97 protein-coding genes, 1 tRNA gene and 1 riboswitch (1 of these 99 running past the window's edge) are annotated in these 100,393 nt (G+C 33.2%); of the genes, 51 read left to right on the top strand and 47 right to left on the bottom strand.

The annotated features are described in order from the left end of the window. Positions 1 to 174: 174 nt before the first annotated feature. The gene (locus tag ACM55K_RS06835; protein WP_416849488.1) at positions 175 to 318 is read right to left on the bottom strand and encodes a hypothetical protein; all 144 of its coding nucleotides are present in this window, start codon (positions 316 to 318) and stop codon (positions 175 to 177) included. Between the two features lie 71 nt (positions 319 to 389). Here ACM55K_RS06835 and ACM55K_RS06830 point away from each other — a divergent pair, with 71 nt between their 5' ends. The 9 genes from ACM55K_RS06830 to ACM55K_RS06790 all read left to right on the top strand — a co-directional run bounded on the left by ACM55K_RS06830 (position 390) and on the right by ACM55K_RS06790 (position 7,664). Beyond that, entirely contained in the window at positions 390 to 1,643 is a 1,254-nt protein-coding gene (locus tag ACM55K_RS06830) for a cell division protein ZapB (RefSeq protein ID WP_416849478.1), read from the top strand. Between the two features lie 29 nt (positions 1,644 to 1,672). Then, positions 1,673 to 2,527 carry a hypothetical protein gene (locus ACM55K_RS06825; RefSeq protein ID WP_416849477.1) on the top strand — a complete coding sequence of 285 codons (855 nt, stop codon included), beginning with the start codon at positions 1,673 to 1,675 and terminating at the stop codon, positions 2,525 to 2,527. A 95-nt stretch (positions 2,528 to 2,622) separates the two neighbouring features. Continuing rightward, complete coding sequence (locus tag ACM55K_RS06820) at positions 2,623 to 3,123, top strand: hypothetical protein (protein ID WP_416849476.1); 501 nt, start codon at positions 2,623 to 2,625, stop codon at positions 3,121 to 3,123. 239 nt (positions 3,124 to 3,362) lie between these two features. Next, on the top strand, positions 3,363 to 3,794 hold the full coding sequence (locus tag ACM55K_RS06815; RefSeq protein ID WP_416849475.1) for a hypothetical protein: 432 nt from the start codon (positions 3,363 to 3,365) through the stop codon (positions 3,792 to 3,794). A gap of 80 nt (positions 3,795 to 3,874) precedes the next feature. Then, entirely contained in the window at positions 3,875 to 4,273 is a 399-nt protein-coding gene (locus ACM55K_RS06810; RefSeq protein WP_416849474.1) for a hypothetical protein, read from the top strand. Positions 4,274 to 4,394: 121 nt separating this feature from the next. Next, complete coding sequence (locus ACM55K_RS06805) at positions 4,395 to 5,024, top strand: sigma-70 family RNA polymerase sigma factor (RefSeq protein ID WP_416849473.1); 630 nt, start codon at positions 4,395 to 4,397, stop codon at positions 5,022 to 5,024. 2 nt (positions 5,025 to 5,026) lie between these two features. Beyond that, on the top strand, positions 5,027 to 6,619 hold the full coding sequence (gene porM, locus ACM55K_RS06800; RefSeq protein ID WP_416849472.1) for a type IX secretion system motor protein PorM/GldM: 1,593 nt from the start codon (positions 5,027 to 5,029) through the stop codon (positions 6,617 to 6,619). A 74-nt stretch (positions 6,620 to 6,693) separates the two neighbouring features. Beyond that, positions 6,694 to 6,927 (top strand): CHAT domain-containing protein, encoded by a 234-nt coding sequence (locus ACM55K_RS06795; RefSeq protein WP_416849471.1) that lies wholly within the window; start codon positions 6,694 to 6,696, stop codon positions 6,925 to 6,927. A gap of 95 nt (positions 6,928 to 7,022) precedes the next feature. Next, a complete protein-coding gene (locus ACM55K_RS06790; protein ID WP_416849470.1) occupies positions 7,023 to 7,664 on the top strand; it encodes a hypothetical protein in 642 nt (213 codons plus the stop codon). 167 nt (positions 7,665 to 7,831) lie between these two features. Here the strand turns inward: ACM55K_RS06790 and ACM55K_RS06785 are convergent, their stop codons facing one another. The 6 genes from ACM55K_RS06785 to ACM55K_RS06760 form a co-directional block, all read right to left on the bottom strand. Beyond that, a complete protein-coding gene (locus tag ACM55K_RS06785) occupies positions 7,832 to 8,578 on the bottom strand; it encodes a hypothetical protein (RefSeq protein WP_416849469.1) in 747 nt (248 codons plus the stop codon). Next, complete coding sequence (locus ACM55K_RS06780; protein WP_416849468.1) at positions 8,562 to 8,813, bottom strand: hypothetical protein; 252 nt, start codon at positions 8,811 to 8,813, stop codon at positions 8,562 to 8,564. Before ACM55K_RS06780 ends, ACM55K_RS06785 begins: the two co-directional genes overlap by 17 nt. Positions 8,814 to 9,153: 340 nt before the next feature. Next, the gene (locus ACM55K_RS06775) at positions 9,154 to 10,377 is read right to left on the bottom strand and encodes a type II toxin-antitoxin system HipA family toxin (RefSeq protein ID WP_416849467.1); all 1,224 of its coding nucleotides are present in this window, start codon (positions 10,375 to 10,377) and stop codon (positions 9,154 to 9,156) included. A 2-nt stretch (positions 10,378 to 10,379) separates the two neighbouring features. Next, a complete protein-coding gene (locus ACM55K_RS06770) occupies positions 10,380 to 10,658 on the bottom strand; it encodes a helix-turn-helix domain-containing protein (protein ID WP_416849466.1) in 279 nt (92 codons plus the stop codon). Positions 10,659 to 10,823: 165 nt separating this feature from the next. Next, positions 10,824 to 12,368, bottom strand: coding sequence for an Rne/Rng family ribonuclease (locus ACM55K_RS06765; RefSeq protein WP_416849465.1), 1,545 nt, complete (start codon positions 12,366 to 12,368; stop codon positions 10,824 to 10,826). Positions 12,369 to 12,688: 320 nt separating this feature from the next. Continuing rightward, positions 12,689 to 12,979, bottom strand: coding sequence for an HU family DNA-binding protein (locus ACM55K_RS06760; RefSeq protein ID WP_016989051.1), 291 nt, complete (start codon positions 12,977 to 12,979; stop codon positions 12,689 to 12,691). Between the two features lie 133 nt (positions 12,980 to 13,112). Here ACM55K_RS06760 and mutY point away from each other — a divergent pair, with 133 nt between their 5' ends. Genes mutY through gldD form a run of 4 tightly spaced genes read left to right on the top strand, consistent with a single transcriptional unit; the run spans position 13,113 to position 16,522 of the window. Then, positions 13,113 to 14,150, top strand: coding sequence for an A/G-specific adenine glycosylase (mutY, locus tag ACM55K_RS06755; RefSeq protein ID WP_416849464.1), 1,038 nt, complete (start codon positions 13,113 to 13,115; stop codon positions 14,148 to 14,150). 46 nt (positions 14,151 to 14,196) lie between these two features. Next, entirely contained in the window at positions 14,197 to 14,637 is a 441-nt protein-coding gene (locus ACM55K_RS06750; protein WP_416849463.1) for a single-stranded DNA-binding protein, read from the top strand. 22 nt (positions 14,638 to 14,659) lie between these two features. Next, positions 14,660 to 15,955 carry a gliding motility-associated protein GldE gene (locus tag ACM55K_RS06745; RefSeq protein WP_416849462.1) on the top strand — a complete coding sequence of 432 codons (1,296 nt, stop codon included), beginning with the start codon at positions 14,660 to 14,662 and terminating at the stop codon, positions 15,953 to 15,955. Positions 15,956 to 15,961: 6 nt separating this feature from the next. Then, positions 15,962 to 16,522, top strand: coding sequence for a gliding motility lipoprotein GldD (gene gldD / locus ACM55K_RS06740; RefSeq protein WP_416849461.1), 561 nt, complete (start codon positions 15,962 to 15,964; stop codon positions 16,520 to 16,522). A 61-nt stretch (positions 16,523 to 16,583) separates the two neighbouring features. On the opposite strand, the gene ACM55K_RS06735 is transcribed toward gldD, so the two are convergent. Next, positions 16,584 to 16,967 (bottom strand): heavy-metal-associated domain-containing protein, encoded by a 384-nt coding sequence (locus ACM55K_RS06735; protein WP_416849460.1) that lies wholly within the window; start codon positions 16,965 to 16,967, stop codon positions 16,584 to 16,586. A 105-nt stretch (positions 16,968 to 17,072) separates the two neighbouring features. Between ACM55K_RS06735 and ACM55K_RS06730 the strand changes: the two genes are divergently transcribed. Then, entirely contained in the window at positions 17,073 to 17,939 is an 867-nt protein-coding gene (locus ACM55K_RS06730) for a DMT family transporter (RefSeq protein WP_416849459.1), read from the top strand. A 98-nt stretch (positions 17,940 to 18,037) separates the two neighbouring features. On the opposite strand, the gene ACM55K_RS06725 is transcribed toward ACM55K_RS06730, so the two are convergent. Both ACM55K_RS06725 and ACM55K_RS06720 read right to left on the bottom strand, forming a co-directional pair. Then, a complete protein-coding gene (locus ACM55K_RS06725; RefSeq protein ID WP_416849458.1) occupies positions 18,038 to 19,453 on the bottom strand; it encodes a M16 family metallopeptidase in 1,416 nt (471 codons plus the stop codon). Between the two features lie 13 nt (positions 19,454 to 19,466). Then, positions 19,467 to 20,792: a M16 family metallopeptidase gene (locus ACM55K_RS06720; RefSeq protein ID WP_416849457.1), complete on the bottom strand. Its 1,326-nt coding sequence runs from the start codon at positions 20,790 to 20,792 to the stop codon at positions 19,467 to 19,469. Positions 20,793 to 21,058: 266 nt separating this feature from the next. On the opposite strand from ACM55K_RS06720, the gene rplU reads away from it, so the two are divergent. Both rplU and rpmA read left to right on the top strand, forming a co-directional pair. Beyond that, the gene (rplU, locus tag ACM55K_RS06715; protein ID WP_416842578.1) at positions 21,059 to 21,481 is read left to right on the top strand and encodes a 50S ribosomal protein L21; all 423 of its coding nucleotides are present in this window, start codon (positions 21,059 to 21,061) and stop codon (positions 21,479 to 21,481) included. A gap of 23 nt (positions 21,482 to 21,504) precedes the next feature. After that, a complete protein-coding gene (gene rpmA / locus ACM55K_RS06710) occupies positions 21,505 to 21,771 on the top strand; it encodes a 50S ribosomal protein L27 (RefSeq protein ID WP_086453627.1) in 267 nt (88 codons plus the stop codon). 136 nt (positions 21,772 to 21,907) lie between these two features. On the opposite strand, the gene ACM55K_RS06705 is transcribed toward rpmA, so the two are convergent. Beyond that, positions 21,908 to 22,531, bottom strand: coding sequence for a hypothetical protein (locus ACM55K_RS06705; protein WP_416849456.1), 624 nt, complete (start codon positions 22,529 to 22,531; stop codon positions 21,908 to 21,910). 297 nt (positions 22,532 to 22,828) lie between these two features. After that, positions 22,829 to 24,145 (bottom strand): adenosylhomocysteinase, encoded by a 1,317-nt coding sequence (ahcY, locus tag ACM55K_RS06700; protein ID WP_416849455.1) that lies wholly within the window; start codon positions 24,143 to 24,145, stop codon positions 22,829 to 22,831. Between the two features lie 255 nt (positions 24,146 to 24,400). On the opposite strand from ahcY, the gene ACM55K_RS06695 reads away from it, so the two are divergent. After that, positions 24,401 to 25,087, top strand: coding sequence for a 4'-phosphopantetheinyl transferase family protein (locus ACM55K_RS06695; protein ID WP_416849454.1), 687 nt, complete (start codon positions 24,401 to 24,403; stop codon positions 25,085 to 25,087). On the opposite strand, the gene ACM55K_RS06690 is transcribed toward ACM55K_RS06695, so the two are convergent. The 3 genes from ACM55K_RS06690 to ACM55K_RS06680 all read right to left on the bottom strand — a co-directional run bounded on the left by ACM55K_RS06690 (position 25,084) and on the right by ACM55K_RS06680 (position 26,429). Next, entirely contained in the window at positions 25,084 to 25,473 is a 390-nt protein-coding gene (locus ACM55K_RS06690) for a group III truncated hemoglobin (protein ID WP_416849453.1), read from the bottom strand. The genes ACM55K_RS06695 and ACM55K_RS06690 overlap by 4 nt on opposite strands. Beyond that, positions 25,470 to 25,757 carry a hypothetical protein gene (locus tag ACM55K_RS06685; RefSeq protein WP_416849452.1) on the bottom strand — a complete coding sequence of 96 codons (288 nt, stop codon included), beginning with the start codon at positions 25,755 to 25,757 and terminating at the stop codon, positions 25,470 to 25,472. The genes ACM55K_RS06690 and ACM55K_RS06685 overlap by 4 nt, the downstream gene beginning before the upstream one ends. A 75-nt stretch (positions 25,758 to 25,832) precedes the next feature. After that, entirely contained in the window at positions 25,833 to 26,429 is a 597-nt protein-coding gene (locus ACM55K_RS06680; protein ID WP_416849451.1) for a Crp/Fnr family transcriptional regulator, read from the bottom strand. A gap of 92 nt (positions 26,430 to 26,521) precedes the next feature. On the opposite strand from ACM55K_RS06680, the gene ACM55K_RS06675 reads away from it, so the two are divergent. The 5 genes from ACM55K_RS06675 to ACM55K_RS06655 all read left to right on the top strand — a co-directional run bounded on the left by ACM55K_RS06675 (position 26,522) and on the right by ACM55K_RS06655 (position 32,804). After that, positions 26,522 to 27,241: a phosphoglycerol geranylgeranyltransferase gene (locus tag ACM55K_RS06675; RefSeq protein WP_416849450.1), complete on the top strand. Its 720-nt coding sequence runs from the start codon at positions 26,522 to 26,524 to the stop codon at positions 27,239 to 27,241. 13 nt (positions 27,242 to 27,254) lie between these two features. Then, the gene (pnuC, locus tag ACM55K_RS06670; protein ID WP_416849449.1) at positions 27,255 to 27,890 is read left to right on the top strand and encodes a nicotinamide riboside transporter PnuC; all 636 of its coding nucleotides are present in this window, start codon (positions 27,255 to 27,257) and stop codon (positions 27,888 to 27,890) included. After that, positions 27,839 to 29,965 carry a DUF4301 family protein gene (locus ACM55K_RS06665; RefSeq protein ID WP_416849448.1) on the top strand — a complete coding sequence of 709 codons (2,127 nt, stop codon included), beginning with the start codon at positions 27,839 to 27,841 and terminating at the stop codon, positions 29,963 to 29,965. The genes pnuC and ACM55K_RS06665 overlap by 52 nt, the downstream gene beginning before the upstream one ends. Positions 29,966 to 29,967: 2 nt before the next feature. Further along, on the top strand, positions 29,968 to 30,372 hold the full coding sequence (arfB, locus tag ACM55K_RS06660) for an alternative ribosome rescue aminoacyl-tRNA hydrolase ArfB (protein WP_416849447.1): 405 nt from the start codon (positions 29,968 to 29,970) through the stop codon (positions 30,370 to 30,372). Between the two features lie 263 nt (positions 30,373 to 30,635). Beyond that, positions 30,636 to 32,804, top strand: coding sequence for a TonB-dependent receptor (locus ACM55K_RS06655; protein ID WP_416849446.1), 2,169 nt, complete (start codon positions 30,636 to 30,638; stop codon positions 32,802 to 32,804). Positions 32,805 to 32,871: 67 nt separating this feature from the next. On the opposite strand, the gene ACM55K_RS06650 is transcribed toward ACM55K_RS06655, so the two are convergent. Continuing rightward, the gene (locus ACM55K_RS06650) at positions 32,872 to 33,288 is read right to left on the bottom strand and encodes a Rieske (2Fe-2S) protein (protein ID WP_416849445.1); all 417 of its coding nucleotides are present in this window, start codon (positions 33,286 to 33,288) and stop codon (positions 32,872 to 32,874) included. 161 nt (positions 33,289 to 33,449) lie between these two features. Here ACM55K_RS06650 and greA point away from each other — a divergent pair, with 161 nt between their 5' ends. From greA to ACM55K_RS06635, 3 genes are all read left to right on the top strand, one after another. Continuing rightward, positions 33,450 to 33,926, top strand: a complete 477-nt coding sequence (gene greA / locus ACM55K_RS06645) for a transcription elongation factor GreA (protein ID WP_121364313.1) — start codon at positions 33,450 to 33,452, stop codon at positions 33,924 to 33,926. A 64-nt stretch (positions 33,927 to 33,990) separates the two neighbouring features. After that, on the top strand, positions 33,991 to 34,380 hold the full coding sequence (locus tag ACM55K_RS06640; RefSeq protein WP_416849444.1) for an HIT family protein: 390 nt from the start codon (positions 33,991 to 33,993) through the stop codon (positions 34,378 to 34,380). Positions 34,381 to 34,475: 95 nt separating this feature from the next. After that, positions 34,476 to 35,648 (top strand): transglutaminase domain-containing protein, encoded by a 1,173-nt coding sequence (locus tag ACM55K_RS06635; RefSeq protein ID WP_416849443.1) that lies wholly within the window; start codon positions 34,476 to 34,478, stop codon positions 35,646 to 35,648. Here the strand turns inward: ACM55K_RS06635 and ACM55K_RS06630 are convergent. Beyond that, positions 35,640 to 36,794, bottom strand: coding sequence for a sensor histidine kinase (locus ACM55K_RS06630; protein ID WP_416849442.1), 1,155 nt, complete (start codon positions 36,792 to 36,794; stop codon positions 35,640 to 35,642). The genes ACM55K_RS06635 and ACM55K_RS06630 overlap by 9 nt on opposite strands. Before the next feature lie 186 nt (positions 36,795 to 36,980). On the opposite strand from ACM55K_RS06630, the gene ACM55K_RS06625 reads away from it, so the two are divergent. From ACM55K_RS06625 to aat, 3 genes are all read left to right on the top strand, one after another. After that, the gene (locus tag ACM55K_RS06625) at positions 36,981 to 37,865 is read left to right on the top strand and encodes a flavin reductase family protein (RefSeq protein ID WP_416849441.1); all 885 of its coding nucleotides are present in this window, start codon (positions 36,981 to 36,983) and stop codon (positions 37,863 to 37,865) included. Positions 37,866 to 37,883: 18 nt separating this feature from the next. Next, positions 37,884 to 38,261: a DUF3127 domain-containing protein gene (locus ACM55K_RS06620; protein WP_416849440.1), complete on the top strand. Its 378-nt coding sequence runs from the start codon at positions 37,884 to 37,886 to the stop codon at positions 38,259 to 38,261. Between the two features lie 78 nt (positions 38,262 to 38,339). Next, positions 38,340 to 38,975, top strand: a complete 636-nt coding sequence (aat, locus tag ACM55K_RS06615) for a leucyl/phenylalanyl-tRNA--protein transferase (RefSeq protein WP_416849439.1) — start codon at positions 38,340 to 38,342, stop codon at positions 38,973 to 38,975. Between the two features lie 93 nt (positions 38,976 to 39,068). On the opposite strand, the gene ACM55K_RS06610 is transcribed toward aat, so the two are convergent. The 15 genes from ACM55K_RS06610 to rplM form a co-directional block, all read right to left on the bottom strand. Continuing rightward, entirely contained in the window at positions 39,069 to 39,779 is a 711-nt protein-coding gene (locus tag ACM55K_RS06610; RefSeq protein WP_416849438.1) for a HesA/MoeB/ThiF family protein, read from the bottom strand. A gap of 19 nt (positions 39,780 to 39,798) precedes the next feature. After that, entirely contained in the window at positions 39,799 to 40,920 is a 1,122-nt protein-coding gene (gene thiH / locus ACM55K_RS06605; protein ID WP_416849437.1) for a 2-iminoacetate synthase ThiH, read from the bottom strand. A gap of 142 nt (positions 40,921 to 41,062) precedes the next feature. Next, positions 41,063 to 41,440, bottom strand: a complete 378-nt coding sequence (locus tag ACM55K_RS06600) for a GxxExxY protein (protein ID WP_416849436.1) — start codon at positions 41,438 to 41,440, stop codon at positions 41,063 to 41,065. A gap of 190 nt (positions 41,441 to 41,630) precedes the next feature. Next, positions 41,631 to 42,401: a thiazole synthase gene (locus ACM55K_RS06595; RefSeq protein ID WP_416849435.1), complete on the bottom strand. Its 771-nt coding sequence runs from the start codon at positions 42,399 to 42,401 to the stop codon at positions 41,631 to 41,633. Further along, positions 42,388 to 43,020, bottom strand: coding sequence for a thiamine phosphate synthase (locus ACM55K_RS06590; protein ID WP_416849434.1), 633 nt, complete (start codon positions 43,018 to 43,020; stop codon positions 42,388 to 42,390). Before ACM55K_RS06590 ends, ACM55K_RS06595 begins: the two co-directional genes overlap by 14 nt. After that, positions 43,013 to 43,768 (bottom strand): hydroxymethylpyrimidine/phosphomethylpyrimidine kinase, encoded by a 756-nt coding sequence (locus tag ACM55K_RS06585; protein ID WP_416849433.1) that lies wholly within the window; start codon positions 43,766 to 43,768, stop codon positions 43,013 to 43,015. Before ACM55K_RS06585 ends, ACM55K_RS06590 begins: the two co-directional genes overlap by 8 nt. Continuing rightward, positions 43,741 to 44,340, bottom strand: coding sequence for a thiamine phosphate synthase (locus ACM55K_RS06580; RefSeq protein ID WP_416849432.1), 600 nt, complete (start codon positions 44,338 to 44,340; stop codon positions 43,741 to 43,743). Before ACM55K_RS06580 ends, ACM55K_RS06585 begins: the two co-directional genes overlap by 28 nt. 87 nt (positions 44,341 to 44,427) lie before the next feature. Then, a complete protein-coding gene (gene thiC, locus ACM55K_RS06575) occupies positions 44,428 to 46,251 on the bottom strand; it encodes a phosphomethylpyrimidine synthase ThiC (protein WP_416849431.1) in 1,824 nt (607 codons plus the stop codon). 186 nt (positions 46,252 to 46,437) lie between these two features. Continuing rightward, positions 46,438 to 46,644, bottom strand: a complete 207-nt coding sequence (thiS, locus tag ACM55K_RS06570; protein ID WP_416849430.1) for a sulfur carrier protein ThiS — start codon at positions 46,642 to 46,644, stop codon at positions 46,438 to 46,440. Between the two features lie 63 nt (positions 46,645 to 46,707). Continuing rightward, a riboswitch (TPP riboswitch) is annotated at positions 46,708 to 46,804 on the bottom strand. A gap of 91 nt (positions 46,805 to 46,895) precedes the next feature. After that, positions 46,896 to 47,456, bottom strand: coding sequence for a DNA-3-methyladenine glycosylase I (locus ACM55K_RS06565; RefSeq protein WP_416849429.1), 561 nt, complete (start codon positions 47,454 to 47,456; stop codon positions 46,896 to 46,898). A 2-nt stretch (positions 47,457 to 47,458) separates the two neighbouring features. Beyond that, positions 47,459 to 48,112 (bottom strand): queuosine precursor transporter, encoded by a 654-nt coding sequence (locus tag ACM55K_RS06560; RefSeq protein WP_416849428.1) that lies wholly within the window; start codon positions 48,110 to 48,112, stop codon positions 47,459 to 47,461. A gap of 148 nt (positions 48,113 to 48,260) precedes the next feature. Further along, positions 48,261 to 49,085, bottom strand: coding sequence for a translation elongation factor Ts (tsf, locus tag ACM55K_RS06555; RefSeq protein WP_416849427.1), 825 nt, complete (start codon positions 49,083 to 49,085; stop codon positions 48,261 to 48,263). A gap of 132 nt (positions 49,086 to 49,217) precedes the next feature. Continuing rightward, positions 49,218 to 50,033 (bottom strand): 30S ribosomal protein S2, encoded by an 816-nt coding sequence (rpsB, locus tag ACM55K_RS06550; RefSeq protein WP_416849426.1) that lies wholly within the window; start codon positions 50,031 to 50,033, stop codon positions 49,218 to 49,220. 175 nt (positions 50,034 to 50,208) lie between these two features. Beyond that, positions 50,209 to 50,595 (bottom strand): 30S ribosomal protein S9, encoded by a 387-nt coding sequence (gene rpsI, locus ACM55K_RS06545; RefSeq protein WP_066080508.1) that lies wholly within the window; start codon positions 50,593 to 50,595, stop codon positions 50,209 to 50,211. After that, on the bottom strand, positions 50,595 to 51,050 hold the full coding sequence (rplM, locus tag ACM55K_RS06540) for a 50S ribosomal protein L13 (RefSeq protein WP_416842602.1): 456 nt from the start codon (positions 51,048 to 51,050) through the stop codon (positions 50,595 to 50,597). The genes rpsI and rplM overlap by 1 nt, the downstream gene beginning before the upstream one ends. Before the next feature lie 345 nt (positions 51,051 to 51,395). Between rplM and ACM55K_RS06535 the strand changes: the two genes are divergently transcribed. Next, positions 51,396 to 52,421 carry a LacI family DNA-binding transcriptional regulator gene (locus ACM55K_RS06535; protein ID WP_416849425.1) on the top strand — a complete coding sequence of 342 codons (1,026 nt, stop codon included), beginning with the start codon at positions 51,396 to 51,398 and terminating at the stop codon, positions 52,419 to 52,421. A 109-nt stretch (positions 52,422 to 52,530) separates the two neighbouring features. Here the strand turns inward: ACM55K_RS06535 and polA are convergent, their stop codons facing one another. Further along, on the bottom strand, positions 52,531 to 55,371 hold the full coding sequence (gene polA, locus ACM55K_RS06530; RefSeq protein WP_416849424.1) for a DNA polymerase I: 2,841 nt from the start codon (positions 55,369 to 55,371) through the stop codon (positions 52,531 to 52,533). Positions 55,372 to 55,691: 320 nt separating this feature from the next. On the opposite strand from polA, the gene ACM55K_RS06525 reads away from it, so the two are divergent. Continuing rightward, positions 55,692 to 56,927 carry a metallophosphoesterase gene (locus tag ACM55K_RS06525; protein WP_416849423.1) on the top strand — a complete coding sequence of 412 codons (1,236 nt, stop codon included), beginning with the start codon at positions 55,692 to 55,694 and terminating at the stop codon, positions 56,925 to 56,927. Positions 56,928 to 57,000: 73 nt separating this feature from the next. Then, positions 57,001 to 57,297, top strand: coding sequence for a thioredoxin family protein (locus ACM55K_RS06520; RefSeq protein ID WP_143385951.1), 297 nt, complete (start codon positions 57,001 to 57,003; stop codon positions 57,295 to 57,297). Between the two features lie 17 nt (positions 57,298 to 57,314). On the opposite strand, the gene ACM55K_RS06515 is transcribed toward ACM55K_RS06520, so the two are convergent. Together ACM55K_RS06515 and ACM55K_RS06510 are read right to left on the bottom strand one after the other, a co-directional pair. Continuing rightward, positions 57,315 to 57,956: a polysaccharide deacetylase family protein gene (locus tag ACM55K_RS06515; protein WP_416849422.1), complete on the bottom strand. Its 642-nt coding sequence runs from the start codon at positions 57,954 to 57,956 to the stop codon at positions 57,315 to 57,317. An 85-nt stretch (positions 57,957 to 58,041) separates the two neighbouring features. Next, positions 58,042 to 61,317: a glycosyltransferase family 117 protein gene (locus tag ACM55K_RS06510; protein ID WP_416849421.1), complete on the bottom strand. Its 3,276-nt coding sequence runs from the start codon at positions 61,315 to 61,317 to the stop codon at positions 58,042 to 58,044. A 252-nt stretch (positions 61,318 to 61,569) separates the two neighbouring features. Here ACM55K_RS06510 and ACM55K_RS06505 point away from each other — a divergent pair. The 3 genes from ACM55K_RS06505 (at position 61,570) to ACM55K_RS06495 (ending at position 63,048) form a co-directional block, all read left to right on the top strand. Continuing rightward, positions 61,570 to 61,640, top strand: a tRNA-Gln gene (locus tag ACM55K_RS06505). A gap of 668 nt (positions 61,641 to 62,308) precedes the next feature. Further along, positions 62,309 to 62,818, top strand: a complete 510-nt coding sequence (locus tag ACM55K_RS06500) for a hypothetical protein (protein ID WP_282728221.1) — start codon at positions 62,309 to 62,311, stop codon at positions 62,816 to 62,818. Positions 62,819 to 62,892: 74 nt separating this feature from the next. After that, positions 62,893 to 63,048 carry a hypothetical protein gene (locus ACM55K_RS06495; protein ID WP_416849420.1) on the top strand — a complete coding sequence of 52 codons (156 nt, stop codon included), beginning with the start codon at positions 62,893 to 62,895 and terminating at the stop codon, positions 63,046 to 63,048. 419 nt (positions 63,049 to 63,467) lie between these two features. Here ACM55K_RS06495 and ACM55K_RS06490 read toward each other — a convergent pair whose 3' ends face one another. Then, positions 63,468 to 64,070: a recombinase family protein gene (locus ACM55K_RS06490; RefSeq protein WP_282743448.1), complete on the bottom strand. Its 603-nt coding sequence runs from the start codon at positions 64,068 to 64,070 to the stop codon at positions 63,468 to 63,470. 295 nt (positions 64,071 to 64,365) lie between these two features. Between ACM55K_RS06490 and ACM55K_RS06485 the strand changes: the two genes are divergently transcribed. Next, complete coding sequence (locus tag ACM55K_RS06485; protein ID WP_416849419.1) at positions 64,366 to 65,202, top strand: hypothetical protein; 837 nt, start codon at positions 64,366 to 64,368, stop codon at positions 65,200 to 65,202. Next, the gene (locus tag ACM55K_RS06480; RefSeq protein WP_416849418.1) at positions 65,181 to 65,666 is read left to right on the top strand and encodes a hypothetical protein; all 486 of its coding nucleotides are present in this window, start codon (positions 65,181 to 65,183) and stop codon (positions 65,664 to 65,666) included. Before ACM55K_RS06485 ends, ACM55K_RS06480 begins: the two co-directional genes overlap by 22 nt. Here the strand turns inward: ACM55K_RS06480 and ACM55K_RS06475 are convergent. From ACM55K_RS06475 to ACM55K_RS06460, 4 genes are all read right to left on the bottom strand, one after another. Beyond that, the gene (locus tag ACM55K_RS06475; protein WP_416849417.1) at positions 65,663 to 67,132 is read right to left on the bottom strand and encodes a type ISP restriction/modification enzyme; all 1,470 of its coding nucleotides are present in this window, start codon (positions 67,130 to 67,132) and stop codon (positions 65,663 to 65,665) included. The genes ACM55K_RS06480 and ACM55K_RS06475 overlap by 4 nt on opposite strands. A gap of 47 nt (positions 67,133 to 67,179) precedes the next feature. Beyond that, positions 67,180 to 68,862, bottom strand: a complete 1,683-nt coding sequence (locus ACM55K_RS06470; protein WP_416849416.1) for an N-6 DNA methylase — start codon at positions 68,860 to 68,862, stop codon at positions 67,180 to 67,182. A gap of 43 nt (positions 68,863 to 68,905) precedes the next feature. Further along, a complete protein-coding gene (locus ACM55K_RS06465; RefSeq protein ID WP_416849415.1) occupies positions 68,906 to 70,300 on the bottom strand; it encodes a phage integrase SAM-like domain-containing protein in 1,395 nt (464 codons plus the stop codon). Between the two features lie 281 nt (positions 70,301 to 70,581). After that, on the bottom strand, positions 70,582 to 71,406 hold the full coding sequence (locus tag ACM55K_RS06460; protein ID WP_416849414.1) for a universal stress protein: 825 nt from the start codon (positions 71,404 to 71,406) through the stop codon (positions 70,582 to 70,584). Positions 71,407 to 71,580: 174 nt separating this feature from the next. Between ACM55K_RS06460 and rimP the strand changes: the two genes are divergently transcribed. The 4 genes from rimP (at position 71,581) to ACM55K_RS06440 (ending at position 76,846) form a co-directional block, all read left to right on the top strand. Beyond that, a complete protein-coding gene (rimP, locus tag ACM55K_RS06455; protein ID WP_416849413.1) occupies positions 71,581 to 72,045 on the top strand; it encodes a ribosome assembly cofactor RimP in 465 nt (154 codons plus the stop codon). A 13-nt stretch (positions 72,046 to 72,058) separates the two neighbouring features. Then, entirely contained in the window at positions 72,059 to 73,312 is a 1,254-nt protein-coding gene (nusA, locus tag ACM55K_RS06450) for a transcription termination factor NusA (RefSeq protein ID WP_416842616.1), read from the top strand. A 112-nt stretch (positions 73,313 to 73,424) separates the two neighbouring features. Next, the gene (gene infB, locus ACM55K_RS06445; RefSeq protein WP_416849412.1) at positions 73,425 to 76,322 is read left to right on the top strand and encodes a translation initiation factor IF-2; all 2,898 of its coding nucleotides are present in this window, start codon (positions 73,425 to 73,427) and stop codon (positions 76,320 to 76,322) included. Between the two features lie 281 nt (positions 76,323 to 76,603). Beyond that, positions 76,604 to 76,846, top strand: coding sequence for a hypothetical protein (locus ACM55K_RS06440; protein ID WP_416849411.1), 243 nt, complete (start codon positions 76,604 to 76,606; stop codon positions 76,844 to 76,846). 613 nt (positions 76,847 to 77,459) lie between these two features. Here the strand turns inward: ACM55K_RS06440 and ACM55K_RS06435 are convergent. Beyond that, the gene (locus tag ACM55K_RS06435; protein WP_416849410.1) at positions 77,460 to 77,849 is read right to left on the bottom strand and encodes an SPOR domain-containing protein; all 390 of its coding nucleotides are present in this window, start codon (positions 77,847 to 77,849) and stop codon (positions 77,460 to 77,462) included. Between the two features lie 216 nt (positions 77,850 to 78,065). Between ACM55K_RS06435 and ACM55K_RS06430 the strand changes: the two genes are divergently transcribed. The 10 genes from ACM55K_RS06430 (at position 78,066) to queG (ending at position 91,653) form a co-directional block, all read left to right on the top strand. Further along, positions 78,066 to 79,400 (top strand): c-type cytochrome, encoded by a 1,335-nt coding sequence (locus ACM55K_RS06430; protein WP_416849409.1) that lies wholly within the window; start codon positions 78,066 to 78,068, stop codon positions 79,398 to 79,400. Positions 79,401 to 79,429: 29 nt separating this feature from the next. After that, a complete protein-coding gene (locus ACM55K_RS06425) occupies positions 79,430 to 82,480 on the top strand; it encodes a TAT-variant-translocated molybdopterin oxidoreductase (RefSeq protein WP_416849408.1) in 3,051 nt (1,016 codons plus the stop codon). A gap of 38 nt (positions 82,481 to 82,518) precedes the next feature. After that, positions 82,519 to 83,922 carry an NrfD/PsrC family molybdoenzyme membrane anchor subunit gene (gene nrfD, locus ACM55K_RS06420; protein WP_416847726.1) on the top strand — a complete coding sequence of 468 codons (1,404 nt, stop codon included), beginning with the start codon at positions 82,519 to 82,521 and terminating at the stop codon, positions 83,920 to 83,922. Next, positions 83,915 to 84,439: a DUF3341 domain-containing protein gene (locus ACM55K_RS06415; RefSeq protein WP_416849407.1), complete on the top strand. Its 525-nt coding sequence runs from the start codon at positions 83,915 to 83,917 to the stop codon at positions 84,437 to 84,439. Before nrfD ends, ACM55K_RS06415 begins: the two co-directional genes overlap by 8 nt. A gap of 8 nt (positions 84,440 to 84,447) precedes the next feature. Further along, the gene (locus ACM55K_RS06410) at positions 84,448 to 84,996 is read left to right on the top strand and encodes a c-type cytochrome (protein ID WP_416849406.1); all 549 of its coding nucleotides are present in this window, start codon (positions 84,448 to 84,450) and stop codon (positions 84,994 to 84,996) included. Positions 84,997 to 85,023: 27 nt separating this feature from the next. After that, positions 85,024 to 86,376: a quinol:cytochrome C oxidoreductase gene (locus ACM55K_RS06405; protein WP_416849486.1), complete on the top strand. Its 1,353-nt coding sequence runs from the start codon at positions 85,024 to 85,026 to the stop codon at positions 86,374 to 86,376. Between the two features lie 19 nt (positions 86,377 to 86,395). Beyond that, on the top strand, positions 86,396 to 87,550 hold the full coding sequence (locus tag ACM55K_RS06400) for a cytochrome c oxidase subunit II (protein ID WP_416849405.1): 1,155 nt from the start codon (positions 86,396 to 86,398) through the stop codon (positions 87,548 to 87,550). A gap of 29 nt (positions 87,551 to 87,579) precedes the next feature. Next, positions 87,580 to 89,376: a cytochrome c oxidase subunit I gene (locus ACM55K_RS06395; protein WP_416849404.1), complete on the top strand. Its 1,797-nt coding sequence runs from the start codon at positions 87,580 to 87,582 to the stop codon at positions 89,374 to 89,376. Positions 89,377 to 89,526: 150 nt separating this feature from the next. Further along, entirely contained in the window at positions 89,527 to 90,549 is a 1,023-nt protein-coding gene (gene ruvB / locus ACM55K_RS06390) for a Holliday junction branch migration DNA helicase RuvB (protein ID WP_416849403.1), read from the top strand. Positions 90,550 to 90,729: 180 nt separating this feature from the next. Then, positions 90,730 to 91,653 carry a tRNA epoxyqueuosine(34) reductase QueG gene (gene queG, locus ACM55K_RS06385; protein ID WP_416849485.1) on the top strand — a complete coding sequence of 308 codons (924 nt, stop codon included), beginning with the start codon at positions 90,730 to 90,732 and terminating at the stop codon, positions 91,651 to 91,653. A 23-nt stretch (positions 91,654 to 91,676) separates the two neighbouring features. Here queG and ACM55K_RS06380 read toward each other — a convergent pair whose 3' ends face one another. The 6 genes from ACM55K_RS06380 to ACM55K_RS06355 form a co-directional block, all read right to left on the bottom strand. Next, on the bottom strand, positions 91,677 to 92,714 hold the full coding sequence (locus ACM55K_RS06380) for a LacI family DNA-binding transcriptional regulator (RefSeq protein WP_416849402.1): 1,038 nt from the start codon (positions 92,712 to 92,714) through the stop codon (positions 91,677 to 91,679). A 241-nt stretch (positions 92,715 to 92,955) separates the two neighbouring features. Beyond that, a complete protein-coding gene (locus tag ACM55K_RS06375; RefSeq protein WP_416849401.1) occupies positions 92,956 to 93,975 on the bottom strand; it encodes a LacI family DNA-binding transcriptional regulator in 1,020 nt (339 codons plus the stop codon). Positions 93,976 to 94,101: 126 nt separating this feature from the next. Beyond that, positions 94,102 to 95,847, bottom strand: a complete 1,746-nt coding sequence (locus tag ACM55K_RS06370; protein ID WP_416849400.1) for a glycoside hydrolase family 13 protein — start codon at positions 95,845 to 95,847, stop codon at positions 94,102 to 94,104. A gap of 36 nt (positions 95,848 to 95,883) precedes the next feature. Next, complete coding sequence (locus tag ACM55K_RS06365; RefSeq protein WP_416849399.1) at positions 95,884 to 96,792, bottom strand: carbohydrate kinase family protein; 909 nt, start codon at positions 96,790 to 96,792, stop codon at positions 95,884 to 95,886. Then, positions 96,785 to 98,116: a sugar porter family MFS transporter gene (locus tag ACM55K_RS06360; protein WP_416849398.1), complete on the bottom strand. Its 1,332-nt coding sequence runs from the start codon at positions 98,114 to 98,116 to the stop codon at positions 96,785 to 96,787. Before ACM55K_RS06360 ends, ACM55K_RS06365 begins: the two co-directional genes overlap by 8 nt. 53 nt (positions 98,117 to 98,169) lie before the next feature. After that, positions 98,170 to 99,765, bottom strand: a complete 1,596-nt coding sequence (locus ACM55K_RS06355; protein ID WP_416849397.1) for a glycoside hydrolase family 32 protein — start codon at positions 99,763 to 99,765, stop codon at positions 98,170 to 98,172. 196 nt (positions 99,766 to 99,961) lie between these two features. Between ACM55K_RS06355 and ACM55K_RS06350 the strand changes: the two genes are divergently transcribed. Beyond that, positions 99,962 to 100,393 carry the start of a glycosyl hydrolase family 95 catalytic domain-containing protein gene (locus ACM55K_RS06350; protein ID WP_416849396.1) on the top strand. 1,575 nt of this gene lie beyond the right edge of the window, so 432 of the gene's 2,007 nt are visible here — the first part of the coding sequence; its start codon is at positions 99,962 to 99,964; its stop codon lies off the right edge, out of view.

Below are 100,393 nucleotides of genomic sequence, written 5' to 3'. Positions count from 1 at the left end.
TTATTCAAATTATATGCTGACCCCGAATCAAATGCATCTACAAAAACAAATTAAAATGAGAACCTATAAAATAAAAAACAGTAGTAAACTGTTGCTTACTACTGTTTAAAAATTGTACTTTTATTTTTATTAATCCTGTATCACTATTTCAGGACTAGACATTTATTTCAGAATCTATTCTATAATAACATTTTCTTTTTTATCGTAGAAATGATATTCTAAATACGTGTAAGCGTCACGAGGTATGATTTTCACCCACTTTTTATGTTCAAGAAACCATTTTGAACGTAATGATGGAAAACCTTTATTTCTAGTCATAAATTAAAATTTTCTTCTTAGGGAGGGTTACCTTTTTGTCTTTTCCATATTAATAAGAAAAAACAAATACTATGGAACTTACTAACAACCAATCAGAATCAGCAGTTGAAACTACAAACGACAATCTTCAAGCTCAAATAGATGCTGTTGCCACACAAAAAGTAGAACGTGTAAAAAGCTTTAGAGAATATGCTTTTGAGAAAGCAGGGTTGAATCGCGGGGATTATCTTTCCTTAAAGACCTATCTAAAATGGATTAAAGACGGTCACCTTGTTGATGAAACCTATAATGAAAACGAACAGCTTCTTTTAAAACAACAGGTTAAAAACAAAATTATTGTTAAAGAAGATGAAAAAGAAAAATTAGCCGGAGAAAAAAGGACTACGATTGAAGTTGTCAAGCCTTCTGTCGAGAAAAAAATTAAGGAGTTGAATGATGAAATCCAACAAACCAGAATTGACTTGGCAGACAATAAAGTTCAAACTGGTTATCAAGCTGAAAAGTATTTTATGTATGCCGGTTTAACGGTTGTGTTGTCTTTTTACCTGTTGTTTTTCTATGCCTCAGCAATATATGCTTCCTTCTTCAGAAATGCAGGAACCATAATCAAAACAGCTGGCGACGACATTGCCTTGTATCTGGATAGTATTTTTGATGTGAATGGTATTTTTACCGCATCACCTTCACTAATCATAGTTTATCTGGGTGCTTTCTTATTTTTTGCCATTGGGTTAATACCCCATAATATAGAGGGGCAGTATAAAAAGTTAAATATTGGACTTGCGGTTTTTGGCGCTTTTATAGCTGACTCTCTGATGGCTTATAAAATTGATTTAGGTATCCATGATTTAAAAGTTATGGCGGGTGTTGCTGATGTCGATTGGCATTTTTATTCCAGTATCAACTTTTATATGGTGTTGCTTTTTGGCTTCTGTGCTTATTTAGTTTGGGGTTACATGTTTGAAATGATGCTCAAAGAAAAGAATAAGAAAACAGGAGATGTAAGAGCTGCTTTAATAATCAAAGGATTGAAAGAAGAAATTACAACCTTACAAGTGGAGTTGCAAGTGTTAGAAACCAAAATTATTGAATTGGAAACGCAAATAAAAAACCTCTTTTCGCAATTGGAGCAATTGAAACAAGATCTAGAAAACAGTATGCTCAGACCTGATGCATTATCACAAAACTTGACCAGTTTCTATATGGGGTGGCGTCAATTCTTGAATGGAACCAGTGATTTGGGTGTAGAAAAAGTAAGATGTGAGGAGACTTTTAATGACTTTATGCAGTCACAATTTAATCCAGAGATCGCTATCCTTAATTAATTATTTCTAACATTTTAAAAAATACAATCATGAAAAACTTCCTATATACCCTAAATCTATTATTAATGACTTCATTTTTATTCACATCCTGTAAAGAAGAGAAAACCAAAGAAAAACCAAAACCATCAAACTACACTGTCATTATAGATTTGAGTGATCGCATTCTCTTACCCGAACAACTCGATAAAGACTTTTATTTGATTGAAAAATATTTTAAAGCTTTCGAAAAAAAGGCAAGGCGCAATTTGGTTCTAAGTTCTAAAGACCGTTTTTCCGTAAAAATTATTCCTCAAAAAAATAGTCCTTTGAATTTAGACCATTATGAAGATTTACTGCAAATTTATCTGGATGAAACTGATGTGAAAGACAAAAACAAATCGCTCTTGGCTTTATCACAATCGTTGCCTAAAGTGCTTAATACACTTAAAAAAGAAGCCTTATTTGGAAAAGTTTCCAATACTTATTTCGGAGTTGATATTTGGGCCTATATGCACGACAACGGAAAAGGATTGAGTAAAGCTGGTTTTGAAAATATAGTATTAGTTCTTACGGATGGTTATTGCGATTTTGAAAGTCAGGATCACGTTATCAAAGATAAAAATAAATATACCAGTACCCGTTTTTTGAATGAGTTGAACACTTCCGATTGGAAACAAATTTCAGAATCAAAAGAATATGGTTTGTTACCCATAAAATTAGAAAAAAACACCAAATGGATTGTAGCCGGATTGTCCGGTAAGAAAGCCAACGATATTTTGCAAACGGAAAAAATCACTTATTTCTGGAAAAAATGGTTGACACAATCCGGAGTTTCTGTTTCAAAATTTATATTGAATGGTTCAAAAACCGATATGAGTTCTAACTTATTAGAACAATTACGCTAATACGTTTGTTTGTTACCCTTGTTTTTTTTTTGAAACCAACCCAGAGTTCGGGTTGGTTTTTTATCCCATTTAATAAACTATAAATGAAATTTGACATGAAACATTTTATAATGACCCTATTTGTTATTTGTACTACTTGTAGTTCGATACTTCAAGCACAAGAAAAAGTCAAAACCCATGAAATTATCGCCAAATTCCAAATCTCTGATGGTACTGAAAATGGTCTAGATATTACCCCAACACTATTAGAACAAAATACTTATTTAGTAATCTATCAAGACATGGCATCCAAAGCCATTTATATGGCTAATTTTTGGGAAAAGAATAATACTCAAAGTTATGGTTTCATCTATTCAATGGAAGAAAAACACATAAAAGGTGATGATAAAAATTATGAAACTGATTTGTTTTATTTCCAATGGGGCTATATCAACACCTATGACAATAAGAAAGGAACTGCAAAAGTAGAATTAATGAAAATATATAAACTTCAAGGCGTTTATTTTAAAATGACTATTATCCCCGAAAATCTAAATGTACTTGTCTATAGAGGATTTATGAAAGGAACATTGGATTTAACTGTGTATGATAAATAAATTTATTGTGTCTTCATTTTATAATTGTTTATTAAAAAAAGTGACAACCATTCTGTTGAAGTATAAATTTTAAGAAAAATAAAACAAAAAAAACATCTTCTAAACCCTCATAAATAAAGGGATTTGTGGAGTTTGTAAATAAAATTAAAAAAATATTTAAAATCAAGGGTTACCTTTTTACTATTCCGGTATTAATGAGTATAAACAAATAATCATTAACAATTTTAAATTTACTTATTATGAAAAATTTACTTTTCCTTATCGCGTTTTTATTTACTACAGCTTTATCTTTTGCCCAAGTTTCTGTTAGAGGTTATTACAGAAGTAATGGCACTTATGTTCAACCTCATCAAAGAACAGCACCAAATTATACCCGAAACGACAATTATAGTACTGTGGGAAATGTAAATCCTTATACAGGTACAGCAGGGACTCAACCTAGAGACGGTTACACTTCAACAAGATCAAGTTCTACTTATAGTACGCCGAGCAGTTATTCATCTTCAAGTTATTCCGAACCAACTTACAGAAGTTACACGTCTTCAACGTCTTCAACTCCTTCTACTTATTCAGCTCCAAGTTATAGTTCGACCCAAACCATTTATACAGGTTCAAGAGGAGGACAATATTATATCAACAGTAACGGAAACAAGACTTACGTAAACAATTAATAAAATCATTGACCTATCAAATAGTATCAATATTTTGACGAATGAAATCAAAGGATTGAGGCTTTTAAAACCAAATTATTATGAAAAAAGCACTTTTATTATGCAGTTTATTCTTTTTATTATCATGCTCCAATTCAGACGATACAACCAAAGTATCTAATTCAGATTTTCATCCTCCAGTTTGGATTCAAGGCAATTGGGGACTTGAAGGAGCTGGTTCTTCGGGAGTTTTATTTACATTCGCTGCAAATGATTTTTGTATGACTACTCAAAGTTTTAAACAATGCCAGCAAGAATTCGTAAATCAATATAGGCAACCTGGCAATGGCGTTACGGTTAAAGAAACTATTACAGCTGCAGCTTACACCGCCGAAATAAAATATTTTGCGGGTCAATCTATAATTTATTCTTTCAGGAAATTATCTAATACTAGTATTGAATGGACCGCTGTTCCCGGATCTGTTCTTATTAAACAATAATTTTTAAATAGTATCAATCTCTTAAAAATTTTTGAGAGATTGTTTTTCTTTAATTCGGAAGAATCTAAAAAATTATTCTTATTTTGTAAAGTTTTTAATACGAACTGCAAAATAGTTATTGATGCCAAAGAGTACCGCAACGAAGTTTGAACACTTGACCGATCCCGAATTAGTACAATTTATTCAACAGAATCAAGATTATCTGGGAGAAGTTTACAAAAGATGTAAATCGTATTGCATCCAGTTTATGCGAAAAATGACCAACGGTTCTAAAAGTGATTATGAATTGGATGATGTTTTTCACGATGCTATTTTGGTATTATATGAAAAAATAGTTGCGGGTAATTTTGAATTAACGGCTTCTTTACAAACCTATTTAAATTCAGTTTGTCGTTTTCAATTGTTGAATAAATTAGGAAAAGAAAAGGGAAATTCTGATTACGAAGAGCATATCGGTAAAGACGATGATGAAGATCATCCAATGAGTTATAGATTGTCGATTACAGATTCTTTAGAAGAAATAGAGGATCTAAAAGAATCTCAGTTTACAGCTATTGAACGTGCTTTGGTAATCATGAAAGAAGCTGGAGGCCATTGTTATGAATTGCTGACTTTGTTTTGGTATCATAAAAAATCGATGACAGAATTGACAAAACATTTTGGTTACAGTAATTCTGATAATACCAAAAATCAAAAAGGAAGATGCCAAAAGCGATTAGAAAAAATGGCATTTAACGAATTGAATAATTAGTATTGGAAACAACTCTTGTAATAAAAAACATCTTACTCCCTAAACTGGAAAAAGACCCCAAGTTTTCTGAAAAGAAAGTTGATTCCTTTATTTGGGAAAAATTGGTTTATGATTTATTGCATTTTGAAGAAGATGCCAAACCGATTTATGCTGATATTTACAGTTTTGAATTAGACTATCCCGAAAAAATAATTAACAAACTACCTAATATATACAGTGAATTCTTAAAAGGATTAGCCGAAAATTATGACTTAGGACAAACTTCTGATGCAACCAACTATTTGTTAGAAACGAATAATGCCGTTTTTTTGAAAGAAGTTCAATTTTTGCAAACGATGCAACAAGCGATCAAAAGTGTGGAACGCAAACGCATTAAAACAGATTTACCTAAAAGCTATGAACGCTTGACTTTTGAACTTTCGGATTCCGATCTTGCCAATGTAACCAAAAAAAAAGGGCGTGAAGATTTGAGAGAAAAGTTTAAGCAATGGAATAAAGCATTGGGAGAAGCAGATCTTGTTCATTCTGAAAAAAAAGATTCAGGAACTTCTGATCAATCAACTCCTTCAAATAATTGTGAAGTTGAAATTAAGTCTATTTTAAAAGAACCAAAAATTATATCATTATCCTGGCTAAAGCACTTTATTGCTGCTTGCATTATTCTTTCGCTTAGTATTTATAATTTTAAACTTTTGACAACTAATGACAATTTTATTCCATCTATAAAAGAAAAGTCTGTCGGCATCGCTGTTAATAACAATTATCAAACAATTGTTGTTTTAGATAAAAATACTTATTTCCAAGGAGAAAAAGTTACAGGTAAAGTAGTTTTGGGCAAAATTGATTCAAATATTCTATTTACTGATCTGATAGGTCCAGTTAAAATTGAAAATGGTGAAGTTGTTATTTCATTAATTGCTGGAGATATTGGAGAGCAAAAAATTAACGGTCAATTTAATATCATGGGAGCAGGTAAAGAAATACCGCTTAAATTTTCCGGAAGATATGTTGTTGTTCCAAGACCAAATTCAGCTATCATTTCTGCCGACAAAATGAATGTAGTGTACAGAGGAATTGTTAACCCAATTTCTGTGTCTTTTGAAGGAATTGATCCTAGTAAAATTGTTGCAAGTGCATCAGGATTAACTTATGCTGGGAAACCAGGAAGATACAATATGATTCCACAATCTGGTTCTGAAGTAGTTATTAATGTAACAGGAACATTGCCAAGTGGAAATAAAGTGACAGACAAAAAGACATTTAGAATATTAGGAATTCCTAGTCCATCAGGTACTTTAAGAGGCGAAATAGGTATTGTAAAAGGACCTAAATCAAATTTAGAGATATTAACAATTGGGGCTATATTACCTGATTTTGATTTTGAAGTTGGATTGAATATTATTGGATTTAATTTTAAAGTAGTAGGGTATCCAACTATTGTAGTTCAAGGAAACAAATTGAATGCACAATGTAAATCTGTTCTTTCAAAATTAAGAAGTGGTGATCAAATAATCATTTCTGAAATTAAAATAAAATTGGTTGGGACAGATATATTATTACCAAGAACGGCACCAGTAATTTATGAAATACAATAATTATAGAATATATAACATTTTATCTAAAGCTGATTTTCCAATACAATTGAATCCAAAAGAAATAGTAGTTATTCTTGGTTAGTAAATGTGTTTTTGGTTTGCAGCGAGCTTTTAAAATGGCTGGTGTCAAGAATATCATTATGAGTTTGTGGAAAGTACCAGATGTACAGACGGCTGAACTTTTTGATAATTTCTACACTGAATGTTTTGCCGGCAAAACTATTCACGAAGCTTTTCAAACGGCACAGGGTAAAATGAAAGCGAAATATTCTCCTTATTACTGGGCTGGATTTGTGTTGTTGGAGTAGAAATATTTTAATCAAGGGTTACCTTTTTGGTTTTTGGATATTAATAGATATCAAAAGATAGATACAGCTTTATATTAATTGTTAAAATGCGTATTATGGAATTAGTTCGGTTTTTAGTATTTGTTTGTTTATTGTCATTCGGTTTCATTTCAATAACTCCATTTAAAAATTTTATTAGGAGAAAAACAAGGTTTGTTTTTAGCAAAATTAAATTTTCAAGTCGGAGGATTTATAGGGTTTTAAATATAAATAAGTCCGCTGATTTTGTTTGGAAGGACCTTATTAAATACCATAAAAGTGCTAAATGGAATTTTGGACAATTCGACAAAGACAAACATATTGGGTGCTCTTTTGAAGTGGATGAGAATAATAATGTCAATTTCACCTATACTGTAACGGATGAAAAATTAATATTTAGGGCAATTATTCTATCTAATTTTGATGATGAACGAACTAATGATATATTAGTATTAGCATCCCATTTTAATGGATTATTGAGTTTTGGTGTCGTTAAGGTGAGTGTAAAGTATAATTATGTTGAATTTGAATATTTTAGGGATTTATTAACCTATTCCTTGTTCTCTGGAGAAATAGATTCAGATACTGACACGCATTTTAAATTAACGAAAGATTGCTTTTGGTCCTTTAATAATTTGATTGAAACCGGTGAAGATCCTGTGTTTGTTTTTTCGGAACTTTTGAAAAGGAAAGAGGAAGAAAGTAAAAATAGCAACTAATATTTTACCCATACCACTTGTGGTTTTCAATCCAAGTTTGAATCCATCCATCAGGTGGAATCAAACATGTCACCACTAAAATTGCTGTTTCTTGATTTGACTTGTTCTCACAATAACGCGTAAAAAAACCGCCAATCTCACGAAAGGCGGTTTTTGTTTGGTTTTTTCTAAAATTCAAACTTATTATAAACATACTTTTCAAACCATTGTGGAATTGATTCAGTATGAAATTTAAATGCTGTTCCTTTATAAATTTCCGCTAATAATTCATATTTATCACCCGAATTGTCAAAAATATAAGCTCTATGAACAAGTTTAATAGCGTCTGCCAAGTTATCAAGAGTTTTGAAATAACGTTTTTTTATTTTTTCCTCATCAACGTCATGACCATCTTTTAAAACTCTGTTTTTTACTCGTTCAATATTTTTTTCAAAATCATCGGTACATATATAATAGAGATATGTTTTATAACCTAAGGTATTGGCTTGGGTAATTTCATCTAACTTATAACGGTCACTCATTACGGTTTCATAAGTAAAATCTCTTTTTACTTCAAGTAATGAATGCCTTATAAATGATGCTACAAATGCAGCTTCATAACTATTAGTAGATTTTGGTTTATTAAGAATAAAGTTGTCTTTTAGACCGACATCAATTTTATATCCTTCGCTTATTGCTTTTTTAATAAGTGAAATACTCGAAGGTGATTTTTTAAAAATATCTAATTGAGAAGGGTTGATTTTTAGATTAAATTCGGTTAAATCAACAAAACCGATTGTATTTAGTTGTCTTTCAATCAAATCAGCATTAACAAATATTCCAGAAATATATTCTTTACTGATTACATCATAAAGTGAACTTTTGCCAGAACCATTTGGTCCAGCATAAATGCGAACTCTATTTTGACTTGGCATAAAGAATAGTTCCTCTTTTAATATTTAGAGATTTTCTTGCAGCGATTGGCTTTACAAAAACAACTTCTCCGCTGCCTTCTTCTCTATATACTTTATTCCCTTTAGTAAAAGTAAAGGACAATCCCAAAATTCTATTTTCACGAATAGCTTTTTGAGCCGCTTTTCTACCGGCAACAATAAGACTTGAAGTTTCTTTAACATTTCTAAAAATGACTTTTTTGTTTTGACTTTCCATAATATTAGAGCATTGAGTTACTACAAATGTATTACATTTAAGTATAACTTGGCTCTTTTTGGTTTAGGTTTAGTTGAAGCCAACACGGGTTTTTATTATAGTACTGTTGAGGACGAGTTTGGAAATAAAATTAGAAGGAGAGTTGAGATTGAGAGAAAGTAAATTTCTTTAAGAATCCGTATGCCCTAGCCCAGATAGAAGTGAAAATCCTTTTATCCCGATTTTTAGGGATAAAAGATTGCAATGGATAGCTGGAATAGTTTCTAAAAATAGATTGCTTCGATTCTCTCGCAATAACGCATAAAAAAACCGCCAATCTCACGAAAGTCAGTTTTTAGTTTTATTTGAATCTCAAACTACCACTTATCAATTTCATGGAATCGGTACTAATTGCATTATTTGTTCCTAATATGCCAAATTGAGAAATAGCCTCTTTTACTTCTTCAAAAATGGGGTTAGGATTTTTAATTCCGAAATGTTTGGCTAATACTGTCAAATGTTCCAAAGTTGGATTTTTACTTTCACCTGCAACGGTTGTGCTGTGAAAACCATAAGACGAGTTGGAAAAAGTTAAATCATAAGCAGGTGCCAATTTCCAATGGCCGTTTTTATCCATTAAAAAAGAAAAGTTTTTGCTGTGGTCATCTCGGTTATGGGCCAAAACATTGAAAGTGGCTAATCGTAGGACTTTAATAAAAACATTGAAGTCTTTTTCTAACGTGAAAGCGCAATCCATAATATGTCCGTAATCTAAAGTGCTCATTCTGAAATTGTCATGCAATAATCCCGCTACAGAATGCAAATGAAGTTTTTTATTATGAATTCGGTCAAACCGCTTACTTCCAAAGAAATACCTGCCTTTTTTACTTTTAAACAATCGGAATTCATTGACTTCAATTCTAGCAGCTCGCGCCATTTGATTGTAGGTATATTCAATTAAAGCAATGTCAGTTAAATCATTAGAAGATGGGAATTTTACTATCCAATGTTCAAAACCTTGCGGTAAATCAGATTTACCATAAAGTAATTCTTTGGTATTTGGATTAAAACCAACCAATATTTTTGGTCTTGCGCCGCCTGATGAACCGCCAAGTTTAAATAGTTCTTCAATTATATCTTCTGAAGTTCCGTTCAGAACGGTTTCAATTTCATTAGAAATCTGATCTAAATCTACCGCATTAAAATTAGCGTAGTTGTTTATATATTCAGGTTCGTAAGAAATCGCTCCACCACTGTTTTTATCTATGTAAGCCAATCGGTCTAACGGAGTGATGTCGTTTAAATTCACTCCCATAGAGAGCAACTTTCTGTCTAATAATAATCTACCCCAGCCATCCGGAATAGAATCTGAAAAAACACCAAATAGGCCTTCAAAATGAGTTTCTTTTGGTGTTAAAATTTCATTGGATAATTTCATTTTAAAAGGGGAAATTTCCAATCCGCATGAAATAAAATCCGGGTGGTATTTGAAATAGATTTTGCCTTGGTTTTCTACCATAGTTCCAATTTCGGTTTTAGTATCATTTAGATTTAGAAATGCTTTTATTTTCTGGATTCTTTCCATAATTATCGGTTAAATAATTTCTCTATTTCTTTCAAATCCTCTTTGGTTTTAAAAACGGCATCAAAATCATCTAATCTGTCAAAAAGATGTGCCAGTCTAAGTAATGATGCTAAAGATATTTCTCCTGTATGTTCAAATCTCTTAATACTTCCCAACGAAATGCCTGATTTATCCGCCAATTCTGATTGCGAAATCTTTTTATCTTTTCTGATTTTCCGTAACCTTTCGGCCAGTTCTAATTGAACTTCTGAGGGTGTTTTATTTATGGAATAATTTTTCATTTACAGCTAATATAGTAGTCAAATATATGATTTTTATATATAAATAGCTAATATAATAGCCGAAAACATCAATAGTAAAGTATGCTTCGTTTCTTTCGCAATAACGCATAAAAAAACCGCCAATCTCACGAAAGGCGGTTTTTTATTCTGAATTTATTTCAGAATCTATTCTATAATAACATTTTCTTTTTTATCGTAGAAATGATATTCTAAATACGTGTAAGCGTCACGAGGTATGATTTTCACCCACTTTTTATGTTCAAGAAACCATTTTGAACGTAATGATGGAAAACCTTTGGTAAGGTATGCGGCCACAAATGGATGTACATTGAGTACTACTTCTTTGTGATTTTTTAAAACTCTTTCTAGATCGGAAGCAATTTTATCAATGATTAATATTGGAGCTTCAATTTCTCCATTTTCATTGTTTGGATCTTCTTCTCTAGTTTTAATGTTTACTTCTGGTCTTACTCTTTGTCTTGTAATCTGGACTAATCCAAATTTGCTCGGAGGTAAGATTTTATGTTTTGCTTTATCATCGCTCATTTCTTCCCGAAGGAATTCGAATAAAACTTTACGATTTTCTGGATTAGACATATCGATAAAATCAACGACAATGATACCACCCATATCACGAAGACGCAATTGTCTTGCGATTTCGGCAGCAGCAATCATATTCACTTCCATGGCTGTATCTTCCTGGTTGGTAGCCTTATTAGAACGGTTTCCGCTATTTACGTCTATAACGTGCAAAGCTTCAGTGTGTTCGATAATAAGATAAGCCCCTTTACTCATGGATACTGTTTTTCCAAAAGAAGTTTTGATTTGTCTCTCTATGTTGTATTTCTCAAAAATTGGCGTGTCATTTGATTGATAAAACTTAACAATTGTTTGTTTTGAAGGTGCAATTTCTTGCAAATAATCCTTCGTTTGGTTGAACAACTCTTCATCATCAATTTGAATACCACTAAAGGTATCATTAAATACGTCTCTTAATATAGAAGAGGCTCTGTTGAGTTCTCCTAATACCTTGGACGGATGATGAGCAGTTGGTAATTTTTTACACATTGCAGTCCATCTGCTAAGCAGGTTCTGCAAATCTTTTTCTAATTCGGCTGTATTTTTGCCTTCGGCTACTGTGCGAACAATAACACCAAATCCTTTTGGTTTGATGGATTGTACCAATCGTTTCAAGCGTTCTTTTTCCTTTTTGTCTTCTATTTTTTGAGAGATAGAAACGCGGTCAGAAAACGGAACTAAAACTATAAATCTTCCGGCTAGAGAAAGCTCAGCGCTAATTCTTGGGCCTTTAGTAGATATTGGTTCTTTGACGACTTGTACTAAAATAGATTGATTGGCACTCAAAACATCAGTAATGGTACCATCTTTGTCTATTTCTTTTTCAAACTGAAAGTTTTTTAGGGAGAAATCTTTTAATTTACCTGCGCTTACAAGTTTTATGAATTTCAGTTGGGAAGATAAATTAGGGCCTAAATCATGATAATGTAAAAAAGCATCTTTTTCGAAGCCTACATTTACAAAAGCAGCATTAAGTCCAGCAACGGGTTTCCTAATTTTGGCAATAAAAATATCACCAACTTGGAAGTTGCTTTTTTCTTCTTCTTTGTGTAATTCAATTAGTTTTCCATCTTTTAATAAGGCAAAATCTACTGCTTCAGAACTAGATCTAATGATTAATTCTTTATTCACGCTGTAAATTTTTTATCTATTCGCCGAAGCGAACAAATGGATTAAACAATATTTTAACAGGTATTGAACCCGGATGGAATCCAGTTGGCAGTTAGCAGTTAGCAGGCAGCAGTGTGAACTGCAATCTGTAATCTGTAATCTGCAATCTTTTTTCCAAATTTCAATGAACGTTTAAAAAGAAAAAAGTAGTTTAAAACTACTTTTTCTTTTTGTGACGGTTAGCTCTCGCTCTTTTTTTACGTTTGTGAGTTGCTACCTTATGTCTCTTTCTTTTTTTACCGCTTGGCATATCTTGAAGATTTTATGATTAATTAATTATATTATTTTGCTTCGTTATTTATCTTTACTCCTTCAACAAAAACCTTTGCAGGTTTGAAGGCTGGTATATTGTGTGCAGGAATTTTTATTGTTGTATTTTTAGAGATATTTCTACCTGTTTTTTCTGCTCTAGTTTTTACGATAAAGCTTCCAAAACCTCTTAAATAAACATTGTCTCCAGTTTCTAATGAATTTTTTACTTCATTCATAAAAGTCTCTACAGTTGCTTGCACATCTCCTTTTTCAAGACCTAATTTTTCTGAAATTTTTGCTACGATATCTGCTTTCGTCATTTTCTTTCCTATTTATTATGTTGTACTATTTTTTTGAGTTTGCAAATATAGGAATTTAAAAAACAATTATTCAAGCTAATTGATTAAATTTTAATAACATAAACTTTTACTTTTGCCAACAAATAATTAAAACATGACTTTTTCTAACTTGCTAATACAATGGTATTTACGCAATAAGCGCGATTTGCCTTGGCGGAATACAACCAATCCTTACCCTATTTGGCTCTCGGAAATTATGTTGCAACAGACAAGAGTCGCTCAGGGGATGCCTTATTTTCTGTCTTTTACAGCAGCATTTCCTACTGTTTTTGATTTGGCGAAAGCCGATGAGGAGCAAGTTTTGAAACTTTGGCAAGGTTTGGGGTATTATTCCCGTGCCCGAAATTTACACAAAACGGCACAGCATGTAGCAGATGAATTAGCAGGAGTTTTTCCTACTACTTATAAGGACTTGTTGCAATTAAAAGGAATTGGAGAATATACCGCTGCCGCAATTGCTTCTTTTTCTTATAATGAAGTAGTTCCTGTTGTTGATGGAAATGTATTCCGGGTCTTGTCGCGTTATTTTGATGTTGAAACTGATATTGCTGCGGCTTCCGCCAAAAAAGAATTTGCTGCCCTGGCTTTTGAATTAATGCCAAAAGACAATCCCGCGATTTTCAATCAAGCTATCATGGAGTTTGGTGCCTTGCAATGCGTTCCTAAAAGTCCGAATTGTGGTATTTGTATTTTTAACGAAAGTTGTGCCGCTTTGCAAAAAAACAAAGTAGATCAATTGCCGGTAAAATCTAAGAAACTGAAAGTAAGGAATCGCTTTTTTAATTATTTGGTTGTCAATGACGAGAATGAAAATACAATAATTCAAAAGCGAACTGATAAAGGAATTTGGCATAATTTATACGAGTTCCCTTTGATAGAAACTGAAAAAGTGGAAGACTTTGATTTTATTACGGAGTGTATTCAAAAAGAGTTTTTCGCTAATAATGGGATTGTCAGTATAATGGAGTGTAACGAAAAGAGTATCATTCATAAATTATCGCACCAACATTTGCATATTAAGTTTTGGAAAGTAAATGTAAAAGGAACAATTGAAAACGGAATAGATGCTGTGACTTTAATAACATTCCCTTTCCCAATTGTGATTCATAATTTTATTGAAAAGGATTTATAAAGTTTCTAAAAAAATGTATCTTTGATAGAAAAACAATTCTACTATTATGAATGGAACATTGAATAAGGTTATGTTGATAGGTCATCTTGGTGATGATGTCAAAATGCATTATTTTGATGGAGGAAATTGTATCGGTAGATTTCAATTGGCAACAAATGAAGTTTATATTAATAAAACTACCAACGAAAAAATTACTTCTACAGAGTGGCATAATTTGGTCGTGCGCAATAAAGCGGCCGAACTTTGTGAAAAGTATCTTTCAAAAGGAGATAAAATATATGTAGAAGGCCGATTGAAATCGCGACAATGGCAAGCGGAGGATGGTTCTACAAAATACACAACTGAAATTCAAGTAACCGAGTTTACTTTTTTAACCACAAAAAAGGATAACGAGAACAACAAACAAATTCAAAATTCAGAATCCGTAAAAAACACTAACTTTGACCCGCAAAACAACGGTTTGCCAATCAATGATTTGCCGTTTTGATGTTTAACTAATCTTTTTTAATTTGGACCCAGAGCCCAGTTTATTTTTTGCCTACGCCATAGACACTGACTTGGTGTTTGGTTTTGTTGGCATATTTGCCTTACTTTTTTGTTCTGCAATTGTCTCGGGAGCTGAAGTGGCATTGTTTTCATTGTCGCAAAAAGACATTGACGAAACGTTGCAGGAAAATGTTTCAAAAGGAAAAATCATCTCAGATCTTTTAGAAAAACCCAAAAAGCTTTTAGCTACACTTCTTGTCGCTAATAATTTTATCAACATTGGAGTTGTAATTTTGTTTTCATTTGTTGGAAAAAATTTGTTTGCCGCTGTAAATTCACCTATTTTAAAATTCATTCTCGAAGTAATTGTAGTTACTTTTCTATTGCTGTTGTTTGGAGAGGTTTTGCCAAAAGTATACGCCAGCAGAAATAATATTAAGTTTGCCAAGTTGATTGCGTATCCTGTAGCGGCGCTTGATAAATTACTTTCGCCAATAAGTTTTCCAATGCGTAAAATCACTATTTATTTGCATAATAAATTGGGAAAACAAAAAACAAATTTCTCCGTAAATCAATTGTCACAGGCACTGGAACTGACAGATTCAGATGAAACAACTTCTGATGAACAAAAAATATTAGAGGGAATTGTAAGTTTTGGGAATACAGATACGAAACAGGTGATGAGTCCCAGAATTGATATTTTTGCTTTAGAAATAGACGAACCATTTTCAGTTATTTGTCCAAAAATCATAGAAAAAGGATATTCCAGAATTCCTGTTTACCGAGACAATATAGATCAGATAGAAGGCGTTTTGTTTGTGAAAGATTTATTGCCACATATTAATACGAGTGAATTTGATTGGAAGTCGTTATTAAGAGAGCCGTTTTTTGTTCCAGAAAATAAAAAATTAGACAATTTGTTGAAGGATTTCCAAAGTATGAAAAGTCATTTGGCCATTGTAGTTGATGAATACGGAGGAACTTCCGGTTTAGTTTCTTTGGAAGATGTAATCGAAGAAATCGTTGGTGATATCAGTGATGAGTTTGATGATGATAATATCAATTTTTCTCAAATTGATGATAAAAATTATCTTTTTGAAGGGAAAATAAATCTAAAAGATTTCTATAGAATTATCGATGTAGACGAAGAATTATTCGAAATTAAAAAAGGAGAAGCCGAAACGTTGGCTGGATTTATACTTGAGATTTTAGGAAATTTTCCAAAAAAAGATCAGAACATCGCATTTGAAAACTGTCTGTTTACGGTAGAAGCGGTAGACAAAAAACGAATTAAACAAATAAAAGTAACGATTGAATAATTAAAAATGTTTAAAAAAATAATCACTTTTTCAACAATACTACTATCATTATTGAGCTTTAGCTGTAAAGACGATGTTATACCAAAACCATCAAGCTATTTACGATTGGATTATCCGGAAGCAAAATATGTAAATTTCGAAAATGAATGTCCATTTGCTTTCGAGATGAATTCGGAGGCTGTTATCAAAGGGGAAAAAGATTGTGGATTTACCATTACATATCCAAAAATGAAAGCCACTATTTATCTGACTTATAAGCCAGTGAATAATAATATTAATAAATTGTTGCGTGATGCTCAAAAACTTACTTACGAACATGTTATAAAAGCAGATGATATATTGGAACAACCCTATTTAAATCCTCAAAAAAAGGTGTATGGTATGTTTTATCAGGTTGATGGAAACGCGGCCACTAACTCACAGTTTTATGCAACGGACAGTACAAAACATTTTGTAACCGGCTCTATTTATTTCTATGCTAAACCTAATTTTGATTCTATTATGCCAGCAGCGAGTTATGTCAAAAATGATATGCAAAGATTGATGGAAACCTTAAAGTGGAAATAGTATTTTATAAAAAAAGCTTCTCAAATTTGAGAAGCTTTTTTTATAAAATGTAATAGTTCGATTACGATTTCATATCCGAAACTTTATATGTTTTACCGTCAGCCGTTTCTTCAACAACTTTAGTTAGGCTTTCAGGATTTTGAACCGTTTTATCAAAAGTTACAGTTGCCAGTTTTTTGTCAAAATCTACGGTAGCTTTTTGTACGCCATCGAGATCGGATAATTCGCTTTCTATTGTTTTTGCGCAACCAATCGCGCAAGTCATTCCTTCTACTTTAAAACTGGCTGTTTGCAAATTAGCGGCTGCAATTTCTTTTTTAACTTTTGGAGCAGTAGTTTCTGTTGAAGCTGTTGTAGTTGGAGCAGTTTTTTCAGTGTTTTTTTTGCAACTTACAAATAAAAGACCTGCAAGGGCTATCGCTGCTATTGATTTTGTGAAATTCATTTTTATTTGGATTTAAATTAAAGGTCTAATATCAACTGCAAAATTAATGAAAAAAAGAAGTTCTATTTCATAAAATTATTACAATTTTGGGGCAAAATTAGATTTATGAATGCAAGACAATTGAAATGGGTTTACTTGATGATTCTTGCCTTAATTTGGGGAAGTTCATTTATATTAATAAAAAAGGGATTAGTGGGTTTAACTGCTTTACAATTAGGTTCTTTACGAATCTTGTTTGCAGCGGTTTTTTTGTTATTGATAGGTTTTAAAAGTTTAGTAAAAATTCCAAAAGAAAAATGGAAATATATCGCACTTACTTCGTTGTTTGGGACATTTACACCTGCGTATCTTTTTGCCATTGCCGAAACGGAAATTGACAGTTCGATAACCGCAATTCTTAATTCCTTGACGCCATTAAATACGTTGATTTTGGGAGCGATGGCTTTTGGGATAAATTTCAAAAGAAGTCAGGTTTGGGGCGTTTTTATAGGTCTTGTAGGAAGTCTGCTTTTGGTTTTTAACGGAGCAATAAACCATCCCGAGCAAAATTATTATTACGCTATTTTAGTTATAGTCGCTTCTGTTTGCTATGCCATAAACGTCAATTTATTAAAAAAATATTTGCATGATTTGAGTCCGTTGAGTATTACTACCGGGAATTTTGCATTTCTGTTGTTGCCAACATTGCTTATTTTATTTTTCTCTGGTTTTTTTGATGTAATTCATGTTGATACCGTACAGCATTCGGTTTTATTTATCATGATATTAGGAGTGGTAGGAACTGGAATTGCTAATATTCTTTTCTTTAAATTAATCCAAATGTCATCACCGGTTTTTGCTACTTCGGTAACGTATCTAATTCCAATAGTTGCTTTTTTCTGGGGATTATTAGACCATGAAATGTTGACACCAGTTCAGTTTTTTGGCGCTTTTATTATTTTGATTGGAGTTTATTTATCAGCAAAAAAGTAGTTTTCAGGTTGCAAACCTCAGGTGATGCAATTAGTAAAAAAGCAAAGCCTGTCTTGTAAAGACAGCCTTTGTTGGTTTTTAAAATAAAATAATTGATTTTATTTGTAAACTGGTTTTTCTACCGGATTTCCGTAATTGTCAAAATAGAACATTGGAATGTTTAATTTTTCCAATCCTGGAATCACCTCTGATCCTTTTCCTGCAATTATAATTCGGGTATTGTCTAAAAGGAAATACTTATTGGCAGCACGAAGAATATCATCTGGTGTCACTGCGTTTATGGTTTTGATGTAATTTTCATAGAAATCAGCAGGAAGATCTTCGGTTTCTATGTTTAAAGCATATCGTGCTATTGCCTGAGGCTTTTCCACTTGCATTACAAACCGACCTATGTATCCGGCTTTTACACTTTTAAGTAATTCAGGAGATACTTTTTCGGTTCTTATTTTTTTAATTTCCTTGATGAATTCCACAACTGCACTATCGGTAACGGTACTTTTTACAGCCGAGGCTGACTTTATTTTTGTTACGTATTTTCCAGAGCCAATGATTGCATTTGCACCATAAGTCCAACCATTTTTTTCTCTTAAATTCATATTGAGGTAACTATTAAAATCTCCGCCAAGAATATAAGTTGCAATAACTGCAGGGAAGAAGTCTTTATCGCTCATTTTTAAATTTACGGTATTCACTAGCGAAATCTCTGATTGAACGGCATTAGGGACATCAACAAAATTGATTTGAGTAAAGGGTACATTTTGCGGAGCAGCATACGTCAGCTTTGGAGTGCTTCTTTTTTTCCATGAACCAAAAAGTCTTTCAACAATAGGTTTTACATCGTCATATTTAATGTCTCCAATAATTACCAAATATCCGTTTTCGGGGACGAAGTAGTTTTGATAATTGGATTCCACATCAGCAAGCGTAACGTTTTTAAGTGTTTCTTCGGTCATGTATTCACCGGAAGGATGATTTTTTCCAAAGGCAAGCGCATCAACCACTCTATTAGCAATTGCGGGAACGCTTTTTTCCTGCGCTTTCAGTCCTTCTAATAATTTGGCTTTTTCTTTGTCGAATTCTTCTTGGGTGAATTTTGGATGCAATGCTCCGTAAGCCATGAGTTCCAAAATTCTTCCTGAATATTTAGAAAGGGAACTGGCATAAGCGCCTTGCGAACTAAAGTTGATGTTAGCGCCCAAAAAATCAATTTCTTCATTAAACGCATCTTTTGCAATTTTTGCACTTCCGTTTCCTATTAGGTTGTTGCATAATTCATCAACGCCTTTTTTATTGCCTTCTGCAAATGGTGCGTTGTCTAATGCAAGATTAAAAGTTACTCTGGGTAATTTGTGATTTTCTACAATCATTACTTTTAAACCATTGTCTAAAGTAAAGGTTTGCGGTTTTTTTATATTTACGACTGGAGAAGCCGCAGGTTTCGGTTGTGGACGATTTTGTGCTTGCATGATTCCTGTTATGAACAAAATGAATAATAGAATAGTTGTTTTTTTCATGATTGAAAAGGTCTTAATTTTGAGCCTCCGCTTTTGAAGGAACATAATCCAAAATAAGTCTTTGATTTGGATTCAAATATTTGTTGGCTACCTCTCTAATTTCTTCACGCGTTATGGAATGAAACAGATCAATCTCTGTGTTAATCAAATTCACATCGCCATAAAGCAAATAGTAAGTTGCTAAATTTTCGGCGATTCCTTCCAGGTTTCCATTCTTATTCACAAAACGATTGTCAAACGTGTTTTTCAATTTTTGAAAATCTTTTTCAGAAATCAATTCGGTCTGGATTTTTACAATTTCCTCGTCAACTTCTTTTATTAAATCAGCAGAAGTGTGTGTTCCCATTGGTAAACCATACAAAATATACATACCATAATCTTCCTGACTAAAACCAACGGCATCTATTTGTAAAGCCATTTTTTTCTCATCAACGATTTTCTTGTATAATTTAGAGCTTTTTCCATCGCTCAAGTAGGACGAAATTAAATCCAATACTCTGGCATCTCTTGTTTTCATTGAGGGAGTTCTGTAAGTAGCCACAACCATTGGAATCTGGATATTTGAATCCTCGTAGGTTGCTCTTATAGTTTGTGTAATAGGTTCTTCGGTAAAAGTTTGTTTTTTTATTTCCTTCCCTTTTTGGATTGATCCAAAATATTTCTGAATCCATTCTTTAGCTTTATTTTTTTCGAAATCTCCTGCAACAACCAGTACGGCATTGTTTGGAATATAAAACTTCTTATTAAAAGCCTGAAATTCTTCTAAAGTGGCTGCGTCTAAATGTTCCATCGAGCCAATTGTGGTCCAGCGATACGGATGGTTCTTGAACATGTTTTCCTTTACGGCTCCAATGATATTTCCATAAGGCTGATTGTCATAACGACTTCTTTTTTCTTCCTTTATCACCCCGTTTTGAGTATCAACCCCAATTTTATTGATTACAGGATGCATTAATCTTTCGGATTCCATCCAAAGTGCCAATTCTAAATTGTTTGATGGGAATACTTCATAATAATAGGTGCGATCATCTGAGGTGTTGGCGTTATTTATCCCGCCATTTGAAGTGACGATTTTGAACCATTCGCCACGTTTAATGTTTTCCGTTCCTTCGAATAAAAGATGTTCGAAAAAATGAGCAAATCCAGTTCTGTCTGGTGTTTCATCTTTGGAGCCAACATGATACATTACAGAAGTTACCACCACTGGCGCCGATGGGTCGTTATGTAATATGACATGCATACCATTATCTAAATCATATTCTTCGAAAGCTATTTTTTGAGCCGAAGCTATTCCTCCCAGCATAAGTGCAGTGCTTAACATTATTATTAATTTTTTCATACGGATTAATACATTTCTATTTACAATAGATAAAAACGAAAAATATTTATACTTCAAAAATACCTTTTTTTAATGATGATTGTCCGGTGATTTAAAGTTTCGGTTAATTTTAACAATTTTTAACTGGACGAATACTGTTTAAGAAATAGGTAAAGTATTGAAAAACAAAGTTTAAAAGAGATAGAGTGTTTTTTTTGCTTGAAGGATTGCAGGATAAATATTTAATTGTATATTTGCAACCTTAAAAATTATTAAAACAATTCAGTATGTATGCAATCGTAGAGATAGCAGGGCAACAGTTCAAAGTAAGCAAAGACCTAAAGGTTTACGTTCACCGTTTGACAAATGAAGAAGGTTCGAAAGTTTCTTTCGACAAAGTTTATTTGTTAGATGATAACGGTACAATCACAATAGGCGCCCCAGCTATAGAAGGTGCTTCAGTAGAAGCTAAAGTGTTACAACACTTAAAAGGAGATAAAGTTATCGTTTTCAAAAAGAAAAGAAGAAAAGGATACAAAAAGAGAAACGGTCACAGACAATATCTTACTCAAATTGTAATTGAAGGTATTACTGGTGTTGGTGCTAAGAAAGCAGCTCCTAAAAAAGAAGCAGTTGAAGCAACTACAGAAGAAGTAGAAGCTCCTAAGAAAAAAGTAGCTAAAGCTAAAAAAGAAGATACACAAGAATAATAACAATATAAAACTAATACGTCATGGCTCACAAGAAAGGTGTCGGTAGTTCTAAGAATGGTAGAGAATCAGAATCAAAACGTTTAGGTGTTAAGATTTTTGGTGGTCAAGCTGCTATTGCTGGGAACATCATCGTAAGACAAAGAGGTTCAAAACATAATCCAGGTGCAAATGTTTACATTAGTAAAGATCATACTTTACATGCAAGAGTTGATGGTGTTGTTTTCTTCCAAAAGAAAAGAGATAACAAATCATACGTTTCTATACTTCCATTTGAAGTTGAAGCATAATTGATTTTCTCAATTATTTAAAAACCCGTTTCGAAAGAAACGGGTTTTTTGTTTTTTTATGAAAATTTATTTTTAGATTTATGTTCGTGGATAAAGATTGCAAATTTGCGTGGTTGGATTTTTTTGAAGGTAATCTCTATTTATTTATCAATTTATAGACTACTTTCTTTTTTTTCTGTTTTGTGTCCTCTTCTTTTTCTTCTTTTTTCAATCTTTTTTCTTCTTCTTGTTTTTTAACGATTTCTTCTTTTTCTAATTTAGTAGTTTCTATTTCTTTTTTGAAGGCTTCAATTTTTTTGGAGCTTGATCCTATTTCAGCGTTTGTGTTGTTTAGTTTTTCCTCGGATTTAGCTACTTTCTCTTTTGATTTTTCAATGTTTTTTTGGAGATCAACATCATTGTTGGTTTTTGAGTTGTTTTCAAGATTAGCAAGGCTTTCTTTTTCTGTTTTTAAATCGGCTTCTTTTTCTTTTGCCTTTTCTTCCAGTTTCGTTAGGTTTCGTTCCTCTTTTGCTAATTTATTTTCTGCAGTCTCAATTTTATTTAGTGTATGGGCCATCATACTGCGCATTTGCTGTTGTTGCATATACAGTTGTCTTTCACTCGCCCATTTTTGATTCGTATTATTCATTTGTTGGTTCATATTTCTTGCTTGTTGTTGCTGGATTTGCATGGAACGATTTATCGTATTCATATTGTATTGTGCAATAGCGAGAATTGGGAATAATGTTAACACTGTTAAAAAAAGCTTTGTCTTCATAATTTTGTTTTTAGTTAAAATTTGTTTTAGCATTTGATTAAGGGAGTCTCGTTCTTTTTTGATTTTAAATTTAAGCTTAATTATTATATAATCATAAGTAATATCTGATTAATAGAATTAATTTTTTTATCGAATTATTCTTGTGCTCTTGCGATGGATTGCGCCAAATTAAAAATAGCTGTAAAAACCAGACCGTAACCTAAAAATGACCAATGAGCACAATCATAATTAAGCACAAAAAAACCCTCACATTTCTGCAAGGGTTCTGTCTTAATACTTAGTACTAAAGTCTTAATGCTAATATCTGTAATATTCTGGTTTGAATGGACCTCCAACTGGAACACCAATATAATCAGCTTGATCAACACGTAAAGTCTCTAATTCAACACCTAATTTAGCTAAGTGTAGCATTGCTACTTTTTCATCCAAATGTTTTGGTAACATGTACACGTCATTGTTGTATGCCGCGCTGTTTTTCCACAATTCGATTTGAGCTAAAGTTTGGTTAGTAAATGAGTTACTCATTACAAAACTAGGGTGACCTGTAGCACAACCAAGGTTTACCAAACGACCTTCAGCAAGGATAAGAATGTCTTTTCCAGCGATAGTATATTTGTCAACTTGTGGTTTGATTTCGATTTTTGATGCACCGTGGTTTTCGTTCAACCAAGCCATATCAATTTCGTTATCAAAATGTCCAATGTTACAAACAACAGTTTTGTCTTTCATTTTTTCGAAATGACTTCCCAAAACAATATCTTTATTTCCAGTTGTAGTGATGATGATATCAGCAGTAGCGATTACGGTATCTAATTTTTTCACTTCAAAACCGTCCATTGCAGCTTGAAGCGCACAAATTGGGTCAATTTCAGTAACGGTAACAATAGAACCAGCACCTCTAAAAGAAGCCGCAGTTCCTTTACCTACATCACCGTAACCACAAACGATTACTCTTTTTCCAGCAAGCATTAAGTCAGTTGCACGACGAACCGCATCAACTGCAGATTCTTTACAACCGTATTTGTTATCAAATTTTGATTTAGTAACTGAGTCATTTACGTTAATTGCAGGCATTGGCAATGTTCCGGCTTTTACTCTTTCGTAAAGTCTATGAACACCAGTTGTAGTTTCTTCAGATAATCCTTTGATACCAGCAACCAATTCCGGGAAACGGTCAATAACCATATTTGTTAAATCTCCACCGTCATCAAGAATCATGTTCAATGGTTTTCTGTCTTCACCAAAGAATAATGTTTGCTCAATACACCAGTCAAAATCAACTTCGTTCAAACCTTTCCAAGCATAAACTTGAATTCCTGCAGCAGCAATTGCAGCAGCAGCTTGATCTTGAGTAGAGAAAATGTTACAAGAACTCCAAGTCACCTCAGCACCAAGAGCGATTAAAGTTTCAATCAAAACCGCAGTTTGGATTGTCATGTGCAAACATCCTGCAATACGAGCACCAGCAAGTGGTTGTTCGTTTTTGTATTCAGCACGAAGTGCCATTAAACCTGGCATTTCAGCTTCTGCTAGTTCAATTTCTTTTCTTCCCCAAGCCGCTAGAGAAATGTCTTTAACTTTGAAAGCCACAAAAGGCATAGTTGTAGTACTCATTTATAGTATATTTGTAATTGTAAAATTTTTTTGCAAATTTACGTAATAACTTTAGAATTTTACTGTTTTCTAAAAGATTTATGAATTGTTTAATTCGCTAATCTTTTGAACATTAACGAAATAATTTCTTTAAGCTGAACTTGTTTCAGTTTCTGGAGCTATTTCCCGTTATTCGCTATATCTTTTTACACGCAAAAAAAGCGTGAAAAAAGGATGCCGCTACTACCGGGGCTAAAAAAACAAAATCTGAACACGATGCCGCTTTTCAAAACTATAAATTTCAATTCCACCACCCAAATTCTCGTTTGGAAAGTAACTGAATCCTATGCGGAATTATTTGGTCAAGTGGTCTTAAACGATAGCAATCGCATACGGCTCGACGGAATGAAATCTGAAATGCATCAACGCGCCTTCCTCAGTGTTCGTAAATTATTGCAGGAAACAGGCCACACGGATTTAGATTTGTATTATGATGAATTCGGTAAGCCACATCTTAAAGGAGAGAAACACATTTCCATAACACATTCACATAATTTTTCGGCAATAATCATTAGCGACCAAACCGTAGGAATTGATATCGAATTGCAAAGAGACAAAATCATCCGAATCGCAGATAAATTCTGTGACTCAGAATTTCAATTTTTATCCCGAAGTTTCGGGACCGAGAATAAGGAAGAATACATCAGAAAATTGACTGTGATTTGGGGTGCCAAAGAAGCCATTTTTAAAATCCGAAACGAAAAAGGAATCAGTTTCAAAGATCATATCAAAGTCAATGCTTTCGAATTAAAGGTTAAACAAACCAGTGCCGAACTTCACTTTGATAGTGTGGTAAAAGATTTTGATATTCATTTTGAAGAAATAAAGTCGGGTCCCGAAAGCTTTCGGGACGAACAGATGAAGCAAAATTGTACTTTAGTGTATGCCTTTGAGAAAAATTAAACTTTACTTCTGCTTTCAAAAATATTCATATAAAGAAAAGTACCCATTTTCCGTGCTCTTCGTTTCATTGTTTCGACATTTTCACCTTCAAAAAGTTCATCTAAAGTTTCAAACCATAAGTTGAGCCAAATACCAAATTCATTAGACGAAATCCGATGGTCAAAATGTTTGTCTACTTCATTATGAACCGCAATGGGGTTTCCGTTGTATTTTTTTACCGCAAATAAATTCATTTCCCAAAAATCCGTCAGCCTCTCTAAATGTTCGTCCCAATTAGTGATAGTTTCATTAAAAAAGAAACCAATTTCTTTGTCGGCTCTTATTTTAGCATAGAAAGAATGGACGAGAAGGGTTAAGTCGTCTCGATTTTCAATTGTTTTTTTCATAATGTAATATTATTCAAAAAGATAAACAAAATGCTGCAAAGCACACTTGTAATGATGAGATTGAATACCAATTTATGGTTCATTTGTGATAATATAGAAGTGTTCACTAGCATACAAATTAGAACAATAATGGCTAATTGTGTCATTTGTAAAATAGAGGTGCCGTTAGAAAGAATGAACATTGCAGCAGCGGCACCAAGACAACTTTGTCCAATAACTGCCATTGTTGAAGAGCCAATAAAATTTTGTTCAAAATTTTCGAATGTTTTTTTATAGAGTGTCATAATATTTGAATTTTATACAGCAAATTTAGCTGCACTTCCATCCAGTTTTTTATGACTTAAATCATAAAACGAAAATTAACGGTATACTTTTCGGTTAATGATTTTTAAAACTCCTTTTTTTTCTAATGATTTAATGGCTCGGATAACAGTTTCTACACGGAGTCCAGTTAAATCACCAATTTGCTGCCGGGTTAAATCAATTCGGTATCCGTTTTTATCTTCTTTGAAATTAAAATAAGCAATGGAATAATCAATTAATCGCAATACTCTGTGTTCAGGTTCATGAGTGGAAATCTCAGCTGCCATAACCGATTTATAATGCAAACGTTGCGCTAAATTTTCAATTACCTTCATCGATACAGATGGATTTTCGCTTAGCAATTTCATAAAGCCATCTTTTGATATACTGAGTATTTCGGTGTCTTCAACAGCTATTGCATTGGCAGGATAGGGCCGATTTAAAAATAAAGGTGGTTCTCCAAAACTTTGATTTTCATTAAAAAAACCTTGAATGAATTCACGACCGTCATCGTTATAATTATTCATTTTTACTTCTCCAGAAAGTATTTGATAATACTGTATCGCTTGATTGCCTTCTTCAAAAATGGTTTCTGTTTTTTTATATGATTTTCGAGTGGCACCATATTTTTCCAGTAATTCAGTAGCTATCATAATTGCATTGTTTTTTGTTCAGAATCGTATAACAAATATAATTGATTCAAAATAGTTCTCAGACTTCAAAAAACTTTTACTTTTACAGCTATATGAAGCAAAAGATTTACAATCAACTACTGCAAGCCAAGTTGGAAAATAAAAAAATGTTGGCCATTCTTCTGGATCCTGACAAAGTGGTTTTGGAAAACCTTGCTCTTTTAATTTCAAAAATCAATCATTCGCCGGCAACACATATTTTCATTGGCGGAAGTCTGGTTACAACTACAATTCTAGAGGAGTTAATTGTACAGATTAAACAAAATTGTGATTTGCCAATTGTTCTTTTTCCTGGAAATCCATCTCAGATTTCAGATAAAGCAGATGCGATTTTATTCCTGTCGCTAATCTCCGGAAGAAACCCTGATTATTTAATAGAACATCAGGTAAAAGCAGCACCTATTTTAAGGCAAACCCAACTCGAAATTATTTCTACAGGATATATTTTGATTGAAAGTGGTAATAAAACCGCCGTAGAACGGGTCAGTAAAACCAAACCATTGGACCGGAATAATATTGATTATGTAATTCAAACCGCACAAGCAGGAGAGATGTTAGGGAACAAATTGATTTATCTGGAAGCTGGAAGCGGTGCAAAACAAGCTGTTCCTCTTGAAATGATTAAAAAAGTTGCTCAAAACATTGAAATTCCAGTAGTTCTTGGAGGTGGAATTGTAGATTTGCAAGGAATTGAAAAGGCGTACAATGCAGGAGCTGATTTGGTGGTAATAGGAACGGCTTTTGAAAATGATATGGATTTTTTTAATCAATAATTTAAAGGATATAATGATAGAATATTTTTTTTCTCAATATAGAGATTACCCAACATTCGACATTGTTCTGGAAATTGTAGCGGTAATTTTTGGGCTATTTAGTGTTTGGTATGCTAAAAAAGATAATATTTTGGTTTTTCCAACAGGATTAGTAAGTACATTTATCTATGTTTACTTACTATGGAAATGGACTTTATGGGGTGATATGATGATCAATGGTTATTATTTTATAATGAGTATTTATGGTTGGTATCATTGGACAAGGAAAAAAGGAGACACCGTAGAGTTTCCAATTTCAATAATTTCTATTTATGAAAAAAGAATTGCCATAATTATTTTTATATTTACGGTCGCATTTGTGGTTTCAGTTTATCACTATTTTGATAAATTTACTACTTGGTATGCTTATGTTGATACTTTTATAACAGGTATTTTCTTTATCGGAATGTGGCTTATGGCCAAAAGGAAAATTGAAAATTGGATATTTTGGATTATCGGCGATGTTATTTCCATTCCATTGTATTTTATAAAAGGTTTTACTTTTACAAGTTTTCAGTATCTAGTATTTACAATTGTTGCCGTTTACGGCTATTTAGAATGGAAGAAAACCTTAAACAGTTCTCAAAAAATGGAACTACAGAAATCATAAAAATTGCTCTTTTTGGCCCTGAAAGTACAGGCAAAACTACTTTAGCAAAGCAACTCGCCGAATATTATAATACGGAATGGGTTCCTGAGTTCGCACGAGATTATCTTCAAGAAAAATGGAATAAAAATCAACTTATTTGTGATGTTGATGACATGCTGCCTATTGCATATGGTCAAACTCAATTAGAAAATAAAAGTCTTTTAATCGCTAATAAATATCTTTTTTGTGATACAAATTTGATGGTGACAAAGGTATTCTCCGAAGTGTATTATAACTATTGTGATCCAATATTAGGCGAAGCGGCTCTTGAACATGAATACGATTTATTTTTCCTGACGGATATTGACGTTCCTTGGGAAAAAGATGATTTAAGAGATAGTCCTGAAAAAAGAGAATCTGTATTTGCAGTTTTTAAACAATCTTTAATTGATAATAAAAAGCCATTTATAACGCTTTCGGGAGACAAGAATTTGCGATTAAATAGAGCTATTTCAATAATCGATGATTTGACAGAAGCTAAGAAAATGGGTTTTTCTCCCGCTGATTTTGTGCAAGTTTACGAACATGGAGTTCCATTAGAAAACATCAAACAACAATTGAGTTTTTTTAGAAACGGAATAGTAAAGAGTAATCTAGTTGGACCCGCAACTTTATTTAACGGCATTTTAAAATTATCTGAAAAAGATTTTCAAGAAAAAGCGACTTTTTTTGATAAAAACAAAACAAATTTAAAACTGGAAAAATTCGTTCCTGCATCGGGAGCAGCAAGTAGAATGTTTAAATTTTTGATTGCTTTTTTGAATGAATTTGATATTGAAAATGAAAGCATTAATGCTTATATAAACAGGAAAAAAGATACGGAACTATCTATTTTTATAGTGGGTTTGGAAAAATTTCCGTTTTTTAAGGTAATTGATAAAAAATTAAGAGAAGAATTTCCTGATTTTGAATCTTTCGATAGGGATTATAAAAATTATTATTTCATAAAATTACTTTTAGCTAAAGATTACTTTGATTTTTCAAGTAAGCCTAAGGGAGTCCTTCCTTTTCATAAATACAAGACCCATATCGCAACGGCTTTAGAAGAACATTTATATGAATGTGCTTATTATTCGAGTTCAAATGATAATTCCCATTTGCATTTTACGGTTTCTGAAGCTCATCAAAATCAATTTGAAAATATAATTGATGCTATAAAAAGCCCAATTGAAAAAGAATCCAGAACAACTATAAAAGTTAGTTATTCCTATCAAAATAAGAATACAGATACTCTTGCAGTGGATTTTGAAAACAAACCCTTTAGGGATGAAAATGGACGATTGTTTTTTAGACCGGGAGGTCATGGTGCTTTGATTGATAATTTAAATAATCAGGATGCCGATATTGTTTTTATTAAAAATATTGACAATGTAATTCAAAATCATATTCAAAAAATTGCTCTATATAAAAAAGCATTAGCGGGAATTTTAATAGAAGTTCAACAACGATTATTTAAGTATTTGTACGCAATAGATGCTAAAGAAATTCAACAAGAATATATTGATGAAATTTTACTTTTTTTGGAAGAAAAATTAAACATTAGAACTCCAGACGATTTTTACGAACTTAGTTTTGAGAATAAAATTATCGAACTTAAAGTGCTTTTGAACAAGCCCATCAGAGTTTGTGGAATGGTAAAAAATGAAGGGGAACCCGGTGGTGGACCATTTTGGGTGAAAGATGAAAAAGGCGCAGTCTCATTGCAAATTGTAGAAAGTTCTCAAGCGGATTTGTCAAATGAAAGTCAAAAGAAAATCCTTGATAACGCGACTCATTTTAATCCTGTTGATTTAGTTTGTGGGCTTAAAAATTATAAAAAAGAAAAGTTTGACCTAACGAAGTTTGTGGATCATAACAGCGGATTTATTGTAGAGAAAAACACATTAGGAAAAACGATCAAATCATATGAATTGCCTGGTTTATGGAATGGCGCTATGGCAAATTGGATTACCATATTTGTTCAAGTGCCTTTAATTACCTTTAATCCAGTAAAAAGCGTAAATGATTTATTAAAATCGGCACACCAGCCTCAATAAAATTGGAAAAAGAAAAAATCATATCAGAATTAACTTTCAAAGCCGTTCGAAGTAGTGGTGCTGGCGGACAAAATGTAAATAAAGTTTCTTCTAAGGTGGTTTTGACTTTTGATTTGAAAAAGTCACAGTCATTGGCCGACGAGGAGAAATTGCTTCTGGAAACTAAATTGTCTTCAAGATTAACAACTGATTTAGTTTTGATTTTGAACTGTGATGAAGATCGCAGTCAACTTAAAAACAAAGAAATTGTGATCAAGCGATTTTTGGAAATAATCAAAAACGGCTTAGTTGTTCCCAAAGAGCGTAAACCCACCAAGATTCCGAAGTCAGTTATTAGAAAACGAATTAAAGATAAAAAGAATATTTCTGAAGTTAAGAAAAATCGCAGGAAACCAGATTTAAATTAATGGAGTTTTTTCAGGTTTTAATTATTTTTCTAAATCTAACAGTGAAAGAATCTAAATATCTAAAAATCTTTGCTAAATTTGCACCGTCTCAAAGGGGTGCTCTAAATAACGAGCTGAGATTATACCCAAAGAACCTGGACAAGTAATGTTGTCAAGGGAAAAAATGACAAAAATAGAGTAAATAGTGCTTTATTTGTCATAGGAAACAATCATTTTAATTTAACAAAAGAATAATTCCCCCTTTTATTCGTAATCTTTTACGGATGAATACTTTATTTTATTTTATTGGCCACAAAGGCAAACACGAGCAGAAGAGAACTTACAAAACTAACGCGCAAGGTTCAAATTTTTTGTTGTCTGTTACCTTTTCTCTATTATCTTTTTATTCCTTTTCCCAAGTCAAAGACACTACCAAAGTTAACCAACTCGATGAAGTATTGGTTTCGGCAATTCGTGTTACTTCAAAAACTCCGGTTAGTTTTAGCAATTTAGATAAAAAAGAACTCAAATTTAGAAACTTGGGGCAGGACATTCCTATTTTAATGAATTATTTACCGTCAGTTGTTACTACTTCCGATGCTGGAAATGGAGTAGGATATACTGGAATCCGTGTTCGTGGTAGCGATGCGACAAGAGTAAATGTCACTATCAATGGAATTCCTTACAATGATTCTGAAAGTCATGGGACTTATTGGGTAAATATGCCAGATTTTGCTTCTTCAGTGGAGAGTTTGCAACTGCAACGCGGTGTAGGAACTTCAACAAATGGAGCTGGTGCTTTTGGTGCGAGTTTAAATATGTTGACTGATTCCTATTCTGATAAAGCAACAGGAGAAATTTCTAATTCTTTTGGAAGTTTTAATACTAGAAAGCATACTGTAAAATTCAGTACGGGATTAATTAATAATCATTTTGAATTGGCGGGACGTTTGTCTGCATTAAAATCGGATGGTTACATTGACAGGGCTAAATCGGATTTAAAATCTTATTTTCTTCAAGGAACGTACGTTGGTAAAACGACTTTAATTAAAGCGTTGGCTTTTGGAGGAAAAGAAAAAACATATCAATCTTGGAATGGAACTGATGGAGATACGATGAATAGCGACAGAACGTTCAATTCTGCCGGAATTTTTACGGATGAATTCGGTCAAACACGGTATTATAACAATGAAACTGATAATTACCAACAAGATCATTATCAATTGCATTGGAACGAAAAAGTTTCCAATAATTGGAGTACGAACTTAGCTTTCCATTATACTAAAGGAAAAGGATATTATGAAAATTATAAAGAAGACGCTGATTTTTCTGATTATGGATTGCAGCCAGTAGGCGTTTTAACAACAACAGATTTAATCCGTCAAAAATGGTTGGATAATGATTTCTATGGAACTACATTTTCTGCAAATTATACAACTGAAAAACTGGACGTCATTTTTGGTGGTGGTTATAACAAATATGAAGGAGACCATTTTGGAAAAGTAATTTGGGCTCGTTTCGCTTCTCAAAGTGAATTGGGAGATCGTTATTATGATGATTTTGCAACCAAAACCGATGGAAATATTTTTGCAAAAGCAAATTATCAAATAACGGAAAAAATAAGCTTATTCGGAGATTTACAACTTAGAAATGTACATTACAAAGCGAATAGTTATGAAACGGGTTCAGTAAATGATAACTTTATTTTTTTCAATCCTAAGACAGGATTGAATTTTGATATCAATGCTAAAAACAAGTTGTACTTTTCGTATGCAAGAGCGAATCGGGAACCAAACAGAACGGATTATGAAGGCGGAAATGCTAAACCAGAAAAGTTGAATGACTTTGAATTGGGTTGGAGATACGTTGCTGATAAAGTGAAATTCAATTCGAATGTCTATTATATGGCGTATAAAGACCAGCTGATATTAACGGGAAAATTAGATGATGTAGGAAGTCCAATTCGTTCTAATAGTGAGAAAAGTTATCGTTTGGGACTGGAAGTTGATGCTACAATTGCGGTATCGGATCAATTTATCATTCGTCCTAATTTTACTTTAAGTGCGAATAAAAACATTGATTTAGCTGTTGAAGGGGAGAATTATGGAACTACTGATATTGCTTATTCACCATCAGTTATTGTTGGAAATATTTTGGTTTACAAACCTACAGAAAACTTTCAAGTATCTTGGATGCAAAAATTTGTGGGAGAACAATACATGAACAATATTGAATTACCTGCTGCAAAGTTGGCAGATTATTTTGTAAATGATTTGAATATTGCTTACGAAATTAAACCCAAATCAGTTTTCAAATCAATTATTTTAACTGGTTTGGTAAACAATGTTTTAGACAAGAAATATGTTTCCAATGGGTATATGTGGGATGTTTATCCATACTATTATCCACAAGCAGGAATTAACTTCTTAGCTGGATTAACACTGAAGTTTTAGATTATTATTAGTTATATTACTTGAAAATCCTGATGGTTTAACTGTCAGGATTTTTTGTTTTATGATTTTAATTATATACTCGAAGTACGTTTCCGTTCACTTCTACACGATATTGTTTTAAAAGGTATTGTTTTCCCGAGCTTTGGCCAGTAAATAAGCTGTATTCTGCATTGTCACAAGGACAAACTACTTTTATTCCCTTTATGGCCATGGTAGAGCAGCTGCTCAAAGCTTGGTTGGGACAAGCGGCATCGAATGCATTATAGCCGCTTCCAGTATTGAATACAAATATCCCTTTGGCACCCACACCAGAGTAATAAATAGCATTACTTGGATACTGGAGATTAGAATATGCGGGTAGATTCATGTTGATATCTAGAGTGAAACTATAATTAGGGAGGTATGGATTTTTATTGTCAAAACCATTGTTACTACAACTAAAGAAAAAAGAAATAATAAAGAAAAGTAGGATGTATTTTTTCATTTTAAAATATAGTAAAAGAATTAGCGAAACAAATTTAATTTATTTAACTTTGAATTATATATGATTAACATATATTTATAGGCTAAAAAAATTAATAATATCTTTGTGGAAAGAAATCCCGTCCTGATGGGATTTTTTCTATTTATATAAATGACCAAATTATGAGCACAGTATCTTATTACACCGCGGAAGGATTAAAGAAGTTAAGAGAAGAATTGGATTATTTGAAAAGTGTAATGCGTCCAAAAGCATCTGCAGATATAGCTGAGGCAAGAGATAAAGGTGATTTGTCTGAAAATGCAGAATATGATGCCGCTAAAGAGGCACAAGGAATGTTGGAAATGCGAATCGCAAAATTGGAAGAAGTACATTCTAATGCTCGATTAATTGACGAAACGCATCTTGATGTTTCTAAAGTGTTGGTTTTGTCCAATGTGAAAATCAAAAACCAAACCAATGGAATGGAAATGAAATATACATTGGTTGCCGAAAGTGAAGCGGATTTAAAAACAGGAAAAATCTCTGTAACCTCTCCAATTGGTAAAGGTTTACTGGGGAAATCAGTGGGTGAATTTGCTGAGATTACGGTTCCTAATGGCGTTTTGAAATTCGAAATTTTAGAAATTTCCCGCGACTAAACCCAGTTTCAGTTATTTAAAGGGCTAGTTTTTTAATGTTATAATCAAATATCATAAATCAAAGATGTCAAGTATTTTTACAAAAATCATAAACGGAGAAATTCCTTGTTATAAAATAGCAGAAGATGATAATTTTTTGGCGTTTTTGGATGTAAATCCTAATGCAAAAGGACATACACTTTGTGTTCCAAAACAGGAAATCGATAAGATTTTTGATGTTGAAGATGATTTGTACATAGGTCTTATGCAGTTCTCAAAAAAAATAGCCATTGCATTGGAGAAAACAGTTCCTTGTAAAAGAATTGGAATGGCCGTTATAGGTCTTGAAGTTCCTCATGCTCACGTTCATTTGATTCCTTTAAATGAAATGGATGAAATGCGTTTTCAAAATAAAGTGTCGCTTTCAAAAGAAGAATTTGAAGCATTGGTAATAAGCATTCAAACTAATTTATAATAGTTGCACAAATAAAATAAATTGGTACGGTTTTCGTTCAGAAAGGGAATAGGTGAAAGCTTATTCCCTTTTAATTTATGAGTCTATCCAGTAAGATGAAAAATATTTATATACTGCTTTCTTTATTTTTATCCGTTTTAAGTTTCGGTCAGGTTAATGCAGGATATGCTTTGATTGACAGGAAAATGGCTGCTATTTCTACAAGTTCCACTAATTCTACGGAGGCCATTGCCAATTATATAAATGCTAACTTTAAAACAGATTCCGATAAAATTCGTGCTGTTTTTTATTGGACTGCATTCAATATTAGTTACGATGTTGCTAATATGTATGCTGTGAATTTTAATGAAACTTCACAAGAGCAAATAACGAAAACCTTAAAAACAAAGAAAGGAGTTTGTATTCATTATGCTGAGGTCTTTAATGATATTTCGAATAAAATTGGAATACAATCATACATAATAGAAGGCTATACCAAACAATATGGAAAAGTGGCAAACTTGGCTCATGCTTGGTGTGCTGCAAAAATTGATAATAAGTGGTATTTATTTGACCCTACCTGGGGTTCCGGTTATGTCAACAATGGGAAATTTTTTAAAAAATTAAATGAGAATTATTTTAAGGCAGAGCCCACAAAATTGATTTCTTCTCATATTTCGTTTGATTATTTATGGCAGTTTTTAAATTATCCAATTACCAATAATGAGTTTTATGAAGGAACAACTCAAATTAATAAATCGAAGAAATATTTCAATTTTGAGAACGAAATTGCCAAATTCAATAATTTATCAGAAATCGATAAATTATTTGAGTCTGCCGCAAGGATAGAAAAAAATGGAGTTAAAAATGCCATGATTTCAGAACGTCTGGAAGGGAAAAAGAAAGAGATAACCTATTTACGACAAAACTCGAATATTGAAAAATTGAATTCAATAGTCAACAATTACAACGAGGCCGTTGTTTTATTAAATGACTTTGTTCATTACAGAAATAATAAGTTTAAGCCCAGCTTGTCTGACGATGAAATTAGCAGCATGATTCAAGCTCCAATTGAAAAATTAGCAAAATGTCAAGATGCTGTTTACACAATTGGTTCGGTTGGAACTGGAAATTCCTCTAGTTTGACTTCGTTAAAAAAATCTATCAATGATGTTTTGGCGCAAGCAAAAGAACATGAGTCATTTGTACAGGAATATTTGAGTAAGTCAAAAATCGTCAGAAAGACTATGTTTACAAAGGTTTCTTGGTTTGGAGTTCCGCTAAACTAAATTGCTTTTTTTAAAACTGACTTGCATAGTTGTCCCTTTTCCTATTTCGGAATTTAGGACTTTTATGGTTCCCTTGTGATATTCTTCCACAATTCTTTTGGTTAAAGAAAGTCCTAAACCCCAACCTCGCTTTTTAGTAGTAAAACCAGGTTCGAATATGGTTTTGAATTGTTTTTTCTGGATTCCACCTCCGGAATCTATGATGTTTATGTTAACAGTATTGCCTTCTTGCTCAATTTCTAAAGCTAATTTTCCTCTTCCTTTCATCGCATCAATAGCATTTTTTACCAGATTTTCTATCGTCCAGCTGTGCAAAGTAGGATTAAGCGAAACGATAATGGGTGTTTTTGGTGCTTTAAATGAAAATTCAATTTGTTTCGAAAATCGAGATTGCAAATAATCATAAGACTGAAGCGTTTCTGCGATAATATCTTTGTTTTCTAATTTTGGTTCCGAACCTATTTTCGAAAAACGATCGGTTATGGTTTGCAAGCGCTCAATGTCTTTTTCAATTTCGAAAGTAGTGCTTTCATCTACATTTTCGGCTTTCAAGAGTTCTACCCAGCCTATCAATGAAGAAAGTGGGGTTCCTATTTGGTGTGCGGTTTCTTTCGCCATTCCTGCCCAAAGTTTATTTTGCGTGGCCATTTTGGTACTTCGATAGAAATTATAAACTAAGCCACCAAATAGTACTATAATAAGCAATAAAGCAATCGGGTAATATTTTAGTTTGTTCAATAATGCTGAATTACCATAATATAGTTTTTGAAATTTTCCAGGGACATATTCAATTACAATGGGATCATTTTCGTTTTTTAAATCGTGTAAAAATGCGTTTGCCTTGGGTTTGTCTTTTACAATGGCATCATCAATATTTACTGTATTTATGATGCTGTCTTTCTCTGTAAGTATAATAGGAATTGTAGTGTTGTCACTGAAAATCTGAAGCGGAAGTTCCACATCAGTATTTTCACCTGCATTGATGAGCGTCTTTTGGGCTTTTGCCCAAAGATTCATTTTTAAACGTTCTTCATTTTTGAAGATTTGAAAAAATGTGTAAGTGTTCCAAAGAATTAGTGAAATTATGAAAAAAGAAGCAAAAATAATAATCCAACGGGTTGTATTTTTTCTTTCTGAAAATTGCATAAATTAAGATTTGAGGTATAAATATAACGAAATAGGAGCATTATTATTTTAGTTTTTTACAAAGAATTATTTTAGTAAAAACTATTCAAATTATTTGTTCTTAAATTGTTAATCGTCCTTTTTAAATTTAAACCATTTACTTACTTTTGTTAGCTAAGAAACGTATTTACATACAAAGAAAAAAGAATGATTAGTATTGATCCTAAAAGTATTGAAACGACAAGGTTGCAAGGCTATTTGCAAAGTTCAGTAGGACCAAGGCCTATCGCTTTTGCGAGTACTATTGGCGTCAATGGAATTCCTAATTTATCGCCTTTTAGTTTCTTTAATGTGTTCAGTGCTAATCCTCCAATCCTCATATTTTCACCAGCAAGACGAGTTCGGGATAATTCGATTAAACATACTTTAATTAATGCCGAAGCGACTCGTGAAGTGGTAATTAATGTGGTGAATTATGATATGGTTCAACAAACATCTTTAGCAAGTACGGAATATGCTGATGGTGTCAATGAGTTTGTAAAATCAGGTTTGACGCCGATTCCTTCTGATGTTGTAAAACCCTTCAGGGTAAAAGAATCACCGGTACAATTTGAATGTAAAGTCACCCAGATTATTCCTTTGGGAAGTGAAGGAGGAGCGGGAAATTTAATACTTTGTGAGGTATTGAGAATTCATATTGATGAAGCAGTTTTGGACGAAAACGGAGCGATTGACCAGTATAAAATAGATTTGGTTTCCAGATTGGGCGGGAACTGGTATTCCAGATCAAACCAAGGACTTTTTGAAGTGCCAAAACCACTATCAACATTAGGAATTGGGGTAGATGCTATTCCCAGTTTTATAAAAGAAAGCCTTGTTTTTGATGGAAATGATTTGGGAATATTAGGAAATATTGAAGCCTTGCCTACAATGGAAGAAGTTAGTATATTTGTACAACAGAATTTTGCTGTAAAAGGCGTTTTAAGTTCTGATGATCAGCAAAAAGTGCACTTGGAGGCTAAAAAATATCTGGATACTAATGATGTTTTGTCTGCTTGGAAAGTGCTTTTAGCAAAAAAACAACTTAAATAACAATAAAAAATAACGAAGATGGAAGTTACAGGAAAAATCAAAATGCTTGGGGATGCTAAAAATGTAGGAAACGGTAGTTTCTTAAAAAGAGAGCTTGTAGTAACAACAGAAGAACAATATCCACAACATATTTTAGTGGAATTTGTACAAGATAAATGTGATTTATTGAATAGTTTTAAAGTAGGTGAAGCGGTAAAAGTTTCTATCAATTTAAGAGGACGCGAATGGGTAGATCCACAAGGTGTGACTAAATATTTCAATGCAATCCAAGGATGGAGAGTAGAAAGATTAGCGGCTGATGCACCTAATGCGCAAATGCCTCCAATGCCAGCTGCTGAAGCATTTGCTCCAGCTACAAACTTAAACGAAGAAGAAGCAGACGATTTGCCATTTTAAGCATTTGATTTTCTTTTGATATAGTTAACAAACCCGACAGTTATAGAATAGCTGTCGGGTTTTATTTTTTAATAAAGAATGTATTATTTAACTGCAGCACTATTCTTTCCTCCAGTTTCTCAGACTAATTCTACGGGTATTCTCGCTCTTGGGGGAGATTTGTCTACTGAACGTTTGCAACTTGCTTACAAAAGTGGAATTTTTCCATGGTTTGAAGATGGAGAACCTATTACATGGTGGTCACCAAATCCCAGAATGGTTTTGTTTCTGGATGAGTTGATTGTTTCAAAAAGTATGCGTAATATTCTTAATCGCAATATTTTTAAAGTTACTTTCAACCAGAATTTTAGAGATGTCATTTCGAATTGCCAAAACATAAAACGCAATGGTCAAAATGGGACTTGGATTACCAATGATATGATCGAAGCCTATTGTAAATTACATGAATTAGGTATTGCTAAATCTGTTGAGGTTTGGCAAGATGATGAGTTGGTGGGTGGTTTGTATGGTATCGATTTAGGACATGTTTTCTGTGGTGAAAGTATGTTTTCTACAGTTTCAAATGCTTCAAAAGTGGCTTTTATTGCTTTGGTAAACCAATTGAAAGCAGCGAATTATAAATTATTGGATTGTCAGGTTTATAATCCGCATCTGGAAAGCTTGGGCTGCAGAGAGATTGAGAGAGAAGAATTTATGGAAATATTGGGTAAATAGTGTTCAGTTTTCAGGCTGTAGACTTATTAAAGATAACAGAAATAAATAACTACTGTGACTGATTTTACTGCCAACTGCGACTGAAAACTTCTCCTAAAACTTCAGCTTTGTAAAACTCCACTCCAAAGTATTATAAAGTACCAATTCATTTTCTAATGTTGGTAAATCCATTATCAGTTTCAGAGTTTCATGTGCCATCATTGTTCCTATAATTCCCGGGAGTGTGCCCATTACACCATTAAAGTTGCAATTGGGAACATCTTTTGGATTTGGTGGTTCTGGGAATAGATCACGAAGATTTTTATTTCCATTATGGTTGAAAACCGCTATTTGTCCTTCAAATTTCAAAATGCTGCCGTAAATTAAGGATTTTCCTAATTTTACGCAGGTATCATTTACCAGATAACGGGTTTCAAAGTTATCACAACCGTCGACAACTATATCAAAATCCATGATGATTTGTGCGGCGTTTTCAGTGGTTAATTTTTCTTCAAAAGATATAACATGAATCAATGGGTTTAAAGTTTTTAAAACTGATTTTGCCGTAAGTGCTTTTGAATTGCCAACTTGTTGCTCCGTATATAAAATTTGACGGTGCAAGTTGTGCAATTCGATTTTGTCGAAATCAACTATTCCAATTGTTCCCACTCCGGCGGTTGCCATATATTGTAAAATAGGACAGCCCAATCCGCCTGCGCCAATCACTATAACTTTAGCTTTTTTGAGTTTTTCTTGTCCCGAATCACCTATTTCTGGCAACATCATCTGGCGGTTGTATCGTAAAAAATCTTGAATGATACTCATGTTTTAGAAATCTAAAAGGTTAATCTATAATGGTATAACTTCTGTCCCAATCCTTCCAAACCGGCTCGTATCCTTTACTGGAAATAATTTTTGCAATCTCGGCAGCGGAACGTTCATCACTGATTTCAAATTGCTCCAATGATTGTGGGTCAACCACATAACCACCGGGATTAGTTTTAGAACCTGCACTCATACTGGTAATCCCAATTGGAATAATATTATCACGGAATTTTTCGTTTTCACGGGTTGACAGGGAGATTTCTAAGTCTTCATTCCATAAACGGTAGGCACAAATGAGTTGGGTCAAATCGGCATCATCCATGATAAAGTTAGGCTCAATAACTCCTTCTGCCGGTCGTAATCTGGGGAAAGAAACCGCATATTTAGTTTGCCAATAGGTTTTTTGTAAATAATCTAAATGCAAGGCATTGAAAAAACTGTCCGTACGCCAATCTTCTAATCCTAATAAAACGCCCAATCCAATTTTATGAATACCCGCAGTTCCTACTCGGTCGGGTGTTTCTAAACGAAAATCAAAATTGGATTTCTTCCCTTTTGTGTGATACTGTTTATAAACATCACGATGATAGGTTTCCTGGTATACTAAAATTGAATAGACACCAGCGTCATGTAATTGCTCATATTCTTCTGTAGAAAGTGGTTGTACTTCTGCGGAAATGGTCGAAAAATCATTTTTTATTTGTGTAATCGACTTTAGAAAATAATGAATATTTACAGTCTGATTGGCTTCGCCAGTCACTAACAAAACATGATCAAACCCCGCTTTTTTTAAGACCTCGGTTTCTAGCGTAATTTCATTTTCTGTAAGCGTTTTTCGTTTGATTTTGTTGTCTAAACTAAAACCACAATACGTGCAAATGTTTTGGCATTCGTTGCTTAAATACAAAGGCGCATACATCTGAATCGTTTTGCCAAATCTTTTTTTGGTTAATTCATGCGCCAGCTGTGCCATTTGCTCTAAATAAGGTAGGGCAGCAGGTGAAATCAATGCCAAAAAATCATCGAGATTGCGTTTACTTTTGGCTAATGCGCATTCGACTTCTAATGAAGTAGTCTGATATATTTTGGATTTAATGATATCCCAATCGTAGTTGTCAAAAACCGATTTAAATGTTTTCATTGTTTTGTTTTTTTAGCGCAAAAAGAATATGCTTTTTTTGGCACGCAGATTCTGCAGATTTTTGCAGATTTTTTTAACCGTTTATTTCAATTTTTATCTGCATAAATCTGCAAAATCTGCGTGCTAATTTTTAATTCTAAATTTATATTTTATTTGCAATTCGTTTAATGTCATCTAAAATAGTGACAGTATTGAAATTGACCAGGATTCCTAGTTTTTTATTAGTAAGTTTTAAATAGTTTGTAATTTGTTTATAATGTATAGGCGCTAAATCCTCAACTGATTTTAACTCAATAATTACTTTGTCTTCTACTAATAAATCAATTTTAAAAGCAACATCTAATATGATTTTGTCGTAAGGAATAGTGATTTCAAGTTGTCTTTCAACTTTTAAATTTATTTTAGTTAATTCATAATATAAAGCACTTTCATAAACAGATTCAAATAAACCTGGACCGAGTGTATTGTATACCTTGAAAATCGCTCCACGTATTTCATATGAAATTTCATTTTCTGTCATTTTTTAAGAAATTTAAAAATTAGTACTAATTAAAAATTAAATGTAGTTAATTTAATACAATTATATATTTCTGTTGCACGCAAAATACGAGAATTTTCGTATATTTTTTTTAAAGTTTTTATCTGCGTAAATCTGTAAAATCTGCGTGCCATTTTTTCAGTGGTTTTCTTGTCAATAAACTAAAAATATATTACTCATACAAAAACGCTGTCAAAGGACTTGAAGCCATCGCACGATTTACTTTTTGTGCTAATTGCGCTTCGTAGGCTTTTCGGCCCGCAATAACGGCTTCTCTGAAAGCCTCTGCCATCAATATTGGGTTTCCGGCAACGGCAATTGCTGTATTTACCAAAACCGCATCAGCTCCAAGTTCCATCGCTTTTGCAGCATCGGATGGTGCGCCAATTCCGGCATCTATAATCACGGGAACTTTGCTCTGTTCAATTATTATTTCTAAAAAATCGATGGTTTTTAATCCTTTATTACTGCCAATTGGAGAACCTAACGGCATCACAGCCGAAGTTCCTGCGTCTTCCAGTCGTTTACATAAAACCGGATCCGCATGGATGTAAGGCAAAATGATAAATCCTAATTTGGCTAATGCCTCGGTAGCTTTTAAGGTTTCGATAGCATCAGGCATCAAATATTTTGGATCGGGATGAATTTCCAGTTTAAGCCAATTGGTTTCTAATGCCTCCCGAGCTAATTGTGCTGCAAAAATGGCTTCTTTAGCATTTCGAGCGCCAGAAGTATTGGGTAGCAAATTAATCAGCGGATTTCTAAGATGTGATAAAATGGCATCCGTTTCAGTTTCTAAATCCACACGTTTTAATGCTACGGTAACTAATTCGCTTCCAGAAGCTAAAATGGCTTCTTCCATCTGTTGATTGGAACCGAATTTCCCTGTGCCTAAAAACAAGCGGGATTGAAAGGTTTTATCTCCTATTTTAAATGGTAACATATAATTTTTCGTTAAGTTGAGTGATAAGTTGGGTTGGATTTTCGTTTTGTGTAATCAAACCGGAAACGGCAATGCCATAAATTCCTGTTTCCATTATACTTTCGACATTTTCCAGTGCGATACCTCCAATCGCATAAATGGGAATTTGAATATTTTTTATTTTCATTTGTTCGGTAATCAATCGATACCCTTCAAGCCCTAAAATTGGACTTAAATTTTGTTTGGTTGCAGTAAATTGAAACGGACCCAGACCAATATAATCACAGTTTTCGGCTGTTCTTTGGAGCACATCTTCAAAAGTATTTGCAGTTCCTCCAATGATTTTTGTTTTTCCCAAAAGTACTCGGGCTTCTGCAACATTCATATCACTCAAACCTAAATGAACCCCATCGGCATCCAATTGTTGTGCTAAATAGACATTGTCATTGATGATGAAAACTGCTAAATATTCTTTACATAATGTTTTTACGGCTTCCGCCAAAGTGAAAACTTCAAGAGCGTTTTGATTTTTGAATCGTACTTGTATCCAATCGCAACCATTGTCCAGTGCTTTGTGAATGTTATACAATTGTTCTTCGACTGTATTTCCTTGCGAAATGTATTGTAGCTTATTATACATGATGGTATCCTAATTTTGTTTGGTTAGATTCTAAGTAAGTTTCTATATATTTTTTGGCGTTGGTGCAAGCTGTTTTCAGGTCTTGTCCCAAAGCTAAATTTGCCGTAATCGCTGATGATAATACACAGCCAGAGCCATGTTTTTCGAAAACCAAAGTGTTATTTGGCGCAAGCCTGAATATCTCATTTCCGGTATATAAATAATCGATACCAACTGCAAATGGATTATGACCTCCTTTAAGTAAAGTCGAACAATATTTAGAAAGTTCCAGAGCGATTAAAACAGGGTTTTTTTCGACCGACGAGAATTGTAAAATCTCATTGTAATTGGGCGTTATTAAATCTATTTTTTTTAATATTTCTATCAAAATAGCTTGATTTTCAATCGTTATAAAATTGAATTCGCTACTGGATTTCAAAACCGTATCCCAAACTATTTTTGTTTTTGGCGAAAGCTTTTTTACAAGTGAAACAATTTCTTTTAAATAATCCAACGAAGGAACAATTCCAATTTTTACTGCTTTGATAGTATACTTTTGAAGCAGTTTGTCCAATGATTTCAAAACAAAATCTATGTCAGTCCATTGCATTTCGAAGAACTCATTTTCGGTTTGAATGGTGTTGCCGGTATTGACCGCAAAACCATATACATGATGTTGCTCGAATGTTTTCGCATCCGCCAAAACTCCTGCGCCTCCAGAAGGATCAAAGCCTGCAATTGTTAATACGAAAGGTCTGCTTTCTTGCATAGTTTAAAATTTTCTATTGGATTGTTATTGTTCCAAATGGTGCCTAAAAGCGCCACATCATCAAAGCCATATTCTAATGCGGTTTTGATTTTATCGGATGTAATTCCTCCGAGTGCAATTAATGCTGTTTTGTTATTCTTTCTATTTTCTAATTCTATTCTAAAGTCACTATTCGAAGTGTAATTTGGTTTAGAAATACTTTCGAAAACCGGCCCAAAAAAAGCGTAATCAAATACATTGGATAATTTTTCAAAATCAGCCATTTTATGGATGGAAGTGGAGAGTTTAAATTCTCGTTCTTTCCATTTTTTCAAATTTCCCTCGGATGTTTCGGCTCTCATTTTTTCCGTAAAATGGATTCTGGTAATTCCAAAATCTTCCGCCAATTCATGGTATTGATGTAATACTAATTTTGAACGAAATTCCATTTCTATTTTCGATAAAAACAGCTTCATTTCGGCTGCAGAAAAATCTGGTTTTCGAACATGAAAGAACTGCAATCCTTCTTTAAAAAGTTGAAGGATGAGGTTAATTTCATTCTCGATTGGAGTTGGATTTGAGATTACAATCATGTTGAGAGGTATTAAGAGAGAAGTATTAAGTATTAAGTTTTGGGTCTTTTTCAAACATCTTGATACTTAATACTCCTAATCTTATATCTAGCTATAAATTTCTTTTCCGCTTTCTACAAATTCTTGTGATTTCTCTTGCATCCCTTTTTCCGCTTCGGCAACATCACGGATTTCCTGAGAGATTTTCATAGAACAGAATTTTGGACCACACATCGAGCAAAAATGAGCCACTTTTGCACCATCTGCCGGTAATGTTTCATCATGAAATTCACGAGCTGTATCTGGATCTAATGATAAGTTGAATTGGTCTTCCCAACGAAATTCAAATCGTGCTTTGCTTAATGCATTGTCACGGTATTGCGATCCGGGATGACCTTTGGCCAAATCAGCGGCATGTGCCGAAATCTTATAAGTGATAACACCGTCTTTTACATCTTTTTTGTTGGGTAAACCAAGGTGTTCTTTTGGCGTAACATAACATAACATCGCACAACCGTACCAACCAATCATTGCCGCACCAATAGCAGAAGTGATGTGGTCATAACCCGGGGCAATATCTGTTGTTAATGGCCCTAAAGTATAAAAAGGTGCTTCATCACAATGTTCCAATTGTTTGTCCATATTTTCTTTAATCATGTGCATCGGCACGTGACCAGGACCTTCAATAAATACTTGGACATCGTGTTTCCAAGCTACTTTTGTCAGTTCGCCAAGAGTTTCCAATTCGGCAAATTGAGCGGCATCATTCGCATCAGCAATAGAACCTGGGCGTAAACCATCTCCTAAAGAAAAAGCTACGTCATACTGTTTCATGATTTCGCAAATTTCCTCGAAATGGGTGTAAAGGAAGTTTTCTTTGTGATGAAACAAACACCATTTTGCCATGATAGAACCCCCACGGGAAACAATTCCGGTAACGCGGTTGGCTGTTAAATGAATGTAACGCAATAAAACGCCGGCGTGAATAGTGAAATAAGAAACACCTTGTTCCGCTTGTTCTATTAAAGTATCACGGAATACTTCCCAAGTTAAATCTTCGGCAACACCATTTACTTTTTCCAAAGCTTGGTAAATAGGCACCGTTCCGATTGGTACAGGAGAATTTCTAATAATCCATTCTCTGGTTTCGTGAATGTTTTTACCTGTTGATAAATCCATAATCGTATCAGCTCCCCAGCGACAAGCCCAAACTGCTTTTTCTACTTCTTCTTCGATAGTTGAAGTTACGGCGCTGTTCCCGATATTGGCATTAATTTTTACCAAGAAATTACGTCCCACAATCATTGGTTCGCTTTCAGGATGGTTGATGTTATTTGGAATAATGGCACGACCTCGCGCTACTTCGCTACGGACAAATTCAGGTGTAATTTTAGATTTTGGCGTATTAGCTCCAAAACTGTTTCCGCCGTGTTGGCATTGCATGGCTTTGGTTTGTTCATTTATCAATTCCAAGCGTTGGTTTTCACGAATGGCAATGTATTCCATTTCGGGAGTGATGATTCCTTGTTTTGCATAATACAATTGGGAAACATTGGCTCCTTTTTTGGCACGCATGGGTTTGTGTAAATATTCAAAACGCAGTTCGTTTAGTTTTTCGTCGTTCAGACGTTTTTTTCCATATTCAGAAGATATTTCAGTCAATTCTTCTACATCATTACGATCCAGAATCCATTGTTCACGAATGCGGGGCAGTCCTTTTCGAATGTCGATTTCGATATTTGGATCGGTGAATGGACCTGAAGTATCGTAAACGGTTACGGGAGGATTTTTTTCTATTCGTCCATTTGACATTTTAGTGTCTGCCAATACAATTTCTCGCATCGCTACTTTTATGGGATGAATGGTTCCGTCTACGTAAATTTTTGTAGAATTTGGGAAAGGAGTTCTTGAGATTTTTTCTTCGTTATTCATTTGTTTGAATTTTATGATTTTAGGAGTGTTGGTCTTCTGCTAGGGATAGTAATGGAAAGCCCGTAAAGTTGAAAGCCAAATAAAACAAGGATTAGTGAAGCGACCGTAAGGAAGCTTTGACTAAGGCTATGTTTTATAGGATTGCAACTGCGGACTTGAAATGGATAGCCCGCCCGAGCAGCTAAACTATCCTCCTTGAGTTGCAGAGATGATGAGAATGTCGTCGGTTTCTTGTATTGGGTGAGAATTCCAGGTAGATTTTGGAATAACGGTATTGTTAATGGCTACGGCAATTCCGTTTTGTTTGATGGGAATTTCCAAGTCAAGAAGTGCCTGAACAGTTAGACTGTCAGTTGTAAATTGTTTTGTTTGATTGTTGATTTTAAGCTCCATTCCTTTTGAATTTAGTATACAGTTATACTTTAGGAATGGCTACAATGACACATAAATGTGCGCAGAAGTCATCTTACTTTTCCCTACGCTAGTATGAACTAGATCAGGTTCAGAGGGTAATTCTCAGCCTACAATGTTGTAGACACCCCTAAAGTGTGGAGCAAAAATAGGATATTATTTAATACGGGATTCTTAAATTTTAAAAAAAAATAAAACTTTTCAAACTTGTTTTGTTATTGATTTTTAAAAAGTTACTGTTTTTTCCAGCAATCGGCCACGTGGTCATCCACCATTCCTGTTGCTTGCATATGTGCATAAACTACGGTAGAACCGACGAATTTAAAACCGCGTTTTTTCAAATCTTTACTGATAGCGTCAGAAAGTGGAGTAGTGGAAGGAACTTCTTTTAGGGACTGTCGGTTGTTTTGAATTGGTTTTCCGTCAGTGAATTCCCAAATGTATTTGGAGAAACTACCAAATTCATCCTGTACTTTCATAAAGGCAACCGCATTTAAAACTGCCGATCTAATTTTTAATTGGTTTCGAATTATACCTGCGTTTTGAAGTAATTCCTGGATTTTATCTTCGGTATAACTGGCAACTTTTTTATAGTCAAAATCATCAAAAGCTAATTTGAAGTTTTCTCTCTTTTTTAAGATTGTAATCCAACTTAATCCAGCCTGAAAAGTTTCGAGGATTAGGAATTCAAATAATTTTTGATCGTCATAAACGGGAACTCCCCATTCTTCATCATGATATTTTTCGTAAATATCAATGCCAACACACCATTTACATCTCGTTTTTTCTTCCATGATTATTCTGTTTCTTCGGACAAATATTTTTTTATTAAATGGTGTCCCAAATAAATTAGCGGAGTCAATAAAACAGCAATTCCTAGTTTAAACGTATAACCTATTATTGCAGAACTTAAAAAAGTGTCAAAGTTGATTTTACCGGGTAACCAAAATGCAATTCCTAAAACAATAAAGGAATCGAATAATTGTGAAACAACTGTAGATCCGGTTGTTCTGAGCCATATTTTTCGCTCACCTGTTCTGTTTTTGAAAAACCAAAATACGCTTACATCAATCAATTGGGAAACTAAAAAAGCTATGATGCTGCCGGCAATAATCCACATACTTTGACCAAAGACAGCATAAAATTGATCATCGTTTACAGGGCTAATTCCTTTTGCTGCGGGAACAAGTATGGCTAGAAGTAAAATGATAAAGGCGTAGGCGATTAAACAAGCCGTAATATAGGATAGTTTTTTCACTCCTTTTTCTCCAAAGTATTCATTGATTAAATCGGTGGTGAGGAAAACTATAGGCCATGGTAAAATACCGATACTCATAACGAAAGGTCCTACTTGTATCAATTTTCCACCAATTAATTCGGCTACAACAGCATTAGTGATAAAGATCCCGGCGAGGATAACGAATACGAGCTCTTTTTTGGTTTTAAACATAGAAAACGATTAGTTTTTCAAATTTAGTATTTTAATTTCTTTTTTAGATAATAAAAAAAATCCCATCTCGTTTTTTCAAACAAGATGGGATTTTTTATAAATACGGGGTGAAATTCACTAATGTGATTGCTTCGTTCCTCGCAATGAATTATCCTAAAGCAGCTCTTTTGAAACCTGTAACGATTAGATCTTTGTCTAAAGATTTAGCATAAGCAGCAACGCTCATTTTGTTATCTTTAATATAATCTTGGTTTACTAAAGTATTGTCTTTAAAGAAACGAGCCAATTTACCTTTAGCGATATTGTCTAACATTGCTTCTGGTTTTCCTTCTTGACGTAGGATATCTTTAGCAATTTCTATTTCTTTTGCGATAGTGTCAGCATCAACACCAGTTTCGTCTAATGCGATAGGTGACATAGCTGCAGCTTGCATAGCAATGTTTCTTGATACTTCATCAGCACCTTCGATTTTTGCAGATAGACTAACTAAAGTAGCGATTTTGTTTCCAGAGTGGATGTAAGACCCGATAAAAGCACCTTCTAATTTTTCGAAAGTTCTTATCTCTAGTTTTTCTCCGATAACTCCAGTTTGCTCGATTAATTTATCAGCAACAGTAACTCCGTTGAAATCAGCAGCTAAAAATGCTTCTTTATTGTCAAAATTCAATGCCAAATTAGCCATTTCAGTAGCCATTTTCACAAAGTTTTCATTCATACCTACGAAGTCAGTCTCACAGTTCAATGTGATAACTACACCAGCAGTTTTGTCAGCATTTACAACAGCAATTGCAGCACCTTCAGTAGATTCTCTATCTGAACGGTTTGCAGCTACTTTTTGTCCTTTTTTACGTAAGTTTTCGATAGCTAAATCAAAATCTCCGTCTGCTTCAACCAAAGCTTTTTTGCAGTCCATCATTCCTGCACCAGTGATTGTTCTTAATTTATTTACGTCTGCAGCAGTAATTGTTGCCATATGTATTATTTTTTAAGGTTAAAAGTAAAAAATTCCAAGTATCAAATCCAATTTCCAATTTTATTAAATTATCAACTTTAGGTTTCTAATTTGTTATGGAGAGGAATTTAAAACTTGGAATTAAAAGTTAATTTATTCTTCAGTTGCAGGAGTTACTGTTTCAGTAACCGGAGCAACAACTTCAGCAGCAGGAGCTACTTCTACAGCTTCAGCAGCAGGAGCAACAACTTCAGCAGTAGCTTCACCTTCTTTGTCAGAACCTCTATCAGAAAGTCCTTCAACAATTGCAGCTGTAACTAAAGATAAAATTTTATCAATTGATTTAGAAGCATCATCGTTAGATGGGATTACAAATTCAACCTCTCTTGGGTCAGAATTGGTATCCACCATTGCGAAAACTGGAATGTTTAATTTTTGAGCTTCTTTTATTGCAATGTGTTCCGCTTTGATATCAACTACGAACAATGCAGCTGGTAGTCTAGACATGTCAGCGATTGAACCTAAGTTTTTCTCTAATTTAGCACGAAGACGATCAACTTGTAAACGCTCTTTTTTAGAAAGGGTCATGAATGTACCATCTTTCTTCATTTTATCAATAGTAGCCATTTTTTTAACAGCTTTACGGATAGTTACGAAGTTAGTTAGCATTCCACCAGGCCATCTTTCAGTGATATAAGGCATGTTTGCAGCTTTTGCTTTTTCAGCAACGATGTCTTTTGCTTGTTTTTTGGTAGCAACGAATAATATTTTTCTACCTGATGCAGCGATTTTTTTCAAAGCTTCATTAGCTTCTTCAATTTTTGCTGCAGTTTTATATAGATTGATAATGTGAATACCATTACGCTCCATATAAATGTAAGGAGCCATGTTTGGATCCCATTTTCTAGTCATGTGTCCGAAGTGAACACCTGCTTCTAGTAATTCTTTTACTTCTACTTTGTTTGCCATTTTGTTCTAGTTTACGTTCTGTTGATTAGCAATGAATAAATGGCGGTTTCCCGGCTTTATACATTTAGATGCTAAACTATTTCCTACCTCGGTAGGAGAGCAACAACAACTGTTTTTTTTTAATTTCAATAAATAATTGACAATGTCTTGTCCTATTTGAACAAGACAGGTAATATTAACGTTTAGAGAATTGGAATCTCTTACGAGCTTTCTTCTGACCGAATTTCTTACGCTCAACCATTCTTGGATCTCTTGTTAATAAGCCTTCTGGTTTCAAGATAGCTCTGTTTTCAGCATTTACTTCACACATAACGCGTGCTAATGCCATTCTTACAGCTTCTGCTTGACCAGTTGAACCACCACCGTAAACGTTAACTTTTACGTCAAAGTTGCTTACATTTTCTGTCATAGACATAGGTTGTAAAACTTTGTACTGTAAAGTTGCAGTTGGGAAGTACGTTTCGAATGCTTTTTTGTTTACAGTGATTACTCCTGTTCCTTCTGAAACATAAACACGTGCAACAGCGGTTTTTCTTCTACCGATTTTGTGAATAACTCCCATTACTTAAGATCGTTAAGGTTAACTGTTCTAGGTTTTTGAGCGCCTTGTTTGTGCTCTGATCCTACAACAACATTTAAATTTCTAAAAAGTTCAGCACCAATTTTATTTTTTGGTAACATCCCTTTTATCGCTTTTTCTACTAGTAATGCAGGATTTTTCGATTGCAATACTTTAGCAGTTAAAGTTCTTTGACCTCCTGGGTAACCAGTGTGACGGATGTATGTTTTTTCATCCATTTTGTTACCTGTAAGGTTGATTTTTTCTGAGTTGATAACGATTACGTTATCTCCGCAGTCCACGTGTGGTGTGTAACTTGGTTTGTACTTACCTCTCAAAATCATAGCGACTTTTGAAGCAAGACGACCTAAGTTATGACCATCAGCATCTACAACGATCCACTCTTTTGTAACAGTGGCTTTGCTTGCTGATTGTGTCTTGTAGCTTAATGCGTCCATAATATTTTTTTAATTAAACATTCCATCCCCAATAAAGGGGTTGCAAAAGTACAATTAATTATTTTAAATACAAATACCTTAAATGATTATTTTTTTCTTGTTTTTGTCCTGATAATCAAATGTATATTTAGATTTAATTTAAGACATGTTTTTTTTGAATTATACTTATAATAGGTCTGTCAATAATTGTATTACATTTGTTGTCGAATAAAATTTGTATATTACACTTTTGTAAACACAGTTTTTACATATGAAATAACTATTTTGTTTAAGAAACACAATTGTAAATTTATTTTTAAATTGGCCTGTTTTTTATAATCATTAAAAAGCAATAAATACCGACCTATGAAAGCTAAAGCAACTTTAAAACAAATTGCAAAAGAACTAAATGTCTCTGTTTCCACAGTTTCAAAAGCACTTAATGATAGTCCTGAAATAAGTGAATCAACAAAAATTAAAATCAAAGAATACGCAAAACTAAAAAATTACAAACCAAACGTTATTGGTTTGAATCTTAAAAATAGAAAAACAAAAACTATTGGGGTAATTATACCTAATATTCTGAATTCATTTTTTGCAAAAGTATTTAGCGGTATTGAAAAAGTTGCTGATGAAAAAGGATATAATGTTATTATGTGTATCTCTAATGAATCATTAGAAAAAGAAGCGCATACCCTTGAAATGTTGAGTAACGGAACAATAGATGGATTTATTTTGTCGGTTTCAGAAGAAGCGCAAAAACTTCATGAATACAATCATTTCAAAGAAATTATAAATGACGGTACTCCTATAGTTATGTTTGATAGAATTGCTGAAGGGGTAGAATGTGATAAAGTTATTGTAGATGATTTTGATTCAGCTTTAAATTCGACACAGCATTTAATAAATTTAGGGTGCAAGAATATAGCTTTATTTTCTTCTGTAGATAATTTAAGTGTCGGTAAATTAAGGGCTGAGGGGTATCTCAAAGCATTGGAAAAAAATAATATTCCCGTAAATGAAAATTTAATTATTCGAACTGATTCTGAGGCACATTTGAAAGACAAAATTAAGGCTGTTTTTGATAATAATAAGATTGATGGAATATTTGCTTTAGATGAAAATGATTCTGTGGCTGCATTAAAAATTGGTCTTAAAAAAGGGTATAAAATTCCAAAAGAACTTTCGATTATAGGTTTTGCTGACGGGATTCTTGCTTCCAGAAGATTGTCACCAAGTTTAACTACCGTAAGTCAGCATGGTATAGAAATAGGGGAGGTCGCTGCTAAATTGCTTATCGATAGATTAGAATCAAAAGAAGAAGATTTGCCTTATGAGACGGTTGTAATCAAAACAAAATTGAAGGAAAGAGAGTCAACAAGAAAATTGTAATCTCTTAAAATAAGTTGAAAGACACAAAAAAGCCATTCAAAATTTTGAATGGCTTTTTTGTGTCTTTTTTACGAATAGTTTGGGTATTAGATTTTGAAAATAGTAAATCCTAATGCGCTTCCAGCCAGTCTTTTCCCACTCCTAAATCTACATCTAATGGAACATCCAATTTAAAGGCGTTTTCCATTTCGTATTTTATCAACGGTTGTATTTTTTCAAGTTCAGAATTATGGACATCGAAAACAAGTTCATCATGAACCTGCAACAGCATTTTGCTTTTCCAGTTTTCTGATGTTAGTTTTTTATGAATATTAATCATCGCGATTTTGATAATATCGGCAGCACTTCCTTGGATTGGAGCATTTACCGCATTTCTTTCGGAAGCACCACGGACAACAGCATTGGCTGAATTGATGTCTTTCAAATAGCGGCGACGGCCAAGAATGGTTTGCACATATCCATTTTCTCGGGCATATTCAATTTGTTCTTGGATATATGATTTTAGTCTAGGGTACGTTTTGTAATATGCTTCAATCAAAGCAGCACTTTCGGAGCGGGAAAGTGAGGTTTGATTACTCAGTCCAAAAGCTGAAACTCCATAAATAATACCAAAATTCACCGTTTTTGCATGGCTTCTTTGTTCGCGTGTCACTTCTTCCAGCGGGACATTGAATACTTTTGAAGCGGTCGATTTGTGAATGTCTTCGTGATTCTGGAAAGCTTTAATCATGTTTTCTTCTCCGCTTAGTGCGGCAATAATACGCAATTCTATTTGGGAATAATCGGCAGAAACAATCGTGTGATTTTCATCTCTAGCAACAAATGCTTTTCTGATTTGTCGGCCACGTTCGGTACGAATCGGAATGTTTTGTAAGTTCGGATTATTGGAACTCAAACGTCCGGTTGCCGCCACAGTTTGCATATAATCAGTATGTATTCGATTCGTGATTTTGTCTACTTGGTTTGGCAAAGCATCAACATAGGTGTTTTGCAGTTTTATTAATTGGCGCCAGTCGAGAATGTCTTTAACAATTGGATTTTCAATAGCTAAATAACTCAAGATTTCCTCACCTGTGGCATATTGTCCAGTTTTGGTTTTTTTTTGTTTGGCTCCGCCAATTTTCAATTTATCGAATAAAACTTCACCCAATTGTTTTGGAGAAGCAAGATTGAATTTCTCGCCCACAGTTTCATAAATGTTTGCTTCTAATATTTTAATGTCATCATCTAATGTTTTTGATAGTGATTTCAAGAAATCTACATCCACACGAATCCCTTCTTTTTCCATATCAGCCAGGACTTTTACCAATGGAATTTCAATCTCCTCAAAAAGGGTTTTGGTACTGGTTTTGTCTAATTCCAAAGTAAATATTTCTTTGAGTTGCAAAGTGACGTCAGCATCTTCAGCGGCATATTCTTTAATTTCTTCCAAGTCAACGTCGCGCATTGATTTTTGGTTTTTTCCTTTTTTTCCAATTAAAGCTTCAATGGATTTTGGTGAATATTTTAAATACGTTTCCGCTAAAATATCCATATTGTGACGCATATCTGGATTAATCAGATAATGTGCAATCATGGTGTCGAATAATTTTCCTTCTACTTTAATGTTGTAATTAGAAAGAATTTTCAAATCGTATTTTAAATTCTGTCCAATTTTCTCAATACTTTCATTTTCGAAAAAAGGAATAAATTTTTCGATTAAAGTTTGTGCTTCTTCTTGATTTTCCGGAAATGGAACATAGAATCCTTTTCCTTTTTCATAGGAGAATGAGATTCCAACCAATTCCGCATGCAAAGCATCTAAACCTGTTGTTTCGGTATCAAAACAAACGGAAGATTGGTTTTGTAAATTTTGTAATAATAATTTCAGTCCTAAATCACCTTTGATAATCTGATAGGAATGTTCGGTATTTTCTAACGAATTGTAATATTGATGACGCGTCTCTTCAGAAGTTTCATCAGGAATAGTACTTCCAAAAAGATCAAATTGTTCTTCGTTTTTGGGTTGTGACTTTTTATATAATTTGGCATCATCAACTGGTTTACTAGCCGTAGCAGTGCCGCCTTTTTTGAATATTGCATCAAATTGTTCTGCCATTCTTCGAAATTCTAATTCGTTGAAAAGGGCATCCGTTTTTTCTACATTAGGAGTCGATAATTCATAATCAGTTTCATCAAAAATAACGGGGCAATCCAGTAATATAGTTGCTAAAGTTTTAGATAATAATCCTTTTTCTTTGTTGGCTTCAATATTCTCTTTCATTTTTCCTTTTAGCTTGTCAGTATTTGCCAAAAGGTTCTCCATAGTTCCAAATTCTTTCAGTAGTTTCTTAGCGGTAACTTCTCCTACGCCGGGTAATCCTGGAATATTATCGGCGGCATCGCCCATCATTCCAAGAAAATCAATCACTTGCTCCGGTCTTTCAATTTCGAATTTTTCCAAAACTTCAGGAATTCCCCAAATTTCAATTCCATTACCCATTCGAGCAGGTTTGTACATGAAAATATTTTCGGAAACTAGTTGTGCAAAATCCTTATCTGGTGTAACCATAAAGACTTTGTAATTCTGTTTTTCGGCTTGTTTAGCAATGGTTCCAATTAAATCATCAGCTTCATAACCTTTGACTTCTATGATAGGGATATGCATCGCTTTAAGTAATTCCTGTATATATGGAATGGCAATTTTTATAGCTTCGGGAGTTGCGTCACGATGGGCTTTATACTCGGGGAATATGTCGTTTCTTAATTGACTTCCGCCATTGTCAAAAGCAACCGCTAAATGATCAGGTTTCTCTCTTTTTATAACATCCATCAAAGAATTCATGAATCCCATAATGGCTGACGTATCCATTCCTTTAGAATTTATTCGCGGATTCTTTATAAAAGCATAATAACCACGAAAGATTAAAGCATAAGCATCGAGAAGGAACAGGCGTTTTTGTTGTGACATAATGGTGATTTTGTAAAGTTTTCAAAAGTACAAAACTTGACAGATAAAGAAGATACTGTTTTGAATATTTCTTGTAATTCATGTGAGAATTGTCTTTTTGAAATGTGAAATTGTTGTAAAAAAATACTTTATAAAAAATTTATTTGAAAGCTTAGATTGATGAATTTTTTTTAAACATCCTTTAGCTATTCGTGTATTCAGCACTCTTTGATTAAAAAAGAGGATTGTTGCAATAGATTTGGTGTAATTTTAGTTAAATTTTGATTAATAAAAACTAAAAGTATTTTCTTAATTTGTTATTTTGTATAAAATATTATAAAATGATTCTTCGCATACTGTTGTTATGTTTTGTATTTCTTATTATCGAGCTTTATGCATTTCAAGCATTACGAACCTTAATAAAGGGGAAATGGATTTTGGTCTCTTACCAGATTATTAGTTTTTTACTTTTAGTATTCATTATTTATTCTTTCATGCAGTTTGACCGTTCTGTCGGACAAACCAAGATGACTATGTTTACAATGGGTTTGGTGCTATTGGTTTATGTTCCAAAAATGGTTTTAGCTCTTGTTTTGCTTGGGGAAGATATTTTTAGAGTTGGAGCGGGATCAGTAAATTATTTTATTCAGAATAATGACAATTTAACTTTTTTAGCATCAAGAAGGAAATTCATAAGTCAGGTTGGATTAGGATTGGCTGCAGTTCCTTTTTTATCTTTAATATATGGCGTGACGGTTGGGAAATATAATTATAAAGTTATCAAACAACGAATCTTTTTTCCTGATTTGCCTGATGCTTTCGATGGTTTTACGATTACTCAAATTTCTGATGTCCATAGCGGAAGTTTTGATAATCCAGAAAAAATAAATTATGCAATAGATTTAGTAAATGAGCAAAATTCGGATATGATTTTGTTTACCGGAGATATTGTGAATACGGACGCCAAAGAAATGCATCCTTGGATAGAAAGTTTCAACCGTATAAAAAAACATCAGTATGGTAAATATTCTGTTTTAGGGAATCACGATTATGGTGAATATGTAACATGGCCGACGGAGGCAGCTAAAGAGAAAAATTTTGAAGATATAAAAAATCTATACGGGCAAATTGGTTTCAAATTAATGTTGAATGAGCATACTTTTATCGAAAAAGGGAATGATAAAATCGCATTAATTGGGGTAGAGAATTGGGGCCAAAACTTTAAAAAAGCGGGTGATATTAACAAAGCATCGCAGCATGTAAATAAAGAGGATTTCAAAATCCTGATGAGTCACGATCCGTCCCATTGGGATTATGAAGTGCAACATCACGAGAAGAATTTTCACCTTACCTTATCCGGACATACACATGGAATGCAATTTGGTATAGAAATTCCAGGTTATTTTAAATGGAGTTTGGCACAATACGTCTATAAACAATGGGCTGGTTTATATGAAAATGTAGGTCGGTATGTATATGTGAATAGAGGATTTGGCTTTCATGCCTACCCTGGAAGAGTAGGAATAATGCCTGAAATTACAGTCATTGAACTAAAAAAAGGCAAGGATGTGTCTTAATTCGTTTAAAATGTTACATTTGTATAATAATTATCTTTTTTTAGTAAATTTAGAAAATTAAATTTTTGGTTTTATGTCAAAATTTGGAGAACTTATAAACACACAAATACCTGTGTTGATTGACTTTTATACGGATTGGAACGAATCTTCAGTTTCAATGCATCCTGTTATTAGAGATGTAGCGGCCGCTCTTGGCGATAAAGCAAAAGTAATAAAGATAGATGTTGATAAAAATCAGGAGCTAGCTGAAGCTTTACGAATAAAAGGGCTTCCTACCCTTATGATTTATAAAGAAGGCTTAATGATCTGGAGGCAATCTGGTGAGTTAGATGCTAATACTATTATTAGCATTGTTCAAGAACAATTGTAGTAGAATCAATTTGTTTTTTATGGTATAGTATCACACATAAAGTTATTTTCTTTTAGATAAGCCAACGTTCTTGGAAGTACATATTCTAAGTTTTTGAAGGCTTTTGTAGTGTCATGAAAAACAATTACACTTCCTGATTCTATATTTGATAGTACGTTTTCTAAACAATCTTCCTTAGATAGGTTTCGATCAAAATCTGCGCTTAATACATCCCACATTATTATTTTGTAGCCTAATTTTCGTATTTTTTCAGCTTGAGTTGTTTTTATTTTTCCATAAGGCGGTCGGAAGAGTTTAGATTTTAGGTTAATCCCGGATTGCTGAATGATTTCCTCACATCGTTTGAAATTTTCTAAATAGGCGCCAGTTGTAGTTTTCCAGCCATTTAGGTGATTGAAGGTGTGATTTCCAATCGCATGACCTGCGTTAATCACTTTTTTAAATACTTCAGAATGTTTGTCAATATTATCTCCGATGCAGAAAAAAGTAGCTTTTACATCGTATTTTTTTAATTGTTCCAAAACCCATTCTGTTATTTCCGGAATCGGTCCGTCATCAAAGGTGAGGTACACTTTGTTTTCAGAATTGGGAATATCCCACGTATAATTTGAAAATATTTTTTTTATAATCCGATTTGTTTTTATCCAATAAAAGTCCATTTGGTTTTTATTTTAAAAGTAAAAAAAAATAGCGACATTTTTCAATATCGCTATAGTTTATAATTGTCAAATTCTGTAATTTAATTTACTCTTTTTCGCGGCCAAAACGTTCAAACATTTTAATATATGTGTTGAAAATCACTTTGTTTTTATTGTAAAAAGCTGCATCTCCGCTTTCTTTCATTACATGAAGCAAACCTCTGTAACGTTCAATATCTGTAATTATATCTACTGCAATATCAGTTTGATCTACAGCATTCAGATTAATATAGTAATTTAAATTTTCTTTGTATTTAGTCATTAATTTTTCAAGAAGTTGCTGAGCTTTCGCCTTTTCTCCAATAGCATAATATCCTGTAGCAAATGGTTCAACTAGAGAATAATAACCAAATTTATCCAAAGGCATTTTTGTCATGGCCAAATCGATAATATTTCTAGCCTTGTCTTTCTTTCCTTCGGCAATTAACTGGGTCATTAATCGAGCAAGATTCATTCTATATGTAATACTATTTTTTCTAGTTTCAGGATCATGATAAATGGTTGGACTTTCACTATTTCCCCAATCCCACTTCATAACGTTAGCGTACATTTTATCAGCATCAATCTGTCCCATTTCCATTTGGTTGTCGTCTTTTCCCATTTTAGTTTTTAAAGGAACTAGTTTGTAAACCATTCCGTCTAATTGAAGATAGTCTTTCATCCACAAATAATCTTCGTTGTCAAACGCACCACCGCTAAAGTAAATAGGTCTTTTCCAGTTGTTATTAGCAACAATATCAAGCATCATTAATCTATTCTTGTATAATGCATTTCCTTTGATATCTATGTCAATGTAAGGAACAATAGAGTCGTTATACTTAGCGGAAACAACTTTGTTTTTGATGATAACATTTTTGTCAACAGGAATTCTAAGTTTATTTGTTGGATAAAAATGAATGGTTTGTCCATTTTGCATCTCAACAGTAGATTTTGGGTTTTTAATAAAACTGATGAAGTCTTTTACTTCCCATCTGCTTTCTACTTTTGGGATATGAGCTACATAATCCAGTTTGTCTCCCACATATTCATCATGTATAAATGAAATAGGCAATGGATCTGATTCGTATGTTTTAGTTTTCATTTGATCGATATACCAATCGGTCATGAAAAGACTAGTGTTTACAATTTTCACATCGGTTCTTACTTTTTCAATTTCCTGTGCATACCATAGTGGGAAAGTATCATTATCACCAATGGTAAATAGTATTGCATTCGGATCACAAGAAGTAAGGTATGCTTTTGCCATTGCAACAGCAGTATATCTATTAGAGCGATCATGATCATCCCAGTTTTGAGAAGCCATCAACACTGGAGCGGCCAGTAAACTTGCTACTATAATTACTGGTCCGGCTATTTTTGGAGCCAAATATTTCTGGAGACTTTCATAAAGTGAATAAACTCCAATTCCTATCCAGATCGCAAAAACGTAGAAGGAACCCACTAAAGCATAATCTCTTTCGCGAGGTTCAAACGGTCTTTCATTTAAGTAAATTTTCAATGCCAAGCCGGTAAATAAAAATAAGGCTAATAATACATAGAAGCTCTTTAAATCTTTATTAGCATGATACATTAAACCGATAAGTCCAAGTATAAACGGTATAAAGAAATACACATTTCGGCCTTTATTATTCAATACATCCGATGGTAAATTATCTTGTGAACCTAAATGCAGGTTGTCAATAAATTTTATTCCGCTAATCCAATTTCCGTCTAAATTATCATATCTTCCTTGAACATCACTTTGACGCCCAACAAAATTCCACATTAAATACCTCCAATACATGTATCCAAATTGGTATTCGAACATGAACCTGAAATTGTCAACAGTACTTGGTTTTTCTATGTTTAAGTAATCTCCATAGCTTTTTAAGAAAGAAACATAACCTCCATTGTCTATTTGTTTTTGAGCATATGCTTGTCTAAATTCATGGACTGTTTTTTCGACTTCATTTTTCAATTGCGCGATGGCTTTGTTGTATTCTTCTTCAGTTAATTTACTTGGATCAATACCATATTTTGCTAAATCGTCCTCGTAAGGATAATCTGGATTGATTTTAAACTCTGGAGGATTTGAGAAATTCATGTAATTTTCTACGTGCTCGGTACTCCACATTCTAGGCAAAATAGTTTTTTGATTGTCATCACTATTTTGTTCGGCATTTTTAAAATTATTTGTGATAATGTATTTGTCTGTTTTATAATCTCTTTCGTAGTTTGGAGCTTTGTCTAAGTAAGGATGGTCCTTGTCTAAACCAGCAAAGGTTTCAGTATATTGAGAGCCATAAAACAAAGGATTTACACCATATTGCTCTCTGTTATAATACGCAAGAACTTCAGCCGCATCCGAAGGTTTATTTTCGTTAATTACGGTATTTGCATTTGCTCTAATGGGCAACATCATCCAAGTCGAGAAGCCAATTAAAATAAATAAAATGCACAGGATTATAGTATTGTAAAACACCAAACCTTTTTGTTTAGTGTATTTTAAGCCAAAGTAAAAGAACGCAATGAATAGGAGTCCAACAAAAATACTTCCTGAATTAAATGGCATTCCTAATTCATTGACCATGAAAACCTCTGTATTTGCAAAGAAAGCCATCGTTAATGGCAGTAATAATTTGAATATGAAAAGTAAAACGGCAATAACGACAACATTTGCAATGATGAAATTTTTGACGGTAACAACTTTATGATGTTTGAAAAAATAAAGAAAACCAATGGCTGGGATTGTTAATAAAGCCATGAAATGAACTCCAAACGAAAGTCCAATCACAAGAGAAATGATTAATAACCATTTATTTCCTCTGGGGGTTTCCATGTCTTGTTCCCAGCGTAATCCCAGCCAGAATAATAACGCAATCAATAGAGAAGCCATCGCGTAAACTTCAGCTTCTACGGCATTGAACCAAAAACTGTCGGAAAAAGTATAAGCTAAAGCACCTACAAAAGCACTCCCTAAAACAACGATATCATTGTTTTTGTCATTTTCAGAAAATCGAGAAATTAGTTTTTTTAGGATCATTGTGGATGACCAATACATAAATAATATAGTGAAGGCACTTGAGAAAACTGACATCATATTTACCATTAATGCAATATGTTTGTCATCTGAAGCAAACATGGCAAAAAAGGCACCAATCATTTGAAACAAAGGTGCTCCAGGCGGGTGTCCTACTTCTAATTTTGCAGCTGTGGCAATATATTCTCCACAATCCCAGAAACTCATTGTGGGTTCAACGGTGAGGGTGTATGTCACTAATGCGATTCCAAATGTAAACCAACCTATAATCGTATTCCATTTATTGAAATTGAATGTTGCCATATTTCAGTGCTAAATTGTAGTTAAATTTTGAGTTGCAAAGAAAATGTTTTTTTATGTAACGATACAGGCATTAACAAAATTTTCTAAAAAACAAATCTAGAAAACTAATAGATTGGTTTCTAGCGTTTTTGAAAAGTTTACAGGCTGTTTGTGATCTAAAGGGAAATTATTTTCAATAAAAAGCGATAAAAAATTTGTGCAAATTAAAATTTGTTCTAAATTTGCACTCGCTAAGCAGTAGCAAAGCAATGCTGGTCTATGGTGTAATGGTAACACAACTGTTTTTGGTGCAGTCGTTCAAGGTTCGAGTCCTTGTAGACCAACTAGCAAATTTGAAGAACCCCGTAAACGTTAATGTTTACGGGGTTTTCTTTTTTAAAGCGTAGTAAATCACGTAGTAATTTTATAATTAAAATATTAATGGTTCTACTTGACAACACAAAGTTTCCTTAGTAGTTTTGTAATAATCAGATGTTTTAGCGATTTTATAGGGTTTAAATCGAGTACTAAGATTTTTGAGGCCGCCCTTTGGGCAAATAAAAAAAACTCTAAAAAAACACCTTTTCTTTTAAATGAATAAAGAAATTCTTACATCTAGGGATGTGATGGCAATGTTATCTATTTGCGAAAACACATTACTCAAGATGGAAGCCGAAGGAAGCATTAATATTGATTTTCGAATCAGTAACAGAAAACGTTATCAACTAAAAAACGTTTTGGCTTCACTAAATCGGCTTCAAGTAAAAAGATAATGAGAGTAATGTAATCTTTTATCTGTCTGGCAAACTATAACCATAATTCATGTTGGTGATGTTCGTGCCTATACCCATTTTTTTTTAACTATTGGAATCTGATTGATTTTAATAGTAACAATAAATTTTACGGCCAGAGGACTTTTTCCAAAAGCCGTGATATTTATTGTAAAATAAGTAATCTATCAAGGACTTTAGTACAGTTCCTAAGAGATTAGTAGTATAAACAAGTTAAGAATATGAATGAAAAAGAGTATCTATCTGTAAAAGATATAAGTGAATTAACCTTGCAATCGGCAAGAAATGTTAGAAGAATAATTAAGGCTTTAAATGGCACAGTAAGTATTGAGTTATTGCATATGTGTGCGGCAAAAGGGCACTGGAGAGTACATAACTTGTTGTTAAGTAGTTTTAAGCCTCAACGAATAAGAAGGGATAATTACTATGCTCTAAGTGTAGACCCATGTAGTAACTATTCGGAGAGTGATATAGATGAGATTATGATGTTTGTATATAAGCAAATGAATAGTAGCAAGCTTGAAATAAACTATGTTGTTGAGCAAAAAAAAGCAAATAATCGAAATCATTTACATTGTTACATAAAGTGTAGTAACAAAAAGAAGCTTCTCCAGTTTATTAAATTGGGCTTTACAAAGGTTAGCTATCACCAGAGCCCAATATTTGATTTGGAGATTTGGATACATTATATAACGAAGGACGGAAGTCAAATAAAAACATTGAAAAATTAGAAAAAATGGAGAAATTAAAAAATTTGGATTATAATCCAATACTAAAACAGTTACTTATAAATTACGTGCTAAGAATGTACGAAGACCAAGCAATAACAGATGACTGGCATTTATACGAAGAATACTTGATGCTGGTAAGAGAAAATAGACTACATGAAATCTTTGAAAACGAATGTCTAACGAATAAATTAAATGATGAAAATTATAACTGTGGTGACGATAGAGGATAGAATTAAGGTTGTACAGTTACAATTAAATGTAGAATCTAACCCAGAGCGAAAAAAAGAGGTGCAAAAGCAATTACAAAAATTGCAGTTAGAGAAAGAAATAGAACAAATTAGAAAACGAATTGAACAATTAGGATGACCCCCGTCCGTCCTGGTCAATATAAAATATTTGTAATTTTAGTTACCGATAACATATAGTTTATTTTATTATGATAATAATAAGGGTATGATTAGGTCCGAAAAATTTTTTTTGTGCAAATTTTTGAATAAAAAAGGTCCGTTTTGTACCTAGCGTAGCCCGCTTTTATTATTGAATTTTTTTTTAAAAATAGTGTTTTAAGTATTAGAATCGCCATAAGCAATGATGGTGTTCGTAAGTGTTTTATTTAAATTGGAATGGGTCGTGCGTAGCACGATCCATTTTAATTTATACTAGTTAGTAACCTTTGAATTTTTTGTGCTGTCCCAAGGCTGCAACCACCAATTTTTGAAGCACGTCTTAGAGATTCTCCATTTTTAAGCTCTTTTGCAACCGCTTTATATTTTGTTAGGAAATCGGCATCGCTTATTTTTGAACCGTATAGACGACCTGTATAAGAACCTTTTGCCTTAGCTAATTCGATTCCTTGGCGTTGGCGTTCTAGCATATTAGAGCGTTCCATTTCGGCTACGTTACCAAGAACACTTATAATCATTTTAAAGCTCGGATTTGGCTTGTTATCGATTAATGAAAACATCCCGATGTTTTCTACAAATAGTTTGATTGATTTTAGATTGAAAAATTCGACCATCGTTAATATGTCGATTATAGAACGGCCCAAGCGGTCGATTGATGAAATGTGAATTTCAGATACTACGCCAGTTTCGATATCGGCCAAAAGTTTCGATGCTTCTTTTCTATCGATGAACTTAATCGACCCAGAAACTTTATCAATGTAAATTTTTGAAAATTCTTTAGCGTTTACTTCTTGACGACCTGTATTTTGTTCCTCGCTCGATACTCTGATATATTTTACTTTTGACATGGCTTATATTTTTTATCCTTGAACAAATATAGTGTATATATTTAGGATGGCAAAATTATACACTTAAAAACCAGGTATTTAGCTAAAAATAATGTGCCGTTTTGAGGCATGCTCTAAAAATATACGTATTTGAGAATCAAAGAATAATATTCATACGGTAAGTTGTATCATTTATTACTTTACGCAGATTTATTTTGATACAGTTAAGGTTTTGATACAGGGCATCTATTTTTTTTGTAATATTAGTATTATTAAACTAAGTTTGTATATTTATGAAAATTTATAATAAAACATAATGAGCAAAACTATTTATTTTGAAATTTACAGATTTCATTTGCTACCTATAACAACACATCAAATTTCTCTTTTTGAACATGAAATGTCTTATGAGGAACTAGTACAGAAAAAGAATGGTTTTTTTGATAGCATAGTCCAAAATCTACAAAATAACGCACAGGATTTTCCGATAGAACTTTATAGTTCTGAGGATAAAAGTTATCTATTTAGACTTGCAAATCCTAAGAAGACAACTATATATAGAAATTTTTCTGAAAGAGAAGAAAATACCGAACCGTACATTTATATAATTATAAATACGGACCCTCTAGTTCAGAAAATAGCGATAAGTAGAAATTCACAAGCATTCTCAACTCCAAATAGTTCAAAAAATGTTTTAAGTACGATTTTTAGTAAATATTTAAAATTATATGGACTAAGTATTGAGTTTGAGCAACTTTTTGAATCAAAAACTTTTTGGAGTTATGCTAGAAGGTTCGATGGAAGAATTAAATCGATAGATTTTGAGATAATAAAGCCTAATCTTTCCAAAATTTCGCATACAATTAAAGATTCGTTAAAACCCCTAATCGAGAGTACCAATAGTCATAAAACTCATTTGAAACTTGATGCCCCTAAAGAAGGGGTTTTGGAGAATATTAACAAAGAAAATAAATTGGTTGATGGATTAGTAACCTATTCTAGTGAAGGTGGGGGAAATATTTCGATGAGTATAATAGGTCTTGCGACAAGAGTTAGAACTGACAGAATGGTAACAACAAAGAAAATATCTGAAATTAATATTAAAGGTTCTCCAGACCAAGTTATTAAAGTATGGAAAGATATTACAGAATAATATTGAGTTATTTAAAAGACATATTACTTTTTTTAACAATTGCTTTTTTTGTCAATGTGTTTTCCTATCTAATAGGGACGGATTTGCTGTTGAGTTATTTAAAAATAAATCTGACAACAATTCAACTTGGTTTGATGGCAATTAATACGGCAACTTGCGGATTAGTAATTTCGAAATTACAAGAAATAAAAGAGAGGCATCGAGAAATTGATGTTAAACCAACTACAATGGCATTGCTAAATTCTTTAAAGGAACAAATTATACTAATTATTACAGGTGTTATATTAATGTTGGTAATCGATAGTGACTCTATTGAGAGAATCATTTATTGCGAGTATATTACATTTGTATTAGAAACATTGCTTATTGCTGTATTTGTAAATTCAATTCAAGTTTTATGGGATACTGGAAAATCCATTTTCGTTTTGATTGATATTATGGATGACTTTGACAATAATGATTAAATCTTAATTTTATCAATTTCCTTCATTATCCTATCCGTTTCATTAAGTGCCACCACCATTTTCTGATAATGTAGAATATCATCATAATTTAGTTCACGATTCTTACGGTCTTTTAGCCATTTCTGAGCGGGTTGATAGCCACCGATGTAAAAGTTCCAAGCTACTTGAGGAACGTTAGCGAAACACTGGCCCTCATTAATATAAACGTTACCATTTTTATAAACTGGTTTGGTTACAATGTTGTCACCGTCTTCTGGATATTGGGTAATGTATTTTTCGACAGTAGGACTTTCCAGTAAATGAATTTGGCGTAACTCACCACCTAATTTAACCAATTGCATGAATTCCACACGATCCAGCGGAGCTGGAACACGTGGGAATTCTATATTTAAAAATTCTTTGTATTTCTCACGATATGATGGAGAATGTAAAACCGCATAAATATAATCTAGCAAATCTATTGGAGCAAAACTTTGTCTAAACTCTGGACGGACCTCATCGCTATTAGCAAAACAAACATTGCTTTCAGTTTCCTTTTCGTTGGTGAAAGACAACCCCAAGCCGTCAGCGATTTGTTTTACAATGTCTGGGTTGAGGTTTGGTATCCTTTTGTTTGTGCCAAAAGCATCTTGTTGAGAATTATTTTCGGGATAGAGGTAAAGAGGAAAAAAAGAGGTGGAATCGCCAGCTGTATCCAAAATATGTCTTTCAACAATTGAATTTGAAACCCAGAAATAACCTAAACTTTGCTGTCTATTTAATCTAGTTGCAATTAAACCGATGTTTTCATGGTTGAAAAAATGTTGCATAATTTCCCATCTAGGGTAACTAAAGAAACCTTTTGTTTTTTTGCTATAATGACTAAATCGTATGTCAAAAGGTCTATAATTGACTCTAGTTATGTTTCTATCGTCTTTAGAATTTATATCATCGATTGCTCCAGTGATTGTCCAATCTCTTGAGTCTAGACCAAATTTATGTTTGGTTCTAATATCATCAATGGTTAAAGAATTTAAATCATTTAATAATTCTTCGATTTTGTTTTTCTCAAAATGAATTAAAGAATTATCCCTAGCGGCAGTAAAGCCAACATTGCTAATTTTAAAAAAATCCTTTATTGAGAACCCAATTTCATATTCTGATTTAAGTTGATAATCAACTTCGGAGTATTTAAAGTCTGGTGATTTAATTTCAAGTTTTTTCCAGTCAAAAGATTTTAAATCATTTTTGGTTAAAAAGTCATACTTAAATTCTCTTTTCCCTTGTAAATCATAATGAAAAACTTCACCTAATTCATTTTTCTTTTTCTTACCAGTTTTTACAAAAATATTTATAGAAACACCTTGCATTATATCAAATACATTTTGGTCTGGAGAACCATCAATACAGGTTTCATTTTTCCTTAGATTCCCATGTAAATCAAGGATGTAAATTTTATCGAAACTTTCTAGTAAATGTTTTCTCATTTGACGGTGAATATTTCCATCAATAAAACTATTATTAGAAATATAGGCTAAAACACCCTCACCGTTTTATCTATAAAGTGTTGACCAAAACGAATGAATTTTATGTAATCGTCAGAAAGAGGCTGTATGTTTCGCTCCTTCATGTCTTTTTTATAATCAGCAGTTAAGCTCTCAATCCACTTGCTTTTATTGGTACTGCTTACGCTATAAGGGGGATTTCCAATAACAACCATTACAGGTGCATCACGTTTTATAGCATTAGCTTGGTCTGCTTCGTCAGAGAGCCAAGAACTAAAAAGCGTACCTGTATCGGGATGGGCTTCTTCAAGTGAGTTAGTTAAAAAAATGCGGAAACGTTGGTCGTCTGTTGGTTTATATCCTGTTTCAGTTAACAACATGTCCATTTTTAGATGGGCCATTGCGTAACTCGCCATGAGTAACTCAAAACCATTCAATCGTGGGATGAGGTCTTTGGTTACATATTTACTCCAGATGCCTTGTTGGCCTTCAAATTTTTTATGAATGTGTTTTACAACCTCAGCCAAGAAAGTTCCCGTTCCTGTGGCTGGGTCCAATATTTGAACTTTGTGTACTTCGTGTTCTACCTCAACTTCTTTTATTACGGCATTTTTTTTGGAAGCCGTTTGGGTAATTGCTTTTTTCTTAATTTTTATTTTGCTGGTGTCGGCCAAACCTTGTGGTAAATCGAATTCAGTTTTTAGAATGTCATCAACCGCTCGAACTATAAAATTAACGACTGGTTGCGGTGTGTACCAAACACCACGTGCTTTTCGCAAAGCGGGATTATATTCACCCAAAAATGTTTCATAAAAGTGAACCACAGGGTCTTCCTGTTTGGTGCTTTTACCAAAGTTTTTCATAATGAGTGCCACATCCGAAGCTAGGAAAATATTAACCAACTCATCAACTATCCAAGTTAGCCTTGTGTCTAAATCAAACCCCGCTATGTCTTGAAATAACTTGCGTAAAAACGGGTTGCTTTTAGGAATTAACTCAGCGGCTTCTATACGAGAGAATGTCGGTAAGGTTGGGTCATGATAACGAGCTGCGAACATCCCATAGGCAATGGTTTGTGAATAAATGTCAGCAAATGATTTGTTGTCAATGTCGTGAATCAACATTTGTTGGAATGACAACATTTGCGATTTGATGGTGGAGCGTTTTCCTTCTTGGTCGTCATAATTTAATGATTTCTCAATAACGTCTGCCATTAACTTTGCTTTTCCCGCCATCATTTGAGCCAACTTAGTTGGTGACTTAATAGTTTGCGAAATGGTTTCAGAAAAATTCTTTATTAGTTGTGTGAACTGGTCAAAGTTTTCTGGTTGAGGTACAATCGTACCATTTTCCAACTTAGCTATTGCAATTTTCGTGGTTAGTTCACCATCCTTATAAAAGTGAAAATCCATATAATCGGTAAATACCAAATTTGACAGACCAGATTTATAGCGGTCAAACTGCTCTTTTAGGGTTTTGCTTCCTAAGTCTACTCCAATATCTTTTGCTTCAATATAGCCAACAGGAACGTCCTTACGGGTCAGTACATAATCGGGTGCACCGCAAGCCACCCTTGCGGGTTCATTCGTCACCAAGATGTTTGGTAAAATTGCCATGATGAGGTTTTGTAAGTCACCACGATAGGAATGTTCACGTGCGTTTCCTGTAATGTATAAGGTGTTTATTTTGGCTAGATATTGTTGAATTGTCATTATTAGGGTAGTCAGATTTATTTTACTAATGTAGGATATTTTATTAATATTTGAAAAGGGGTGATTTCTTTAATTTTAACACATTTATTAGATTTACTGCTTTGCTTACCAAAGCGGTTTTGTCATATACTTGAACGATTGATATATATTTATGTTTTGGATGTGTAATTGGTTCAATGTCTTCATCGTGGATTCCTAAATCTTTTAAATTTGATATGAATGTACTACGGCAGTCATGAGGAGTAAAAATATCACAAAGTTTTTCTTTAGTTATAATAACATTGTTTACTGTGTAATAATACTTTTTTACTTCAAACTCATTTTCAAATTTTAAATGGATAAGAAATTTTTTTACATCTTTTCGGATGTTAGGTTGTGATGGGAATTTTGGGAATTTGTTGTCGTTTTGAATCAGATATTCTTTTACTGGTGCAAGAATAGGGATTGTGGTTATTAACTCATCTTTGTTCTCTTGTGACTTCCTAACTCGTGTTGTGAAACAATTATACTTTTTTGAATTATGAGTTAATATTTCGGGTTTAACTTCATTTAAAAACACCATGTCACCTATTCTCAATCCCGTGAAAGATGACAGTAAAAGGTAATTTCGAGCATGTGTAAATTCTTTTGAATGACTCACGTCAGTTTTTATAATAGTGCTTAATTGCGAAACTGTTAAAAACGTTTCGTTTTTTATTTCTCGTCTTTTTATAAAATATTCTTTTTTGTTATGGTTGAAACCAACTTCAATTTCGTCTTCAATTGCGGAATTGAGTAATGCTCTAAAGTGTTTATTCTCTTTTGAAATTGTATTGTGAGCATAAAATTCTCCTGTTGTTTTTTTGTTGATTTCATTTATTACTTTGAAAAAATCCATAAAAATTTCTCCAGTTAAATTTCCAAAAGTCAAAACAGTTCCTGTAAACTCTTCGTAATTTGAAATATGATTCTTTAAGTTAGTGTATTGTTTCCCCGTGCCTTCTGACCATCGTTTATGCGAAGTTATTTCGGACTTCATTCTAGTTTTGACACTTTCAGTTATGTATTCTGTTATATTAATGTCGTTGGAATATTTTGGTATTCTTTTTAATTTTTCAAAAACTAATTGTTTCAACTCTTGAATGGTTGGGTCTTTTTCGTTTATGTTTCTAAAATTGGATAATTGTTCATAGGATATTCTTTCAATTTTATCCAATACGTTATTTAGGTCTTTGCCATATTTTCTAACAAAGAATTGATTTGCTCTGTATGTTGGTTTGTCAATCCAATATTCCTTATTGATGTTCCATTTAGTTGATATTCTTAAAGGCTCATATTTAAAATTATTTGATTTAGAATTATAAGTTTTAAAACCATACGACAAATTAAACAAAATCAGTTGTTCTCCAGATTTGTTTTTTTTTGCTTCTAAATTGAAAAAATGGGTCGCTTGTTTCATAGTTCAAATTTTATCACGTAGTAAATCACGTAGTAAAAGTATGCTATTAGTTGATGTTTAACAAAGTTTTTTGAGGTGTTGTTAAAAACGTCATCTTATTAAACCCCTTATTATATAGGGTTTTGAAGCTTTTTGATGTTTGATGAGGTGTTAAGGGTTTTGTCCTTGTAGACCAACGTAAAGCCTCTCAATTTTTTGAGAGGCTTTTTTTATTTGGAAATTTTTGAATTCTAAGAAGTACTTAGAGAATTTAATTTGAGGTTGATTTTTGTAACTGAAAATTAAATTTTAAAAGTAATCACGGGTTTAATGGCGTGGTTTACTAAGTCCTCACTGATGCTTCTGTTAAAAAAATGCGCTAATCCGGTTCTGCCATGTGTGCAGAGTCCTATTAAATCTGCATTGATTGAATTTGAAAAATTGAGTATTCCGTTTTCTACATTGGCATCATTAAAAATGTGTAAAGAGTAGTTTTGAATATCAAAATCAGCAATAAATGCATGCATTAATTTTTCACCGGTTAAGGTAGTTTTGAAGCTATTGGGCGTGCAAATCATTACTAAAAATAGATTTGCATCAAAGATTTTAGTAAATTCAATCATTTTTTTGAAAGGTTTTTTTATTTCATTCGAAAAATCTGATGCGAAAACGAAATTTTTACCTTCAAATTTGCCAATATCTTTTTTGATAACTAAAACTGGGATGTCAGAAAGGCGTACTACTTTTTCAGTATTGGAGCCAATGAGTAATTCTTCAATTCCGGAAGATCCATGTGAGCCCATGACAATTAAATCAATTTTATTTTTTTTACTAAAAGCTAAAATACCATTGGACGCTCTTTCAAAGTGTACTGTTTCAGTGACTGAAATTCCATTTAAATAGGGGCGTTCTTTGATTTTTTGGAACGTTTCGTTTGCTTTTTTTATAAATAACATTACTTCTGGAATCCCGCTTCCTCCAGAAATGGCATCGCTCATTTGGCTTGGTAACTCCAGCATATGGAGTAAGAATATTTCACAATTAATTTTTTTGGCAATTTGTGCGGCTATTTTTAATGCGTCTTCAGCATGTTCTGAAAAATCGGTTGGTACTAAAATTCGTTTCATAATTAAAAAGTTTAAATTATGTAAAAACAGGTATTTTAATGCTCCATTAAAGATAAGAAATATTTTAACAGCAGCCGATTATTTTAATTAATAAAAAAAACACTATATTTGCACCGTTATTTATTAAAATCTAGATAATGAGGGGACTAAATGTCCCCTCTTTTTATAAAAAATATGACATTTAAAGAAAAAGTACATACGTTATTGACAGAATGCCTTTTAGAAAAGCCATCAGTTTTTTTGATAGACCTTACTATCACCGATGCTTTTAAAGTTATTGTGAATGTGGATGGAGATAACGGAGTAGCGCTTCAGGATTGCATCGATGTGAGTCGTTTTATAGATAATAACTTGGATCGCGAGGAACAAGATTACTCTTTAGAAGTAGCATCGGTAGGGGTTGGGTCGCCACTGAAATTAGTTAGACAATACAAGAAAAATATAGGGCGAACATTGATTGTAAAGACTGGGACAGAAATAATTGAAGCAGAATTAGTGGAAGCTAATGATGATTTTGTAATTTTGTCGTGGAAAGCAAGAGAGCCTAAAAAGATAGGAAAAGGAAAAGAGACAGTTCAAAAAGAACTAAAATTGCCTTACGCAGATATAAAAGAAGCAATTGTTACAGTAACATTTTAATTAAAGAATTCGCATGGAAAATTTAGCATTAATCGATTCATTCTCAGAGTTTAAAGATGATAAACTTATTGATCGTGTAACGCTTATGGCAATTTTGGAAGATGTATTTAGAAATGCATTGAAGAAAAAATACGGTTCAGATGATAATTTCGATATTATTATAAATCCTGATAAAGGAGATATGGAAATTTGGAGAAGAAGAGTAATCGTTGCTGACGAGGATTTGGATTTTGAAAATGAAGAAATTACTTTGACAGAAGCAAGAAAAATTGAAGCCGATTTTGAAATTGGTGAAGAAGTTTCTGAAGAAGTGAAATTAATTGATTTAGGAAGAAGAGCTATTTTGGCCTTGCGTCAAAACCTAATTTCAAAAATTCATGAGCATGATAATACCAATCTTTATAAACAATTTAAAGATTTAATTGGAGATATTTACACTGCTGAAGTACATCATGTACGTCCTAGAGTTGTAATTTTGGTTGATGATGAAGGGAATGAAATAATTTTGCCAAAAGAAAAACAAATACCTTCTGATTTTTTCCGCAAGGGAGATAATGTAAGAGGAATCATTGAAAGCGTTGAATTGAAAGGAAATAAACCTCAAATTATTATGTCAAGAACTTCTGAGAAGTTCTTGGAAAAATTATTTGAACAAGAAATCCCTGAAGTATTTGACGGATTAATTATGGTGAAGAAAGTGGTAAGAATTCCAGGTGAAAAAGCAAAAGTAGCCGTAGATTCTTATGATGATAGAATTGATCCAGTAGGAGCTTGTGTTGGTATGAAAGGTTCTCGTATTCATGGAATTGTTCGTGAATTAGGAAATGAAAATATTGACGTAATCAATTACACCAGTAACATTCAATTGTTTATAACCAGAGCATTGAGCCCTGCAAAAGTTTCTTCGATTAAAATTAATGAAGATACTAAAAGAGCAGAGGTTTTCTTGAAACTTGAAGAAGTTTCTAAAGCAATTGGTCGTGGTGGACACAATATTAAATTAGCTGGTTTATTAACTGGTTATGAATTAGATGTTATCCGTGAAGGTGATGTTGCAGGTGCAACTGCTGATGAGGATGATGTTGAATTGACTGAGTTTTCAGATGAAATTGAAGACTGGGTTATTGAGGAATTTGCAAAAATTGGTTTAGATACTGCAAAAAGTATTTTAAAACAAGATGTAGAAGATTTAGTAAGAAGAACAGACCTAGAAGAGGAAACGATTCTAGATGTAATGAGAATATTGAAAGAAGAATTTGACAGTTAGTCAATGTGTCTTCAACGATAAACATGCCACTTTACAATTAATTCTTGCTCGGTAGGTATCGAGTTAGGAGTGAAGTGAGGAATAACAAAAAAGGTAATAATAAAAAGGTTTTATGTCTGAAGAGAGAATTATTAGAATAAACAAAGTTTTAAGGGAATTGAATATTTCTTTAGAAAGAGCTGTGGATTATCTAAAAGATAAAGGGATTGCTATTGAAGCAAATCCAAACACAAAAATTTCTGATGATGTATACAATGTCTTGTGCGGTCAGTTTGCTGGTGACAAAGGGAATAAGGAGGCTTCAAAAGAAGTAGGGGAAGAGAAAAGAAAAGAAAAAGAAGCTTTACGTGTGGAGCGAGAAAAAGAAATCGAAGACAAGCGTAAGCAAGATGAAGAACGACTAAAACAACAAGAAGTTATAAAAGCGAGAGCTGTTGTGACGGGTCCGGTTCAGGTTGGGAAAATTGATCTCAATCCTAAAAGACCAACAGTTGTTCCTGCTCCTGTTAAGGTTGTTGAAAAAATTGAGGTTCCTGTAGTTAAAGCTCCAGCTCCGGTTGAAAAACCTGCTGTTGTTGAAACTGTTCAAAAAGAACCAGTTCAAAAAGAACTTTCAGAAGATAAACCTGTTTCAGACAAAAAAGAAGTTAAACCTGTTGTTGGAATAAAAGAAGTTAAGAAAGAACCGGTAAAAGAGGTTGTTGCTGAACCGATAAAAGTTGCTCCCGTTGAAGAAGCGCCTGTTGATGAGACTATAACTACTCAATATCAAAAATTATCAGGAACTACTTTAACAGGTCAAATTATTGATTTATCTCAATTCAATAAACCTAAGAAGAAAAAAGAAGAGCCTAAAATTACTCCAAACAAGCCGGGTGCACCTGGAGCTGTAGGAGCTAATAATGCTGCCAATAAAAATAAACGCAAAAGAATTGCTCCAAAACCGGGTGCTCCTAGACCACCTGCTGTTCCTGGAGTTCCTGGAGCGCCAAATCCGAATAAAATCACTCCAAATGTTGGTGGTGGTGGATTCAATGCAAACAGAAGTGCAAGACCTGGTTTCGTAAAAGGAAACAGACCTGCAATTGTTGCAAAAGTTGAACCGACGGAAGAGGAAGTTAAAAATCAAATTAGAGAGACTTTAGAAAAACTACAAGGAAAAGGTGGTAAATCTAAAGCTGCTAAATATAGAAGAGACAAGAGAGATACGCACCGTCAGAAATCTGATGATGAGCAAAGAGCTATTGACGAAGGTAGTAAAACTATTAAAGTTACTGAATTTGTTACTGTAGGTGAAATTGCCATTATGATGGATGTGCCAATTACTAAAGTTATTGGTACTTGTATGTCACTTGGAATCATGGTTACCATGAATCAACGTCTTGATGCTGAAACATTGACAATTGTAGCCGATGAGTTTGGTTATGAAGTTGAATTTATTACTGTTGATATCGAAGAAGCGATTCAAGTAGTTGCTGATAAAGAAGAAGATCTAGTTTTCAGAGCGCCTATTGTTACTGTAATGGGGCACGTCGATCACGGTAAAACATCTTTACTGGATTACATTCGTAAAGAAAATGTTATTGCTGGTGAGTCAGGTGGAATTACACAACATATCGGTGCATACGGAGTAACATTAGATAATGGTCAAAAAATAGCATTTTTAGATACACCGGGACACGAAGCTTTTACAGCGATGCGTGCTCGTGGAGCTCAAGTTACGGATATCGCTATTATTGTAATTGCAGCTGATGATGACATCATGCCGCAAACAAAAGAAGCGATTAGTCATGCTCAAGCAGCAGGTGTTCCAATTATTTTTGCTATCAATAAAGTTGATAAGCCAAATGCTAATCCTGAAAAAATTAAAGAAAAATTAGCAGGTATGAATTTACTTGTTGAAGATTGGGGAGGAAAAATTCAATCTCATGATATTTCTGCAAAAACAGGAACAGGTGTTAAGGAATTATTAGAGAAAGTATTGTTAGAGGCAGAGCTTTTAGATTTAAAATCTAATCCAAATAAAGCGGCTTCTGGAACTGTTGTTGAGGCTTTCCTTGATAAAGGTAAAGGATATGTTTCTACCATATTAGTACAACATGGAACTTTGAAAATTGGAGATTATATGTTAGCGGGTAAGCATCATGGTAAAATTAAAGCCATGCATGATGAACGAGGAAATATAGTTACTGTTGCGGGTCCGTCGACTCCGGTATCTGTTCTTGGTTTAGATGGTGCAGCTACAGCTGGTGATAAGTTCAATATTTTTGAAGATGAAAAAGAAGCAAAACAAATTGCATCTAAACGTTCTCAATTAATGCGTGAACAATCAGTACGTACACAAAGACATATTACGTTAGATGAAATTGGACGTAGAATTGCATTGGGTCAATTTAAAGAATTAAACATTATCCTTAAAGGAGATGTTGATGGTTCGGTTGAAGCTTTGTCAGATTCGTTCTCTAAATTATCTACTGAAGAAATTCAAATTAATATCATACATAAAGGTGTTGGAGCAATTACGGAAACTGACGTTATGTTGGCTTCAGCTTCGGATGCAATTATCATCGGATTTAATGTTCGTCCTGCTGGAAATGCAAGACAATTAGCAGACAAGGAAGAAATTGATATCCGTTACTATTCTATTATTTACGCCGCTATTGATGACTTGAAAGATGCGATGGAAGGAATGCTTGCTCCGGAAATGAAAGAAGAAATTCTGGGTACTGCGGAAATTAGAGAGATATTCAAAATTTCTAAAGTTGGTTCTATTGCTGGAAGTATGGTTATGGACGGTAAAATTGTTAAAAACGCCAAAATGAGAATCATCAGAGATGGTGTTGTTGTCTTTACTGGAGAGTTATTAGCTTTGAAGCGATTTAAAGATGATGTAAGAGAAGTTGCTAAAGGATATGATTGTGGTATTCAAGTGAAAGGATACAATGATATCGAAGAAAGAGATGTTATTGAATCGTACCATGAAGTAGCTATTAAAAAGAAATTGAAATAGTATTTTATACATTAGCTTTTAATATAAAATCCCGATTCGTCGGGATTTTTTTTATTTTAGCATGAACGTTATTTTTGTTATTATGATGATTATAAAACTATATTTAGAAATATAATACAACGGTAAGGAGCTTCAAGAGGACCCGGGACTTAATGTGTATTCTTATCGATGGCGTGATTATGACCGAGCAATAGGAAGATGTAACGTAATCGGCTAATTACCTGATAAATATTATAAAATTAGTCCATATGACTACGTGGCTAATAATCTAATAACTACGATTGACCCTGCTGGTAGTTTTTTGTTTGGCTTATTTGGAAGTGCTTCAGAAGAAAGAAAAGAAGCTAGAGCTGAAAAATATGCTGAAAAAAGTTGACGGATCAGTAATTAAAGGTGAAAATGGCAGAGTATCCGTAAATGTAGTTAAAAGTGCTGCTGCTGGTGTTATTACTATTACATCAAAACTAATTTTTTTGATTGGCTACTTATGCTACACAAAAAGTAGCTCCTTCGGCTGTGGGTAGCTTTGTACCTGGGGGTTCTTCATTTAAGCCAGGAGTAAAAGTAGGTAATGCAGTATAAGAGTTATGGTCGATAGTGAAACAGAAATTATCACGGATGAATTAAGAGAAAAATAATGAATTATGATTTTTTATTATATTGTTTTTTATTAGCTATAGCGGCGTTTGCTTATTACAAATTTAATAAGTGTTGGGCAAAAGTTAGAAAAGAAAAAGCTGAAGGATTTTATAAACCAATTACATAGATTGGAATAATTAGAAACTGGATTATAATAATAAGTCTTGTGTTGGCTTCATTAGTATATTTATTTGAATCAATTGGATGGATGTAAAAACAAATTAAATATGGATTTTTATAAATTAATAAGTTTGTTATCACTGTTAATATTTATATAGTTAGTTATGAAATTTTCAAATAATGAAAGACAGTTTGGATTATACTTGGAGGTTTATTTCACCGACCGCGCAGATATGCACAATCGTTAGTGCAGTTTTGTAAACTGTGCCCGTAAACAAAGTCTAAAACAAAGAAAGCCACTTCATTAACGAAGTGGCTTTTTTATGTAAAAAAAAGTAATTATTGCGATAGATTTTAAACTTAAAGAGCAATAAGCTTTTATTTACTTGGTTTTATCAAAAGTACATTTTTGTGTTTTTTTCTAATGTCAATTAGATTTCGTTCTGCTTCTATGCGAGTTTTAAAATTTCCTACCCAAACTTTATAATTTGGTGTATTGAATACAATTGTTCCGTCTAAGTCACTAAATTCTTGTTTGAATTCATTTAATGTGTTTTTTGCTTTTTCGCTCTCGCCACTAAAAATTTGAACTTTATAACAATCGTTTGCAGCGTTTAAAACGTTAGTTTTTCTTTTCTCATTTAGCAATTGTTCGAATTTAGGGTCTTGAGTTACCGTAATATTTCGATCTTGTGCGTTAATATAATTTGTGGTAAGGCATAATGTGACGGCGTAAAAAAAGGCTTTTCTGGGTGTTAAAATTCTCATAATGTGATAGTTTTTATGCAAAAGTACTATTTATAGAATGAAACGAAATAATAAATATTATTTAGAATTAATATAAATTGAATTTAAGACTATTTTAAGGTTTTGAGAATAGTTCTTAAGTCGTATTTTTGTCCAAGTTTTAAAAAATGTACTTTTTTTTTCTGAAAATATTAATAGAAAAAACCGTACCAATTTTAGTAGATAATCATTTATAATATGAAAAAGGTGGGTAACCATAATTCGATCTCAAGGAAATTATATCTAGGCTTAGGGCTAATGCTGATTTTCTCCCTAAATTCATTTGCGCAAACTGCAGCTCCTGCAGTCGCTCCTGCTGCGACACCAGCTGTGGCTGTTGCAAGCCAAGGTGGTGATCCTGCAAAAGGAAAAGAGCTTTTTAATGTGAATTGCGCTGCATGTCATAAACTAGATGCGAAAGCAACTGGTCCTATGTTAAGAGGTATTTCTGCAAAACATGATAAAGCTTGGATTTACAAGTGGGTTCATAACAGTTCTGATATGATTAAATCAGGTGATGCAGCTGCTGTAAAAGTTTTTGAAGAAAACAATAAATCAGTAATGACAGCCTTTCCTCAATTAACGGAAGCAGATATTGATGATATTATTGCTTACACATCAGAGCCAAAAGCGGAAGCTCCGGCTGCTGCTAGTACTGCTTCAGTTCCGGGTACTGGAGGTAATGATAGCGGTATCTCTAATAATGTTATTCTTGGCGCTCTTGCTTTGGTAATGGTTATGTTGGTTGTAATGTTGTTTTTGGTAAACAATGTTCTGGCTAAAGTGGCTAAAGCTAATGGAATTGAAGTAGCTCCAAAAACGCCAACCACTCCAATTTGGAAAGCGTTTGCTAGAAATCAATTTTTAGTATTGGTAACGTCTATATTTTTACTATTGTCTAGTGCTTATTTTGTGTATGGTTTCTTAATGCAAGTAGGTGTTGATCAAGATTACGAACCAATTCAGCCAATTCATTATTCTCATAGAATACATGCCGGTAGTAATGGTATAAGCTGTAAATATTGTCACTCCTCAGCTAGAGTAAGTAAGAATGCTGGTATACCATCTTTGAATGTGTGTATGAATTGTCATAAAAACATTTCTGAAGTATCTGATACTACTGCAACTCCAGATCACTCTAAGGCATTTTATGATGGAGAAATCCAAAAATTATATACTGCTGTAGGTTGGGATCAAACAACTCAAAAATATACTGGAAAAACTCAGCCAGTTAAGTGGGTTCGTATACACAACCTTCCTGATTTTGTATACTTTAATCACTCACAACACGTAACTGTAGCTGGTATTGAATGTCAAACTTGTCACGGTCCGGTTCAGACTTATGAGATTCAAAAACAATTTGCTCCATTAACTATGGGTTGGTGTATTAATTGTCATAGAAAAACCGAAGTTAAAATGGAAGGCAATGATTATTATACAAAAATTCATGAAGAGCTTTCTAAGAAATACGGTGTAGACAAATTGACTGCAGCGCAAATGGGAGGTTTAGAATGTGGTAAATGCCATTATTAATCAAATTATTAAGATTTTAATATTTATATATGTCATCAAACAAAAAATACTGGAAAAGTGTTGAAGAGCTAGACGAAAATAGTTCTATTGTTGAGGCGCTTAGAAATAACGAATTTGTTGAAGAAATTCCTACTGATGAATTTTTAGGAAACAGTGATGCTTTGTCATCTTCATCAACAACACGTCGCGATTTTTTAAAGTACGTTGGGTTTAGTACTGCTGCTGCTACGCTTGCAGCTTGCGAAGGTCCTGTGAATAAGTCGATACCTTATGTGCTTCAGCCAGAACAAATCATTCCTGGAGTAGCGGATTATTATGCAACCTCGGTTTTTGATGGTTTCGATTTTGCAAATCTTTTGGTAAAAACACGTGAAGGGCGTCCTATTAAAATAGATAATAATACTATTGCTGGGGCGAAATTTTCTGCAAATGCAAGGATTCATGCGTCTATATTATCATTATATGACAGCATGCGTTTGAAAGAGCCAAAAATTGAAGGTAAAAATTCAACTTGGTCTGCTGTTGATGCTAAAATTAAGTCAAGTTTAGCTGATGCAAAAGGTGGTCAAATTGTTCTTTTGACAAATACATTAGCAAGTCCATCAACTGAGAAGTTGATTGCTGAATTTATTGGTAAAAATCCAAATGCTAAACATATAGTTTATGACGCTGTATCTTCATCTGAAGCTTTAGATGCTTTTGAAGCTGTATATGGTGAAAGAGCTTTAGTTGATTACGATTTCTCAAAAGCTTCTCTGATAGTTTCTGTTGGTGCAGATTTTCTTGGAGATTGGCAAGGTGGAAGTTATGATTCAGGTTATGCTCAAGGCAGAATTCCAAAAAATGGAAAAATGTCTCGTCATTTTCAACTAGAGTCTAACATGACTTTGTCTGGTGCTGCTGCTGATAGACGTTTAGCAATGTCTACTGCAAATCAAAAACAAGCATTAGTACACATATATAATGTAATAACTGGTTCTTCTATAGCAGTTAGTTTAGATGATAAATTCAAATCTGAAGTTAATAAAGCTGCTCAGCAATTAAAAGCTGCTGGTTCAAAAGGAGTTTTAGTTTCAGGAATTCAAGATAAAAATGCTCAATTATTAGTTTTGGCTATCAATCAAGTATTGGCAAGCGAAGCTTTTAATACTTCAGGAACAAGACAAATAAGAAAAGGATCAAACGAAAAAGTTACTCAATTAGTTAAAGAAATGAAAGCGGGAAGCATTCATACTTTGATTATGAGTGGTGTTAATCCTGTTTATACTTTAGCAGATAGTAAATCATTTGTTGAAGGTTTGAAAAAAGTTAAAACTTCAGTTACTTTTTCTTTAAAAGAAGATGAAACGGCTTTGCTTACTACAATCGCTGCTCCGGCTCCACATTATTTAGAGTCTTGGGGTGATTTAAGTTTGACAAAAGGTACTTACAGTGTTACTCAGCCAACTATTCGTCCATTATTTGATACGAAACAATTTCAAGACGTTTTGTTGTCTTTGAATGGTGTTGGCGGAACTTTTTACGATTATCTAAAAGGAAATGCTTCAACAATTGTCTCAGGTTCTACTTGGAATAAAGTGTTGCATGATGGTGTTTTTGTTGGAACGATTCCAACATCTTCTGCATCGTCTGCTGATTACAGTGCTGCGGCTAATGCTTTGGCTCAATCAAAAGCTTCTGAAGGATTTGAATTGGTTTTATATACTAAAACTGGATTGGGAGATGGTCAACAAGCGAACAACCCTTGGTTGCAAGAATTGCCAGATCCAATGACAAGAGTTTCTTGGGATAATTATTTGACCGTTTCGAATGCAGATGCTAAGAAGTATGCTTTATCTAATGAAATCGTTGCTAATGGTGGTTTGAATGGTAGTTATGCTACAATTACAACAACTGATGGTTTAAAACTAGAAAATGTACCGGTTATAGTTCAGCCAGGTCAAGCTGTTGGAACTATTGGTTTAGCTTTAGGTTATGGTCGTAAAGCGGCTTTGAAAGAAGAAATGCAGGTAGGTTTAAATGCTTACCCATTATATAAAGGTTTTAATAATGTTCAATCAGTAACATTGGTAAAAGCCGACGGAGAACACGAATTTGCTTGTGTTCAAGGTCAAAAAACATTGATGGGAAGAGGGGATATTATTAAAGAAACCTCTTTGGAAATTTTCAATACTAAAGATGCTGAGTTCTGGAATGAACAACCGATGGTGTCTTTGGATCACAAAGAAGTTGAAGCTACAAAAGTAGATTTATGGGATTCATTTGATCGTTCTACAGGACATCACTTCAATCTTTCTATCGATTTGAATGCTTGTACAGGTTGTGGTGCTTGTGTAATTGCTTGTCATGCTGAAAACAACGTTCCAGTTGTTGGTAAAGCTGAAATTAGAAGAAGTAGAGATATGCATTGGTTGCGTATTGACAGATATTATTCTTCTGAAAGTACATTTGCAGGAGATAATGAAAGAAAAGAAAATATTGCTGGTTTATCAAGTTCATTATCTACATTTAATGAAATGGAAAAAGCAGGGGATAATCCTCAAGTTTCTTTCCAACCGGTAATGTGTCAACACTGTAATCATGCGCCTTGTGAAACTGTTTGTCCAGTTGCTGCAACATCTCATGGTCGTCAGGGTCAAAATCAAATGGCTTATAACAGATGTGTTGGTACTCGTTACTGTGCTAACAACTGTCCTTATAAAGTGCGTCGTTTTAACTGGTTCTTGTATAACAAAAACAGTGAATTCGATTATCATATGAATGATGATTTAGGACGTATGGTATTAAACCCAGACGTAAATGTTCGTTCTCGTGGAGTTATGGAAAAATGTTCAATGTGTATTCAAATGACACAAGCTACAATTTTAAATGCTAAAAGAGAGGGAAGAGTAATCGTTGATGGTGAATTTCAAACAGCTTGTTCTAATGCTTGTTCTACTGGAGCAATGATTTTTGGAGATGTAAATGATAAAGAATCTAAAGTTACTAAACTAGCTGAAGACGAAAGAATGTATCATTTATTAGAGCATGTTGGAACAAAACCAAATGTGATTTATCATGTTAAAGTTAGAAATACCTAGTACAAAAAATAATTAATTAAGAATCAATATAAAGGATTATGTCGTCTCACTACGAAGCAACCATTAGAAAACCCTTAGTTATAGGTGATAAATCTTATCACGATGTAACTGTAGATGTAGCTGCACCTGTAGAAGGTAAAGCAAATAAACATTGGTGGATTGTATTTTCAATTGCATTAACTGCATTTCTTTGGGGAATGTGTTGTATCATTTACACTGTATCTACAGGTATTGGAACATGGGGATTAAATAAAACTGTCGGTTGGGCTTGGGATATCACTAACTTCGTTTGGTGGGTAGGTATCGGTCACGCAGGAACATTAATTTCAGCCGTATTATTGCTTTTCCGTCAAAGATGGAGAATGGCAATTAACCGTTCTGCGGAGGCAATGACCATTTTTTCTGTAATTCAGGCAGGTTTATTTCCAATCATACACATGGGGCGTCCATGGTTAGCGTATTGGGTTTTACCGATTCCGAATCAATTTGGTTCGTTATGGGTAAATTTCAACTCTCCTTTACTTTGGGATGTATTTGCAATATCTACGTATCTTTCAGTTTCATTAGTTTTTTGGTGGACTGGTTTATTGCCTGATTTTGCAATGTTGCGTGATAGAGCAATAACTCCTTTTAACAAACGGGTATATTCTATATTGAGTTTTGGATGGAGTGGTAGAGCAAAAGACTGGCAACGTTTCGAAGAAGTTTCTTTGGTTCTTGCAGGTTTAGCAACTCCTTTAGTACTTTCTGTACATACAATTGTATCAATGGATTTTGCTACCTCGGTAATTCCAGGTTGGCACACTACAATTTTTCCTCCTTACTTTGTTGCTGGAGCTGTTTTCTCAGGATTTGCAATGGTAAATACCTTGCTTATCATCATGAGAAAAGTTTCTAACCTTGAAGCTTACATTACTATTCAACACATAGAATTAATGAACATCGTAATCATGATTACTGGTTCTATTGTTGGTGTTGCCTATATCACTGAGCTTTTTATAGCTTGGTATTCAGGAGTTGAATATGAGCAATATGCGTTCTTAAACAGAGCAACTGGACCTTACTGGTGGGCATATTGGTCAATGATGACTTGTAACGTTTTCTCCCCACAATTCATGTGGTTTAAAAAATTAAGAACAAGCATTATGTTTTCTTTTATTATTTCAATTGTAGTAAACATTGGAATGTGGTTCGAAAGATTTGTAATCATTGTAACTTCGTTGCACAGAGATTATTTACCATCTTCTTGGACAATGTTCTCCCCTACGTTTGTTGATATTGGGATTTTTATTGGAACTATAGGTTTCTTCTTTGTATTGTTTTTGTTGTATTCTAGAACATTCCCTGTTATAGCACAAGCGGAAGTAAAAACGATATTAAAAGGAACTGGAGATAATTACAAAAGAGAAAGAGAAGCAAATAAAGATTTACATCATGAGTAATAAAGTAATATACGCCATTTATAATGACGATGATATTTTGATGGATGCGGTTAAAAAAACCAGAGCAGCTCATTATCATATTGAAGAAGTTTTTTCCCCATTTCCTGTTCACGGTTTGGATAAAGCTATGGGACTTGCTCCTACAAGATTAGCAATTTGTGCTTTCATATACGGTTTAATTGGTTTGTCTTTCGGAACTTGGATGATGAATTACATTATGATTCAAGATTGGCCTCAGGATATTGGTGGTAAACCAAGTTTTAGTTATATTCAAAACATGCCTTCATTTGTTCCAATTATGTTTGAAGAAACAGTTTTCTTTGCCGCTCACTTAATGGTTATTACCTTTTATATGAGAAGTAAATTATGGCCTTTCAAACAAGCAGAGAATCCAGACGTGAGAACAACAGATGACCACTTTTTGATGGAAGTTGCTGTAAATGACAATGAAAGTGAATTAGTTTCTTTTTTCGAAAGTACAGGTGCAGTAGAAGTTAAAGTAATTGTAAAGAATTAATTGTCGATATGAAAAGTCTATATAAAATAACATGTGTAATTTGTATTACTATTTTAGTTTCGTCTTGCCATAATAATTCGAAGCCTAATTACCAATACATGCCTAATATGTATGAGCCTGTAAGTTATGAAACTTACGAAGAGTCAAGTGCATTCAAGAACGGAAAAGAAGGTCAACTTCCTCCTGCAGGAACTGTAAATAGAGGATTTGAGCCTTACGAATATGAAAATTCAACTGCCGGATACGATTTATCTAAATTAAATTTAAAATCGCCACTTGATTCTATATCTGTTAAAGATGAAGAGAAATCTAAAGAATTATTTGAAATTTATTGTGGTATTTGCCATGGTAATGCAGGGGATGGTAAAGGTAAATTAGTTACACAAGGAAAATTTCTTGGTGTACCAAGTTATAAGGATAGGGTGATAACTGAAGGAAGTGTTTTTCATGTTCAAACTTACGGTTTAAATTCAATGGGTGCTTATGCTAACCAGTTGAATCAACACGAACGTTGGTTAGTGGCATCTTATGTTTTAAAACTGAAAGCTAAATTATAATTGTTGAACAAACTGATCGTAATAGATATGTATACATTTTCAAGTAAATTAAAAACATTTTCTTTTGTCTTAATGGCTGTTGGCCTTTTAGGGATAGGATATGGTTTTTTAACTGCACCAAAAGATATTCAAGAAGTTGAAAAACTACTTGCTGCTGAAACTCATGAAGGTCATGGTGAAGCAAAGCATGAAGTTGCAACTGCAACTACTGAAGCTCATCATGAAGTTAGTAAGGATAGCGAAGTTAAAGAAGAGGCTGAACATAGGGAGCATGTAACCCATGTTTTGAAGCAATTGCAAAATAAGCCTTGGGCTTCATTATATGTTGCTTGTATTTTCTTTATGCTTATTGCTATGGGTACTTTAGCTTTTTATGCAATACAACAAGTTGCTCAAGCAGGTTGGTCTCCAGTTTTGTTTAGAGTTATGCAAGGTATAACGGCATATTTGCCTGTTGGTTCCGTTATATTTTTTGTAATTCTCATCATTTGTGGATTACACATTTTTCCGTCTAATAGTTTATTTATCTGGTTAGATCCTGAAGTTGTAGCACATGATAAAATAATTGCTAATAAGTCAGGGTATCTTAATTTCCCTTTTTGGATAGTAAGAGCTGCAATTTTCCTTGCAGGTTGGAATTTATACCGTTATTTTTCTGCAAAAAACTGTATAGAACAAGATAAAGCTAATGATGATCTTTGGTACAAAAAGAATTTTAATATCTCAGCAGGATTTTTAGTTTTCTTTATAGTTACTGAATCTATTATGTCTTGGGATTGGATTATGTCTATCGATCCACACTGGTCTAGTACTTTATTTGGATGGTATGTTTTTGCTAGTTTCTTCGTAAGCGGAATTACTATGATTACAATGGTAACGTTGTATTTGAAGTCTAGAGGTTATTTAGAACATGTTAATACAAGTCATATTCATGATTTAGCTAAGTTCATGTTTGGAATCAGTGTATTCTGGACTTACTTATGGTTTTCACAATTCATGTTGATTTGGTATGCTAATATTCCTGAAGAGATAACTTATTTTGTAACAAGAATACAACTATATAACCTTCCGTTTTTTGGTGCGGTAGTTATGAACTTCTTATTTCCAATATTGATTTTAGTAAATACTGACTTCAAAAGAATAACTTGGATTTTAGTTATGGCAGGGATAGTAATTTTATTAGGACATTACATTGATTTCTTTAATATGATTATGCCTGGAACGGTGGGGGATAGATGGTTTATTGGTGTGTCTGAAATTGCATCTGTTCTTTTCTTCCTTGGATTATTTATATATGTTGTTTTTACAGCATTAACTAAAACTCCTTTGTTACCAAAAAGAAATCCATATATAGAAGAAAGTAAACATTTCCATTATTAATATTTAAAGAAAAAAACAGATGACAAGTTTGTTGGTAATTATAGTTTTAGTTTTATTAGCTGTTGCTTTATGGCAATTGACTAAAATATTCGACCTAACTCAAGTAGGATCAAATCCGGATAGTTCTCAAGTAGCTACGGATAATGATAATAATGTACAGGGTTATTTAATGTTCGGTTTCTTAGCATTTATTTACATTTTTACAATCTATGGATTGTTTAAATGGGGGCCACTTGTACTTCATACACCAGCTTCAGAGCATGGTGGTCTTGTAGACAGTCTTATGAATATTACTTGGGTTTTGATATTTATTGTTCAAGCAATCACTCAAGTTTTGTTGCATTATTTTGCCTTTAAATACAGAGGTAAAAAAGATCAAAAAGCTTTGTACTTTGCTGATAATAATAAATTAGAAGCTATCTGGAGTGTTATACCGGCAGTAGTTCTTGCAGGTTTAATTCTTTATGGTCTTTATGCTTGGACTAATATCATGTTTATTGATGATGAGGAAGATACCGTTGTAATTGAATTATATGCACAACAATTTAAATGGACTGCACGTTATGCAGGAAATGATAATGTTTTGGGTAAAGCTAACGTTAGGTATATCGAGGGTGTTAATACGCTTGGTGTAGATTTAGGAGATCCTTATTCTCAAGATGATATTGTTGTTTCTGAATTGCATATACCTAAAGGAAAAAAAATACATTTTAAAATGCGTTCTCAGGATGTTTTGCACTCTGCTTATATGCCTTATTTTAGAGCCCAAATGAATTGTGTTCCTGGGATGGTTACTGAATTCGCTTTTACTCCAATATACACTACGGCGGAATATAGAGATTTACCTTTTATGATTGAAAAGGTTGCTAATATAAACAATATTAGATCTAAGAAAAGTATAGAGTTAGTAGCTAATGGAGAAACAGCTTTGGACCCTTATGCTTTTGATTATTTGTTATTATGTAACAAAATTTGTGGGGCTTCTCATTATAACATGCAAATGAAAGTTATAGTTGATACTCCTGAAGAGTATAAAAAATGGTTAAGCGATAAAGCAACTTTAGTGCAAGAAGTGAAAGTTTCTAAAACTCCTGCTCCAGCAGAAGGAGAGACTGGAAAAGATTCTACTGGTACCAAAGACACCGCAGCTATTGCTAAAATAGCTATGAAATAATTATTAAGAAAAATTTAAAGTATACACATATGTCAGCAGAAGGTCACGATCACGGACACGATCACGAACACGAACATCACCATAAAGACACTTTTATTACTAAATATATCTTTAGTATTGATCACAAAATGATTGCCAAACAATACTTGATAACAGGTATTATTATGGGAGTAATTGGTGTGGGTATGTCTATGCTTTTTAGAATGCAATTGGCTTGGCCAGAGCAATCTTTTAAAATATTTAATATATTACTTGGTGATAAATTTGCTCCAAATGGAGTTATGGCTAATGATATTTATTTAGCTTTGGTTACTATTCACGGAACGATAATGGTTTTCTTCGTTCTTACCGCAGGATTAAGCGGTACTTTTAGTAACTTATTAATACCGCTACAAATTGGTGCTCGAGATATGGCGTCAGGCTTTATGAATATGATTTCATATTGGTTATTCTTTTTATCAAGTGTAATCATGATTAGCTCATTATTTGTAGAAGCTGGTCCGGCTTCAGCGGGTTGGACTATTTATCCACCTTTAAGTGCTCTTCCACAGGCTATTCCTGGCTCTGGAATGGGTATGACACTTTGGTTGATTTCTATGGCTATATTTATTGCTTCTTCTTTAATGGGATCTTTAAATTATGTTGTTACTGTAATCAATCTTAGAACAAAAGGCATGTCAATGACAAGATTGCCACTTACTATTTGGGCATTCTTTGTAACTGCAATTATCGGTATAGTTTCTTTCCCAGTTTTATTGTCAGCTGCTTTATTGTTGATTTTTGACAGAAGTTTTGGAACTTCATTCTTCTTATCTGATATTTATATTGCGGGTGAAGTTTTACATTATCAAGGTGGTTCTCCAGTTTTGTTTGAGCACTTATTTTGGTTCTTAGGGCATCCTGAAGTTTATATTGTTTTATTACCTGCTTTAGGTATCACATCTGAAGTTATAGCGACGAACTCTCGTAAACCAATTTTTGGTTATAGAGCGATGATTATGTCAATTTTGGCAATTGCTTTCTTATCAACAATTGTTTGGGGTCATCATATGTTTATCTCGGGTATGAATCCATTTTTAGGATCTGTATTTACATTTACAACTTTGTTGATTGCGATTCCTTCTGCAGTGAAAGCGTTTAATTATATTACAACACTTTGGAAAGGAAATCTACAGTTGAACCCAGCTATGTTGTTTTCAATTGGTTTAGTTTCTACTTTTATAACAGGTGGTTTAACAGGTATTATCCTTGGAGATAGCACATTGGATATTAATGTTCATGATACGTATTTTGTAGTTGCTCACTTCCACTTAGTGATGGGTATTTCTGCTCTTTATGGGATGTTTGCTGGTATTTATCACTGGTTTCCAAAAATGTTTGGAAGAATGCTTAATAAAAATTTAGGTTATGTTCACTTTTGGGTAACTGCTATTTGTGCTTATGGTGTGTTTTTTCCAATGCACTTTATTGGATTAGCTGGTTTACCAAGACGTTATTACACGAACACTAACTTCCCATTGTTTGATGATTTACAAAATGTAAATGTTCTTATTACTACTTTTGCATTAATTGGAGGAGCATTTCAATTGGTTTTCTTATACAACTTTTTCAGTAGTATTTTCTACGGCAAAAGAGCGGTTCAGAATCCTTGGAAATCAAATACATTAGAATGGACTGCACCAGTAGAACATATGCATGGTAACTGGCCTGGAGAAATCCCTGAAGTACACCGTTGGCCATATGATTACAGTAATCCAGCACATGATGAAGATTTTGTACCTCAAAATGTTCCAATGAAAGAAGGTGAAGAAGTTTTACATCACTAATCTCGCGAAAACAAGAAAGCCTCTACGAAAGTAGAGGCTTTCTTGTTTTCGCGAGATTAGATAATTATTAATTTAGTTTTTTCATTAATAATTGTATAAAGTCTTCAAAGGGAATTCTGCCAAACTAAATACTTTCTTTATCTTTGTTACATGAATGAAAATTTAGATCCAACAACAAACGGTTATAATGCAGATGAGCTTGATCTTGAAAAAAAATTAAGACCGCTTTCATTCGATGATTTTGCCGGTCAAGACCAAATATTAGAAAATTTAAAAGTTTTTGTTCAAGCAGCAAATCAAAGAAATGAAGCACTTGATCATACTCTTTTTCATGGTCCTCCAGGTTTAGGGAAAACAACTTTGGCAAACATTCTGGCCAATGAGTTGCAAGTAGGCATAAAAATTACTTCAGGACCTGTTTTAGATAAACCGGGCGACTTAGCCGGCTTGTTGACCAATTTGGAAGAAAGAGATGTGCTATTCATTGATGAAATCCATCGTTTAAGTCCCATAGTCGAAGAATATTTGTATTCTGCGATGGAAGACTTCAAGATTGATATAATGATTGAATCTGGACCAAATGCACGAACTGTCCAAATTAATCTAAATCCATTTACTTTAATTGGTGCTACAACTCGTTCTGGTCTGTTGACAGCACCGATGAGAGCTCGTTTTGGAATTTCATCACGTCTTCAATATTACACAACGGAGTTATTAACCACAATTGTGGAACGAAGTGCCGCTATTTTCAAAATGCCTATCACTATGGAAGCTGCAATTGAAATTGCTGGTAGAAGTAGAGGAACGCCACGTATTGCCAATGCATTGTTGCGTCGTGTTCGTGATTTTGCACAAATAAAAGGAAATGGTAAAATTGATATCGAAATTGCTCGTTATGCGCTAAAAGCTCTAAATGTAGATGCTCATGGATTGGATGAAATGGACAATAAGATTCTAACTACTATTATCGATAAGTTCAAGGGCGGACCTGTTGGTTTATCAACTTTGGCGACAGCCGTGTCCGAAAGTAGTGAAACAATCGAGGAAGTTTACGAGCCGTTTCTTATTCAAGAAGGATTTATCATGAGAACTCCAAGGGGTAGAGAAGTAACCGACAAAGCCTATAAACATTTGGGTAAATTAAATACGAATATTCAAGGCGGATTGTTTTAATTTTGAGAGCTATTTACTTCGTCAGTTCCCTAAGCTCATGTACTGCTATTCGCTATATCTATCTCGTGAAAAATAAAATAGGATTCTGCTTCAAACGAAGTTCACGGTACTCCTATAAAAATTGAAGCTAATTGACGTAATCAGGGCTAATTTGGATAAACTACTAATTTTAACTTTTATATCATAATTCAAAAATCTAAATATACAGAGTTCATTAAATCCGAAGCAAAACGCCTCGGATTTTTGGCTTGTGGTATTTCTAAAGCCCAGTTTTTAGAGGAAGAAGCTCCACGATTAGAAAATTGGTTAAATCAAAATAGAAATGGTGAAATGTCATATATGGAAAATCATTTTGACAAACGTTTAAATCCAACTTTACTTGTTGATGATGCTAAAAGCGTAGTTTCTCTTTTATTAAATTATTATCCCGAGGAACTTCAAAATCCGGATTCTTATAAAATCTCAAAATATGCTTATGGACAAGATTACCATTTTGTCATTAAAGAAAAGCTTAAGGAGTTTTTATTTTCGATTCAATCAGCAATCGGTGAAGTTTCTGGACGTGCCTTTGTAGATTCTGCCCCAGTACTCGATAAAGCTTGGGCTGCCAAAAGTGGTTTAGGATGGATTGGTAAAAACAGTAATTTACTGACTCAAAAAGTAGGCTCTTTTTACTTTATTGCCGAACTAATTATCGACTTAGATTTAGAGTTTGATAATGCAACATCGGATCATTGTGGAACGTGTACTGCCTGTATCGATGCTTGTCCAACGGAAGCGATTGTGGCACCGTATATTGTAGATGGGAGTAAATGTATTTCCTACTTTACAATAGAGCTAAAAGAAAATATTCCTGAAGAGATGAAAGGAAAATTCGATGACTGGGCTTTTGGTTGTGATGTTTGTCAAGACGTTTGTCCGTGGAATAAGTTTTCAAAAGCTCATAAAGAACCTTTGTTTAGGCCAAATCCTGAATTGCTTTCCATGTCCAAAAAAGATTGGAAAGAAGTTACTGAAGAAACATTTAGAGTTGTGTTTAAAAATTCGCCTCTTAAAAGAGCGAAATTTCAGGGAATTAAACGGAATATTGATTTTTTAGAGTAATTGGATATTTATAATTAGCTGATTTAAGTTAAGCTATAATCTCTAATCGAAGATTCTCTGATAATAACACTTGTTTCTAATTCAATAGTCCTTGGTGTAAAAGGAATTCCTTCTTTATGACAATTCATTTCCTCCAATAATAGATTAAAAGACTCAATTCCCATTTCATGGCTTGGCTGATCTATAGTGCTTAATTTAGGTGTCAGTACTTGTGACATAAACCAATTGCTGAAACCAATTACAGCAACTTGTTGAGGAACTTTAATTTTGTTGTCATTAAAATGAGATAATACACCTACTGCAACCAAATCAGTAACTGCAAATACTCCGTCAACATCAGGATGATCTTTTATTATTTGTTTTGCAAAATCTAATCCTTCCTGAAAAGACACGGTTTCACAGGTATAAACTAATTTGGTATCAAAAAGGATATTGTTTTTTTCTAAAGCTTTTTTATATCCTATATAACGGTCAATAGAATTTTGTGGATTTAAAGGGCCGCGGAGATGGACAATTTTTTTACAGCCATTGTCTATTAAGTGTTGAACAGCGTTAAATGCTGCTTTTTGGTCATCTATAATTACTTTTGAGCAAGAAATTAGTTTGTTTATTTTATCAAACATAACAAAAGGAATATTCCTGTTGATTATTTCTTTTAAGTGATCATCGTTATTTGATTCGTTAGAAAGTGAAATGATAATTCCATCGACTCTTTTCTTGATAAGAAGTTCTACTTGTTTTTTTTCTAATTCTAATGACTCATTTGATTGTAGAATAATAACCAAATAACCATTTTTTTCCGCTTCATCGATAATAGCATTTACCACATTCGAAAAAAAGTGATGCACTACTTCAGGAATAATTAAACCAATAGTTTTTGATTCTTTTGTTCTTAAATTTACGGCAAAGCTGTTAGGTGTATAATGTAGATTTTGAGCTAGATCAATTACTGCTTGTTTAGTTTTTGCACTAACATCAGGATAGTTTTTCAATGCTTTTGAAACAGTCGTTATTGAAATTCCTAATTTTGTTGCAATTTCCTTAAGAGTGATATCTTTCATGAATTGGATTTCTACGTATTTAATTTTATGAAAATATTTTTTAGGAACAGTTTTATTTGAAATTTGATAAGCCTTTGTCTTAATTAATATTTATTAAAAACGACTATAGTTTAATATATTCTTTTACAAGATATTAATTTTTATCGTATTTCTGTTTTTTTTATTAAAATAAACATATTAATATAGATTAGTTAAATTGCGAAATACGGTAGTTTACTGTTTTTATTAAACAGTTGGATTTTTAAGTGGACTGTCTTTCAATTATACTTGTTCCTAATTCAATTGATTGAAAAACTACAGGTAAATTGTTCTTTTTTAGATTAATTTCATCGAATAAGATTGATGCTGATTTTCTTCCAATTTCAAATCCGGGTTGGTCAATGGTTGAAAGTTTTGGACTTATTACACTTGACATAAACCAATTGCTAAATCCTAAAACTGCAATCTGTGTTGGAATAGTAATACCTACTTCATTACAGTATTTAATAATTCCCACTGCAACTAAATCAGTAACTGCAAAAATAGCGTCAATATCTGGATGTTCATTGAGTGCTTTTTTTGCATTTTCATATCCATTTTCAAAATCCATGTTGTTGTCGCACACATAAACCAACGATGAGTCATAGATAATATTATTGTCTTCTAATGCTTTTTTGTATCCTAAAAATCGGTCGATGGAATTTTGTGGCAAATAGGAACCTCTAAAATGAGCAATTTTTTTATATCCTTTTTTTATTAGATAGGTAACAGCATCATAAGCTGCTTTTCTATCATTAATAGTTACTTTAGAGCAGTTAACAAGCTTTGCAATTTTATCAAAAAGTACGAGCGGAGTATTATGAGAAAGTATAGTCTTTAAATGTTCAAATTCGCCGGTTTCGTTAGATAAGGACATTAAAATTCCATCCACTCTTTTATTCAATAAAAGGTCAATCTGTTTTTTTTCAAACTCGAATTTTTCATTTGATTGTAAAATAATGACCAGGTAATCCCTCTTCTCAGCTTCTTCAAGAATTCCTTGAATTACATTTGAAAAAAAGTCATGAACAAGTGTTGGGATTATCAGACCAATTGTTTTAGATTCTTTTGTTCTTAAGTTTACTGCAAAACTGTTTGGAGTATAATGGAGTTGATTTGCTAATTCGATAACTGCTTTTTTTGTCTTTTCGCTTACATCTGTATAGCCTTTCAAAGCCTTTGAAACGGTTGTTATAGAAATTCCCAGTTGATTTGCAATTTGTTTGAGTGTTGTGTTGTTCATATTTCGATACTCTATAAAAGCCGAATAAAAAACTGCTTCTTGAAAAACGAATTTACAATTAATTTATTGTAATTCAATTTTCAAGAAACAGTTAATTTTAAATTATGGATTTTATATTTTTTATTATTATTTAATCTCTATTACGATGGCTTCGTAAGGGCGTAAGATATTGTTTTTTAGTTTTTTAGTTCCAACATAATTGTCTAAAATAATTTTAGATTTAGTAACTGGAAACCCTGTTTTGTAGGTGCTGTTTTTATCAGTAAAATTCAAAAGAACCAATAATTTTTTACCGTCTAGTTCTCTAGTGTAGGCATATACATTTGGATTTTCTTTGTCTAATAATGTATATTTTCCATAAACAAGCGTTGGCTCTTTTTTGCGTAATTGTACTAATTTTCTAAAATAATTTAATACTGAATTTGGATCTTTTTCTTCTGCTTCAGCATTTATGGTTTTATAATTTGGATTTACTTTCAGCCATGGTGTTCCACTAGTAAAACCTGCGTTTTGAGTATCATCCCATTGAAAAGGTGTTCTTCCATTTTCTCTCGAAGTTTGTTTTTGTCCTTCTAAAAACGCATTCAAATCGCCCCCTTTATTTTTTAATCCTATGTACTTGTTGCGGGTATCAACATCGTGGTAATCATCAATTGAATTGAATCGAATGTTGACCATTCCTAGTTCATCTCCATAATAATAGTAAGGAGTTCCTCGCATTGTCATCACAAAAGTAGAAAGCATTTTCGATGAAATTTCTCGAAATTCAGGATTATCATTACCAAATTTGCTGACCATTCTGGGTTGATCGTGATTAGCGAGAAAAATAGAAAGCCAACCTTTGTCTTTAAAGGCTTCATCATAACGAGAAAAAATTTCCTTGTATTTTACAAGACCAAAATCTTTTACATGTTTACCAATATCAACACTTTCAAAATGGTATGCCATGTTTAATTCTTTTCGGTCTGGATCTACAAATTGCATCGCATCTTCCGGAGAACTACCAGCACCTTCAGCAACGGTCATGATATCATATTTACTAAAAACTTCTTTGTTCATTTCTTGTAAATATTCATGTAAATGAGGACCTACTCCGTAGTATTTTATGATGTTTTTTTCATATCCTTTTGGTAATTCTGGCCAAGTTGTGTCTTTTGAAGCAAACTGAAATGCATCCATTCTAAAACCATCAATACCTTTGTCTAACCAAAATTTCATGATATCATACACTTCATATCTAACTTTTGGGTTCTCCCAATTTAAATCGGGTTGCTTTTGAGAAAAATAGTGAAGATAATAGGAATCCGTTTGCGCATCATATTTCCAAGCATCACTATTCACATCAAAAAAGCTCCATCTATAAGGAGGTTTGCCTTTTTCGGCTGGCCACCAATGGTAATAATCTCTATATTTATTATCTCTAGAACTTCGGGATTGTTTGAACCATTCATGTTCGTCGCTACTGTGATTTACCACTAAATCCATGACAAGTTTGATACCCCGCTTGTGCATTTCTTTCAATAAAAGATCAAAATCTTCCATAGTTCCAAAATCCTTCATAATTTCACGATAATTGCTAATATCGTAACCATTATCATCATTTGGAGAAGTATAAATAGGATTAAGCCAAACAGCATCTATTCCCAAGCTTTTAACATAATCTAATTTGGATATAATTCCTTTTAAATCGCCAACTCCATCGCCATTACTATCCTTGAAACTTCTAGGGTATATTTGATATACAACGGCTTCTTTCCACCATTTGGGATCATTTTTTTGAGTTGTTTTTACAGACATGTTTTGTGCGATTGTACTCTCAGCGGCGAATAGCATCAGAGCAGAAAATAAGTATGATTTGATAATAGGTTTCATGGTTGTTTGAGTTAATGGTATAAGGATTATTTGGTATTATTTTTTTGTAGGGTTCATAAATGTATGAATTGCTTTATCTGTTATTTTGGGGTTTGCACCTTCATTTTTTGCTACTAAAGCACCCATGGCACAAGCAAAATCAATAGCATTTTGGGGTTCATCATTGCTTAACAATTTGTAAAGTAATGCGGCCAAAAACGAATCTCCAGAGCCTACAGTATCAATGACCTCGATTTTATAGCCACTATTATAATACATTTTTTCGTTGTAATATAAAACGGCTCCATGGCTACCTTTGGTTACGCAGATGTGTTTTGTATTTGTTTGCTCCGCGATAAAAAGAATGTTTTGTTCCAATGAATGATAAGGAGACTTAAGAAAACCACTTATTTCATACAATTCATCATCATTAAATTTTATAAAATCAGATTGTAGCATTAGTCGAATAAGTACTTCTTTGGTATAAAACGGCGCACGTAAATTGACGTCAAATATTTTGTATTTGGCATAATTGATAAGTTCCAATAAAGTATTGAACGAAATAAAATCCCTGCAAACAAGGCTTCCGTAAACAAAGGCTTCCGCTTTTTTTACTACATTTTCAATTTCTGGATTGCATTCAATTTTATCCCAAGCAACAGGATAATTGATAGTATAGGAAGCAGATCCTTTTTTATCTAATTGGACCAATACTTCACCAGTTGAAAAGGAATCATCGATTTGTATAGAGTTTGTTGACACACCATTTTCTTTGATAAATTCCAGTAATTCTTTGCCTATCTTATCATTTCCAACACGGCTTATTATTTGAGCTTTTACTCCAAGTGAAGCTAGTCGAAGTGCCACATTCAAGGGTGCTCCACCAATTTTTTTATGTGTTGGAAAAACATCAAACAATACTTCCCCAAAGCAAACGATACTAATTTCTTTTTTGATATTATTCATTGTTAAGCATTTTATGTTCTAATTCTTCTAGTGATAATCCTTTAGTTTCGGGCATCATAAATAGTACAAATACCAATTGCAAAACCATCATAAAGGCAAAAAAGGCAAATATCGGCCAAGGGTTTTCTTTAAACAAATCAATCACAACTGGTCCGGCCAATGTAATTAAGGCTGCAAAAATCCAGTGAATTCCAGTCCCAAACGATTGCCCGTTTGCCCGAACATTATTCGGGAATATTTCGGAGATAAATACCCAAATTACGGCTCCTTGTCCTATTGCATGTGAAGCTATAAATAATAAGATGGATACCATTAAAATAATAGAGCCTAGATTATTGTAAAATGCTAAAGCTACCATTGCTAAACTTACAATATACCCAATAGAGCCAATTATCATCAGTTGTTTTCTTCCCAGAACATCTATTAATCGCATGCCTACAATAGTGAAAATCAAATTTATTAATCCAATTAATATGGAGTTCATCAAAGATTCTTTCGAGCCTAGTCCTGCCATTTCTAATATTTCAGGAGCGTAGTACAAGATAAAATTGATTCCTGACAATTGGTTGAAAAAAGCAAGCAGAAAAGCTAAAATTACCGGTAGTTTATATTTATTGGAAAAAATGGTTTCTTTTACTGTGGAGTCAATAACATCTTTTTTTATTTCTTCAAAATTTTCTAAAGCTTCTTCTTTAGTATAAATCATTTCCAATACTTTCAAACCAGCAGTATCGTCTCTTTTTTTTAAAATTAACCAACGTGGACTGTCCGGAATTTGCAAAACAATAATGCTATAAATGAATGCAGGTAAAGCGACTATTCCAATCATCCATCGCCAGTCATTTGCACCAGCAAATCCTTCAAACAAATAATTAGAAAAGAATGCAATTAAGATTCCAAATACAATATTGAATTGGAATAAAGCAACTAATTTTCCTCTGTTTTTTGCTGTGGAAATTTCAGAAATATAGATGGGCGCCGCTACAGAAGAGGCTCCAACACCGATTCCTCCTATAAAACGAAAGAATGAAAATAGATAAGGATTTGGTGCTAATGCAGAACCTAATGCTGATACTAAAAATAAGATACCAATCCAAAAAAGAGTCTTTTTTCTACCCAATTTATCACATGGAATTCCGCCGAATAAGGCTCCAAAAACAGTTCCCCATAATGCCATAGACATAATGAAAATTCCATGAAATAATGGCGTGGTGTGCCATAATTCTTTGATTGGCAAATTAGCACCGGATATTACCACAGTATCAAAGCCAAATAAAAATCCCGCTACAGCTACGGTGAGAGACCAATTTCGAACGTTATTCATTTGTTATAGTTATTGGTTAATAGTTTTGGTTTTTTTTAGTATCTAAACGGGTGTTAGTTTTTCCAAATTTTTTTTATTTTATTTATTGTAATGTTTTTAATTTCCTGGTCTTCATTTGATTGAATTCGTAAGGTTGTGTAAGGTTTCTTTGGGAAAATTTGTTCTGTAAAACTGTAAATTCCTTCATTTAAGAAAATTTCTATAGATGACCAATCTAAAAGAATTCGATAGTCAATAGTTTCTGAAACAATGTTTGGAGTTGAAGTTTTATGAATTTTTTTTCCAAAATTTTCTTCGAAATTTACGATGCCTGAATGTTGTCTGTCGATGGAGAATGTTTTTTGTTTAGCATCATAATCAATTACTAAAGAATCGTTTACATTATTAGAAAATATCAGTTTTAGATTCTTTGATTGCGCTTTAAATTTGATTTCTGATTGATTGAGGTTGTTGTATTTTATAGTGACAGTTTGATTTGCAGTAATATCTACTATCTCTTTTGAAAATTCAGAAATCACTTGTTTTTTTAGCTGTTGAACCGGAATGCTTTTTAGAATATAATTCACACCTAATTTTTCAAGTGAAAGTTCTCTGGGCAACGTCATGGCACTTCTCCAGTTTTTTGTCGGTGTATTTCTGGCATAAAGCCAATTGCTCATCCAACCTATAAATATGCGTTTATTATTTGGCGCATCATTATAAGTAACTCCTGCATAATTATCTGCGCCATAATCAATCCATTTAGTCTCTTTTTGTGCTGTATGAAAAGTTTTTCCGTCGAAATCACCAATGAAATATTGCGTCCCTGAACCGTCATTTGGGGCTCCTGGATTAATACTTATAAGTAAAACCCATTTTTCTTCCTTTGAATTAGCAACTTTTAATTTGAAAATATCAGGACATTCCCAAACACCACCATGAGCACCATTATTTTTACCAAATTCACTTTCGAATATCCAAGTGATTAGATTTTTTGAACTATAAAATTGAGCATGATCACCGGCTACTAAAACTAAATTCCAAAGATTAGTTTCGGTGTTCCAAAAAACTTTGGGATCTCTAAAATCTTTTAAACCGGAATTTCCTAAGATTGGATTTCCTTTATATTTTGACCAAGTTTCTCCTTCGTCTAAACTATAGGCCAATCCTTGTGTTTGAAAATTTGTTTTTCCTTTTTTTTCACCATCCATATTATGATAGGTAAAAATAGCAATCATGGGTGGGTTGGCTTTAGTTCCCAATCCAGAAGTGTTATTTAGGTCCATAACGGCACTTCCTGAAAAGATGAGTCCTAATTTATCAGGAAATAAGGCAATATTCTTGTGTTTCCAATGGATTAAATCCATACTCGTTGCATGTCCCCAGTGCATAGGTCCCCACACAATATCATTTGGGTAATATTGGTAGAACAAATGATAAACACCTTTATAATACACCATCCCATTAGGATCATTCATCCAGTTTTTTTCTGGAGAAAAATGAAATTGCGGACGAAAAGGTTCTTTGTATATTTTTAAAGAGTCAATTTCTATTTTTTCAGAAGAATTTACAATAATGATGGTGTTATTTTCTTCTTTTTTACAAGAAAAGATAGATAATAAAGCTCCGAAGAAAAATAAAATCAATAAACTAATACTTGCGAACTTCATTTAAAAAAGGATTTATTTTTATATTATCTCTATAAAAATAGAATTCTTTTTTTAAATTATTCAATCTGTTGTAATCAAAAACGTTTTCGATAAGTCGAAAACGTTTTCGATTTGTAATCAACGTACTATATGAGATAATTTAATTTTTTAACAAATTAATTATATAAGTTTGAAAATATTATTAAAAATTACAATTATGATTTCAAATTTTAAAAGCCTGATATTCCTGTTTTTCGTGAGTCCAATTGTTTTTGGTCAAGCAAAATCAGATGAGTGGCATTTATATGCAAACTCCAGAGAAAATTACTATGGAGTTGCTATGGCAAATGGTCAAATAGGAATTGTTACAGACGATACTCCTTTAAAAACAAAAGAGATAATTCTCAATGGTGTTTACGATGGTAGCCCTGAAAATGGTATCAGTAGAATTGTAAGAGGGATTGAATTTTTAAACTTACACCTTTCTATAAACAATCAAGAAATAAAATCTGATAATATCGATAATTGGAGTCAAGTGGTTTCTATGAAAGAAGGAACCAGCACCACTTCGTTTACGTTTAAAGATTTTGCAAGTATTAATTATACAATTTTAGCCAATAGAGCGGTTCCGTATTCCGCTATGGCAATT

This window comes from Flavobacterium arabinosi (assembly GCF_048158725.1).
GTDB lineage: Bacteria > Bacteroidota > Bacteroidia > Flavobacteriales > Flavobacteriaceae > Flavobacterium > Flavobacterium arabinosi.
This window is presented reverse-complemented; position numbering and strand designations above follow the sequence as displayed.

Excerpts from the sequence above, each read along its gene's own strand:
- ACM55K_RS06835 (WP_416849488.1), bottom strand. The coding sequence starts at position 318 with ATGACTAGAAATAAAGGTTTTCCATCATTACGTTCAAAATGGTTTCTT.
- ACM55K_RS06830 (WP_416849478.1), top strand. The coding sequence starts at position 390 with ATGGAACTTACTAACAACCAATCAGAATCAGCAGTTGAAACTACAAAC.
- ACM55K_RS06825 (WP_416849477.1), top strand. The coding sequence starts at position 1,673 with ATGAAAAACTTCCTATATACCCTAAATCTATTATTAATGACTTCATTT.
- ACM55K_RS06820 (WP_416849476.1), top strand. The coding sequence starts at position 2,623 with ATGAAACATTTTATAATGACCCTATTTGTTATTTGTACTACTTGTAGT.
- ACM55K_RS06815 (WP_416849475.1), top strand. The coding sequence starts at position 3,363 with ATGAAAAATTTACTTTTCCTTATCGCGTTTTTATTTACTACAGCTTTA.
- ACM55K_RS06810 (WP_416849474.1), top strand. The coding sequence starts at position 3,875 with ATGAAAAAAGCACTTTTATTATGCAGTTTATTCTTTTTATTATCATGC.
- ACM55K_RS06805 (WP_416849473.1), top strand. The coding sequence starts at position 4,395 with ATGCCAAAGAGTACCGCAACGAAGTTTGAACACTTGACCGATCCCGAA.
- ACM55K_RS06790 (WP_416849470.1), top strand. The coding sequence starts at position 7,023 with ATGGAATTAGTTCGGTTTTTAGTATTTGTTTGTTTATTGTCATTCGGT.
- ACM55K_RS06785 (WP_416849469.1), bottom strand. The coding sequence starts at position 8,578 with ATGCCAAGTCAAAATAGAGTTCGCATTTATGCTGGACCAAATGGTTCT.
- ACM55K_RS06780 (WP_416849468.1), bottom strand. The coding sequence starts at position 8,813 with ATGGAAAGTCAAAACAAAAAAGTCATTTTTAGAAATGTTAAAGAAACT.
- ACM55K_RS06775 (WP_416849467.1), bottom strand. The coding sequence starts at position 10,377 with ATGGAAAGAATCCAGAAAATAAAAGCATTTCTAAATCTAAATGATACT.
- ACM55K_RS06770 (WP_416849466.1), bottom strand. The coding sequence starts at position 10,658 with ATGAAAAATTATTCCATAAATAAAACACCCTCAGAAGTTCAATTAGAA.
- ACM55K_RS06760 (WP_016989051.1), bottom strand. The coding sequence starts at position 12,979 with ATGACGAAAGCAGATATCGTAGCAAAAATTTCAGAAAAATTAGGTCTT.
- mutY (WP_416849464.1), top strand. The coding sequence starts at position 13,113 with ATGACTTTTTCTAACTTGCTAATACAATGGTATTTACGCAATAAGCGC.
- ACM55K_RS06750 (WP_416849463.1), top strand. The coding sequence starts at position 14,197 with ATGAATGGAACATTGAATAAGGTTATGTTGATAGGTCATCTTGGTGAT.
- gldD (WP_416849461.1), top strand. The coding sequence starts at position 15,962 with ATGTTTAAAAAAATAATCACTTTTTCAACAATACTACTATCATTATTG.
- ACM55K_RS06735 (WP_416849460.1), bottom strand. The coding sequence starts at position 16,967 with ATGAATTTCACAAAATCAATAGCAGCGATAGCCCTTGCAGGTCTTTTA.
- ACM55K_RS06730 (WP_416849459.1), top strand. The coding sequence starts at position 17,073 with ATGAATGCAAGACAATTGAAATGGGTTTACTTGATGATTCTTGCCTTA.
- ACM55K_RS06725 (WP_416849458.1), bottom strand. The coding sequence starts at position 19,453 with ATGAAAAAAACAACTATTCTATTATTCATTTTGTTCATAACAGGAATC.
- ACM55K_RS06720 (WP_416849457.1), bottom strand. The coding sequence starts at position 20,792 with ATGAAAAAATTAATAATAATGTTAAGCACTGCACTTATGCTGGGAGGA.
- rplU (WP_416842578.1), top strand. The coding sequence starts at position 21,059 with ATGTATGCAATCGTAGAGATAGCAGGGCAACAGTTCAAAGTAAGCAAA.
- rpmA (WP_086453627.1), top strand. The coding sequence starts at position 21,505 with ATGGCTCACAAGAAAGGTGTCGGTAGTTCTAAGAATGGTAGAGAATCA.
- ACM55K_RS06705 (WP_416849456.1), bottom strand. The coding sequence starts at position 22,531 with ATGAAGACAAAGCTTTTTTTAACAGTGTTAACATTATTCCCAATTCTC.
- ahcY (WP_416849455.1), bottom strand. The coding sequence starts at position 24,145 with ATGAGTACTACAACTATGCCTTTTGTGGCTTTCAAAGTTAAAGACATT.
- ACM55K_RS06695 (WP_416849454.1), top strand. The coding sequence starts at position 24,401 with ATGCCGCTTTTCAAAACTATAAATTTCAATTCCACCACCCAAATTCTC.
- ACM55K_RS06690 (WP_416849453.1), bottom strand. The coding sequence starts at position 25,473 with ATGAAAAAAACAATTGAAAATCGAGACGACTTAACCCTTCTCGTCCAT.
- ACM55K_RS06685 (WP_416849452.1), bottom strand. The coding sequence starts at position 25,757 with ATGACACTCTATAAAAAAACATTCGAAAATTTTGAACAAAATTTTATT.
- ACM55K_RS06680 (WP_416849451.1), bottom strand. The coding sequence starts at position 26,429 with ATGATAGCTACTGAATTACTGGAAAAATATGGTGCCACTCGAAAATCA.
- ACM55K_RS06675 (WP_416849450.1), top strand. The coding sequence starts at position 26,522 with ATGAAGCAAAAGATTTACAATCAACTACTGCAAGCCAAGTTGGAAAAT.
- pnuC (WP_416849449.1), top strand. The coding sequence starts at position 27,255 with ATGATAGAATATTTTTTTTCTCAATATAGAGATTACCCAACATTCGAC.
- ACM55K_RS06665 (WP_416849448.1), top strand. The coding sequence starts at position 27,839 with ATGGAAGAAAACCTTAAACAGTTCTCAAAAAATGGAACTACAGAAATC.
- ACM55K_RS06655 (WP_416849446.1), top strand. The coding sequence starts at position 30,636 with ATGAATACTTTATTTTATTTTATTGGCCACAAAGGCAAACACGAGCAG.
- ACM55K_RS06650 (WP_416849445.1), bottom strand. The coding sequence starts at position 33,288 with ATGAAAAAATACATCCTACTTTTCTTTATTATTTCTTTTTTCTTTAGT.
- greA (WP_121364313.1), top strand. The coding sequence starts at position 33,450 with ATGAGCACAGTATCTTATTACACCGCGGAAGGATTAAAGAAGTTAAGA.
- ACM55K_RS06640 (WP_416849444.1), top strand. The coding sequence starts at position 33,991 with ATGTCAAGTATTTTTACAAAAATCATAAACGGAGAAATTCCTTGTTAT.
- ACM55K_RS06635 (WP_416849443.1), top strand. The coding sequence starts at position 34,476 with ATGAAAAATATTTATATACTGCTTTCTTTATTTTTATCCGTTTTAAGT.
- ACM55K_RS06630 (WP_416849442.1), bottom strand. The coding sequence starts at position 36,794 with ATGCAATTTTCAGAAAGAAAAAATACAACCCGTTGGATTATTATTTTT.
- ACM55K_RS06625 (WP_416849441.1), top strand. The coding sequence starts at position 36,981 with ATGATTAGTATTGATCCTAAAAGTATTGAAACGACAAGGTTGCAAGGC.
- ACM55K_RS06620 (WP_416849440.1), top strand. The coding sequence starts at position 37,884 with ATGGAAGTTACAGGAAAAATCAAAATGCTTGGGGATGCTAAAAATGTA.
- aat (WP_416849439.1), top strand. The coding sequence starts at position 38,340 with ATGTATTATTTAACTGCAGCACTATTCTTTCCTCCAGTTTCTCAGACT.
- ACM55K_RS06610 (WP_416849438.1), bottom strand. The coding sequence starts at position 39,779 with ATGAGTATCATTCAAGATTTTTTACGATACAACCGCCAGATGATGTTG.
- thiH (WP_416849437.1), bottom strand. The coding sequence starts at position 40,920 with ATGAAAACATTTAAATCGGTTTTTGACAACTACGATTGGGATATCATT.
- ACM55K_RS06600 (WP_416849436.1), bottom strand. The coding sequence starts at position 41,440 with ATGACAGAAAATGAAATTTCATATGAAATACGTGGAGCGATTTTCAAG.
- ACM55K_RS06595 (WP_416849435.1), bottom strand. The coding sequence starts at position 42,401 with ATGTTACCATTTAAAATAGGAGATAAAACCTTTCAATCCCGCTTGTTT.
- ACM55K_RS06590 (WP_416849434.1), bottom strand. The coding sequence starts at position 43,020 with ATGTATAATAAGCTACAATACATTTCGCAAGGAAATACAGTCGAAGAA.
- ACM55K_RS06585 (WP_416849433.1), bottom strand. The coding sequence starts at position 43,768 with ATGCAAGAAAGCAGACCTTTCGTATTAACAATTGCAGGCTTTGATCCT.
- ACM55K_RS06580 (WP_416849432.1), bottom strand. The coding sequence starts at position 44,340 with ATGATTGTAATCTCAAATCCAACTCCAATCGAGAATGAAATTAACCTC.
- thiC (WP_416849431.1), bottom strand. The coding sequence starts at position 46,251 with ATGAATAACGAAGAAAAAATCTCAAGAACTCCTTTCCCAAATTCTACA.
- thiS (WP_416849430.1), bottom strand. The coding sequence starts at position 46,644 with ATGGAGCTTAAAATCAACAATCAAACAAAACAATTTACAACTGACAGT.
- ACM55K_RS06565 (WP_416849429.1), bottom strand. The coding sequence starts at position 47,456 with ATGGAAGAAAAAACGAGATGTAAATGGTGTGTTGGCATTGATATTTAC.
- ACM55K_RS06560 (WP_416849428.1), bottom strand. The coding sequence starts at position 48,112 with ATGTTTAAAACCAAAAAAGAGCTCGTATTCGTTATCCTCGCCGGGATC.
- tsf (WP_416849427.1), bottom strand. The coding sequence starts at position 49,085 with ATGGCAACAATTACTGCTGCAGACGTAAATAAATTAAGAACAATCACT.
- rpsB (WP_416849426.1), bottom strand. The coding sequence starts at position 50,033 with ATGGCAAACAAAGTAGAAGTAAAAGAATTACTAGAAGCAGGTGTTCAC.
- rpsI (WP_066080508.1), bottom strand. The coding sequence starts at position 50,595 with ATGGGAGTTATTCACAAAATCGGTAGAAGAAAAACCGCTGTTGCACGT.
- rplM (WP_416842602.1), bottom strand. The coding sequence starts at position 51,050 with ATGGACGCATTAAGCTACAAGACACAATCAGCAAGCAAAGCCACTGTT.
- ACM55K_RS06535 (WP_416849425.1), top strand. The coding sequence starts at position 51,396 with ATGAAAGCTAAAGCAACTTTAAAACAAATTGCAAAAGAACTAAATGTC.
- polA (WP_416849424.1), bottom strand. The coding sequence starts at position 55,371 with ATGTCACAACAAAAACGCCTGTTCCTTCTCGATGCTTATGCTTTAATC.
- ACM55K_RS06525 (WP_416849423.1), top strand. The coding sequence starts at position 55,692 with ATGATTCTTCGCATACTGTTGTTATGTTTTGTATTTCTTATTATCGAG.
- ACM55K_RS06520 (WP_143385951.1), top strand. The coding sequence starts at position 57,001 with ATGTCAAAATTTGGAGAACTTATAAACACACAAATACCTGTGTTGATT.
- ACM55K_RS06515 (WP_416849422.1), bottom strand. The coding sequence starts at position 57,956 with ATGGACTTTTATTGGATAAAAACAAATCGGATTATAAAAAAAATATTT.
- ACM55K_RS06510 (WP_416849421.1), bottom strand. The coding sequence starts at position 61,317 with ATGGCAACATTCAATTTCAATAAATGGAATACGATTATAGGTTGGTTT.
- ACM55K_RS06500 (WP_282728221.1), top strand. The coding sequence starts at position 62,309 with ATGAATGAAAAAGAGTATCTATCTGTAAAAGATATAAGTGAATTAACC.
- ACM55K_RS06495 (WP_416849420.1), top strand. The coding sequence starts at position 62,893 with ATGTACGAAGACCAAGCAATAACAGATGACTGGCATTTATACGAAGAA.
- ACM55K_RS06490 (WP_282743448.1), bottom strand. The coding sequence starts at position 64,070 with ATGTCAAAAGTAAAATATATCAGAGTATCGAGCGAGGAACAAAATACA.
- ACM55K_RS06485 (WP_416849419.1), top strand. The coding sequence starts at position 64,366 with ATGAGCAAAACTATTTATTTTGAAATTTACAGATTTCATTTGCTACCT.
- ACM55K_RS06480 (WP_416849418.1), top strand. The coding sequence starts at position 65,181 with ATGGAAAGATATTACAGAATAATATTGAGTTATTTAAAAGACATATTA.
- ACM55K_RS06475 (WP_416849417.1), bottom strand. The coding sequence starts at position 67,132 with ATGAGAAAACATTTACTAGAAAGTTTCGATAAAATTTACATCCTTGAT.
- ACM55K_RS06470 (WP_416849416.1), bottom strand. The coding sequence starts at position 68,862 with ATGACAATTCAACAATATCTAGCCAAAATAAACACCTTATACATTACA.
- ACM55K_RS06465 (WP_416849415.1), bottom strand. The coding sequence starts at position 70,300 with ATGAAACAAGCGACCCATTTTTTCAATTTAGAAGCAAAAAAAAACAAA.
- ACM55K_RS06460 (WP_416849414.1), bottom strand. The coding sequence starts at position 71,406 with ATGAAACGAATTTTAGTACCAACCGATTTTTCAGAACATGCTGAAGAC.
- rimP (WP_416849413.1), top strand. The coding sequence starts at position 71,581 with ATGACATTTAAAGAAAAAGTACATACGTTATTGACAGAATGCCTTTTA.
- nusA (WP_416842616.1), top strand. The coding sequence starts at position 72,059 with ATGGAAAATTTAGCATTAATCGATTCATTCTCAGAGTTTAAAGATGAT.
- infB (WP_416849412.1), top strand. The coding sequence starts at position 73,425 with ATGTCTGAAGAGAGAATTATTAGAATAAACAAAGTTTTAAGGGAATTG.
- ACM55K_RS06435 (WP_416849410.1), bottom strand. The coding sequence starts at position 77,849 with ATGAGAATTTTAACACCCAGAAAAGCCTTTTTTTACGCCGTCACATTA.
- ACM55K_RS06430 (WP_416849409.1), top strand. The coding sequence starts at position 78,066 with ATGAAAAAGGTGGGTAACCATAATTCGATCTCAAGGAAATTATATCTA.
- ACM55K_RS06425 (WP_416849408.1), top strand. The coding sequence starts at position 79,430 with ATGTCATCAAACAAAAAATACTGGAAAAGTGTTGAAGAGCTAGACGAA.
- nrfD (WP_416847726.1), top strand. The coding sequence starts at position 82,519 with ATGTCGTCTCACTACGAAGCAACCATTAGAAAACCCTTAGTTATAGGT.
- ACM55K_RS06415 (WP_416849407.1), top strand. The coding sequence starts at position 83,915 with ATGAGTAATAAAGTAATATACGCCATTTATAATGACGATGATATTTTG.
- ACM55K_RS06410 (WP_416849406.1), top strand. The coding sequence starts at position 84,448 with ATGAAAAGTCTATATAAAATAACATGTGTAATTTGTATTACTATTTTA.
- ACM55K_RS06405 (WP_416849486.1), top strand. The coding sequence starts at position 85,024 with ATGTATACATTTTCAAGTAAATTAAAAACATTTTCTTTTGTCTTAATG.
- ACM55K_RS06400 (WP_416849405.1), top strand. The coding sequence starts at position 86,396 with ATGACAAGTTTGTTGGTAATTATAGTTTTAGTTTTATTAGCTGTTGCT.
- ACM55K_RS06395 (WP_416849404.1), top strand. The coding sequence starts at position 87,580 with ATGTCAGCAGAAGGTCACGATCACGGACACGATCACGAACACGAACAT.
- ruvB (WP_416849403.1), top strand. The coding sequence starts at position 89,527 with ATGAATGAAAATTTAGATCCAACAACAAACGGTTATAATGCAGATGAG.
- ACM55K_RS06380 (WP_416849402.1), bottom strand. The coding sequence starts at position 92,714 with ATGAAAGATATCACTCTTAAGGAAATTGCAACAAAATTAGGAATTTCA.
- ACM55K_RS06375 (WP_416849401.1), bottom strand. The coding sequence starts at position 93,975 with ATGAACAACACAACACTCAAACAAATTGCAAATCAACTGGGAATTTCT.
- ACM55K_RS06370 (WP_416849400.1), bottom strand. The coding sequence starts at position 95,847 with ATGAAACCTATTATCAAATCATACTTATTTTCTGCTCTGATGCTATTC.
- ACM55K_RS06365 (WP_416849399.1), bottom strand. The coding sequence starts at position 96,792 with ATGAATAATATCAAAAAAGAAATTAGTATCGTTTGCTTTGGGGAAGTA.
- ACM55K_RS06360 (WP_416849398.1), bottom strand. The coding sequence starts at position 98,116 with ATGAATAACGTTCGAAATTGGTCTCTCACCGTAGCTGTAGCGGGATTT.
- ACM55K_RS06355 (WP_416849397.1), bottom strand. The coding sequence starts at position 99,765 with ATGAAGTTCGCAAGTATTAGTTTATTGATTTTATTTTTCTTCGGAGCT.